At 63.2% G+C, this 113,417-nt stretch carries 96 protein-coding genes, 2 tRNA genes and 1 pseudogene (2 of these 99 only partly in view); 27 read left to right on the top strand and 72 right to left on the bottom strand.

The window, feature by feature from the left end; all coding sequences use genetic code 11:
* The 7 genes from wrbA to ACYQ8E_RS14675 form a co-directional block, all read right to left on the bottom strand.
* Positions 1-514: the 5' portion of an NAD(P)H:quinone oxidoreductase gene (gene wrbA / locus ACYQ8E_RS14705; protein WP_066724245.1), read on the bottom strand. 101 nt of this gene lie to the left of the window's left edge; 514 of the gene's 615 nt are visible here — the first part of the coding sequence; it begins with the start codon at positions 512-514; its stop codon lies off the left edge, out of view.
* A 26-nt stretch (positions 515-540) separates the two neighbouring features.
* Positions 541-1,326, bottom strand: coding sequence for a 4,5-DOPA-extradiol-dioxygenase (gene ygiD, locus ACYQ8E_RS14700; RefSeq protein ID WP_066724243.1), 786 nt, complete (start codon positions 1,324-1,326; stop codon positions 541-543).
* Positions 1,327-1,586: 260 nt separating this feature from the next.
* Positions 1,587-2,066 (bottom strand): PaaI family thioesterase, encoded by a 480-nt coding sequence (locus ACYQ8E_RS14695; RefSeq protein WP_066724240.1) that lies wholly within the window; start codon positions 2,064-2,066, stop codon positions 1,587-1,589.
* A 300-nt stretch (positions 2,067-2,366) separates the two neighbouring features.
* Positions 2,367-3,323 (bottom strand): IS1595-like element ISDesu2 family transposase, encoded by a 957-nt coding sequence (locus tag ACYQ8E_RS14690; RefSeq protein ID WP_066726446.1) that lies wholly within the window; start codon positions 3,321-3,323, stop codon positions 2,367-2,369.
* A 69-nt stretch (positions 3,324-3,392) separates the two neighbouring features.
* Complete coding sequence (gene rbbA / locus ACYQ8E_RS14685) at positions 3,393-5,831, bottom strand: ribosome-associated ATPase/putative transporter RbbA (RefSeq protein ID WP_459861237.1); 2,439 nt, start codon at positions 5,829-5,831, stop codon at positions 3,393-3,395.
* Positions 5,832-5,884: 53 nt separating this feature from the next.
* Entirely contained in the window at positions 5,885-6,958 is a 1,074-nt protein-coding gene (locus ACYQ8E_RS14680) for an HlyD family secretion protein (RefSeq protein WP_066724216.1), read from the bottom strand.
* A gap of 356 nt (positions 6,959-7,314) precedes the next feature.
* Positions 7,315-7,563, bottom strand: a complete 249-nt coding sequence (locus tag ACYQ8E_RS14675) for a hypothetical protein (protein ID WP_459861234.1) — start codon at positions 7,561-7,563, stop codon at positions 7,315-7,317.
* Positions 7,564-7,930: 367 nt separating this feature from the next.
* On the opposite strand from ACYQ8E_RS14675, the gene istA reads away from it, so the two are divergent.
* Together istA and istB are read left to right on the top strand one after the other, a co-directional pair.
* Entirely contained in the window at positions 7,931-9,457 is a 1,527-nt protein-coding gene (gene istA, locus ACYQ8E_RS14670; protein ID WP_066723643.1) for an IS21 family transposase, read from the top strand.
* A 14-nt stretch (positions 9,458-9,471) separates the two neighbouring features.
* A complete protein-coding gene (istB, locus tag ACYQ8E_RS14665) occupies positions 9,472-10,227 on the top strand; it encodes an IS21-like element helper ATPase IstB (protein WP_066723645.1) in 756 nt (251 codons plus the stop codon).
* Positions 10,228-10,257: 30 nt separating this feature from the next.
* Here the strand turns inward: istB and ACYQ8E_RS14660 are convergent, their stop codons facing one another.
* Positions 10,258-10,866: a hypothetical protein gene (locus ACYQ8E_RS14660; RefSeq protein ID WP_459861232.1), complete on the bottom strand. Its 609-nt coding sequence runs from the start codon at positions 10,864-10,866 to the stop codon at positions 10,258-10,260.
* A gap of 143 nt (positions 10,867-11,009) precedes the next feature.
* Between ACYQ8E_RS14660 and ACYQ8E_RS14655 the strand changes: the two genes are divergently transcribed.
* The gene (locus ACYQ8E_RS14655) at positions 11,010-12,083 is read left to right on the top strand and encodes an IS630 family transposase (protein ID WP_082820154.1); all 1,074 of its coding nucleotides are present in this window, start codon (positions 11,010-11,012) and stop codon (positions 12,081-12,083) included.
* A gap of 268 nt (positions 12,084-12,351) precedes the next feature.
* Here ACYQ8E_RS14655 and ACYQ8E_RS14650 read toward each other — a convergent pair.
* From ACYQ8E_RS14650 to glpD, 8 genes are all read right to left on the bottom strand, one after another.
* Positions 12,352-12,429 (bottom strand) — tRNA-Glu (locus ACYQ8E_RS14650).
* A gap of 54 nt (positions 12,430-12,483) precedes the next feature.
* A tRNA-Lys gene (locus ACYQ8E_RS14645) sits at positions 12,484-12,559 on the bottom strand.
* A gap of 70 nt (positions 12,560-12,629) precedes the next feature.
* Positions 12,630-13,925, bottom strand: coding sequence for an adenylosuccinate synthase (locus tag ACYQ8E_RS14640; RefSeq protein WP_459861226.1), 1,296 nt, complete (start codon positions 13,923-13,925; stop codon positions 12,630-12,632).
* Between the two features lie 23 nt (positions 13,926-13,948).
* Positions 13,949-15,235 (bottom strand): ATP phosphoribosyltransferase regulatory subunit, encoded by a 1,287-nt coding sequence (locus ACYQ8E_RS14635; protein WP_459861222.1) that lies wholly within the window; start codon positions 15,233-15,235, stop codon positions 13,949-13,951.
* Positions 15,236-15,285: 50 nt separating this feature from the next.
* Positions 15,286-16,869 (bottom strand): phosphoglycerate dehydrogenase, encoded by a 1,584-nt coding sequence (serA, locus tag ACYQ8E_RS14630; protein WP_066724195.1) that lies wholly within the window; start codon positions 16,867-16,869, stop codon positions 15,286-15,288.
* A gap of 327 nt (positions 16,870-17,196) precedes the next feature.
* Entirely contained in the window at positions 17,197-17,361 is a 165-nt protein-coding gene (locus ACYQ8E_RS14625; RefSeq protein ID WP_157471735.1) for a hypothetical protein, read from the bottom strand.
* Between the two features lie 99 nt (positions 17,362-17,460).
* Positions 17,461-18,954, bottom strand: a complete 1,494-nt coding sequence (locus tag ACYQ8E_RS14620) for a leucyl aminopeptidase (protein ID WP_066724191.1) — start codon at positions 18,952-18,954, stop codon at positions 17,461-17,463.
* Between the two features lie 11 nt (positions 18,955-18,965).
* The gene (glpD, locus tag ACYQ8E_RS14615; protein WP_459861218.1) at positions 18,966-20,582 is read right to left on the bottom strand and encodes a glycerol-3-phosphate dehydrogenase; all 1,617 of its coding nucleotides are present in this window, start codon (positions 20,580-20,582) and stop codon (positions 18,966-18,968) included.
* A 130-nt stretch (positions 20,583-20,712) separates the two neighbouring features.
* On the opposite strand from glpD, the gene ACYQ8E_RS14610 reads away from it, so the two are divergent.
* The gene (locus ACYQ8E_RS14610) at positions 20,713-21,564 is read left to right on the top strand and encodes a collagen binding domain-containing protein (RefSeq protein WP_066724185.1); all 852 of its coding nucleotides are present in this window, start codon (positions 20,713-20,715) and stop codon (positions 21,562-21,564) included.
* An 89-nt stretch (positions 21,565-21,653) separates the two neighbouring features.
* Here the strand turns inward: ACYQ8E_RS14610 and ltrA (ACYQ8E_RS14605) are convergent, their stop codons facing one another.
* Both ltrA (ACYQ8E_RS14605) and ACYQ8E_RS14600 read right to left on the bottom strand, forming a co-directional pair.
* Positions 21,654-23,057 (bottom strand): group II intron reverse transcriptase/maturase, encoded by a 1,404-nt coding sequence (gene ltrA / locus ACYQ8E_RS14605; protein WP_066724184.1) that lies wholly within the window; start codon positions 23,055-23,057, stop codon positions 21,654-21,656.
* A gap of 543 nt (positions 23,058-23,600) precedes the next feature.
* Positions 23,601-24,044 carry a tetratricopeptide repeat protein gene (locus ACYQ8E_RS14600; RefSeq protein WP_066724181.1) on the bottom strand — a complete coding sequence of 148 codons (444 nt, stop codon included), beginning with the start codon at positions 24,042-24,044 and terminating at the stop codon, positions 23,601-23,603.
* 82 nt (positions 24,045-24,126) lie between these two features.
* On the opposite strand from ACYQ8E_RS14600, the pseudogene ACYQ8E_RS14595 reads away from it, so the two are divergent.
* Both ACYQ8E_RS14595 and ACYQ8E_RS14590 read left to right on the top strand, forming a co-directional pair.
* Positions 24,127-24,990, top strand: a pseudogene (locus ACYQ8E_RS14595) (alpha/beta fold hydrolase); the annotation flags it as partial.
* 135 nt (positions 24,991-25,125) lie between these two features.
* On the top strand, positions 25,126-25,524 hold the full coding sequence (locus ACYQ8E_RS14590) for a CoA-binding protein (RefSeq protein WP_231875411.1): 399 nt from the start codon (positions 25,126-25,128) through the stop codon (positions 25,522-25,524).
* 134 nt (positions 25,525-25,658) lie between these two features.
* Here the strand turns inward: ACYQ8E_RS14590 and ACYQ8E_RS14585 are convergent, their stop codons facing one another.
* The 4 genes from ACYQ8E_RS14585 to ACYQ8E_RS14570 all read right to left on the bottom strand — a co-directional run bounded on the left by ACYQ8E_RS14585 (position 25,659) and on the right by ACYQ8E_RS14570 (position 31,328).
* Positions 25,659-26,060, bottom strand: coding sequence for a cupin domain-containing protein (locus tag ACYQ8E_RS14585; protein ID WP_459861215.1), 402 nt, complete (start codon positions 26,058-26,060; stop codon positions 25,659-25,661).
* Complete coding sequence (locus ACYQ8E_RS14580) at positions 26,057-28,621, bottom strand: molybdopterin-dependent oxidoreductase (protein WP_459861212.1); 2,565 nt, start codon at positions 28,619-28,621, stop codon at positions 26,057-26,059. The genes ACYQ8E_RS14585 and ACYQ8E_RS14580 overlap by 4 nt, the downstream gene beginning before the upstream one ends.
* Before the next feature lie 84 nt (positions 28,622-28,705).
* Entirely contained in the window at positions 28,706-30,661 is a 1,956-nt protein-coding gene (locus tag ACYQ8E_RS14575) for an FAD-dependent oxidoreductase (RefSeq protein ID WP_459861210.1), read from the bottom strand.
* 250 nt (positions 30,662-30,911) lie between these two features.
* Positions 30,912-31,328, bottom strand: a complete 417-nt coding sequence (locus ACYQ8E_RS14570) for a hypothetical protein (RefSeq protein WP_066724173.1) — start codon at positions 31,326-31,328, stop codon at positions 30,912-30,914.
* A 91-nt stretch (positions 31,329-31,419) separates the two neighbouring features.
* Here ACYQ8E_RS14570 and grxC point away from each other — a divergent pair, with 91 nt between their 5' ends.
* Complete coding sequence (gene grxC / locus ACYQ8E_RS14565) at positions 31,420-31,677, top strand: glutaredoxin 3 (RefSeq protein ID WP_066724171.1); 258 nt, start codon at positions 31,420-31,422, stop codon at positions 31,675-31,677.
* Here the strand turns inward: grxC and ACYQ8E_RS14560 are convergent.
* From ACYQ8E_RS14560 to ACYQ8E_RS14515, 10 genes are all read right to left on the bottom strand, one after another.
* Positions 31,674-33,512, bottom strand: a complete 1,839-nt coding sequence (locus tag ACYQ8E_RS14560; RefSeq protein WP_066724169.1) for a bifunctional homocysteine S-methyltransferase/methylenetetrahydrofolate reductase — start codon at positions 33,510-33,512, stop codon at positions 31,674-31,676. The two genes, grxC and ACYQ8E_RS14560, sit on opposite strands and share 4 nt — an antisense overlap.
* 95 nt (positions 33,513-33,607) lie before the next feature.
* Positions 33,608-34,843, bottom strand: coding sequence for a c-type heme family protein (locus ACYQ8E_RS14555; protein WP_066724167.1), 1,236 nt, complete (start codon positions 34,841-34,843; stop codon positions 33,608-33,610).
* Between the two features lie 78 nt (positions 34,844-34,921).
* Positions 34,922-35,479, bottom strand: coding sequence for a CoA pyrophosphatase (locus ACYQ8E_RS14550; protein ID WP_066724165.1), 558 nt, complete (start codon positions 35,477-35,479; stop codon positions 34,922-34,924).
* Positions 35,479-36,138 (bottom strand): ribulose-phosphate 3-epimerase, encoded by a 660-nt coding sequence (gene rpe / locus ACYQ8E_RS14545; protein WP_066724164.1) that lies wholly within the window; start codon positions 36,136-36,138, stop codon positions 35,479-35,481. Before rpe ends, ACYQ8E_RS14550 begins: the two co-directional genes overlap by 1 nt.
* 64 nt (positions 36,139-36,202) lie before the next feature.
* A complete protein-coding gene (gene rsmB, locus ACYQ8E_RS14540; protein WP_066724162.1) occupies positions 36,203-37,552 on the bottom strand; it encodes a 16S rRNA (cytosine(967)-C(5))-methyltransferase RsmB in 1,350 nt (449 codons plus the stop codon).
* Between the two features lie 151 nt (positions 37,553-37,703).
* Complete coding sequence (gene htpX, locus ACYQ8E_RS14535) at positions 37,704-38,537, bottom strand: zinc metalloprotease HtpX (RefSeq protein WP_066724160.1); 834 nt, start codon at positions 38,535-38,537, stop codon at positions 37,704-37,706.
* A gap of 101 nt (positions 38,538-38,638) precedes the next feature.
* Positions 38,639-39,418 (bottom strand): DUF116 domain-containing protein, encoded by a 780-nt coding sequence (locus tag ACYQ8E_RS14530; RefSeq protein ID WP_231875386.1) that lies wholly within the window; start codon positions 39,416-39,418, stop codon positions 38,639-38,641.
* Complete coding sequence (gene fmt, locus ACYQ8E_RS14525; RefSeq protein ID WP_066729660.1) at positions 39,411-40,331, bottom strand: methionyl-tRNA formyltransferase; 921 nt, start codon at positions 40,329-40,331, stop codon at positions 39,411-39,413. Before fmt ends, ACYQ8E_RS14530 begins: the two co-directional genes overlap by 8 nt.
* A 29-nt stretch (positions 40,332-40,360) precedes the next feature.
* Complete coding sequence (gene def, locus ACYQ8E_RS14520; RefSeq protein ID WP_066724155.1) at positions 40,361-40,879, bottom strand: peptide deformylase; 519 nt, start codon at positions 40,877-40,879, stop codon at positions 40,361-40,363.
* Positions 40,880-41,077: 198 nt separating this feature from the next.
* Entirely contained in the window at positions 41,078-43,777 is a 2,700-nt protein-coding gene (locus ACYQ8E_RS14515) for a multicopper oxidase domain-containing protein (RefSeq protein WP_082820155.1), read from the bottom strand.
* Positions 43,778-44,430: 653 nt separating this feature from the next.
* Between ACYQ8E_RS14515 and ACYQ8E_RS14510 the strand changes: the two genes are divergently transcribed.
* Positions 44,431-45,504 carry an IS630 family transposase gene (locus ACYQ8E_RS14510; protein ID WP_082820154.1) on the top strand — a complete coding sequence of 358 codons (1,074 nt, stop codon included), beginning with the start codon at positions 44,431-44,433 and terminating at the stop codon, positions 45,502-45,504.
* Positions 45,505-45,557: 53 nt separating this feature from the next.
* On the opposite strand, the gene sucD is transcribed toward ACYQ8E_RS14510, so the two are convergent.
* The 6 genes from sucD to folK all read right to left on the bottom strand — a co-directional run bounded on the left by sucD (position 45,558) and on the right by folK (position 49,772).
* Positions 45,558-46,430: a succinate--CoA ligase subunit alpha gene (gene sucD, locus ACYQ8E_RS14505; protein WP_066724151.1), complete on the bottom strand. Its 873-nt coding sequence runs from the start codon at positions 46,428-46,430 to the stop codon at positions 45,558-45,560.
* A gap of 39 nt (positions 46,431-46,469) precedes the next feature.
* Positions 46,470-47,654 carry an ADP-forming succinate--CoA ligase subunit beta gene (sucC, locus tag ACYQ8E_RS14500; protein WP_066724149.1) on the bottom strand — a complete coding sequence of 395 codons (1,185 nt, stop codon included), beginning with the start codon at positions 47,652-47,654 and terminating at the stop codon, positions 46,470-46,472.
* A gap of 295 nt (positions 47,655-47,949) precedes the next feature.
* Positions 47,950-48,171: a hypothetical protein gene (locus ACYQ8E_RS14495; protein WP_066724146.1), complete on the bottom strand. Its 222-nt coding sequence runs from the start codon at positions 48,169-48,171 to the stop codon at positions 47,950-47,952.
* Between the two features lie 105 nt (positions 48,172-48,276).
* Positions 48,277-48,924: a fructose-6-phosphate aldolase gene (gene fsa / locus ACYQ8E_RS14490; protein ID WP_459861202.1), complete on the bottom strand. Its 648-nt coding sequence runs from the start codon at positions 48,922-48,924 to the stop codon at positions 48,277-48,279.
* 97 nt (positions 48,925-49,021) lie between these two features.
* A complete protein-coding gene (locus tag ACYQ8E_RS14485) occupies positions 49,022-49,270 on the bottom strand; it encodes a hypothetical protein (protein ID WP_459861199.1) in 249 nt (82 codons plus the stop codon).
* A gap of 4 nt (positions 49,271-49,274) precedes the next feature.
* Positions 49,275-49,772 (bottom strand): 2-amino-4-hydroxy-6-hydroxymethyldihydropteridine diphosphokinase, encoded by a 498-nt coding sequence (folK, locus tag ACYQ8E_RS14480; RefSeq protein WP_459861596.1) that lies wholly within the window; start codon positions 49,770-49,772, stop codon positions 49,275-49,277.
* A gap of 141 nt (positions 49,773-49,913) precedes the next feature.
* On the opposite strand from folK, the gene ACYQ8E_RS14475 reads away from it, so the two are divergent.
* From ACYQ8E_RS14475 to ACYQ8E_RS14460, 4 genes are all read left to right on the top strand, one after another.
* Positions 49,914-50,315: a VOC family protein gene (locus ACYQ8E_RS14475; protein ID WP_459861196.1), complete on the top strand. Its 402-nt coding sequence runs from the start codon at positions 49,914-49,916 to the stop codon at positions 50,313-50,315.
* A 99-nt stretch (positions 50,316-50,414) separates the two neighbouring features.
* On the top strand, positions 50,415-51,356 hold the full coding sequence (locus ACYQ8E_RS14470) for an AAA family ATPase (protein WP_459861194.1): 942 nt from the start codon (positions 50,415-50,417) through the stop codon (positions 51,354-51,356).
* Between the two features lie 113 nt (positions 51,357-51,469).
* Positions 51,470-52,228 carry a DUF58 domain-containing protein gene (locus ACYQ8E_RS14465; protein ID WP_459861192.1) on the top strand — a complete coding sequence of 253 codons (759 nt, stop codon included), beginning with the start codon at positions 51,470-51,472 and terminating at the stop codon, positions 52,226-52,228.
* Positions 52,203-54,116: a transglutaminase TgpA family protein gene (locus ACYQ8E_RS14460; protein WP_459861190.1), complete on the top strand. Its 1,914-nt coding sequence runs from the start codon at positions 52,203-52,205 to the stop codon at positions 54,114-54,116. Before ACYQ8E_RS14465 ends, ACYQ8E_RS14460 begins: the two co-directional genes overlap by 26 nt.
* Here the strand turns inward: ACYQ8E_RS14460 and ACYQ8E_RS14455 are convergent.
* On the bottom strand, positions 54,113-55,414 hold the full coding sequence (locus ACYQ8E_RS14455) for a GGDEF domain-containing protein (RefSeq protein ID WP_459861188.1): 1,302 nt from the start codon (positions 55,412-55,414) through the stop codon (positions 54,113-54,115). The two genes, ACYQ8E_RS14460 and ACYQ8E_RS14455, sit on opposite strands and share 4 nt — an antisense overlap.
* Before the next feature lie 138 nt (positions 55,415-55,552).
* Positions 55,553-56,845, bottom strand: a complete 1,293-nt coding sequence (pcnB, locus tag ACYQ8E_RS14450) for a polynucleotide adenylyltransferase PcnB (protein WP_066724113.1) — start codon at positions 56,843-56,845, stop codon at positions 55,553-55,555.
* Positions 56,846-57,037: 192 nt separating this feature from the next.
* Between pcnB and miaA the strand changes: the two genes are divergently transcribed.
* The 4 genes from miaA to ACYQ8E_RS14430 all read left to right on the top strand — a co-directional run bounded on the left by miaA (position 57,038) and on the right by ACYQ8E_RS14430 (position 60,147).
* A complete protein-coding gene (gene miaA, locus ACYQ8E_RS14445; protein ID WP_459861186.1) occupies positions 57,038-57,967 on the top strand; it encodes a tRNA (adenosine(37)-N6)-dimethylallyltransferase MiaA in 930 nt (309 codons plus the stop codon).
* Positions 57,964-59,313: a glycosyltransferase gene (locus ACYQ8E_RS14440; RefSeq protein ID WP_459861184.1), complete on the top strand. Its 1,350-nt coding sequence runs from the start codon at positions 57,964-57,966 to the stop codon at positions 59,311-59,313. Before miaA ends, ACYQ8E_RS14440 begins: the two co-directional genes overlap by 4 nt.
* Entirely contained in the window at positions 59,310-59,687 is a 378-nt protein-coding gene (locus tag ACYQ8E_RS14435) for a PilZ domain-containing protein (protein WP_459861182.1), read from the top strand. Before ACYQ8E_RS14440 ends, ACYQ8E_RS14435 begins: the two co-directional genes overlap by 4 nt.
* 64 nt (positions 59,688-59,751) lie before the next feature.
* Positions 59,752-60,147, top strand: a complete 396-nt coding sequence (locus ACYQ8E_RS14430) for a phage holin family protein (protein ID WP_459861180.1) — start codon at positions 59,752-59,754, stop codon at positions 60,145-60,147.
* On the opposite strand, the gene ACYQ8E_RS14425 is transcribed toward ACYQ8E_RS14430, so the two are convergent.
* Positions 60,135-60,404, bottom strand: a complete 270-nt coding sequence (locus ACYQ8E_RS14425; protein ID WP_459861178.1) for a hypothetical protein — start codon at positions 60,402-60,404, stop codon at positions 60,135-60,137. The genes ACYQ8E_RS14430 and ACYQ8E_RS14425 overlap by 13 nt on opposite strands.
* 41 nt (positions 60,405-60,445) lie before the next feature.
* Positions 60,446-61,753, bottom strand: coding sequence for a hypothetical protein (locus tag ACYQ8E_RS14420; protein WP_066724095.1), 1,308 nt, complete (start codon positions 61,751-61,753; stop codon positions 60,446-60,448).
* A 240-nt stretch (positions 61,754-61,993) separates the two neighbouring features.
* On the opposite strand from ACYQ8E_RS14420, the gene ACYQ8E_RS14415 reads away from it, so the two are divergent.
* The 4 genes from ACYQ8E_RS14415 (at position 61,994) to fusA (ending at position 69,252) form a co-directional block, all read left to right on the top strand.
* On the top strand, positions 61,994-64,369 hold the full coding sequence (locus ACYQ8E_RS14415) for a methyl-accepting chemotaxis protein (protein ID WP_066724092.1): 2,376 nt from the start codon (positions 61,994-61,996) through the stop codon (positions 64,367-64,369).
* Complete coding sequence (locus tag ACYQ8E_RS14410; RefSeq protein WP_231875385.1) at positions 64,366-65,163, top strand: GPMC system MBL fold metallohydrolase; 798 nt, start codon at positions 64,366-64,368, stop codon at positions 65,161-65,163. Before ACYQ8E_RS14415 ends, ACYQ8E_RS14410 begins: the two co-directional genes overlap by 4 nt.
* 59 nt (positions 65,164-65,222) lie before the next feature.
* Positions 65,223-67,049: a TIGR04442 family protein gene (locus tag ACYQ8E_RS14405; RefSeq protein WP_459861175.1), complete on the top strand. Its 1,827-nt coding sequence runs from the start codon at positions 65,223-65,225 to the stop codon at positions 67,047-67,049.
* Positions 67,050-67,182: 133 nt separating this feature from the next.
* Positions 67,183-69,252 (top strand): elongation factor G, encoded by a 2,070-nt coding sequence (gene fusA / locus ACYQ8E_RS14400; RefSeq protein ID WP_066724086.1) that lies wholly within the window; start codon positions 67,183-67,185, stop codon positions 69,250-69,252.
* A gap of 18 nt (positions 69,253-69,270) precedes the next feature.
* Here fusA and ACYQ8E_RS14395 read toward each other — a convergent pair whose 3' ends face one another.
* The gene (locus tag ACYQ8E_RS14395; RefSeq protein ID WP_066724083.1) at positions 69,271-70,446 is read right to left on the bottom strand and encodes a PP2C family protein-serine/threonine phosphatase; all 1,176 of its coding nucleotides are present in this window, start codon (positions 70,444-70,446) and stop codon (positions 69,271-69,273) included.
* A 110-nt stretch (positions 70,447-70,556) separates the two neighbouring features.
* On the opposite strand from ACYQ8E_RS14395, the gene ACYQ8E_RS14390 reads away from it, so the two are divergent.
* Entirely contained in the window at positions 70,557-71,426 is an 870-nt protein-coding gene (locus tag ACYQ8E_RS14390; protein WP_066724081.1) for an SDR family oxidoreductase, read from the top strand.
* A 120-nt stretch (positions 71,427-71,546) separates the two neighbouring features.
* Positions 71,547-72,998 (top strand): hypothetical protein, encoded by a 1,452-nt coding sequence (locus ACYQ8E_RS14385; RefSeq protein WP_066724070.1) that lies wholly within the window; start codon positions 71,547-71,549, stop codon positions 72,996-72,998.
* 394 nt (positions 72,999-73,392) lie between these two features.
* On the opposite strand, the gene rdgC is transcribed toward ACYQ8E_RS14385, so the two are convergent.
* From rdgC to ACYQ8E_RS14365, 4 genes are all read right to left on the bottom strand, one after another.
* Positions 73,393-74,556 carry a recombination-associated protein RdgC gene (rdgC, locus tag ACYQ8E_RS14380; protein WP_066724068.1) on the bottom strand — a complete coding sequence of 388 codons (1,164 nt, stop codon included), beginning with the start codon at positions 74,554-74,556 and terminating at the stop codon, positions 73,393-73,395.
* A gap of 291 nt (positions 74,557-74,847) precedes the next feature.
* Positions 74,848-76,509 (bottom strand): chaperonin GroEL, encoded by a 1,662-nt coding sequence (gene groL, locus ACYQ8E_RS14375; RefSeq protein ID WP_066724064.1) that lies wholly within the window; start codon positions 76,507-76,509, stop codon positions 74,848-74,850.
* 33 nt (positions 76,510-76,542) lie between these two features.
* Positions 76,543-76,833 carry a co-chaperone GroES gene (gene groES, locus ACYQ8E_RS14370; protein WP_066724061.1) on the bottom strand — a complete coding sequence of 97 codons (291 nt, stop codon included), beginning with the start codon at positions 76,831-76,833 and terminating at the stop codon, positions 76,543-76,545.
* 223 nt (positions 76,834-77,056) lie between these two features.
* Positions 77,057-77,569 (bottom strand): hypothetical protein, encoded by a 513-nt coding sequence (locus ACYQ8E_RS14365; protein WP_157471730.1) that lies wholly within the window; start codon positions 77,567-77,569, stop codon positions 77,057-77,059.
* Positions 77,570-78,160: 591 nt separating this feature from the next.
* Here ACYQ8E_RS14365 and ACYQ8E_RS14360 point away from each other — a divergent pair.
* Complete coding sequence (locus ACYQ8E_RS14360) at positions 78,161-78,565, top strand: hypothetical protein (RefSeq protein WP_066724052.1); 405 nt, start codon at positions 78,161-78,163, stop codon at positions 78,563-78,565.
* Positions 78,566-78,618: 53 nt separating this feature from the next.
* Here the strand turns inward: ACYQ8E_RS14360 and ACYQ8E_RS14355 are convergent, their stop codons facing one another.
* From ACYQ8E_RS14355 to ACYQ8E_RS14345, 3 genes are read right to left on the bottom strand one after another with little or no spacing between them, the layout of a single operon-like run.
* Positions 78,619-78,879, bottom strand: a complete 261-nt coding sequence (locus ACYQ8E_RS14355) for a DUF507 family protein (protein ID WP_066724050.1) — start codon at positions 78,877-78,879, stop codon at positions 78,619-78,621.
* Positions 78,879-79,154, bottom strand: coding sequence for a DUF507 family protein (locus ACYQ8E_RS14350; RefSeq protein ID WP_066724047.1), 276 nt, complete (start codon positions 79,152-79,154; stop codon positions 78,879-78,881). The genes ACYQ8E_RS14355 and ACYQ8E_RS14350 overlap by 1 nt, the downstream gene beginning before the upstream one ends.
* A gap of 34 nt (positions 79,155-79,188) precedes the next feature.
* A complete protein-coding gene (locus ACYQ8E_RS14345) occupies positions 79,189-80,145 on the bottom strand; it encodes an IS1595-like element ISDesu2 family transposase (RefSeq protein ID WP_066724044.1) in 957 nt (318 codons plus the stop codon).
* Between the two features lie 332 nt (positions 80,146-80,477).
* On the opposite strand from ACYQ8E_RS14345, the gene ACYQ8E_RS14340 reads away from it, so the two are divergent.
* Positions 80,478-81,551, top strand: coding sequence for a pyridoxal-phosphate-dependent aminotransferase family protein (locus ACYQ8E_RS14340; RefSeq protein ID WP_066724042.1), 1,074 nt, complete (start codon positions 80,478-80,480; stop codon positions 81,549-81,551).
* 95 nt (positions 81,552-81,646) lie between these two features.
* Here ACYQ8E_RS14340 and arsS read toward each other — a convergent pair whose 3' ends face one another.
* From arsS to glmU, 5 genes are all read right to left on the bottom strand, one after another.
* Positions 81,647-82,603: an arsenosugar biosynthesis radical SAM (seleno)protein ArsS gene (arsS, locus tag ACYQ8E_RS14335; RefSeq protein WP_066724039.1), complete on the bottom strand. Its 957-nt coding sequence runs from the start codon at positions 82,601-82,603 to the stop codon at positions 81,647-81,649.
* 49 nt (positions 82,604-82,652) lie between these two features.
* The gene (locus ACYQ8E_RS14330; protein ID WP_066724037.1) at positions 82,653-84,851 is read right to left on the bottom strand and encodes an ATP-dependent helicase; all 2,199 of its coding nucleotides are present in this window, start codon (positions 84,849-84,851) and stop codon (positions 82,653-82,655) included.
* Positions 84,844-86,637: a chloride channel protein gene (locus tag ACYQ8E_RS14325; protein WP_459861167.1), complete on the bottom strand. Its 1,794-nt coding sequence runs from the start codon at positions 86,635-86,637 to the stop codon at positions 84,844-84,846. The genes ACYQ8E_RS14330 and ACYQ8E_RS14325 overlap by 8 nt, the downstream gene beginning before the upstream one ends.
* 7 nt (positions 86,638-86,644) lie before the next feature.
* Positions 86,645-88,471: a glutamine--fructose-6-phosphate transaminase (isomerizing) gene (glmS, locus tag ACYQ8E_RS14320; protein ID WP_459861165.1), complete on the bottom strand. Its 1,827-nt coding sequence runs from the start codon at positions 88,469-88,471 to the stop codon at positions 86,645-86,647.
* Positions 88,472-88,536: 65 nt separating this feature from the next.
* Positions 88,537-89,928 carry a bifunctional UDP-N-acetylglucosamine diphosphorylase/glucosamine-1-phosphate N-acetyltransferase GlmU gene (gene glmU / locus ACYQ8E_RS14315; protein ID WP_459861162.1) on the bottom strand — a complete coding sequence of 464 codons (1,392 nt, stop codon included), beginning with the start codon at positions 89,926-89,928 and terminating at the stop codon, positions 88,537-88,539.
* Between the two features lie 154 nt (positions 89,929-90,082).
* On the opposite strand from glmU, the gene ACYQ8E_RS14310 reads away from it, so the two are divergent.
* Genes ACYQ8E_RS14310 through ACYQ8E_RS14300 form a run of 3 tightly spaced genes read left to right on the top strand, consistent with a single transcriptional unit; the run spans position 90,083 to position 93,709 of the window.
* Positions 90,083-90,667, top strand: a complete 585-nt coding sequence (locus ACYQ8E_RS14310; protein ID WP_459861160.1) for an MXAN_5187 C-terminal domain-containing protein — start codon at positions 90,083-90,085, stop codon at positions 90,665-90,667.
* 11 nt (positions 90,668-90,678) lie between these two features.
* The gene (locus ACYQ8E_RS14305; RefSeq protein ID WP_459861158.1) at positions 90,679-91,803 is read left to right on the top strand and encodes a patatin-like phospholipase family protein; all 1,125 of its coding nucleotides are present in this window, start codon (positions 90,679-90,681) and stop codon (positions 91,801-91,803) included.
* Positions 91,804-91,837: 34 nt separating this feature from the next.
* Entirely contained in the window at positions 91,838-93,709 is a 1,872-nt protein-coding gene (locus tag ACYQ8E_RS14300) for a B12-binding domain-containing radical SAM protein (protein WP_459861156.1), read from the top strand.
* A gap of 55 nt (positions 93,710-93,764) precedes the next feature.
* Here ACYQ8E_RS14300 and ACYQ8E_RS14295 read toward each other — a convergent pair whose 3' ends face one another.
* The 17 genes from ACYQ8E_RS14295 to pstS all read right to left on the bottom strand — a co-directional run.
* Positions 93,765-95,138: a response regulator gene (locus tag ACYQ8E_RS14295; RefSeq protein ID WP_459861152.1), complete on the bottom strand. Its 1,374-nt coding sequence runs from the start codon at positions 95,136-95,138 to the stop codon at positions 93,765-93,767.
* Between the two features lie 111 nt (positions 95,139-95,249).
* Positions 95,250-95,525, bottom strand: coding sequence for a thioredoxin family protein (locus ACYQ8E_RS14290; RefSeq protein WP_066724014.1), 276 nt, complete (start codon positions 95,523-95,525; stop codon positions 95,250-95,252).
* A gap of 130 nt (positions 95,526-95,655) precedes the next feature.
* Positions 95,656-96,513 (bottom strand): response regulator, encoded by an 858-nt coding sequence (locus ACYQ8E_RS14285; RefSeq protein WP_459861149.1) that lies wholly within the window; start codon positions 96,511-96,513, stop codon positions 95,656-95,658.
* A gap of 80 nt (positions 96,514-96,593) precedes the next feature.
* Entirely contained in the window at positions 96,594-99,239 is a 2,646-nt protein-coding gene (gene clpB / locus ACYQ8E_RS14280) for an ATP-dependent chaperone ClpB (protein WP_459861145.1), read from the bottom strand.
* Between the two features lie 170 nt (positions 99,240-99,409).
* Positions 99,410-99,799 carry an Hsp20/alpha crystallin family protein gene (locus ACYQ8E_RS14275; protein ID WP_066724008.1) on the bottom strand — a complete coding sequence of 130 codons (390 nt, stop codon included), beginning with the start codon at positions 99,797-99,799 and terminating at the stop codon, positions 99,410-99,412.
* Positions 99,800-99,863: 64 nt separating this feature from the next.
* On the bottom strand, positions 99,864-100,310 hold the full coding sequence (locus ACYQ8E_RS14270) for an Hsp20/alpha crystallin family protein (RefSeq protein WP_066724005.1): 447 nt from the start codon (positions 100,308-100,310) through the stop codon (positions 99,864-99,866).
* 317 nt (positions 100,311-100,627) lie between these two features.
* Positions 100,628-100,828: a cold-shock protein gene (locus ACYQ8E_RS14265; RefSeq protein WP_066724002.1), complete on the bottom strand. Its 201-nt coding sequence runs from the start codon at positions 100,826-100,828 to the stop codon at positions 100,628-100,630.
* A gap of 263 nt (positions 100,829-101,091) precedes the next feature.
* Positions 101,092-102,558 carry a sigma-54 interaction domain-containing protein gene (locus ACYQ8E_RS14260; RefSeq protein WP_066723999.1) on the bottom strand — a complete coding sequence of 489 codons (1,467 nt, stop codon included), beginning with the start codon at positions 102,556-102,558 and terminating at the stop codon, positions 101,092-101,094.
* A gap of 90 nt (positions 102,559-102,648) precedes the next feature.
* Entirely contained in the window at positions 102,649-105,366 is a 2,718-nt protein-coding gene (locus ACYQ8E_RS14255; protein ID WP_066723997.1) for a sensor domain-containing protein, read from the bottom strand.
* Positions 105,366-105,629, bottom strand: a complete 264-nt coding sequence (locus ACYQ8E_RS14250; protein ID WP_066723989.1) for a sulfurtransferase TusA family protein — start codon at positions 105,627-105,629, stop codon at positions 105,366-105,368. Before ACYQ8E_RS14250 ends, ACYQ8E_RS14255 begins: the two co-directional genes overlap by 1 nt.
* Before the next feature lie 18 nt (positions 105,630-105,647).
* On the bottom strand, positions 105,648-106,763 hold the full coding sequence (locus ACYQ8E_RS14245) for a YeeE/YedE family protein (RefSeq protein ID WP_066723979.1): 1,116 nt from the start codon (positions 106,761-106,763) through the stop codon (positions 105,648-105,650).
* A 172-nt stretch (positions 106,764-106,935) separates the two neighbouring features.
* The gene (ltrA, locus tag ACYQ8E_RS14240) at positions 106,936-108,339 is read right to left on the bottom strand and encodes a group II intron reverse transcriptase/maturase (RefSeq protein ID WP_066724184.1); all 1,404 of its coding nucleotides are present in this window, start codon (positions 108,337-108,339) and stop codon (positions 106,936-106,938) included.
* Positions 108,340-108,857: 518 nt separating this feature from the next.
* Positions 108,858-109,511, bottom strand: a complete 654-nt coding sequence (phoU, locus tag ACYQ8E_RS14235) for a phosphate signaling complex protein PhoU (protein WP_066723976.1) — start codon at positions 109,509-109,511, stop codon at positions 108,858-108,860.
* A 60-nt stretch (positions 109,512-109,571) separates the two neighbouring features.
* Positions 109,572-110,441, bottom strand: a complete 870-nt coding sequence (pstB, locus tag ACYQ8E_RS14230) for a phosphate ABC transporter ATP-binding protein PstB (protein ID WP_082820146.1) — start codon at positions 110,439-110,441, stop codon at positions 109,572-109,574.
* Positions 110,438-111,289 (bottom strand): phosphate ABC transporter permease PstA, encoded by an 852-nt coding sequence (pstA, locus tag ACYQ8E_RS14225; protein ID WP_066723974.1) that lies wholly within the window; start codon positions 111,287-111,289, stop codon positions 110,438-110,440. Before pstA ends, pstB begins: the two co-directional genes overlap by 4 nt.
* Positions 111,289-112,215, bottom strand: coding sequence for a phosphate ABC transporter permease subunit PstC (gene pstC, locus ACYQ8E_RS14220; RefSeq protein WP_066723971.1), 927 nt, complete (start codon positions 112,213-112,215; stop codon positions 111,289-111,291). Before pstC ends, pstA begins: the two co-directional genes overlap by 1 nt.
* A gap of 147 nt (positions 112,216-112,362) precedes the next feature.
* Positions 112,363-113,417: the 3' portion of a phosphate ABC transporter substrate-binding protein PstS gene (pstS, locus tag ACYQ8E_RS14215; protein ID WP_066723968.1), read on the bottom strand. The gene runs 10 nt beyond the window's last position; 1,055 of the gene's 1,065 nt are visible here — the last part of the coding sequence; its start codon lies beyond the right edge, outside the window; it ends in the stop codon at positions 112,363-112,365.

Raw genomic sequence — 113,417 nt, 5'->3', positions numbered from 1 at the left:
CGATGGTCGAGGCACCGTAGGGGCTGCCGCCGGTGATTTCGGAAATCCCCATCTGGCCGGCGAAACTATAGGGCAGGCCGACGACCACCATCCCCTGATGCAGCAGCGTGGTGTGAAAGCTGAGGATGGTCGATTCCTGGCCGCCATGCTGGGTGGCGGAACTGGTAAAGACACTGCCGACCTTGCCGACCAGCGCCCCCTTCAACCAGAGCCCGCCGGTGGCGTCGAGGAACTGGCGCATCTGGCCACACATGTTGCCGAACCGGGTCGGGGTGCCAAAGATAATCGCATCCGCCCCGGCCAGATCTTCAACGGTGGCCACCGGAAGATGGGCCATGCTTTTTTGCGCCTCCACCGCCCCCATTTTTTCCAGAACCTCCGCGGGCAGGGTTTCCGGGACACGCTTGATCACCGCCTCGCACCCCTCGACTTCGCGGACCCCGGCGGCAACGGCCTCAGCCATCTTGTAGATGTGGCCATAGAGACTGTACTGGACGATCAATACCTTGCACATGTGATTCTCCTTTCAGCGGGTTCTCATCAGGTTGATCCGACCTGTACTACCAGCATCGAAACCGAGCCGCCATCCATTCCTTGAACCGGAAAGCTGATCAGGTCCTGGGGCCGGCGCGCACCCAGAACGTAGAGCAGCGGCAGATAGTGGTCAGGCGTAGGTATGGAGAGCTGGGCATCACGGCCGAGCGCATCGTAGGCAACAACCTCGGCATCCTTGCCGTCGCGCAGCAACTGCCGTACTTGCGATTCGAAGCGCACGGCCCAATCGAAGGGCTGGACACCGCCCCTCCCCCAGGCGTAGGTGTGCAGGTTGTGCACGAGGTTGCCACTACCGACGACCAGAACCCCCTCTTCCCGCAACGCTGTGAGCCGTTGGCCCAAGGCGTAATGAAACTCCGGCGGTTGTCTTTCGTCGATACTGAGTTGCACCACGGGAATATCGGCATCGGGAAAGACGTGGGTCAGCACCGACCAGGTGCCGTGATCCAGCCCCCAGCTTGAATCGAGGGCCACCGGGGTCGGCGCGAGGAGCTCCTGGACGCGCCGCGCCAGTTCCGGACTGCCGGGGGCGGGATACTCGACCTGATAGAGTTCCTGGGGAAAACCGCCGAAATCGTGAATGGTTTGCGGCGCGGCCTGGGCCGTCACCGCGCAGGCCGGCAGGTACCAGTGGGCGGAGACGGACAGCACCGCCCGGGGGCGGGGAATGTTTTTCCCGATGGTCGCCCAGCCCGCCGTGTAGGCATTCTTGGCGATGGCGTTCATCGGGTTTCCGTGGCCGAAGAAGATGACGGGCATCCGTTCAGTCATAACTGGCCTTTGCGTTGCCGAGGGTCTGGCCGCAGCATTCGAAGAACGCGTCCTGTGCCTTGAACGACGGTGCGGCCATCCCTGGCTCGTCGGTCAGCGCAATTGTCCCCGTATGCTGAATATTCGATCCTGGGGATGAACCGGTCCAACGGGTGCAGCATATTTTGGAAGTATAGGTGATCTTCCTCGGGTTACAACCGCCGGCCCTGATCGACCCCTGGCTGGTGCTCTGTTGGCTAATGGCTCAGAAACCCGGGCGGCTATTGGCCCGGGAGTGTGATGCAGAGGCATTCGGCCTCGGCGAAAACCGTCTCGCCCAGACAGATCCGGCCATGTACCATCACCTTGCGCCCTTCAGCCGAAACCACCCTGCTTTCCACGGTCACGACCTTGTGCAGGGGGAGCAGATTGCGGAAACTGATGTTGAGATTTCCCGTCACCACGGAATAGCCGGCCGCCCAGGCGGCAAGGCCGAGCACCTCATCAAGCACCGCCGCCATGGCGCCGCCGTGGGAATGGCCGGCAGGCCCCTCGGTTTCCGGGCCGAACCAGATGCGCGCCCGCAGCTGCAGATCAGCGTTTTTATAGTAGCGAACCCGATAGCGGTTGCCATCCGACTCCCCCGAGACGAAACGCAGCGAGGCCCCGACCAGTGACTGCGCATTGAAGGGAATCCACCCGTTATCACCGCTCAGGTCGACCTGCGGACACACCTCGCCAACCACCGGTTTCTTTCCCACAAAGTTTCTCCTTTAATCTCAGGTGGGTCGAATTCCCCGAAGCTTGCTTCGATGAAAGCGATCAATCTAAACTTTTGATACCCCGTAGCTTGCTGCGGGGAGATTCATTCGCTTGGCAGCTTTTACGGCTTTCCCACCCCGGCCAGCGCTTTACCCGGCCATTGGCCGCGCCGGATCTGGTCGGGCTCATTACCTCGATCATCTCGCCTTCGTTCAGATCCACCCCTTCAACGCCCCTGGCGATCGCTTTCTTGATCCTGCCAAAAAGCCCTAATCGCCTGCCGACTAAAGTTTACCTGATTAGGTCCAATTCTCAGCTCGGCGAAGCCAGGCCTCGGGCCGCTTGCCGATTGAGACACAGGCGAATAGCAGCTTTGACAGCATGCTGCGTAGGTCAAACCGCCGGTTGAACCGGTACTGAAACTCGGCCAGATAGCGATGCGCATATTTGTCGAAGTCAAACGCATGATACGTTCCGGCCATGGCCGTCTTAAGATTGCCCAGGATGGTGTTGATCCAGTGGAAGCAGCCCATGTCGGTACTTCTGCGTTGATCACCAACCACCTCTCGCTGATGGTAGCACCCAGTCTTGGTGACCGCGCGGAAGCAATTCAGGCCATCAGAAACGACCAGCGCCGTCGGTGCCAAATGATTCTTGGCCCATTGATCAACGTCATGGCTGCTGAAGGTCGTCACCCGGCTAAAAACCGCTCGCAGCGGATGGCCGTCATGACTCGTTTCCACCGCCGCAATGAAGGGAACTTTGTTCTCCGAACCGCGACCGACTTTCCCGCCGGAGCGTTCTCCGCCCAAGTAGGCATCGTCGATCTCGACTCGCTGACCCAGAACCGTTGTCTCTTCGCGTTCGAACATCGCCTGCATGAGCTTGTGCTTGAGTCGCCAAGCCGCCTTGTAGCTCAAGCCCAGCATACGTCTCATCTCCAGCATCGACAGGCCGGACTTGCCTTGTGTCATAAAGTAGAGGGCAAGAAACCACTGGGTCAGCGGTAGATTGCTCCCATGAAAAATCGTTCCGGAAATCAGAGAGATCTGTTTTCGACAGCGACTGCACTGGAAGATTTTCGACTGTCCTCGCCGGAACTGGACCGCGCGGCTTGCACTGCATGCTGGGCAGACAAATCCTTGGGGCCAGCGCGAGTGCTCAAGGATCGCCTCGCATTGGGTTTCCGTACCGTAGTCTTTGAGAAAATCAGCCAAGCTCAGCCCCGGTTGAAACTGGATACGATTGATGGCCATGGGTGCTAACCTCCTTGTTTTTCATGGGTTCCATGGCCAAACTCTATGCTTCCTGTGCGACAGAATGTGTCATAGCTGAGAATTAGGGCTAATCAGGTACAGCAATGCCGCACTCGCCAAGGCCAGGAAGCTTCCCTTGAGGGGCACCCCGAAAACGAAAACGGCCAGCGCGGTGAGAAGCAGAAAGTTGAGCATCGCCAGGGCAACATAGGGCAGCTGTTTGCCAAGCAGGAACTCCAGCCGGGTCACCGGGGTGACGTAGAGATTGACGATGGATCCCAGCTCTTTTTCCCGCACTACCGACAGCGCACTTAACATGGCCGGGATCATCATCAGTAGCAGCGGAATCACGGCCGGCACCATGGCCGGCAGACTCTTGACGTCGGGATTGTAGCGAAAGCGCGTCTCTATGGTGGAAGCTCCCGTTGTCGCTGAGGCACCCAGGGTATGCCGCGCCAGAGTCGCCAACCACTGGGCATGCATTCCCTGCACATAGCCGCGCACGGTCTCGGCGCGGGTGGGCATGGCGCCGTCAATCCAGGCGCCGATGGCAACCGGCATGCCCCGTTTCAGGTCGCGGGCAAAACCGGGGGGGATCTCGATCGCCAGACTGATTTCGCCGGCACGCATGCGTTGGTCCAACTCGGCGTAGTCTGTGATCGGAGGTCGTTCGATGAAGTAGCGCGATCCGGCGAGATTGAAGGCATAGTCACGGCTGATGGCGGTCCGGTCCCGGTCGAGCACCGCAAAAGTAAGGTCCTCAACATCCATGCTGATGCCGTAGCCAATGACGAACATCAGGATCACGCTCCCCAGCATGGCCAGGGTCAGGCGGATCGGGTCGCGGCACAGTTCCAGTGCTTCGCGCCGGTTGTAGCTGAACATGCGGCGAAGGCTGAAGAAGCCACCCTCTGCAGCCGGGGTCGAGTTTTGTTCCCCGGGTGGCACGGCAACGGTTGCGGTCTCGCCGGTCGCCGTTGCAGGAATCTCGACTGTCTCATCGGCCGCCTCTTCGAGGTAGCTGATGAACGCCTCCTCCAGTGTGCCTGCCCCGCGCTTTTCGATCAGCGCCGCCGGCGAGTCGCTGACCAGCACCCGGCCCGCGTGCATCAGCGAGATCCGGTCGCAGCGCTCGGCCTCGTTCATGAAATGGGTGGAGATGAAGATGGTCACCTTGTCCCGGCGGGCCAGGTCGACCATGATCTGCCAGAAGGCATCCCGCGCAACCGGGTCGACCCCCGAGGTGGGCTCATCGAGGATCAGCATCTCCGGTCCGTGGACCATGGCCACCGCCAGGGAGAGACGCTGCCTCTGACCGAGCGGCAGGGCGTTGGGCATACTGTCCATCACCTCGTCCAGGCCGAAGCGTTGGGCCATTTCCTGCACCCGCCCGTTGATCCGCTCTTCCGGCATCCTGAACAGCCGGGCATGCAGCACCAGGTTCTGCCGCACTGTCAGCTCGCTGTACAGGGAAAAGGATTGGGTCATGTAGCCGACCCGCCGCCGGGTGTCGATATCGTGGGGGTCCACCGGACGGCCGAACAGCCAGGCCTCTCCTTCACTGGCCGGCAGCAGGCCGGTCAGCATTTTCATGGTGGTGGTCTTGCCGCAGCCGTTCGAGCCCAGGAAACCGAAGATTTCACCCCGTCCGATGCGGAAGCTTACATGATCAACGGCGGTGAAATCGCCAAAGCGCATGGTCAGATCGTGGGCCTCGATAGCAGTCTCGCCGGTGGTGTCCGTTCCGCGGGGAGGAATGATGACCGGCCGGTAGTCGTCCCGTTGCGACTGGGGCAGCAGGGCGATGAACGCCTCTTCCAACGAGGAGGCGCCGGTCTGGGTAAGCAGCTCCCGCGGTGTGCCGGTGGCCAGAATCCCTCCGGCATTCATGGCCACCAGCCAGTCGAATCGGGCGGCCTCCTCCATGTAGGCGGTGGCCACCAGTACGCTCATGCCGGGCTGTCGGGCACGGATGCGGTCGATCAGCTCCCAGAACTGTCGCCGCGACAGGGGGTCGACCCCGGTGGTGGGTTCATCCAGGATCAGCAGGTCGGGATCGTGAATCAGCGCGCAGCACAGCCCCAGTTTCTGCTTCATGCCGCCGGAGAGTTTGCCGGCCGGCCGGTCGGCAAAGGCGCTCAGGCCGGTGGCTTGCAACAGTTCAGCGATGCGGCGTTCACGTTCCCGACGCCCGTGTCCGAACAATCGAGCGAAAAAATCCACATTCTCGAAAACCGAGAGGGTCGGGTAGAGGTTTTTGCCGAGCCCTTGGGGCATGTAGGCAACCCGTGGGCAGACCGCCTGACGATGGCGCTTGTCAGCCATGTCGCCCCCCAGCACCTCAACCTGTCCGGTCTGGATCGCCCGCGAGCCGGCAATCAGCGAGAATAGACTGGATTTGCCCACACCGTCGGGACCGATGACACCGACCATGCAGCCGGAGGGCAGCTCCAGATTGATGCCGCCCAGGGCCAGGGTCTTGCCGTAGCGCAGAAAGACTTCTTCCATCCTGACTACGGGCGGCGCTGGTGGTGCGTACTCGTCTATGTGTGCGGGTCCGCTCATTGCGGCAGCTTGACCTGCAGATGGTCCGGCCACGGCTTAGCGGCATCCAGCCGTACATAGGCCATGCCAGGCAGGCCGGTCTTGACTTTGGTGATGTTTTTTTTGAGGAGTTCCACCGGGACCTGCGACCGGATGCGGAACATCAATTTCTCCCGCTCGCTGGCCGTCTCCACGGTTTTGGGGGTAAACTGGGCCACATCGGAAATGAACGACACCTGTGACGGTATGACATACTCCGGGGCGGCATCCAGCACCAGCCGTACCTCCGTGCCGAGCGCCACTTTACCGGCCGCAGCCGTCGGAAGGAAAAAGGTCATGTAAACATCGCTCAGATCAACCAGGCTTAGCACCTTGCCGCCGGCGCCGACTACCTCGCCGGGTTGCGCCACCCTGTACTGCACACGGCCATCACGGGGAGATACAAGGGAACTGTCATTAATGTCCGCCTGGATGCGCTCGACGTTGGCCCTGGCCGCCTTGACTGTCGATTGAGCCCCGGCAATCTGGGTGCGCACTGCCATGACCGCTGCCTCGGCAGCGGAGACCTGGGCGCGGGCCGAGTTCACTGCCGCTTCACTGCTCTGAAGCTGGGCGTAATCGTCATCGGCGTTCTGTTTTGCTATCGCTCCTACTTTGACCAGTTCCGCTGAGCGGGTCGAGTGCTGCCGGGCCTTGACGCGCTCGGCCTGCCGCTGCCCAACCACCGCCAAAGCCGCCCCCTTTTCACTCTCTCGCTGGGCCAGCTGACTCTGGGCTGTAGCAACCGAACTGTGCGCCTGCTGCAGTTGCGCCTCTGCCTGGCGCAGCTGGGCTTCCATGGTCTCGGTGTCCATCGTGGCCACCACCTGTCCGGCCGTGACGAACTCCCCTTCACGGACCAGAATATCCTTCACCCGGCCGGCTGACTTTGCCGCTACGTCTATCTCAACCGCCTCAATGCGGCCGTTGCCGCTGACCAAGCCGTCATTCCTATCGTTTGTGCCAAATTTTTGCCAGACAATAGTGCCTACGACAGCTAGAAACAGCACCCCGGCAACTCCAACCATCCATTTTTTCAATTGTTCGTTCATGGTGCTCCTCCTCGCCTTCAGCCCTTCACATGACTCAATATTTGGAAAGCAGATAAATCAAGTTTATCGGCCAACCCGGGGGAGGTTTCTTGACCAGTTCACTGTAGGCAATTATTACGGGGCAATCAGTACAGTGAGAATGTACAGTGTCATTCTGTATGGTTTCATGGTGTACTTTTTTTAAAGCATACCAATCTATTCGAGCTCGGCAAGGCGTCTGACTTTCGATGGTCGCAGCGTTCGATGCCACGGATGATCATGTGGTGCAGAAGATTTGGGATGTCGAGGCGGGGGGGACGAGGCATGTATCGTTTCTAGCTATCAACGCATGCCCCAGGGGCAATCCATTTCATAGGTCAATCAACCTCAACAACTTCAAGCTCGCTGTCATGGGCGATGGAGGAAGGAAGGTCTTCGCCTTCGTCAGGTGATTCGGCAACAACCGGGGAAGCATGCCCGGTGATTTTAGTCACCAGTTCCAGCAGCCTGTACTGGTGTTCTTTAAAGAAACCTTCAAAATCGTTGGCGTAAAGTTTCGGAGCGGGGATCTTTTGCGAAGAAGACAGTTTGATCGTAGGTCTGCCCGCTCCGGAAGTCGCGGGCACCTTCTCGCATCAGCAACACATGAAACCCCTTGTACGCGGCGGAGAGTCGAGAGCGCATGGTCAGGAGACGATCGGCAAGCAACACCCCGTCCAAAACGGTGACTGGTTCAGGGCTGCCGTCGAGCCAGGCGGGAACCTCCATGATGTGCGTATTCCGAGCCAAACTTTCCACCGATTCCGATCCAAACTTGCCAGTCATTCCGACGCAAGGTTTCCACCCGTTCCGATCCAAACTTTCCAGTTTGAGCGGAAGAGGTCGGTGAATCTGTCAGACTGATCAAAGTTCTCGCGACGCTGGGTAACCGCGGGGTACAACCTTCTGGACTTTTTCCAGGAGGTGGTCCCATTGGCACACACGAGGTTATCCATGCGCAAGATCAAGGACGTTCTGCGTCTGCATTACGAAGCCGGCCTGACACAGCGGGCCATCGCCCGCTCCGTCGGCACGTCACACACCACGGTGGGCGAATTTCTGAGACGCGCCGCTCACGCCGGGTTGTCTTGGCCGCTGCCAGAGAATCTGGACGAAACCCGACTTGAACAGTTGCTCTTTCCGCCAGCGCCAGTCATTCCCGCCGACCAGCGCCCCATGCCCGACTGGGCGACCATCCATCAGGAACTCAAGCGCAAGGGCGTCACCCTGGGGCTGCTCTGGGAGGAATACCAGAACAGCCATCCCGAGGGGTATCGCTACAGCCGTTTCTGCGATCTGTACCGTGAGTGGTCCGGCAAACTGCGTCTGTCGATGCGTCAGGTGCACAAAGCCGGCGAGAAGCTGTTTGTCGACTACACCGGCCAGACCCTGCCGATCGTCGACCGCCGCACCGGCGAGATCCGCGAAGCGCAACTGTTCGTCGCGGCCCTGGGGGCGAGTTCCCAGACGTTTGCCGAAGCCACCTGGACCCAAGGGCTGCCGGACTGGATCGGCTCGCATGTCCGGGCCTTCTCCTTCTACGGCGGAGTGCCCGAGATCGTTGTTCCGGACAACCTGAAAAGCGCCGTCTCCAAACCCTGCCGCTACGAACCGGACATCAACCCCACCTATGCGGAGCTGGCCGCTCACTATGGCTGCGCGGTGATTCCGGCGCGGGTGCGCAAACCCAAAGACAAGGCCAAGGTCGAGGCGGCGGTTCTGGTCGCCGAGCGCTTCATCCTGGCGCGGCTGCGCAACCGTACCTTCTTCAGTCTGGCCGAGGCCAACGCCGCCATTCGGGAGCTGGTGGAGCACCTCAACCGGCGCCCCTTCAAGAAGCTTCCCGGCTGCCGCCAGCAGCTCTTCGACACCCTGGAACGTCCGGCTCTGAATCCTCTGCCGGCGACCCCCTATACGTTCGCCGAATGGCGCCATGCGCGGGTCAACATCGATTACCATGCCGAAGTCGACCACCACTACTACTCGGTCCCGTATGTGCTGGTGAAGCAGCAGCTCGACGTGCGCCTGACGGCGACCACCGTCGAATTTCTGCACAAAGGGCAACGGGTGGCCTCCCATGTCCGCTCCTCTGAGCGCGGTCGCCACACCACTCTCGGCGAGCACATGCCCAAAAGCCACAGGGAGTATGCCGAATGGACGCCGCAGCGCCTGGTTTCCTGGGCGGCCAAAACCGGACCGCACACCGCCGCCTTGGCAGAGAAGATCCTGGCCTCACGGGCCCATCCCCAGCAGGGCTACCGCAGCGTCCTGGGGCTGATCCGGCTGGCCAAGACCTACACGCCCGAGCGCCTGGAAGCGGCCTGCCAGCGGGCCCTGGCAACAAACGCCTGTCGCCTCAAGAGCGTCGCCTCGATCCTCAAAACCGGACTGGACCGCCAGTCGCTCCCCGAGTCCACCGAATCCCAACTCTCATTGCTGCCGAGTCACGACAACATCCGCGGCGCCGGCTACTACCACTGACCAAGGAGACCACCATGCTCAGCCACCCCACCGACGACAAACTGCGCGCCCTCAAGCTGACCGGCATGCTCAAGGCCCTTCAGGAACAGCGCCTTAGCGAGACCGCCGATGCCTTGAGCTTCGAGGAGCGCCTCGGCCTGCTGGTCGACCGCGAGCAGACCGAGCGCGACAGCCGCCGGCTCACCACTCGCCTGCGCACGGCCCGGCTGCGTCAGAGCGCCTGCATCGAGGACCTCGACTGGAGGGCACCCCGGGGACTCGACCGCGACCTCGTGCTGGCGCTGGCCGGCGGTCGCTACCTCGCCAAGGGCCACAACATTCTCATCACCGGCCCCACCGGCGTCGGCAAGAGCTACCTCGCCTGCGCCTTGGCTCACAAGGCCTGCCGCCTCGGCTGCAAGACCCTCTACCTGCGCCTGCCCCGCTTCCTGGAGGAACTGGCCCTCGCGCGGGCCGACGGCCGCTACCCCAAGATGATGGATAGAGTCGCCAAGACTCAACTGCTCGTCCTCGACGATTGGGGGCTCGCCCCCATGACCGCCGCCGGTTGCCGCGATCTGCTCGAAATCCTCGAGGACCGCCACAATCTGCGTTCGACCCTGATCACCAGCCAGCTTCCGGTCGAAGCCTGGCACGACTACCTCGGGGATCCGACGGTCGCCGACGCCATCCTCGACCGCCTCATCCACAACGCCTACCGGCTCACCTTGAAAGGAGAATCGATGCGCAAACGGCGATCCCAGCTTGACCCGATCGGCAACTTGGCGTAAGACAAAAACTCCAGCGTCGCTACGCTCCGATCACTGGCAACTTTGCCTTGGAACGAGTGGCAACTTTGCGCTGGAACGGCTGGCAACTTTCATCGGAATCCGCATGATGTCCTTGGCAAAGCGCGTCTCGGCGGCTGAACCGTACAATTCGCCGAAAACTCCACACCAGTACCAGCGGGCGATCTTCTCATTATTCGTGGTGTGCTCGGCCTTCTCACCGATATCGGCAAAGATGGCTGCCAGTGGGACGAGTTGCGACTGATAAGGGAGATCATTAACGCGATGGACCTGCTGCTGGCGGAGGGATTTGGCTGAGCGTTCGAAGCCGAGACGCACCACATCCCGGTATTTTTTGTACGCCGCAAGGGGAAGATCCAGCAATGATTGGCGCGTTGCCCTTACCGCCGGCCACTCACTTTCTTTCCCAGGTTTATACTTCATTGCAGCAAGGCGTAGTTCCGTGGTATTCAACAGAGCGATCGCCTGCAGAAAGTCGGTTGCAGGAACATTCGCCAGAACCCCCTGTGCCGGACCGGCAGTCCCACCAAAAGAGGCCAGCCGCTTCTCGGCTTTTGGCAGAGAGTGCGCCGTGCAGCCTTCCTCTCGAAAGAAGGAGCAGGGAGGCTCAGCCAACCTCACATGGGGGCTCTTAGCGTCTCCTGGAGAGGGACTAACCGGGCGAGGTGACCTATCCCCAGCCAAGGTCGACTAGTGTTTAATTGCAAAACTAAGCGTTATAATATAGACTTCTTTCACCCCCACCATCGTGAAAGGAGTCGCTTATGCCGAGAAAATCTCCAATACCCCTGTGCAGCGAAAAGGACCGCCAGACACTCAGGGAATGGGCAAGCAGTCGAAGCATGGAGGCGCGCCTTGTTGAACGTGCCCGGATTATCTGCAAACTCCTTGACGGAGAATCCGTCAGCAAGGTCGCCATGGATCTTAACGTGCGCCCGAACACGGTTATTGAATGGCGGAACCGTTTCTCCGCTGCGGGTATTGCCGGGCTATATGATCGCCCGCGCTCTGGCAAACCGCCGAAATATGACCAGGCGTTTCAAACGCGAGTTCTGAAAGCGTTGGAACTTCCGCCACCGCCCGGCCAGGCATGTTGGGACGGCCCGGCGCTTGCCAAGCAGTTTGGCGCTTCGGATGATGCCATTTGGCGAGTGCTGCGCAAGCACAATATCAGCCTTGCCCGACAACGAAGTTGGTGCGTAAGCACTGATCCAGAGTTCGCACCAAAGGCGGCTGACATTATCGGGCTCTACCTGGCGCCCCCCGAAAAAGCCTTGGTGATCTCAGTCGATGAGAAACCGAGCATCCAGGCGCTTGAGCGCGCCAAGGGGTATGTCTGTACCAGTAGCGGCAAAGTCGTCCAGGGCCTAAAGAGCACCTACAAACGGCATGGAACCCTGAACCTTTTTGCGGCGCTCAACGTAGCGACAGGCGCCGTGCATACGCAGACAACCGAGTTCAAGAGAAGGGTTGATTTCCTAGCCTTCATGGATCAGGTCCTCTCAGAACTTCCGGACAGCGACCAGCGAGAAATTCACGTGATCCTGGACAATTATTGCATTCATAAACGCAACGACGAATGGCTTGCGCAGCACCAAAACGTCATGTTTCACTTTACACCGACTTCTGCAAGTTGGCTCAATCAAGTCGAGATATGGTTCGGCATTCTTTCACGTAAGGCACTGAAGAACGCCAGTTTTCAAAGCATTGACCAGTTGCGTGCGGCCATCGAGGCCTTTATAGAAGCCTATCAGCCCAACGCCAAGCCTTTTGTATGGCGTAAGCGAGAGGTCAAGGGGTCGCAACTGAGAAACACTATCGCTAACTTTTGCAACTAGACACTAGCCTGCGGAAGGGCCCTCTTGGCGCCGCCACGACAGTATCCCCCCTAGGCCCCCTCCCCCCCAACGTTCAACACCTTGCCCTACCCTAGCTCGTCGGGAAATCGGTACTCAGATACGGAACGTTGTCGACCAGGAAGAGGCACCGACTTTGAGCATAAGAGCGTGCCTTGGAGGGTCTCCCGAACCAACCTAAAGCCAACCTCGATCCCAAAAACACAGAAGCCCCGCCGTGGTTTACGGTAGGGCTTCTGTGATCAACTTTTGGCGTCCCCAGGGGGATTCGAACCCCCGTCGCCGGCGTGAAAGGCCGGTGTCCTGGGCCAGGCTAGACGATAGGGACCTGATATCTCAAGTCCCCAGCAGGAGATGATCCTGCTAGGACGCTTTTGTAAAATGGTGAGCCGGGGGGGGATCGAACCCACGACCATCTGATTAAAAGTCAGATGCTCTACCAACTGAGCTACCGGCTCACAAGAGATGACTTTATACAGAAATCCGTTTACTGCGTCAACCCTTTTTTACTTTTTTTCGTGCTACGGATCAGCCGAAAGGGTTCAGCAGCTGGATGGTTTCGTCACGGCGCGGGCCGATGGAAACCAGCACCACCGGGCAGCCGGTGACTGCTTCCAGCTTGCGCAGATAGGCCCTGGCCTTCTCCGGCAGGTCGGCAAAGCTCTTCGCCCCGGAGAGGTCGCTCTGCCAGCCGGGGACGTCTTCGTAAATGGGGGTACAGCGGCTGAGGACTTCGGCATCGCGCGGGAAAGTTTCGAGGCGCTTGCCGTCACAGTCGTAGGCGATGCAGATACGGATTGTCTCCAGTTCGTTAAGGACGTCCATCTTGGTGATCGCCAGGCCGGTCATGCCGTTGGTGCGGACCGCCTCGCGCAGCGCCACCGCATCGAACCAGCCGGTACGGCGGGGACGGCCGGTGGTGGCGCCGAACTCCTGGCCGGTACGGCGCAGCTGCTCCCCCATGGCGTCGTTGAGTTCGGTCGGGAAAGGCCCCTCGCCGACCCGGGTGACGTAGGCCTTGGAGATACCGATCACGGCATCGATGAAGCGGGGGCCGACACCGGTGCCGGTGCAGGCGCCGCCGGCCAGGGTCGAAGAGGAGGTGACATAGGGGTAGGTGCCGTGGTCGACATCGAGCAGGCTCCCCTGGGCCCCTTCGAAGAGGATGTTATGGCCGGCGGCGATATTCTCGTTGAGCAGGGTCGAGGCGCAGCCGAGATAGCGGACGAGGCGCTGCGCGTAGGCAGCGTACTCGGCAACGATCTCCCGGGCGTCGAGGGGCGCTTCGCCGAGGAACTTTTCGAGGAAGAAGTTCTTTTCCGGCAGGAATTCCTCCACCTTGCGGGCAAAGATCTCCGGCCGCACCAGGTCACTGAGGCGGATGCCGCGGCGGCCGATCTTGTCCTCGTAGGTCGGACCGATGCCGCGCCCGGTGGTGCCGATCTTGCGGGCGCCGGTCGCCGCCTTCTCGCGGGCGATATCGATCGCCTTGTGCCAGGGCATGATGATATGGACGTTGCCGTCCACCACCAGCTGGCTGTCGTCCTTGAGGTACCCCTTGGCCTTGAGGTTGTCGATCTCCTGCAGGAAAACCTTGGGGTCGAGTACGACGCCGTTGCCGATGATGCAACGCTTCCCCTCGTGGAGAATCCCGGAAGGGATCAGGTGGAGAACGGTCTTCTCGTTCCCGACCACCAGGGTGTGGCCGGCATTGTTGCCGCCCTGGTAGCGCGCCACATCCTGGGCGTACTCGGTGTAGATATCGACAACCTTGCCTTTGCCTTCATCGCCCCATTGGGCGCCTACGATTACTACAGTGGCCATGGTGGGTTTCGTCTCCTGAGCAGTTACAGCGAAAAGTCCGCGGCCAGCACCTGGGCCGCGGTCAGGCGTTGCCGATGGTTGTCGGCGAGCCGGATGAGTTCCAGGTCCGCGTCGGGCGGGCCGAGGACCAGGACATAACGATAGTTCATCAGCAGCGCGTAGTCGAGGGTCGCCTCGAGGGCGCGCGGGATGATGTCGCGGGCTACGGACAGCCCTCGACCCCGCAGGGTTTTGGCGATGCGCTGCGCCTGCTCCTTGTCGACCCCGGACTGGAAAATCAGCACGTCGGTGGCCTGGCGGGCGACAGCGTCGAGCTCGCGGTCGAGGGCGAAGAGGAGGTTGAGCAGGTTGAAGGTGAATCCGGTGGCCGGCGCCGGGTAGCCGTAGCGGGCGGTCAGATTGTCGTAGCGGCCGCCGCTGCAGACCGCGCGCCCGAATCCGGTGAGGTAGCCCTGGAAGGTCACACCGGTATGGTAGTCGAGCCCGCGCAGCTCGCCGAGATCGAGGGTGACATGCTCTTCGACGCCATAGACGGCAAGGATCTCCAGGATGCGCGCCAGGTTGTCGAGAGCCCGCCGGGAGCGGTCGTTGCTGACGACCGCGGCGGCACGGTCGAGGACATCGCGGCCACCGAAAAGGCGCGGCAGGACGAGCACTTCCTCGCGGGCACGGTCGGAGAGCGGGGCATCGTGCAGCAACTGCTGCAGGGTCGAGCTGTCCTTGCGAGCAATGGCGCTCTGCACCTCCCGGACCAGCTCGGGGGCGAGCGTCAAATCGGCCATGACCCCGCGGAAGAACTCGACCTGGCCGACATCGATGGTGAACTCGCTGGCGCCCAAGGCCTGCAGCGATTCAACGGCCATGGCGATCATTTCGGCATCGGCCTCGGGACTGGCCAGCCCGATCAGTTCGACCCCGGCCTGGAAAATCTCGCGATCCTTGCCGGCCTGCTGCTCGGTATGACGCAGCACCTGCCCGCTGTAGCAGAGGCGCAACGGCAGCGGCATCTCGTGCATGCGGGTGGCGACAATGCGGGCAATCTGCGGGGTGATGTCGGGGGAAAAGGCGACCAGCCGCCCCCCTTGGCGATCGTCAAAGCGAAAGGCCTTCTCGCGCAGGCCGGCGCCGAGACCCCGCTCCAGGACATGGAGAAACTCCAGGGAGGCCGGGATGATCGGCCGGAAGCCCCAGCGCTTGAAAAGGTCGGACAGGGTCTGCCGCAGGTAGGCAATCCTGGCCGCCTTGACCGGCAGAAAATCTTTGACCCCCTTGGGGAGCATCACCTCGGGAGGCTTATCGGTAACAGTCATGAAAATATCCGGTTACAGGCGACAGGCCGGGAGGAAACCCGGCTCCTCGCTCAGATTTCGACCTGGACCGCGGAGAGGATGTGCTGGTTTCCCTGCAGTTCCTTCAGCACCGCATCGGGGATCGGGCTGTCGATATTGATCAGGGAAATCGCCCGCCCCTTGATCTTGCGCCGGGAGAGATTCATCATCGCAATGTTGACATTGGCGCCGGCCAGGACCTGGCCAATGAAACCGATGACCCCGGGGCGATCGTCATTGTGCAGGACCAGGATGTATCCTTCCGGAACCGCTTCGACATGGTAGTCGTCGACCCGGACGATTCGAAAGTCGTTCTCGCCGAAGACGGCCCCACAGACGGAATGTTCGCCGTCCAACCCGGAAACGGCGACCCGGATAATATTGGAAAACCCCTCGGTGGCATTGCTGCGCGCCTCGACGACCCGGATGCCCCGCTCCTGGGCGATATGCGGCGCGTTGATGTAGTTGACCATGGCGCCGCTGCCCGGGGTCAACAGCCCCTTGAGCAGGGCCATGGTCAAGGGCCCGGTCGGATGGTCGGTGACGGAGCCGGCATACTCGATCGACACGGTCTGCAGACCGCGCCCGCAGAGTTGGGCCAGAAAGGTGCCAAGCCGCTCGGCGAGGTCGACCCAGGGGCGAATCTGCGCCAGCAGCTCACTGCTGACCGAGGGAACATTGAGCGCATTGACGATCTCCCCATGCTGGAGAAAATCGACGATCTGGCGGGCCACCTGGACCGTAACATTGACCTGCGCATCGACGGTTGCGGCACGCAGATGCGGGGTGCAGATCACCTGATCCAGGGTCCACAAGGGGTTGTCCTGTTCCGGCGGCTCCTTGGCAAAGACATCGAGGGCGGCGCCGGCGATCCGGCCCGACACCAGAGCGCGGTAGAGGGCGCCCTCATCAACAAGGCCGCCCATGGCGCAATTGATGATCCGGCATTCGGGTTTGACCCGGGCCAGCGCCTCCTCGCCGAGCAGGCCTTCGGTCTCGGAGTTGAGGGGGATATGGAGGGTGATGAAATCGGAGCGTTCCAGCAATTCGTTGAAGCCGACCGGCTCACCGCCGGTCTGGCGAATCATCTCCTCGGCCAGATAGGGATCGTGAACGATGACCCGCATCTTCAGGCCGAGCGCCCGCTCCACCACCAGGCGGCCGATCTTGCCGGCGCCAAGCACGCCGAGGGTTTTGCCACAGATTTCAACCCCCAGGAAACGGTCTTTTTCCCAGCGACCGGACTTGGTCGAACGGCTCGCCTCGGGAATTTGTCGCGCCAGCGACATGAGCATGGCGATGGTATGCTCGGCGGTGGTGGTGGTACTGCCGAAGGGCGTGTTCATCACCACCACCCCCTTGCGGTTGGCGGCGGCAAGATCCATATTTTCGATGCCGATCCCAGCCCGGCCAACGACCTTCAGCCGGGCGGCGGCTTCAAAGACCTCGGCCGTCACGTGGGTGCCACCCCGGACGACCAGGGCATCGGCGTCGGCGACCTCGGCGAGGAGTTCGGCAGCGGAGATTCCAGGATGATAGGCGAGTTCAATGCCGGCGGCCTGTTCAAAGACCGCGAGCCCTTCGGGGGAGAATCTGTCGGAAACAAGTACCTTCATCGGGCCCCTGTAAAACTCGGAAAGGCCCTGATTTACCGGGCCACCGGGGTTGCGCGCCAACGTGGTACGTTAGCAATCCCCCAAAGGGATGTCAAGGCCAAAGCCCGGTCTGCGGCTTCGCCGGGGGGATTCAGCCCCCTGTTCCTGCCTGGGGAAAATCTCCCCTTCCCGGAGACCATCACCGGGAGCAGGAGGTATGGATGGGACAGAAATTTTTGCCTGGATAAGTGCGCGGTTCTCCATCCCCCGAGCCGGAAAAAAGGGAAGCGGACCCCCGGGGGAGTCACCGCTTCCCTTTTTTGCATGCACCGTCTCCAACCGGCCCGGTCAGGTCCAGCTCTTTTCCCGCGTCGGGATTTCCTTTTTGACCCGCTCCAGGCAGGCGGGACAGATGGTGGTGGTATCGATCTCGCAAATGTTCTTGCGGATCTGGTGACCGGTTCCGCTGGTTGCTCCCTGATAAGTTCCACACCAGGCACAGTACCTGAGCACGCCGTCTCCTTCCTGCCCCTCCCGCTGCACAGGATCAAATCTAGCAGTCGCCCATAAGCTGTCAATCGCGGGGAAGAAAAAACCCTGTTTTTTGGGAAGTTAGCGTAAGTATTCGATCAGCAGGCGCACCCCGACCCCGGTCCCCCCCTTCGGCGTACCAGGCCGCCCCTTCTCCTCCCAGGCCGTTCCCGCGATATCGAGGTGGGCCCAGGTCAGGCCCTCGGCAAACTTCTCCAGGAAGGCGGCGGCCGTGATGGTGCCGGCCGGTCGACCCCCGGTATTTTTAACATCGGCCACTTCGCTCTTGATCTGGGCGCCATAATCGCTCCACAACGGCAGCTGCCAGAGCCGCTCGCCACTCGTTTCGCCCGCCTTGAGCAACTGCCGGACCAGGCCGTCGTGATTGCCGAGAACGGCGCTCGCATGGTGGCCGAGAGCAATAATGCAGGCACCGGTCAGGGTCGCCAGGTCGATAACGACCCGCGGTTCGAAGCGCCGGACATAGGTCAGGGCGTCGGCGAGGATCAGCCGCCCTTCGGCATCGGTATTCATGATCTCGATGGTCCGGCCGGAAAGGGAGGTGAGGATATCGCCGGGACGGATGGCGCTGCCGGAGGGGAGGTTTTCGACCGCCGGAATCACCCCGACCAGGTTGACCGGCAGCTTGAGCAGGGCGGCGGCCAGCAGGGTCCCGAGGACCGCCGCGCCGCCGGCCATGTCCATCTTCATCTCATCCATCTTTTCCGCCGGCTTGAGGGAAATGCCCCCGGCATCGAAAACCACCCCCTTGCCGACCAGCGCCACCGGCCGGGCCTCGTCCAGCCCGCCGCGATACTGCAGGACGATCAGCCGCGCCTCGCGAATACTCCCCTGGGCCACGCCGAGCAGCGCCCCCATTCCCAACGCTTCAAGCTCGGGTCGTTCCAGGATTTCGCAGTGCAGGCCCACCTCCTCGGCAATTTCCCGGGCACGGCGGGCGAGGTAGTCGGGGGACTTGATATTTCCCGGCTGGTTGACGAGATCGCGGGCAAGACAGACTCCCCGGCAGATCGCCCGGCCGACTGTCATCCCGGCGCTCAGTTCACGGCCGGCCGCCGGAGTAGTGGCCACAAACCGCACCTCGTCGAGGGGGGGCGGCAGTTCGGCACTCTTCTCGGTGCGGAAGTGGTCGAAACGATAGGCCCCAAGTTCCACCCCCTCAGCCAGGGTCTGTCCGAGCAGAGCACCCTCCAGGCGGCGCACCGAAAAGGAGGCCGCATCGATGCTGAAACGGCTGATCCGACGCCCGAGGAGGAGGCCGGTCGCCGCTCCAAGGGCCTGGCGCAGGCCTTCCCGGTCGGCCCGGCGCCCGTCCTTGCCGAGGCCGACCAGGAGCAGCCGTTCGGCAGGCAGGGCCGCCCCCGGATAGAGGAGGAGGGTCTCCCTCTGGCGGCCGCTGAATTCGCCGTCCCGGAACGCCCGGCTCAGAGCGCCGTCGAGACGGGTATCGAGTTCCCGCAAGGGCGGGGTGCGCAAGCGTCCCTCCCACACCCCCATCACCAGACAGGGAGTTTTCTGTTTCAGGCTGTCGCCATGCTTGACGAGGATCTCCATCACGTTTCCTTTCAGTAACGGGCGTATTTACGCCGATAAGCTTCAATCCACCCCTGCCGGCTTTCCGGTCGGCCGCGACGCTCGGCGAGCAGGATGGCAACCCCCTCCACTTCGGCCAGCCCGCGCCCTTTCTCCAGCGCCAGCGGCGTCCGGCGGCGCAGAACGTCGTCCGGCGTTCGCGCCAGCTCTTCATCACAGGCAAAAGCCACCTCCAGGGCCAGCAGGGGCGACCCCGGCGCCACCGGCGCAGCCAGTTGCGGCTCCCTGCCGAGCAGTTCGATCAGGCGCCCGGCCCGCGAACCATAACGATTGAGCAGGCGGGTGATGACAGCTGCGGAAAGGCCCGACCGCCCCACCAGGTCCGGCAGGGACCGGCGCAGGTAGGCGCCGAAATCCCCGGTGGCACCGCCGGGGAGGGGGACCTTGGCGGTCAGGCAGCGCCCATAGCCGCCACCGAGAAGAGCGCTGACCCGGTCGGCGACCTCCGCCGCCACCGCCCGGTAGGTGGTGTACTTGCCGCCACCGATGGAAAGCATCCCGCCAGAGGAGGTGAAGATCCGATGTTCCCGGGAAACCCGCGAGGCCCAGCGCGTCGCTTCCTCCGCCACCAGCGGGCGCAGGCCGGCAAAGGCGGCGACCACCTCGGAGCGCAGCGGCGCCCGGCCACGCAGGTGACGCCCGACCTCCGCCAGCAGGTAATCGATCTCCTCCTCGGTCGGCGCCACCGTATCGGGATCGCCCGAAAAGTCGATATCGGTGGTTCCGACCAGCGACAGGCCCCTCCCCCAGGGAATGGCAAAGAAGAGCCGCTGATCCTGGCCGGCGGTGAGGTAGAGTGCCTCATTGCCGTGATTGAGGCGTGGCACCAGGATGTGCGTCCCCCGGGTCGGCCGCAGCCGCGCCGGCGCTGCCTCCTCCAGGGCGCAGACCTGGTCGAGCCAGGGGCCGCTGGCATTGACCACCAGGCGGGCCGCCACCTCCAGTTCCTGGCCGCTCTCGCTATCGACCAGGTGTGCCCCGCAGATTTTCCCCTGGCGACGCAGCAGCCCGGTCACCTGCAGGTAGTTGTGCACCACCGCTCCGGCCGCCCGGGCGGCAAGGACGTTTTCCAGGCAGAGCCGGGCATCGTCCATGCTGCAGTCCCAGTAGTGGGCGACGCCGCGCAACCCCTCCGCGCGCAGCGCCGGCTCCGCGGCCAGGCCGGCGGCCGGTTTCAGCATTCGGTGGGCGTGGGTATTGCGAAACAGGGCGAGCAGGTCGTAGAGGGTGAGACCGGCTCGAACCATCCACAACGGCCGGGAATCGCCGGCATAGACCGGGATGAAGAACGGCAGCGGCCGCACCAGGTGGGGGGCAATCCGCTGCAATACCCGTCGCTCGCGGCAGGACTCGAAGACGAGCCGCAGATCGAAACGTTCCAGGTAGCGCAGGCCGCCGTGGATGAGCTTGGTGGAAGCGCTGGAGGTTCCGCTGCCGAAATCGCCCTGCTCGACCAGCAGCACACCGATGCCGCGCAAGGCGAGATCGCGGGCGAGGCCGGCGCCATTGATACCACCGCCGATAATCAGGACGTCATGACGACGGGAAGAGAGGGGGGCGAGCTCACGCTGGGGCGACAAGGAGTCCATGGTTGGCAAGTCTAACGGCCAGCAACCGCGCTGGCAATCGGCCTTTTGACATTTTCCGCCCGGCCGCTAAACTTGGTTCCATTCCCTGCCCTGCCGCCCGTTCGGCCATTCCGTTGTCAAGGAGGCTTCCATGAAGCGATTCTCCCCCCTACGTATCCTGCTCCCGCTGAGCCTGCTGCTCCTCGGCGCCTGCACACCCGCCCGGGAGCTGCCATCGGCAACCCGCACCGACCTGACCCGGGTCACCAAAAGTGTCGACGGCCAGGGGCGGACCGGCATCGATGGGCAGGTCCTTGTCAAGGAGACCGGGGAGCCCCTCGCCGGCGCCTACATCAACATCTACCCCGATGCCTTCACCAACCTGCTCGGCCCATCCCAGTTCATGTCGCGGCCGACGGACGCCAACGGCCGCTACCAGATCGATCTCCCCCCCGGCACCTACTACGTCGTCGCCCGCAAGCGGATGACCGGCGAACCGACTGGCCCTCTTTCGCCCGGTGACTACTATTCTTCGGAACATCACCGCGTCATCACCACGGTCACTGCCGGCCGGGTGGCGCTGGTTGACCTGAGCGTGGTGACGATGCGGGCGCCGATGTTCTTCAAGAAGGGGAGCATGGACCAGGAGACCCGCACCGGTATCCACGGCGTCCTCGTCGATGGCGAGGGGAACCCGGTTTCCGGTGGCTTTGCCATGGCCTATCTCGACGATAACCTGCAGCGCCTGCCCGATTTCCCTTCCACCCTCAGCAACGAACGAGGGGAATTCACCATCTACCTCCCCAAGGGGGGTACCTACTACCTGGGCGGCCGCATCCATGTCTGGGATATGCCCCGTCCGGGCGAGCCATATGGCAAGTTCGGTGGCGAGCCCCCAACCCCGGTGACCGTCGCCGACGATACCTTTGTCGATGGTATCCGCATTGTCCTGACCCCCTTTACCGGGACCTACGAGCCGGGCAAGAGTCGCCGCCCTTTCTAAGCCATTGCGACAGGGCAGATCGGGTAGGAGGCGGGGTCGCCCCCGCCGTCCTCCCACACCACCGTGCGTACGGTTCCGTACACGGCGGTTCACAAGGCGCTCTGAAAGCGGCGGTGCTGATCGGTCAAGCGGATCAGCCCCAAGTAGCGAAAGAAGGATGTCGGATACGCTTCATTCATGTGCGAGGCCCCTGAGTTCCACCAGGGGCCTCGCCCGTTCGTGGCCGATTTCCACGCCCGGGCTTCCGGCAATCCCCGCTGCATCAACCTCTTGGCCCGGGTATAGGGGCGCTTCCACTGTCGCCATAGAATGCAGCGCAGCTTCCGCCGCAGCCATTTGTCCAGTTCTTCGAAGATGCCTTTGACCTCCGCCAGGCGGAAGTAAGAGGCCCACCCCCGTAGCTTCGGGGTGATTTCTTTGATGACCTGAGCGAGACTGCGTCCCCTGCCCCGTCGGCAGACCTTCCTGAGTCCGGCCTTGAACCGCTTCACTCTCGACTCCGCCACTTTGAGGCGGGGTTTCTTGTGAAAGGTCATGCTGTAACCCAGAAAGACCCTTTTCCAAGGACGGTCGACGGCGCTTTTGGCGACGTTGACCTTGAGTGCCAGCCGCTCCTCCAGGAACCGGGTGAGACTGGCCATGACCCTTTGGCCGCTGCGCCTGGTCTGCACGTAAATGTTGCAGTCGTCGGCGTAGCGGCAGAAGGCGTGACCGCGCCTCTCCAGTTCCTTGTCGAACGCGTCGAGCAGGATGTTCGACAGAAGAGGTGAGAGGGGACCACCCTGCGGCGTCCCTTCCACCCTCTGCGACACAAGCCCGCCTTCGAGCACTCCGGCTTGCAGGTACCGCCGGATGAGCAGCAATACCCGCTTGTCTTCGACCTTACGGGCGACCCGCGACATGAGGATGTCGTGGTTCACCCGGTCGAAGAACTTCTCCAGGTCGATATCGACCACCCAGCGCTTGCCGTCGGCCACATGCCGACGGGCGGCTCTAACCGCCTGCCAGGCACTCCGTCCGGGACGATACCCGTAGGAGCTCTCGGAGAAGTCCGGATCGAATAGCGGCGTCAGCACCTGATGCAGCGCCTGCTGAATGAGCCGATCGCACACCGTGGGGATTCCCAGGGTGCGCACTCCCCCGTCGGGCTTCTCGATTTCCACCTTCCGCACCGGCTGGGGGCGATACGTCCCATTCAGCAACTCTTCCCTGATGGTCGGCCACTTCTCCTTGAGAAAACCGCGAAGCTCGCCCGTCGTCATCTCGTCGATGCCGGGGGCGCCCTTGTTGGCTTCCACCCGCTCTAAGGCCGCCATCATGTTCGGGCGGCTGACGACGTCTTCCATCAGCCCCCTTTCCGCTTTCGTCCAGGAAGGGTCTCTCGTTGCCGTGACGTTTGACGCACCGCTCCCATGCTCTGGCGGCTTCCGGCCGCTGCCCTCCGGGACGGCTCCCGGTATCTCGACCGGGACTTCTGCTGCTCTTGTCGTCATCGAAACGCGAGTCTCCTGAAACGACGCCTCGTGTTCGGCCCTTTGCCGGGTGGTTACTCCGGCTACTACGGCCTCTGCTGACTTCTGCCGGCCCGTCCCGACACCTTACGGTGACGGTAGCACGAGGCAGACCGACAGATCTCCCAGGGTAATGCGCGTGACCTTCCTCCCATCTACCCGCCGCATCTACAGCCCCACCCTCCCGGATGGCTATCGGGCTTTGAAGATATTGGCCTTCTCGCCCGGATGAGACTGCCTCATGCGGTTTCTGTTCGTCGGACCGGGATTTTGCCTGCGGCTTCCTTCAGATTCCACCTCGCGATGGACACCCTTGCCGTCCGGCTAGCGGTTCCCGCCATCAGGGTCCGCAGGGGACTTTCACCCCCAAGTCACTGATTCACCACCACAGTGAATCAGACAGCGCCAGTCAAGGCGCTACGCGCCATGCCTGGCGCACCAGCAAAAAGACGGCCGGGTTTTATTCCCGGCCGTTCCTTTGCAATGGCGCTCCCATCCCGGGTCCGCGGCAGGCTGGGGCCGGCCTCAGCCCCGGTTGAAGCGGTGGCGCAATTTCCCCGCCAGGCGGTTGAGGGGATGGGCGCGCTCCAGCGTCGGAAAGAAAGGGGGCCGTCGCACCCCGAGCAGTTTCAACTCGGCAACCAGTCGCGGGTCACGACCAAACTTGAGCCCGCGTCGAAGGGTGGTGATGGCCCGGCCCTTTTGCCCGGCGAGGAGGTAGATACGGCCGAGGTTGAGATAATGGATCTGGTTGGCGGCATCCTGCTGCAGCGCCTGCTGGCAGAAATTGACCCCCCGACGATACTGCCGGCGCTCCCGGGCAATGCAGTAGCCGAGATAGGACCAGGCCAGGGGCGGCCGGCAATCTTCGGGGAGATGTTCCAGGTGCATCAGCGCCAGCATCGTATTCCCCTCCTCGGCGGCGGCGACCGCCCGTTCCAGCAGCCCCCGGGAATGGTCATAAGCCATGACGATACGCTCCTCCATCAGAGTGCCAAGATTCCGGAAAACCCGTTGCCGTTGCCAACCAGCTTAGCCGAAGAGAATAATAATGGAAATCGCTCTTCCTGCAACAAGCCCCGACCCCAGCTTTCCGGCAGCGCTCTGCACCGGGACCCTGCGGCTCAGCGACGGCCGCCAACTCGGCTGGGCTGAATTCGGCGCCAGCAGCGGTCTCCCCCTCCTCTACTGCCACGGCACCCCCGGCTGCCGGCTGGAGGCCGGCCTGGCGGCAGAGGCTGCCGCCCGAGCCGGGTTCCGACTGATCGCGGCCGACCGGCCCGGGTATGGCCTCTCGACTCCCGCATCGGGGCGCCACCTTGCCGACGTCGCCAGCGACCTGGTGGAACTCTGCTGCCACCTCAACCTGCAGCGGCTCTTTTTGCTCGGGGTATCCGGGGGCGCTCCCTTTGCCTGTGCCACCGCCTGCCGCCTTGGAACCCGGGTCGCTGCGCTCGGACTCGTCTCACCTGTCGGCCCGCTGGACGAATTTCCCGCCGCCACTCCCCTCCCCCCGATCTGGCGGGGGCTACAGGCCTGGAGTCGCCGCCAGCTGCTTCCTCTCGGCCTGCTGATGGCGCCGCTGCGCCTGCTGATCCGCGCCTTCCCGGAAACTTTCCTGCGCGCCCAGGCCCGCCGGCTTTCGGCCCGGGACCAGGAGGTTCTTGCCGCGCCTCGCGTTCGCCAGTTGCTGCTGACTTCCTGGAGGGACGCTCTGCAAAAAGGGTATGCCGGCCTGCGTGACGACATCGCCAGTTTTGCCCGACCCTGGGGATTTCCCCTTGCCGGGATCGACGCGTCGACGCTGCTCTGGCATGGGTCCGCCGACCTTCTCGTCCCAGCAGCCTTCGGGGAGTTACTGGCCGGGCGCCTGAGGTCGTGCAGAACCACCCTATACCCCGGAGAAGGCCACTTCTCCCTTCCCGTCAACTACGCCGCAACCATCCTGCAGGGGTTAACCGCGGCCAGCCGTTTTCCCGCCAGCGGTGAAAAGAGCCAATGGTATACTTGCGATAAGAAAACCACACCAGCCACCGGGGAGGAGATTTCCATGGACCAACGCATTGCGACCTTTCTTGCCGCTTCCGCCTTTGGCGTGGTCGGCGCTTCGTCCAACCGGGACAAATATGGTAACAAGGTGGTTCGCTGCTACCAGCAGCGCAACCGAACGGTCATACCGGTCAACCCCCGGGAAGAGGTGATCGAAGGGATTCCCTGCGTTGCACGGGTCAGCGACCTGCCACCCGAAGCAACCAGTATCTCGATCATCACGCCACCTTCCGTTACGGAGCAAGTGGTGAAAGTGGCGATCGCCCACGGAATCCGCAATATCTGGATGCAACCTGGCGCCGAGAGTGCCGCCGCCATCGCCACCTGCGAAGCAGAAGGGGTCAACCTCATTGCCGATGGCAGCTGCCTGCTGGTCGTTCTGGGTTACCGCGAGCACTGACCACAACCTGCCCCCAGTCCTGACGGCAGCGGCCGCCCTTTCCCGGGCGGCCGCTGCTGTAGCGTCCGATTTTATGGCCAGGGCCACGCCCTGAAGCCAAGGGTTTTCGTCCAGCCACCGCGGGCGGAGAGGGGTCAGCCTGCCGAGATACTGACAAAGACCAACCCTTCTTGCGACTTGTTTTCAACCCCATGGGGGCGCCCCTGGGGCGCGACCAGCAGGGTTCCCGGACCAACCGGACGCGGCCCGCCAGCGCCGAGGAAGGTCCCTTCCCCCTCGAGCACGATCCAGATATGATCTCCGGCATGTTCATGCGGGTGGATATGCTGCCCCGGCAGAAGGCACCAGAGCGTGGTGCGCGAGTGCGGGGTTTCCGCCAATTGCACCTTGTTGGCCTTTTCCTTGTGATACGCGACCTGGTCCTGATAATCCCAGAAGGTGGTTTCCATGGCTGACTCCCGGCCAAGTGAAAGGGGCGCCGCCGGGAGAATCCCGGCGGCGCCCTGATAGTACGGCAGAAAAAGTGGCAAGGTCAAGCTTTGGCCACCTGGACGGAGACCCGGTTGCCGGCCGCGGTCAGCAGTTGCTGCACCGGGGTATCGGCAAAGTGACAGGGCGCGAACAGCAGACCGTCGGGCAACTGGGCACTGAGCTTGACCGGTGCCAGCAGCGACCCGGAACCCGAGGTAAGTTTGACCCGTCCACCATCTTTGACCCCCAGGGCCTCGGCATCACGGGGGCTCATGGCGACGTAGCCGGAGGGTGCCACGGCCAGGCAGCCGTTGGCGAAGGTGGTGGTGGTTCCGAAATGGAAGAGGACCTTCCCGGTTACCAGTTGCGGCCCGGTGGCGTTGGGCGCAGTCAGGACCACCGGGGTGAAACGAAGGCTGCCGGGAGCCGGAGCAAAGGGCGCCTTGAGCCCGGAACGGGCATCCTTGGTGGGGAAGCAGGTGTCGGCGTAAGAGGGGACCAGGGCCGTGATCTCGCTGGCGACCTGGTCGAGCTGGGGGATCTGGCTGGTGCCGGCCAGGCGCTGGTAGAGCTCCGCGAGGATGGCAAAATCCTCCCGCGCCGCGCCAGGCGCTCCGGTCGCCCGGACCAGGCGGTTGATGCGCTGGTCGAGAGACGTGACGGTGCCATTCTTTTCCGCGAAACCAGCTGCCGGGAGGACGACATCGGCGAGGGCGGTCAGCTCGGAGGCGAGGATATCCTGCACCACGAGGAACTCGACCTTTGCCAGGGCCTTGCGCCAGCGCCCCGCCTCGGGAAAAGAGACCAGGGGGTTGGTCGCCGCCAGGTAGAGAAAGCGGACTTCGCCTTTTTCGATCCCCTCGAGAATAGCCAGGGCATCCCTCCCCGCGGTGGGCAGAGTGGCCCCCCAGACCTGTTCGAAGGCCGCCTTGGACGTGGCAAACGCCTGCTGTCCGGGGAGGTTTTCGGGGCAGACGCCCATATCGAGCAGGCCCTGCATGTTCCCTTTTTCGTCGACCGGGAAGAGACCGCCGATCTCACCGTGCAGGGCGCCACAGACCAGGGCGAGGTTGGCCAGGGCCGCCGTGGCGGCTTCCGCTTCCGGCCCCTTGCTGATGTCGGCACCGAAGATGAGGGCGACGCTCCTGGCCGCGCCGAGATAACGGGCCGCCTCGTCGATCAGCTCCGGCGCCAGGCCGGTGGCGGCAACCGTCGCCGCCAGATCGACCCCTTGCAGACCGGTCAGCAGCTCGTCGCCGTTGCCGACATACTGCCGCAGATAGGCCGTGTCGGCGAGTCCGGCATCAAGGATCATGCGGGCCAGGGCCGTAGCCAGGGCCGCTTCACTGCCGGGCCGATAGCGCAATACGGTGTGAGCATGGCGGTCGAGTTTGACCCCCCGTTGTCCGGCCAGCACCAGCTTGCCGTCACGCTTGCGGCAGGCTTGTTCGATCTGCCAGTCGATAGCCGGCGCCTCGGCGGTCACATCGCAGCCGAATACCAGGACCGCTTCCGCCGCGCCGATCCGATCGATCCGGTTGCTCGCCCCGGAAAGGCCGAGGGCCTGGCGCAGTACGCCATTACTGCGCAGGGCGCCGAAGCGGGCCTCGGAATCGATATTGTTGCTGCCGAGCAGCACCCGGAAGAGTTTCTGGAAAAGGTAATTCTCCTCGTTGGTCAGGCGTGGTGAAGCGAGGCCGGCCACCGCCTCCCCCTTGGCGGCGCCCAGGGACTGCAGCCGTTCGACGATGAGAGCAAGCGCCGTATCCCAGCTCGCCGGCTGCTGGCTCTCCCCCTGCTTGACCAGGGGGGAGGTGAGGCGCGCCGGGGAACGCAGATAGTCGGTGCCGAAGAAACCACCGATGCAGAGGTTGCCGTCATTGCGGGTGACTCCGTCCTCGGAGGTGACCCGATAGACCTCGTCCTGCTTGACGTTGAGATCGACCTGGCAATGGCTGCCGCAAGCGGTACAGACCGAAGCAACCTTGCGCAGTTCCCAGGGACGGGCCCGGAATTTGAAGGGCTTGGAGATCATGGTACCGGTGGGGCAGACCTGTACGCAATTGCCGCAGAATTCGCAGAGATCGAGATGTTTGTCGATAAAGGCGCGGTCGCCCTTGTCGTTGACGAAGAGCGCACTCGACCCGACCACCTCGTGACAGACCTTGACGCACTTCTCGCAGAGGATACAGCGGTTGGGAACCTGCTGGATGAGCGGCCAGCGATCGATGACGCCGGGGTTGACATCCTCGGCCCCAAAGGGCTGGCGGGTGACATCCTGGGCGTAACAGACATTCTGCAGATCACACTCCCCGCCGGCATCACAGACCGGGCAGTCGAGGGGATGGTTGACCAGGAGGAGTTCGACGACCTGGCGCCGGATCTTGGCCAGGCGCTCGGACTGGGTGGTGACCGCCATGCCTTCGACCGCTACCGTGTTGCAGGCGGTCATCGGCTTATCGACCCCGGCGATATCGACGACACAGATGCGGCAGGCGCCGGTAGGCGAGACCTTCTTCAGGAAACAGAGGGTGGGGATGGTGACCCCGATCTTTTCGGCCGCGGCCAGAATCGTCGCGCCCTTCTCGATCTGCACCGCCTTGCCGTCGATCTTCAGATTGACCATGGACTCATCACCTTTGCATGGAGCGCGGCCGGACCCTGAGATCCCGCCGCAGCATTCATATCGGTCGCTTCGCAGTAATACGCGTCAATTGACGGCTACCATTCCAACCCGGTAGCAGCGCAGGCAGCGTTCGGCTTCGCGCACCGCCTGGCTCTCTGGCATTGCCAGTTCGATCTCCTCGTAGTTCTTGGCCCGCTCGGCGCCGGAAATCTTGGGCTGGTGCTCCCGGTGCAGACCGCCGAGGATGCCGACATTCTCCTTCTCGTCAAAGACGCCGAGCTGGTTGACCAAATCCTCCATGGCGTCTTCCTGGTCGAGATAGGCCTTCCCTTCGGTCAGCCAGCGATCCATGACCCGGGCGGCACGCCGGCCATGGCCGACCGCAACCACGACGGTCATCGCCCCATACTCGCAGTCGCCCCCGGCGAAGACCCCTTCGCAATCGGTCATCATCGTCCCGCCATGGGTGACGATGCTGTTCCAGCGGGTCTGCTTGATGCCAAAATCCTCCTCCCCGAGGTAGGAGAGGTCAGGATCCTGCCCGATGGCGGGGATGACCAGATCACAGGGGATGATGTACTCGCTCCCCGGCTTGGGCGCCGGCCGGCGCCGTCCCGACTCGTCCGGTTCGCCGAGCTCCATCACCACCACCTCGACGCCGACGACCTTGCCGTTCTCGGCGATCAGGCGGGTCGGATTGCGCAGGAATTCGAATTTGACGTTCTCTTCTTCAGCGTCGTCGACCTCATAGGACTCGGCCGGCATCTCCTTGCGGGTCCGGCGGTAGACCAGGATCGATTCCTCGGCCCCTTCGCGCAGGGCGACCCGGACACAGTCGATGGCGGTGTTGCCGCCGCCAACGACGATCACCCGTTTCGGCGTCTCGATCGGCTGGCCGAGGGCCACCGCCCGCAGGTAATGGATGCCACCGGGGGAGAAGCCTTCATAGCCGGCGTCCTCGCCTTCGACCCCCATCGGTTTCGACTTGAAGGCGCCGGTGCCGAGGAAGACCGCGTCGTACTCTTCCTTGAGCTGCTTGAGGGAGACATCGCGGCCGAGTTTGGTATTGTAGCGGATTTCGCCGCCGAGACTGGTGATGATCTCGATGTCGCGTCGCAGCAGGTGGCGCGGCATGCGGTAGTCGGGGATGCCGACGGCCACGGTCCCGCCCGGCTCATTGAGCATCTCGAGGATCGTCACCTGGTAGCCCTCGAGCAGCAGGTAGTAGGCGCAGGTCACGCCGGCCGGCCCGGCGCCGACCACGCAGACCCTCTTGTCCTTGCGCGGTTTCGGAAGTATCGGCGGCTGCCGGTGATGCATCCATTCATGGTCGGAGGGGACGCGCTTGAGCACCATGATGCTGATCGGATCGTCGACCAGGGCCCGGCGACAGGCCTTCTCGCAGGGATGCGGGCAGACCCGGCCGCAGACGGCGGGGATCGGCATGTTGCGGCGGATCACATCGAGGGCCCCGTCGAAGCGGTAATCCTTGATCTCTTCGATATAGGCGGGGATATCGATATGGGCCGGGCAGCGGTCCATGCAGGGGGCGGTGAGCTTCTCCCGGTAGGCCTTGGCCGGGCTCGGCTTGCGCTTGCCGCCGATATAATCGAGAAAATCCTGACGGAAATGTTTCACCGCGTCAAAGACCGGAATCGCCGAAGTCATGCAGAGGGTGCATTTGCAGGTTTCCAGCAACGACGCCAGGTCTTCGATGATCTCCAGGTCCTGTTCTTCGCCGTGACCGGCGACAATCCGCGCGAGGGTGTCCTGCAGCACCCGCGTCCCCTTCTTGCCCGGGGTACACTTGGCACAGCAGTACTTTTCCTGGACCCGTTTCATATACTCGGCCGCCATGGCCACCACGTCGGTGGCGCGGTCGATCAGCACAATGCCGTCCCAGCCCATGAAAGCGCCGATCTTGCCTTCACTGAGATAGTTCTCGGCGAGCTTGAGTTTCAGTGACGCCAGATCCGCCTCGCCACCCTGGCGGTTATCGACGATCTTGCGTCCCCAACTGGAAAAAACGACCTGAGCCAAAACGACCTCCTGTCAACTCGCGCGCCATCCCCGGAGACGGCACGGAGAACTCCCTTAAAGGGCGCGGAAACCAAACTATTTCCCGCTCTTTTCTGGCAGTTGCCCGTATCTATTTTGTATACAGTATGCAGCTAAATACCATAAAGGGGAAGTGCAAATCAAGGGAAAATTTATGTTTCCGCTGGCAGCGGGACCACCGCCGCCCCTGCCTGCTCCCCCTCTTTCCGGCCCCGTTCGAAGCCACGGCGACTCACGGAAAATCCGGGAAGGGGGTTGCAATCCGCCAGTATCCCGACTGCCACCGTCCCAGGTCGACATACTCCCAGGCCAGGGTGAACTGCCAGGTCCTGACCGTCACCGATGGCAGTCGGTAATAATCGATTTCCAGCCGGCTGTCAATCTGTCCGGAGGCCGTTTCGTCCCGGCTGACGAAGCGGGTATCGGTGATGTGGAGACCATCGAGGGCGGCAAACTGTTCGCGAAAAGCTTCCTGGTACTCGGGGCGCAGGTGACGGGCCGCGCCGGGAAAGTCAAGCCAGCGCAGCCGGGTCGAAAAATCCCGCTCGGCATCGGCAACATCGGGACGCGGCACGGCCATCCAGCTGCACCCCCCCAGGAACAGCCCGAACAGCACCAGCAACAGCCCGTATCTCGATATTTTGGCCATAATCTTCTCCTCATTGGCCGACGCCACCTTGCATGTCGGCTCGGCTCGGCTAAACTGTAGTACTTGTCAATTTCGGCCCCGGAGAGCGACCATGAATCAAGTCGAAATCTACACCAAGAGCTACTGTCCCTACTGCCAGCGCGCCAAGGAACTGCTGCGCATCAAGGGGGTCGAGTTCGCCGAATATGACGTTACCGGCGATCCCGCCAAAGAGCAGGAGATGCGGACCCGGTCAGGAAGGACCACCGTTCCCGAAATTTTCATCGCCGACAACCTGATCGGCGGTTGCAGCGAACTCTTCGACCTCGATGAAAGGGGCGAACTCGACCGCCTGCTTGATCTCAACTAGCCCCCCGCGCGAATCCTGCGCAACAAGCCCAGGGCGAGTTCGACCTTGCCGAAGGGTGGCATCAGGTACCAGCCCGCCACCCGCCCCTCCCCTGCGGTGATCAGCTCTTCCGCGATTGCCATCCCCGCCGCAACCCCGGCAGCACCGCTCAAACCGCGCATCCGCTTGCGCACCTCCTCCGGCAGCGAAATCCCCGGCACCTCGTTGTGCAGGAATTCGGCGTTCCGCTCACTGACCAGGGGGAGGATGCCGACCAGCACCGGTACGCCGAAATCAGCCGTCCGTTCCAGCAGCCGCTCCAGAATGGTCCGCGAATAGACCGGCTGGGTCTGGACGAATCGAGCTCCGGCGGCCAGCTTCTTTTCGAGCCGGCGCAGTTGCCCCTCGATGCTGGGCAGGTTGGGATTGAAGGCCGCACCGAGCAGAAACTGACTGTGGCCGCCGAGTTCGCTGCCGAGCAGGTTGCGTCCCGCGTTGAGCGCCGCGAGGAGTTCCAGCAGGCCGATCGAGTTGAGGTCGAAGACGCTGGTGGCCCCGGCCTCCCCCCCCACCGCTACCGGATCCCCGGTTACCGCCAGCACCGAACGAATGCCGAGCAGATGGGCCCCCATCAGCTCCGAGTGGAGTCCGATCAGGTTGCGGTCCCGGCCGGTGACATGCACGATCACCTCGACCCCGGTCGCCTCCTGGATCTCCCGGGCGAGGGCGAGGTTGCCGAGGCGGATGCGGGCGAGGGGATTCTCCGCCAGGTTGATGGCATCAACCCCCGCCGCGGCCAGCTGCCGGGCAGCGGCGAGGACCTTGCTGCAGTCGAAACCCCGCGGCGGGTCGAGTTCGACGGTGACGACCGCCCCGGCGGCGCGACGTTCCAGCCAGCGCCCTTCGGAAACAGCGGCGACCGGTCGCGGTGCCGGCCGCGGCAAGGGTGCAAGCGGCCGTGGCCGCACCACAGGCTGCATCCCCGCGAGGCTGGCGGCCAGGGCGGCAATATGTTCCGGGGTGGTCCCGCAGCAGCCGCCGACCAGGGTGGCGCCGGCCAGCACCAGGTCACGGCCGGCGGCAGCAAAATACTCGGGGGTGGCGAGGTAGATGTAACGCCCCTCGTGGTACTCGGGAAAACCGGAATTGGCAAAAGCCGTCAGCGGCAGGGTCGAGACCGCTGCCAGCCGCTGCAGCACCTGGTGCAGTTCCCGGGGCCCGGAGCCGCAGTTGGCACCCAGACCAGCGGCACCGGCCGCGGTCAAACGTGCAGCGGCCGCTTCGGCGCTCACCCCTTCCCGGGTACGTCCCCCTTCGAGAAAGGCCATCTGCGCGATCGCCGGCAGGCCGAGGGCCGCCGCTACCGCCAGCGCCAGTTCGAGATCGTCGAGACCGGCAAAGGTCTCAAGGAGAAAGAGGTCGACGCCCCCTTCGGCGAGGGCTTCCATCTGCTGGTGAAAAATCGCCCGTTTCTGCTCACGGGGCAGTTCACTGGTCTCGCCGCGGGGAGGGATCAACGGTCCGACGGCGCCGGCGACCAGCCCCTCGCGGCCGGCGGCCTGGCGGGCCAGACGGGCACCGGCCAGATTGATATCGGCAGTGCGGTGCGCCAACCCGACCGATCCCAGGCGCAGGGCATTGGCGCCAAAGGTGTTGGTCTCCAGCAGCCGGGCACCGGCCCTGAAATAATCTTCATGGACCTGGCGTACCAGTTCCGGGCGCACCAGGTTGAGGTGCTCGAAATTGGTCTCCAGCGGCACCCCGCGGCTGTAAAGCAGGGTGCCCATGGCGCCGTCACCAATGACGATCTCGGTGACCAGGCGCGCTGGCAGCGGCAGGGGATTTTTTCGGGTCATGGCCGGGTCCAGTCGGGGCAGGGCGGAAACACTAGCGCTTTATGCCATATCCGGCTGGAAAGATAAAGGCGCTTGCCACCCCCCGCTCGGCGCAATCAGTCCTGGGCGCGGAGGATCGCGGTATAGAAGAGATGGCCGTCGGAGTCGGCCACCGAAAGGGAGAGCTCCAGGGTGAGGGGCGTTCCATCCCGGCGCCGGCCGGAGATGCTCTGCACTTCACGGAGCAGGTTCCCGGCGTGGGCGGCCAGATACTCTTCGACCTCTCCCCCCGGCCAGGACGGGCAATTGTCCGGCAACAGGCGGGCAATCGAGACCCCGAGGATTTCGCGTTTGCTGTAGCCGAAAATCCGTTCCGCTTCCCGGTTGAAGAGGATGATCTGGCCGTTGGCGAGGAAGGAGACCATGGCATCGCGGGCAGTATCGGTCATCACCCGGAAGCGCTGCTCCGACTCTTCCAGTTCCCGGGTCCGTTCGCCGAGATGATCGATCATGTCGTTGAAACCATCGATCAAAACCCCGATTTCATCCCGGCTGCGGCGGGAGATCTTCTCCTCGAAGCGGCCGGTGCGGATGATGGTGCCGATGGCGGCGCCGAGCTGGGCGAGGGGCCGGGTAATCGCCTGCCGGGTGAGGAGGCCGAGACAGGTGATCAGCGCCAGGAAGATGCCGCCGCTGTAAAAGAGATCCCGACGCAGGTTGGCACTCACCTGGCGCTCTAAGCGGTCCATGGGGATGGTGATCGAGGCGGCCCCGATCAACTCACCGACCTGGTAGTTGTAGGCGCGGTCGCTGGCGGGCGGAAAGAGGGTCTTGATGAAGTCGGGAGCGTCCGCCGGCCGGCCGTGGCATTCGAGACAGCTGGCCTCGGCGGAGAACGCCTGCAGGTAGCGAAACACCGGTTCGCCGTCGAGGGTGGTTATCGTGTATTCCTCGTGCAGATTCGGGGCGCTGCGGAACCGTTCCAGCGCCAGGCTTTCGTATGCGTCCGGGGCGTTCTGCGGATTGCGGTAGCGGTCGGAAACCTGGTGAATGCGGTAATCGAGATCCCTGGCCACCAGCTGGCCGATCCGGTTGGCGGCAACGATCGGTATCAGCCCGTAGCGCTCGGGCGAAAGCTGAATCTTCCCTGCGGTGAGCTCGGCCGAGAGGTACTCGCGGGCGCGAATCACCTCGAAGGCGATGATCCGCGACTTTTCCACCGCCTCCGCGATCGTCACCGCCCGCTGCTGGCGGTAGTTGATCCAGGTGGCCAGGGCAAAAAAGACCAGCAGGATGCCGGCAATGATCAGGTTGATCTTGGTGAGGAGCCCAACCGGGCGGGATGATCTCATCGGCAGCCTGTCTGCAAGGGCAAAACAAGGATCAGTCTAGCCGCTAACCGCTCCATTGCAACTTGAGCGGTCCGGTTCTCAAACGGTAAGGTCAAGATACTGTTTCAGGATCGCCGCGGTCAGACCCCAGATCTGCTGACCGTCGATGAGATAGAAATGGACCGGGTGGCGCCGCCCCTGGTGCAGCCAGTCCTCGCTGTGAAAGATGGCAGGGTCACGCAGCCGGGCGACCGGGATTTCGATCACCGAGGCGATCTCCTCCCGGTTGACCCGGAACGGATAGGGCCAGGAGAAGGTACCGACGAAGGGGACGACGTGGTAGCCGTGGATCGAGTAGAAATCGTCGAGCCGCCCCAGCAGGGTGACGTCGGCGCGGGCAATTCCCATCTCCTCTTCCGTCTCCCGCAGCGCCGTTGCCGCCAGGTCGGGGTCTTCCGGATGCCGGGCGCCGCCGGGGAAGGAGATCTCCCCGCTGTGATGTTCCAGATGATCGGTGCGCCGGGTAAAGAGGATCGTCTCCTCGTCGCCGCGCCGGTAGACCGGCAACAGTACCGCCGCCGGCCGCAGCCGCCCCAGGGGGATCTGCTGCGGCTGGTGGCGGGCGAGGATATCGCTGATCCGCCTGAATCGTGCCATCAGACCTTGACCGAAACCGCCGCGCTCCGCAACTCGGCGATGGTCGCGGCGTAGTCACCATTACCGAAGACCGCGCTGCCGGCAACAAAGACGTCAGCCCCGGCCCGGGCGATCAGCCCGATATTGTCGGTCTTGACGCCGCCATCGACCTCCAGCTCAACGCGCAATCCGCGACGGTCGATTTCGCGCCGCAGCTGATCGATCTTGGTCAGCGCCGCGGGAATGAAGCTCTGCCCGCCGAAACCGGGATTGACGCTCATCACCAGCACCAGGTCGACTTCATCAAGGATCACCTCCAGGGCCGCAACCGGGGTCGCCGGGTTGATCGACACGCCGGCCTTTTTGCCGAGCCCCTTGATCAGCTGGACCGTGCGATGGAGGTGGACGGCGGCCTCCTGGTGGACAGTGATGATGTCGGCCCCGGCGGCGGCGAAGTCGGCGATGTAGCGATCCGGGTTTTCGATCATCAGATGAATATCGAGGGGGAGGTCGGTGACTTTGCGCAGCGCCGCCACCACCGGCGGGCCGATGGTCAGGTTGGGGACGAAATGGCCATCCATGACATCGACATGGACATAGTCGGCGCTGGCGATGGCACGCACCTCCTCACCGAGGCGGGCGAAATCGGCGGAGAGAATCGAAGGGGCGATCTTGATCATGGCGGGCTCCAGATCGGGTCAGGGGGTGGCGAACAGGTCAGAAACGAAAATTGCGGCCGGACAATCAGGACTGCCGCTGCAGCCGTACCGCCCAGAAGGCATCCATGCCGTCATGCTGGTGGGGCAGGGTACGAAGGGCCCCGCTCCCATCGAAGAGGGGACGCCAATGCTCCGGGACCAGGGGGCGCAGGTCCTCGCGCGCATATTCCGGATGGGCGGCAAGAAAAGCGGCCACCACCTCCACGGTCTCTTCATCCGTCTGGGTGCAGACCGAGTAGAGCAGATGCCCGCCGGGTTTAAGCAACGGGGCGGCGCTGGCGAGAATGCTCCCCTGCAACCCGGCCAGCCGCCGCGGGTCATCGGGCTGGCGGCGCCAGCGGAGTTCGGGATTGCGGCGCAGGACACCCAGGCCGCTGCAGGGGGCGTCGACCAGTATCCGGTCGATGCTGCCCGCGGCGATAAAGTCGGGGCGGCGGGTCATATCCCAGGCCCGCACGCTGATCTCCTTGCAGCCGAGCCGGGCGGCACCGTTTGCCACCAGCGCAGCACGCTGCGGGTGGAGGTCGAGAGCCGTGATCCGGGCCTGGTTCGCCGTCAGTGCGGCGAGCTGGGTCGTCTTCCCCCCCGGGGCCGCGCAGGTGTCGAGCAGCATCTCCCCCGGCTGAGCACCGAGCAGGTGCGGAATCAGCATGCTCGCCTCATCCTGCACCTGGAACCACCCCTCGGCCTCCCCGGGCAGGGGTGCATCCGCGCGTCGCAACAGGACGATCCCCTCGGGGGCGAAGGCGGTCGGCGCCACCTCGTGGCCGGCGGCGGCAAATGCCGTCAGCAACGCCTCCCGGCTGCAGCGCAGGGTATTGACGCGCAGGCAGAAGGGTGCCGGCGCCTGCAGCGCCTCCCCCAGGGCGAGCGCCTCGGCAGCCCCCATTTCGGTCAGCCAGCGCCGGGCCAGCCAGTGCGGCAGCGACAGGCTCTGTTCCAGGCAGGCGAGGGGCTGGCGCTCGGGGTCGGGCCAGGGGATCTCGCTGCGGCCGCGGTCGAGGCTGCGCAGGACGCCATTGATAAACCCGGTCGCCCGCTGCAGGCCAAGCTCCCTGGCCAGTTCGACGCTGGCATGCACCGCGGCCCGCGCTGGCACCCGATCGAGTTCGAGTAACTGGTAGGCGCCCAGGCGCAGCAACCGCAGCACCGCCGGCTCGAGTTTGGGGAGCGGTTGTTTGCAGAACCGGGCCAGGGCGAAATCGAGCTTCCCCTGCCGGCGCAGCACGCCGTAGACCAGTTCGGTGGCCAAGCCCCGATCCCGGGCGTCAGCCAGGGCATCAAGGGCGGCAGAGAGGGCGAGATCGGCAAAGGCCCCGGTCTCGACCCGGGTGAGCACATCGAAGGCGGAGCGGCGGGCGTCAGGTTTCGGCATGGCGGGTCCCGTGGGAGGAGCGTTCGAGGGTGGCGCGCACGCCACCGGGAAATCAGACAAGCGACAGGACCGGGAAGTGCCGAGAGTAGCTACCGCGCGCCATGGAAAGCGCAGCCCGTTGCCGCCGGGCACCGGGTGGAAAGATTGCAGGTCAGCCGATCGTCATGCTCTCCAACCGGCGGATCCGTTCCTCGACCGGCGGGTGGGTGGAAAAGAGCGACCGCAGGCCGGCACCCCGCAGCGGGTTGACGATGAACATGTGGGCCGTCGCCTCGTTGACCTGGGGCATCGGCGCCCGGCTGTTGGCTGCCTCCAGCTTGCGCAGGGCGCTGGCCAGCTCGAAGGGGCTGCCCGCCAGCCTGGCTCCCCCCTTGTCGGCCTCGAACTCCCGGGAGCGGGAAATCGCCATCTGCACCAGGACCGCGGCAATTGGCGCCAGGATCATCATCAGGATCATGGCGATCGGGTTGCTATCCCGGTCATCGCGACCGCCACCGAAGATCAGGGCCCACTGGGCCATGTGGGCGAGATAGGCAATCGCGCCGGAGATAGTCGCCGCCATCGAGCCAATGAGGATATCGCGGTGGCGAACATGGGCGAGTTCATGGGCCATCACGCCACGCAACTCTTCGCGGCTGAGAATCTGCAGGATCCCTTCGGTGGCCGCAACTACGGCATGTTCCGGGTTGCGGCCGGTCGCAAAGGCGTTGGGGGTCGGCTGCGGCAGGACATAGACCTTGGGCATCGGCAGGTTGCCGCGCAGGGCGAGATCCTGAACCACCTCATAGAGCGTGCCGCTGGTCACCTCCCGGCCGCGGTACATCTTGATGACGATCTTGTCGGAAAACCAGTAGGAGACAAAATTCATCACCCCGGCCATGATCAGCGCGAAGAGCGCGCCGCCGCGGCCGCCGATGGCGCCACCGGCAAGGACCAGCACCAGGGTCAGAACCGTCATCAGCAGAATCGTGCGCAGGGTGTTCATGAAAAACCTCACCTTCGAGTGGACTACCGAATTATCAGCAGGAATCACCTGCCCGCCTGGCATTCAATATAAGAATTGCCCGGCAAAAATGCAAGATGGACTCAGACCACGAGATGTTCATCGAGGGCGGCACGCACCTCCTCCAGCACGATGCGGGTATTGAAACAGGGGCCGTTGGGGCGATGGTTGAGAACACCGATCACCGGCAGGGGGTAGGAATCCCGAATCCCCGAGGTCAGGTCCCGCTCGCAGGCGACCGCCAGGATAAAGCGCGGCCGCTTCTCGACGATCAGCTTGCGCGCCAGAGTGCCGCCGGTGGCGACGGCAATGTCGATACCCCGTTCCCGGGCCAGTTGCGCCAGGCCGCTGATGTCGCAGCGACCGCAGCGGACGCACTTTTCCACATCGCCGGTGATCTTGATGGCACAGTCGAAGAGCTGGATACAGTGCGGCAGCAGGATCAGGGCCCGGTCCGCTGTGACGCGCACCTTCTTGGCCCGGACCAGCTGATTGTTGAGGGCGATAAAGGACTGTTGCAGGCGGTCCCGGTCGACGCCGATCAGCCGGCCAAGGGAGATGATGCCCGGAAAGAGGTAGCGAATGACGATCTTGCGCAGGCGTTCGGAGAAGAAGAGGTCGCGACCGGTGAGGAGCGTCAGGACCAGCAGTGACAGCCCGCCGAGGAGCAGGAATGCAAGGGTCGCCAGGACCACCCCGAGGATGACCGGCAACAGTGGGTGAATGTTGGCCAGGCCGACACTCGGCACGTACCAGAGGAGGAAGGCTCCGACCAGTACCAGGGCGCAGGCGCCGGCGAGCAGGCCGATAAAGACCCGCTTGCGCGGCTGCTGCAAAGGCGTGTTCGCCGCGGATTTATCCAACCTGCACTCCGAGGCGAAGCCCCGCCGGGAGCGGGTGCCCGCGCAGAAATTCGGCCGCGGGAAGGCGTTTCTTGCCGGGGAGTTGCAGCGCCCCGATGCGCAGCACCCCCTCACCACAGGCGATCCGCACCCCATCGGCAGCGGCAGAGAGGACCGTTCCCGGTTCCCCCTCCCCGGCCTCGGGAAGGGTCGCCGCCAGCTTCAGGGTCTCCCCGTCAAGGGTGGTATAAGCCCCCGGCCAGGGGTCGAGCCCCCGCACCTGGTTATGAATCCGGGAGGCTGGCTGGCTCCAGTCGATGCGGCCATCTTCCTTCTTCAGCATCGGCGCGTAGCAGCTCTGGCTGTCGTCCTGCTTTTCCGGCTGCAACGTCCCGTCGCAGAGCTGGCGCAGGGTCGCCTCGATCGCCTCGCGCCCGAGCCGGGCCAGGCGATCATGCAGTTCGCCCGCCGTCTCCAGGGGATCGATGGCGGTGGCGCGCTTGACCAGCATGTCACCGGTGTCGAGGCCGACATCCATCAGCATGGTGGTGATCCCGGTCTCGCTTTCGCCGTCGATGATCGCCTTGTTGATCGGCGCCGCACCGCGGTATTTCGGCAGCAGCGAGGCATGCACATTGATGCAGCCGTAGCGGGGAATCTCGAGCACGCTCTGCGGCAGGATCTGGCCATAGGCGACGACCACGATCAGGTCCGGGGCGAGGGCGCGCAACTCTGTCACCACCTCCGGAGCCCGCAACCGGGCCGGCTGGAAGACCGGAATGCCACGCGCTGTCGCGAGAAGTTTCACCGGTGGCGAGGTCAGCCGGTTGCCACGGCCACTGGGACGGTCGGGCTGGGTATAGACGGCGATCAGGTCGAGACCGAAGTCGAAGAGCCCCTCGAAGGTTGCCAGTGCGAACTCGGGGGTCCCCATGAATACGGTGCGGATCGATTTGGGGGGGATCACATCTGCTCCTGCTGTTGTTCCATGATCTTCTTGTATTTCTTGCGGAAGAGGCTTTTTTTCAGTGGGGAGAGATGGTCGACAAAGAGAATGCCATTCAGATGATCAATCTCATGCTGAAAGCAGATCGCCCACAGCCCCTCCGCTTCGAGTTCCTGGCTGACGCCGGCAAGATCCTGATAACGGACCTGGACGGTGGCGCTGCGCTCGACCTTGGCATAATACTCGGGGACGGAGAGGCATCCCTCCTCCTCGCAGCTTTCGCCCGCGCGGGCGATGATCTCGGGGTTAACGGCGACCAGCAGCTGCCGCGGCTCCTCGCGGCCGGCACAGTCGAGCACGATCAGCCGCTGCGAGACACCGACCTGTGGCGCCGCCAGACCCACGCCCGGAGCAGCATACATCGTCTCCGCCATGTCCGCCGCCAGCCGCTGCAGCTCGGCGTCAAAAACGGTCACCGGCGCTGCCGGCTGCTTGAGAACCGGCTCCGGATAATGATAGATGCGCAAAATCGCCATCTTTTCGTCCTGTCAGCAGGGCGTTAAGGTCGGGCCGGGTCGGCCCGTTCAAGCTGTTAATAATACGTGGAGCCCGGGCGGAAAGTCAACCGCCGGCAAAACACGGCCTTTTGCTGCTTAGGAAAACGGAAAAACGACAGTAGCGGAGCCTTTTTCCGCTCCGCCGCTGTCCTACGATCAAACTCCAGGTTCGCTACATCAGGGGGCCAGTGAAACAACGTAAGGGCGCATCATCTCGTTGTCCTCGTGTTCCAAGATGTGGCAATGCCAGACGTACAGGCCAGGAATATCGAATGTCGCTTTCACTGTGGTGATTTCGCCGGGATAGGCAATGACCATGTCCTTGTAGCCAGTTTCCCAGAGCTGAACGCTATTGTGAGGGCTGGGAGTCGCCCCGTCAAACAGGGTGCGGCCGACCACCTGGAACCGCACCAGGTGCAGGTGAATCGGATGGGCGTCCTCAGTAAAATTGTAAATCTGCCACTCCTCGGTATCGCCCACAGTCGGGTTTTCCGTTACCTTAATCCGTACGGTAGATCCATCTGCCATCTGCACATCGACAGGCAGACTTTCCCCACCCTTGTCGGTCCAGCGCAGCGGCACTCCCAGCGGATAGACTCCACCCATAGCAACGGTCCCCAGCAGAGCCGCCTTTGGCGCAAAAGGAGTGCCTCCTGCGGCCGCGCAGCTCTGGGCAAAATTGTTTGGGTCGATACTATCGAGTTGCAGGATGGTCGTGCCGCGGAACCCGCCGACAGCGCAGACTTGGCCTGACTCCTCTTCATTGAGCGAAACCTGCCGGGACCTAGTGGTAGCGCCCAGTGGAATTTCCGGATTCAGAATCAGATTCTCTACGGCAGTGGCCGGTGTTGCCCCGTTAGGGTCGGTCGGACTGGCACCGGTCAAGGCCGAGTTAACAACAAACTGCATGATCTGACCCGTCGTCAGTGGGTCGGCCACGGCCTCTTCTCCCGCAATGCCGTTGAATCCACCAAAAGGGTCGTCCGGTGCGGAATTGATCATCCGCACCACGGTACCGTTGGGCAGACCGGAGAAATCGACCAGAACGTCCGGGCGTTCCGCTGGCGCCATCAGCAGGGCCTGGTCCGGATCAGGCGAGGCCCGGTCTGCCGCCGGGACGCTGCCATCCCCTGCAAGGGCGGTTGCGAACCCGGTGGAAATCTTGACGACCTTGGGCAGCGGGCCCTGTTCGTAGCCGATCACATAAAAAGGGATTTCATGGCTCGGATCGATTCTTCCCGTCGCCGGATCAACAACAAATAGAGCCAGGTTAAGAAAACGTGAGTTGCACCCGTTAAGCAGACGGAATCGATATTTCGCCTGAGCCACTTCCAGCTTCGGCCAGCTGACGCCATTGACGACCATGACGTTAAAGAACGCCTCGGGGTTCCACAGGGGCGCGATGTCCGAATCTGGGGCAAAATCGATCAGCAGGTTGTCAGGGTTTTCCAGTCCTTCGAAGAAAGAACGGTTAGTGGGGTAAAAGAACGACCCGTCGGCGTTGAAGGAGCGATCCTGGATCAGGATCGGGATTTCGCGCAGAGCATTTCGAACCGGGTCGCCAGGGCTGTTCACCGCCAGTGTCGCCTCCCCTGCTGTCGGAGCCGGCCCCGGAAGCACGCCGTCATTGGCTGCCGGGCTCCCGAAATCATCGGCGCTATCGATCACCGTCGCGCCCCCGCCTACCGGGGTATGATCTCCACGAATCAACCAGTAACCGGCCAGACCGGCATAAACATTGGTGCGGGTCATTCCCAGGGCATGATCGTGATACCACAAAGTGGTCGCTGGCTGATCATTGCGGTATTCGTAATCGGCAAAACCGAGGTTGCCCGGGTTGGTGCCGGTCGCATCACCGAACAAGCCGCCTTTTCTGGCATAACCGGAGGGAATATCCGTGGCGGCCGGCAACCACCAGGCCTCCGGATAGCCATCGCTGGTCCAGTCGACATGAGCCCCATGGAGATGGGTAACCAGCGGTATCGGACCGGTATAAGGCGTCGGGTCGTTTCCCATGCAGTCGGTGGACGTCCGACCGTCGGCACAGACCTGAGGAGGGTTGGCCCAGTGCAGTGTCTGGTCAACGGCAAGAAGCGGCGGCAGATAGTTGCCGTTGTCATCGACCAGGTCGTTGATCCAGCGCACCTTGACCGGAACATCGGCACGAGTTTCCAGCGTGTAACCAGGGAAGTTGAACTGGGAGTTTGCCGCTGGCGCCACGCCAGGTGCACCGCCAAGCGTGGATGAATCGGGGAGCGGATCGGCGTCCGGGCCGTAGCCCCAGACAGTCGTCGGCGGAAAGGCATCCGCCCGGCCATCGAGTGTGTTCCAGATGCCACCGGGGAGAATCTGCTGCTTGAACTGGCGGGCGGCAATGGTGTAGTTGTCCGCACTGCCGTTGTTCCTCATCACCGGCGGAATCACCAAAGGTGTCACGTATTTGGGGATGGCAAGTGGGTTGAGAGTCCCGCCTGGCAGAGGAACCGAGTCATCCACCGTGGCGTCGGGTAGGACTTGCACGGCAACGACAGCCTTGGCGCTCAACAGCCCGTCGCTAACCGTGAAAGTGATGGCGTGGGTGCCAATCTCGTCGAAGGTCGGGGTCCAGGTGAAGACCCCGGTCAAGGAATCGATGGCAGCTCCTTGCGGAGCTCCCTGCAGTCCATAGTGGAGAAGGGTACCCGAATCGGGGTCGCTCCCTACCGCCGTGAATGAGAAGGGCTGGCCTTCCGTTACCGTCTGGTTGGCCGGCACTGAAATCGCCGGGGCCTGGTCGTTTCGATTGCTGCTACCGTTGCAGGCGATCAGCCCCCCCCCCGCAGCAATTACCACAAGGAGCCAGACACAGCTCCTTCCAATCCACCGTCTTCTTCTCATCGACACACCTCCGAAATGAAAAATGGGTTGAAGTTTTCGATCCCCTACCCCCAGAGGCCACGGCAAAAGTATTGCATACGATTTATCAAGGGGTATGATCGGCTTTTCCCGGCGACCGTTGGCAGAACGACCGTCCAGTGCTTTTGGATTAAAAACCAAGAAAAAGCAATAATGGCGCCAGAAATTGGCCTTGGTGTAGGGTGAAGCCTTATTGCATTACGAGAAAGGGGGTTTCCGGGGAAGAGAAAATGGATATTGCTAATAGAGCCAAAAAAGGGATCCTGCGGGGCCGAGCGACGGGAGAGTCCCCCGGCAGGTATCAAAAAGACGGATTAACACTGAGCCAGAATCCATACCGCTGGCACCACCGTGAATCCCTGGGGAAGGGTGCAAAAAAACAGGCAAAGAGTAAAAAAAACCGATCCAGGCGTTCCGTCCGGTGCCCTCCTGCCCTTCGGGCGAGGGTAGCATTTCCCTTGAATCAGGCCAATCGGCATACAGAAACATCGGCATACAGGAAAGTTAACGCCGCACATATTACGGCAACGTTGGAATGCCCAACAACAAACCGTCCCTTAGCTAGTGTTTAATTGCAAAACTAAGCGTTATAATATAGACTTCTTTCACCCCCACCATCGTGAAAGGAGTCGCTTATGCCGAGAAAATCTCCAATACCCCTGTGCAGCGAAAAGGACCGCCAGACACTCAGGGAATGGGCAAGCAGTCGAAGCATGGAGGCGCGCCTTGTTGAACGTGCCCGGATTATCTGCAAACTCCTTGACGGAGAATCCGTCAGCAAGGTCGCCATGGATCTTAACGTGCGCCCGAACACGGTTATTGAATGGCGGAACCGTTTCTCCGCTGCGGGTATTGCCGGGCTATATGATCGCCCGCGCTCTGGCAAACCGCCGAAATATGACCAGGCGTTTCAAACGCGAGTTCTGAAAGCGTTGGAACTTCCGCCACCGCCCGGCCAGGCATGTTGGGACGGCCCGGCGCTTGCCAAGCAGTTTGGCGCTTCGGATGATGCCATTTGGCGAGTGCTGCGCAAGCACAATATCAGCCTTGCCCGACAACGAAGTTGGTGCGTAAGCACTGATCCAGAGTTCGCACCAAAGGCGGCTGACATTATCGGGCTCTACCTGGCGCCCCCCGAAAAAGCCTTGGTGATCTCAGTCGATGAGAAACCGAGCATCCAGGCGCTTGAGCGCGCCAAGGGGTATGTCTGTACCAGTAGCGGCAAAGTCGTCCAGGGCCTAAAGAGCACCTACAAACGGCATGGAACCCTGAACCTTTTTGCGGCGCTCAACGTAGCGACAGGCGCCGTGCATACGCAGACAACCGAGTTCAAGAGAAGGGTTGATTTCCTAGCCTTCATGGATCAGGTCCTCTCAGAACTTCCGGACAGCGACCAGCGAGAAATTCACGTGATCCTGGACAATTATTGCATTCATAAACGCAACGACGAATGGCTTGCGCAGCACCAAAACGTCATGTTTCACTTTACACCGACTTCTGCAAGTTGGCTCAATCAAGTCGAGATATGGTTCGGCATTCTTTCACGTAAGGCACTGAAGAACGCCAGTTTTCAAAGCATTGACCAGTTGCGTGCGGCCATCGAGGCCTTTATAGAAGCCTATCAGCCCAACGCCAAGCCTTTTGTATGGCGTAAGCGAGAGGTCAAGGGGTCGCAACTGAGAAACACTATCGCTAACTTTTGCAACTAGACACTAGTTGGTCAGCGGACCGTTTGTTGTTGGGCCTAGTTAGGGGGGAGGGTTCAGCCCTTTAATGCCGCCAGCATCGCCTCCCCCATCCGGGTCGGGCTGGTCGCCACCGTGACTCCGCACTCCTGCAGGGCGGCAATCTTGTCTTCGGCACGCCCCATCCCGCCGGAGATGATCGCCCCGGCATGCCCCATGCGCTTGCCGGTCGGCGCCGTGACGCCGGCAATGAAGGCCGCCACCGGCTTTTTCATGTTGGCCTTGATCCAGCGCGCTGCTTCTTCCTCGGCGCCACCACCGATTTCGCCGATCATGAAGACCCCCTCGGTATCCGGATCTTCCTTGAAGAGCTGCAAAACATCGATGAATTTCATGCCGATGATCGGGTCGCCGCCAATGCCGACACAGGTCGACTGGCCGAGGCCGGCATCGGTCAGTTGCTTGACCGCTTCGTAGGTGAGGGTGCCGGAGCGGGAAACGACCCCGATCTTCCCCGGCGTATGGATATAGCCGGGCATGATGCCGACCTTGCACTCACCGGGAGTGATCAAACCGGGGCAGTTGGGACCCACCAGACGCGTTTTCGTCGTGTCGATGAAGCGTTTCGCCAGGACCATGTCGCGGACCGGCACCCCCTCGGTGATGCATATTACCAGCGGCACCTTGGCCTCGCAGGCTTCGAGGATGGCATCGGCAGCGCCGGGCGGCGGGACGAAGATCATCGAGACGTTGGCGCCGGTAACCCGCACCGCCTCCTCCACCGTATCGAAGACCGGAATCCCTTCAACATGAACGCCCCCTTTGCCGGGGGTGACCCCGGCCACGACCTGGCTGCCATAGTCCCGGCACTGCTTGGCATGGAAGAGGCCGGCCTTGCCGGTAATCCCCTGGACCACGATTTTGGATGTCTTATCGATCAGGATCGCCATCTGCAGATCTCCTTCTGGAAGTGATCAGGGAGGGTGAAATCAGTCGCTGCCCTCTTCGCCATCCCTGGCACCGAGCATTTCAACGATACGCTTGGCCCCGGGCCCGAGCTGGTCGAAGCATTCGACATTGAGACCCGAATCGAGCAGCAGCTTCTTCCCTTCCTCGACCTGGGAGCCGTCCATGCGCACCACGATTGGCAGGGTACAATGGATCTCCTCTGCCGCTTCGATGATTCCCTGGGCAATAATGTCGCAGCGCATGATGCCACCAAAAATATTGACGAAAACGGCGCGGACATCCTCATCCTGAAGAATGATCTTGAAGGCTTCGGCGACCTTCTCGCGGGTTGCTCCCCCCCCAACGTCGAGAAAGTTCGCCGGGTTCCCGCCAAACTCCTGAAGAACATCGAGGGTCGCCATCGCCAGACCGGCGCCATTGACCATGCAGCCGATGTTGCCGGTCAACTTGATGTAGGCGAGATCGAACTTGCCCGCCGAGATTTCCAGCGGATCGAGCTGAGAATAGTCCATCAGGTCGTGGTATTCCCAATGGCGGAAGATCGCGTTGTCATCGAAGCTGATCTTGGCGTCCATGGCCAGCAGCCAGCCGGCCTTGGTCACCACCAGCGGATTGATCTCGATCAGGGAACAGTCCTTGTCCTGCAATGCCCGGTAAAGATTGAGAATCAGCTGCACGCAGTCCTCGGCCAGGCTGCCGGAGAGGCCGAGGGCGAGGGCGATGCGGCGGGCCTGGTAGGAGCGCAGCCCGGTAAAGGGATCGATGACCAGCTTGTGAATCTTCTCCGGGGTACGGGCGGCCACCGTCTCGATGTCGACCCCGCCTTCCGCCGAAGCAATCACGCAGTAGCGGCTGCTGGCGCGATCGAGGGTAAGGGAGAGGTAAAATTCCCGCGCAATCTCCACCGGTTCTTCGACCAGGATGCGCCGGACCTTGAGCCCTTCGGGGCCGGTCTGGTTGGTGACCAGGCGCTTACCGAACAATTCCTTGGCCAGCTCGTGGGCCTGCTCCGGATGGTAGACGAGCTGCACCCCGCCGGCCTTTCCCCGCCCACCCGCGTAGATCTGGGCCTTGATCACGCACTTGCCGCCCATCATCTTGGCTGCCCGTTCGACCTGGTCGGCCGTCAGGCAAAGGCGGTTGCGTGGCACCGGGATGTCGAAAGTGCCGAGAATCTCTTTGGCCTGGTACTCGTGAATGTTCATAGGCTCCTCTTCCCTGGTTAAGGATCACGGTCTGGACTCGGCGCGGGCTGCCGGCCAGCTGCGGCAGCAAAGTCGGTCCCGGCGGGGCAACCGCCCGGGTTTCCCCTGGTTGGCAACCTTCCCCTTCACCGCCGGATCGCGGGTTGACGAGGGTACGCACCAAGAGAGCGAAAACTGGTATGACCATTTTTATTAAGAGGTTATATAAAACGCAAAAATTCGTCTGTCAATGACAAATTTCGTCGTTACAGCGAAGAAACCTGGCCAGTTCTTGCCAGGGAACCGCATTTCTCCGTTACTTCTTGGAGGGCAAAGAAAAATGGTCTGACCTGCCCCCCGGTTCCGGTTCGACCCCGCGGATGGCGACCACCCGCGCCATGGGGATTTCGCGCCAGCCCGTCCTGGCGCGCAGGCAGACCCGCTCTTCGGTGACCTCGCGCAGCACCCCGCGGTAGCTCACATCGCCGGTCTCCACCAGGACCTCTTCCCCCACCAGCTCATGCAAAGGTCGCTTCATCGCTCCCTCCCCTCTCCCGGTCAGGAACAAAAACGCCGGCCGGTCACTGCTGAAAGTCTAGCAGAGACCGGCCGGCAAGCCAGGGTGAATTTCGGTTGGCGCTGGCTACTTGTTGACCTTGGCCCAGTCGGCGAGAAATTTTTCGATGCCGATGTCGGTCAGGGGGTGCTTGGCCAGTTGCTGCATCACCGACCAGGGAATGGTGCAGATATCGGCGCCGATCAGGGCGGCGTTGAGAACGTGCAGCGGGCTGCGCACCGAGGCGACGATGGTTTCGGTGGCATAGCCGTAATTGTCGAAGATGGTACGGATCTGCTCGATGCCTTCCATGCCGTCATGGCCGACATCGTCGAGACGGCCGACGAAGGGGGAGACATAGGTGGCGCCGGCCTTGGCGGCAAGCAGTGCCTGCAGTGGCGAGAAGACCAGGGTGACGTTGGTCCGGATTCCTTCAGCGGCAAAGACACTGGTCGCCTGGAGGCCGGCGCTGGTCATCGGCACCTTGATGACCATGTTGGTCGGATGGATGGTGGCCAGCTCGCGCCCCTCGCGGATCATCCCCACGGCGTCGAGGGCGATCACCTCCGCCGAAATCGGACCGTCGACGATTTCAGCAATTTCGCTGACCACCGCGCGGAAGTTCCGGCCGCTCTTGGCAATCAGGGACGGGTTGGTGGTGACGCCGTCGACCAGGCCGAGGTCGTGGGCGGCGCGAATTTCGCCGACGTCGGCGGTGTCGATAAAAAATTTCATGATCTGCTCCTCGTTGGTTGAGTTGATCCGGCAGGTTTGAAAAGTCCGCGATCAGGTTGCCTGTTGTGGTTATCCTTGCCAGCACCGGCCGGCGTTATCACCCCTTGCCGCGGTAGGCCTCGCGACAGGCGCTGGAACAGAAATAATGGTCTTCACCGGCAACCATGGCCGCGACGGCATCGCTGCGGGGAAGAAAGGTTCCGCACTGGGGATCGCGCACCATCTCTTCTCCTTCACAGGTGTGGGCCGGGGGCGGCGCGGGACGGGTGAAGAGAATCCGGCCGACCAGGGCCAGGAGACGATACCCGAGATAAAAAAAGAGCGCGAAGAGGAGCAGGCGGGTCATGGAATCACCATCGTTGATTCAGCCGTTCGACCCGGTCGTCGCCGGGGAGCTTTGCCAGCAGTTGCCGGAGCGGCACGCCGAGCCGGGGATGAAGGAGTTCCGCCGCCAGCTCGCAGAGCGGTTCGAGGACAAAACGGCGCTGATGCAGGCGCGGGTGCGGCAGCTGCAGACCGGGAAGATCGAGCAAGCGCTCCCCAAAAAGGAGCAGGTCGATATCGAGGGTCCGCGGCCCCCAGCGCTGCAACCGTCGGCGGCCGAAGTGCCCTTCAATGGCCAGGGCATGCTCCAGAAGGAGCGTCGGCTCCAGGGCGGTGGCAAGCGCCAGCACGGCATTGAAATAATCGGGTTGCCCGGCCGGTCCGCCCACCGGTGCGGTCCGGTAGAGGGCCGAGGCGGCGACCAGCCGGCTTTGCGGCAAGGCGGCCAGCAGATCGCGGGCAGCGGCCAGCGTCGCCACCGCCGCGCCAAGGTTGGCACCGAGACCAAGATAGGCCATCTCCAGGTTTTCCGGCGCGGGCTGCGGCATCGGTCGATTTAAGCACACCCATCCCCCGGCCGTCAACGCGGCAGACCGGCCTGGCCGGAGCGACGCTTGCGAACCCCGGCCTGGCCATGGTAAGAACGGACCGGAAAGGAGCTGTCGATGCCGAACTCTCTGACCCTCACCCTGGCCGTGGCCGACCTCGACACCACCGAAGCCTTTTACGGTGCAACCCTCGGTTTTGCCCTGGAGCGCTTTCGCCCGCTCCCCGGGAGCCCGCCACTGCTGCTGCTGCGCAGGGGCGATGCCACCCTGCTGTTCCGCGAAAGTGCGGTCCTCGAAGCCCTCCACCCCGCCCTGTTGCAGAACCTCGAGCGCCACCCCAAGGGGGTCGGCGCCAGCCTTGGACTTGCGGTGGACGATCTGGACCCTTTACTGCGCCGGCTCGAGCGCTCTGCCTGGCCGATCCTTTACGAGCTGGAGGATACCGAGTTCAAGCGGCGGGAGGTCTGGGTGCACGATCCCGACGGCTACCTGCTGGTCCTGGGCGCCCCGCGCGCCTGATCCCCCCGGGCCGAAACGGGCGCCAACTGGGAATTTCTCCCGGGTTGGGATATAATTCCAGCCAGCAGCCCGCGCCGGTCACCCCCTGGAGCCGAAGCCATGCCCCCAGCCAAGCATGCCGAAGTACAGAAGGTCATCGACGCTCTGGAACACCGGGTGCTGCACGGCAAGGAACGCGCCCTGCGTCTCTCCCTGATCGCCCTGCTGGCCGGCGGCCACCTCCTGCTCGAAGACATCCCCGGGCTCGGCAAGACCACCCTGGCGCTGGCCCTTTCCGCCGCGCTGGGACTCTCCTTCGGGCGCATCCAGTGCACCAGCGACCTCCTCCCCTCGGACATCACCGGACTGTCGATCTATGATCGCGACGCCGGGAAATTTCGCTTCATCGAGGGCCCGATCTTCAACAACATCCTCCTCGCCGACGAGATCAACCGGGCGATGCCGAAGACCCAGAGCGCCATGCTCGAGGCGATGGAAGAGCGCCGGGTGACCGTCGAAGGGACGACCTACCCGTTGCCGGAACCGTTTCTGGTCATCGCCACCCAGAACCCGGTGGAGCAGGTCGGCACCTACCCCCTCCCTGAATCCCAGCTCGACCGCTTCCTGATCGCCACCGGCATCGGCTACCCCGGCGCCGACCTCGAAAAGGCGATCATCCGCCGCGGCGGGATTCGCGAAGAGCTGCGTGACATCGCCCCGCTCCTCTCCCGTGACGACCTGCTCGAAGCCCGCCGCACCGTGCGCGAGCAGATCCAGCTCGGCGAACTGCTGATCGACTATATCTATCGCCTGGTGGAAGCGACGCGCAACCACCCCTATATCCTCTCCGGTCTCTCGACCCGCGGCGCCATCAACCTTGCCGCAGCGGCCCGGGCCGCCGCCTACCTCGAGCGGCGCGATTACGTCATTCCCGAGGATGTCCAGCTGGTGGCGGTGCCGGTCGGCGCCCACCGCCTGATCCTGCGCCCCCAGCACGAGGCCCTTCCCAAGCAGGAGGTGCTGCAATCGATCGTCGCCAGCGTCCCCGTGCCCCGGGGCTGAAGCTGACCCGGGCCGGCGGCCTCTACATCCTCCTTACCCTGCTGCTCGGCTTCGGCGCCGTCAATACCGGCAACAACCTCCTCTACCTGCTGGTTTCGGCCCTGCTCGGCTTCATGGCGGTCTCGGGCCTGCTCGGTCGCGGCAACCTCTTCGGCCTCGACCTCGACCTGGAGACTGCCGACGAGATCTATGCCGGGATCGAGACCCTGGTGATCGTGCGCCTGAAAAATCGCCGTCGCCACCTTCCCGCCTGCCTGCTGCGGTTCGAAATCGCCGGCGGCGCCGCGGTCTGCCCGGTCCTCCTGCCAGCGGGGGAATTGCGGCTGCCGCTGCCGGTCACCTTTCCCCGGCGCGGCCAGCAGCCGCTGAAGGAGATCCGTGTCAGCTCCCCCTTCCCGATCAACTTTTTCGTGCGCAGTATTGTCCTGCCGGTGGTTGGCACCGCGACCGTCTTCCCCGCCCCCCGCGCCGTGCCCCGGCTCCAGCGGGACGGGGCACGACATGCCGCCGGTGAGATCTGGCAGGGCAAGGGGTACGAAGGGGAGTTGACCCGCATCGGCGACTACCTCGGCCACGAGCCGCTAAAAATGATCCACTGGAAACTCTCCGCCCGCCACGGCCAGCTCAAGGTCAAGGAGCTTTCGTCCGCAGCGGCGCCGCCGCTGCTCGTCGATCCTGCCCGGCTCCCGGGGCGGGGCCTTGAAGAACGCCTGGAAGCGGCCTGCTGGCTGATCGACGCCGCCAGCCGTGAAGGGCGGCCCGTCGGCCTGCAGCTCGACGCTGCCTCCTTCCCGGCCGCGGTCGGGCGTAGCCACAAACTTACCCTGCTGGGAGAACTGGCCCGCTATGGTCACTCTGCGTCGGCCCCTTGAGCTGTTGACCTACGCCAGCTGCATTCTCGGGGTGGCACCGCTCTATCTCTACCTGCAGCCCCTGGCCCAGATCGCGGCCCCGGCAGCACTGGCCCTCGGCATTGCCTGCGACCGGCGCGACCGTTACCCGCTTGGTTGGCACGCGGCGACCCTCCTCTCCCTCCTTCTCTTCGCCTGGTATGCCACCCGCATCGACCGCACGGTTCTGGTCGAGCCGGTGGTCAACATCCTGGTGCTGCTGCTCGCCATCCGCCTGGTGACCGCCAAAACAGGGCGCAATTACCTGCAGATCTTCCTGCTCGCCATCTTCGCCCTGGCCGGTTCCTCGCTCCTTTCGCTGAACCTCCTCTTTCTCCCGGCACTGGTCCTGCTGGTGTTCTGCGTCACCATCGGCCTGGTCCTCCTCTGCTTCTTCGGCAGCGACAGCACCATCGCCCTGCGCTGGAAGGAATTGCGCAGCGTCCTCGGCACGGCCCTGCTGCTGCCAGCCGGCTCCCTGCTGCTGATGCTCTTCTTCTTCGCCATCCTCCCCCGTACCGAGCATCCCCTCTGGAATTTCCTCAATCCCGCGGCGGCGGCGAGCAGCGGCTTCTCGCAGACGGTCAGTCCTGGCGCCTTTGCCAGCAATGCCGCAAATCCCGAGCTGGTCTTCCGGGTCGAAAGCGAAGAGTTGCCCCTGGAGGAGCTCTACTGGCGGGGAACGGTTCTGAACCACCTGCGGGAAAATACCTGGGTGCGCGAAGAGCCGCCACCGGAGGAGCAGGAACGGCTGCGCGGTGGCCGCCCGATCGAGCAGACCATTTACCTGGAGCCGCAAAGTGACCGGTTCCTGTTCGCCCTCGACCTGCCGCGGGACCTGACAGGCATTCGGTCCCGCGTAAGCAGCGACCGGGTCAGCAAACTTGCCACCGCGACGCGCAAGCGGGTCAGCTACCAGGCAACCTCATTGCTCGGTGCGCGGCTGGAGCCGGTCGGCAAGGTCGACACCGATTTTTACCTGCAGCTCCCTCCGGGAATCTCGGAACGGCTGCGCGCCACTGCGGCCAGCCTGGCGGCCGGGAGCAGCAGCGCCGCAGAAAAGGTGGCACGCACCGAGGACTTCTTCCGCGGGCAGCAGCTTAGCTATGCCACCGACGACCTCCCCGGAACGACCGCCCCCATCGACGAGTTTTTGTTCAGCAAAAAACGGGGCTACTGCGAGTTCTTTGCCAGCAGCTTCGCCATCTTGTTGCGTCTCGAAGGGGTGCCGACCCGTCTCGTCGGCGGCTTTTTCGGTGGCACCCGCAGCGAATTCGGCAATTATTACACACTCACCGGGACGGCGGCCCACGTCTGGGTCGAGGCCCTGGTCGACGGCCGCTGGCAGCGACTCGACCCCAGCCGGCTGGCGCAGAACGGCGCGACCATCCTCGCTGCGGCGGGCAACCGTCCGCAGGCCTGGAGCCATTCCCTGCTCGACGTCGCCGAATATTACTGGACCCGGGCGGTCATCACCTACGACCTCGGGAGCCAGCTCCACTTGGCGCGGGACGCCGGCCGCAAGCTGCGCACCCTGCGCCCCGGCCGGCTTGCCGCACCCGACTTCCTGCTGCCGGGGGCCATTCTCCTCTTTCTGACCGGCACGATCTGGCTCGGACGGCGCTGGCGGATCCCCGTGGAGCGCCGGCTGGCGCAGCGCTTCCTGCGCCTGGCGGCACGCCGCTACCACCTGAAGGAAATCCCGGCGACGGCAGGGCTGGAGAGCGTGGCGCGCCGCCTCAAGGATCCCCGTTGCACGGAGTTCGTCGCAATTCTCAGCCGTGCGATCTACCGGGATCGCCGGCTGACCCCGGTGGAACGGCAGCGGCTGCGGGTACTATTGAAGGAGTTGCGTCGGAGGGAAGACTAGCTGGAGAGTTCGGAATTGCCGGGCCCGTCGGTCAAACTGCGCCAGCAGACCCGGTCACGGCCGGCGTGCTTGGCAGCATAGAGGGCGGCGTCGGCGCAGGAGAGCAGTTTCGCTTCGGTGTCGGCGTCGGCGGGGTAGGCCGCGACGCCGAAACTCGCCGTCACCTGGATCCCCTTTTCGCCATTGAAGTCAAACCGCTGCGCCGCCAGGGCCCGGCGGATGCGGACTGCGAGGTCAAAGGCTTCCTGGCCGCCGGTCTCGGGGAGGACCACCGCGAACTCTTCTCCGCCGTAACGGCCGATCAGGTCCGAGGTCCGCAACTGGCGGCGCAATACCACCGCCATGGTGCGCAGGACCCGGTCGCCATTGGGATGCCCGAAGTTGTCGTTGACCTGCTTGAAGTGGTCGAGATCGATCATCAGCAATACCAGGGGGTGACCATAGCGCCGGGCGCGGATCAGCTCCTCCCGCAGCTGGCAGAAGAACTCCCGGTGGTTGAGCAGCCCGGTCAGCGGGTCACGGGTCGAAAGGCGCAGCAGTGCCGCCTGCTGCCGCTCCAGCTTTTCCGCCATCCCGTTGAAGGCCGTCACCAGGGTCCCCAGTTCGTCCTTCCCTCCCCCCGAAATCCGGTAATCAAGATTTCCCTCGGCAAACTGGCGCACCCCGCGGCCAAGGTCCTCCACCGGGCGCAGCACCAGGCGGGCCAGGAGTGCCCAGCTGCCGATCGCGGTCGCCAGACCGGCGAGGAGAACGGCCGCGATCAACAGCATGCTCTCGCGGTTGACCTCCTCGACCGCTCTCCGCTTGGCTTCGATTTCACTGTCGCTGATATCGTGAATGGCATCGAGTTCCGCGGCAATCACCAGCAGGTCCCCCTCCAGGCGCCGCAACAGCTGCAGCGACGTCTCGCTCCCGGCAATCGGATCGGCCAGCAGCCGGGCCGCGAGCGGGGTCAGCTCCCGCCAATGCTGGTGGGCAGCGGCAAGATATTCGCGTTCCGCATCGAGGGCAAAGGGTGCCGAGGCGAGACTGCCAAAGAGGGCGTCGATCTGTCCCGCCAACTGCTGGTAAAGAATCCGGTCCTCTTCTTCGCCGTAGAGAAGAAAGCGGTGCAGGGGGGTGCCGACGGACTGGACGAGAACTTGGAGATGGATTACCGGTTCCTTCTCCTCGATCGCCTCTTCGACCACATCGTCGAAGTGCAGTTTGAGCCGCTCGTGGCTGAAAAAGGCGACCCCGCCCAGAGCGAGCAGCGGCAACAGCATGATGCAGGCCACCAGAATGAATCGGGTGCGCAACCGCGCTCGTGGGGGATGCTCCTCTGCCATCAGCAGGTCCGGGGCGACAGGGGGGAGGGACAATGAATCTTCAAGATTGCTTTGAAGTGTATACCAAGGGAGCGGGGTATGCCAGCTCCGAGGGCGCCGGCCAAAATATCAGGCGCCGGCGGGGGGACGCCGCCGGCCGCCGCGCGAACGCCGGCGCCGCCGCCGACCGGCCGGTTTTTCCCCGGCCGCAGCAGCTGCCACCGGTGCTGCCGCCTGCTCCAGCAGTTGCTGCCAGCGCTCCGCCAGGTCGGAACGGCTGCCACTTGCCTCGGTCCAGAGGCGAAACAGGGCCAATGCCCCCGGGGTGGCCGGATGCTGCAGAAAGCGCCGCTCGCCGCGAAAGCCCGGGCCACGGCTGAGCCGATAGAAACCGACCAGCAACTCGCGCGCCTGGTGCCGGGTGCCATGGGCGATGTGGAAATAGTTGCAGTGGGGGGCCAGGATCAACCCGGCGAGACGCACGACCTCGGTCATATGCTCGGCCGCGGAGCCCTGACAAAGGCGCAGAAACCGGGTGAGGAAGAGGACCGCCAGCGCCACCGGTTCGTCGACCGGCACACCGGTTGCGGTCCGCGCATCGAGGCGGTCGAGCAGGGCGAAGGTTTCCTCTTCGCCCTCGTACCCGGCCAGCAGGTGGGGGAGCAGACCGAGGCCCTGGGCGCTCGCCAGAACCGGACCGGCCACCCTGTGGCGGAAGAGTTCCATCAACTCTTCGCGAATGCGTGCCGGTGCCGCCTCGGCGATCAGCGGCGCCCGCAAATAGATCGCCTCGCGGGCCGCACTGTCGAGGGTGAAATCGAGCCGGGCGGCGAACTCCAGGGCCCGCAGCATCCGTACCGGGTCCTCGGTGAAGCGGACCAGCGGGTCGCCGATCACCCGCAGCCGCCGGGCGCGCAGGTCCTCCAGGCCACCGACATAGTCAATGATGGCGAAGGTCTCGATATCGTAGAAGAGGGCGTTGATGGTAAAATCGCGCCGAAAGGCATCCTGGCGCGGCGTGCCGAAGATATTTTCGGCGAAGAAGAAGTGGTCTTCGGGACTCTCCGGCAGATCGTCCGCCTGTGCCTGGCGACGGAAAGTGGCGACCTCGACGACCACATCACGGCCAAAGCGGACATGGGCCAGGCGGAAACGGCGCCCGACCAGGAAGCAGTTGCGAAAGAGCTTTTTCACCTGGTTCGGGGTGGCGTCGGTACCGACATCGAAGTCCTTGGGCGTGCGCCCGAGCAACAGGTCGCGCACACCGCCACCGACGAGGTAGGCCTTGTGACCATTGCGGGCCAGGCGGTAGAGGACCTTGAGCGTCTCCTCGTCGATCTGCTTGCGGGAGATGGAATGTTCGGCGCGGGGGAGGATAACCGGGGGTGTCTCTTCCCCGGGCAGGGGGTGCGGTGGGGTCATGGTGGGACCAATCTTTTCGGGACTGAATGTGCACGGCACGCTGCGCGCCGCTTCGGCGACGACCTTAGCAAATCTTCCCGGCAAAGGGAAGAGCGCAAATCGGACCGGCGGTCGCCGCCATTGCAATCCCGGACCCGGCAGGCTAAAGTGAGACCGATCAATCCGAAAGATCCTCTCTCCCGTGCAGGTACCATGTCCAACCCCGCCATTCCATTGCTGGTCATCCTTGGGCCGACGGCATCGGGGAAAACCCGACTGGCCGTCGCTGCCGCCCAAGCCCTGGGCGGCGAGATCATCTCGGCCGATTCACGCCAGGTTTATCGCGGCATGGACCTTGGGACCGGCAAGGACCTGGCGGAATACGGCGCCGTCCCTTACCACCTCATCGACATCGCAGACCCCGGCGAGGAATACAGTCTCTTCCGCTTTCAGAAGGAGTGCTTCGCGGCCATCACCCGTATCACCGACCGCGGTCGGCTCCCCATCCTCTGCGGCGGCAGCGGGCTCTATCTCGATGCCGTGCTGCGTGGCTACCGCCTGGTCGAGGTTCCGGAGAATCCCGCCCTGCGTGCCGAACTTGCCGGTGCCAGTGATGCCGAACTTGCGGCACAACTGCGGCAACTGCGCCCGCAACTCCACAACACCACCGACCTTGGCGACCGCCAGCGGCTGCTGCGGGCGATCGAGATCGCCACCGGCGAACGCGCTCTGGCTTCCCGGCTCCCCCCCCTGCCGCAGCTCCGGCCCAGGGTATTCGGCCTGCGCTGGGAACGTTCCCGGTTGCGGCAGCGCATCGCATTCCGCCTGCGCGAACGCCTGGAGCAGGGGCTGCTCGAAGAGGTGACCCGACTGCACGCGGCGGGAATTTCCTGGGAGCGCCTCGAATTCTTCGGCCTGGAATACCGCTTTGTCGCCTGGCACCTCCAGGGACGGCTCAATCGCAACGATATGACCCAGCAGCTGGCCAGCGCCATCGGCGCTTTCGCCAAACGCCAGGAAACCTTCTTCCGACGCATGGAAAGGCAGGGGGTGGCGATCCATTGGCTCGCCGGCCAGGGAGAGCCCCTCGCCGAAATGCTGGCCGAACTCGCTCGCCAGAAGGCGGGACCACTCCCCTCATGAACGCCGCCCCCTGGAAGACCTACCTCACCAGACGCCAATTCCCTGGCCCCTGGCGCCTTGAAGGCGCCCCCGGAGAGGGCTTCGCCGGCGCCGTCATCATCCCGGCCCTCGCCGAGGCTGCCAGCCTGCCGGCCACCCTCACCAGCCTGGCCGCCAACCCGCGCCAGGAGCTGGCGCGCTGGCTGACCGTCGTGGTCGTCAACCAGCGCGGCGATGCCGACCCGATCACCAAGGTGGAGAACCAGGCGACTCTGGCGCGGCTCGGCAGCGCCGACCGCCGCTGGGACGGGCTGCACCTGGCCTGGGTCGACGCCGCCTCCCCGGGCTGCGAACTCCCCCCCGGCGAAGGGGTGGGCCTGGCCCGCAAGCTCGGCTGCGACCTCGCCCTGGAGCGCCTGGACTGGGCACGCCGGGGCGGGCCGCTCCTCGCCATGCTCGATGCCGACACCCTGGTGGCGCCGAATTACCTGGCCGCCCTGCAGGACCATTTTGCGACCCGGCCGGAGGGCGCGGCCACCGTCGCCTTTTGCCACCAGCCGGGGGAGAACGCGCTGCTGGATGCCGCCATCACCCGTTATGAACTCTACCTGCGCAGCTACCTCCTCGGCTTGACCCTGGCAGGATCGCCATATGCCTACCCGACCGTCGGCAGCACCATTGTTTGCCGCGCTTTGGCTTACCTCCGGGCGGGAGGGATGAACCGGCGACTGGCCGGCGAGGATTTTTATTTTCTCCAGCAGCTCGCCAAAACCGCCGGTGTCGCACCCCTTGGCGCCACTCTGGTAGAGCCGGCGGCGCGCCTGTCGTCACGGGTGCCCTTCGGAACCGGCCCCGCCCTGGAAAAGATCCTTGGTGGCGACCCCGCTCTCACCCTTTGCCATCCGTGGGAAGCCTTTCTGCTGTTGCGGGACTGGCTCACCTGCGCCGCCGGGGCCGGGCCGGAGACCAGCGCGGTGGAGTTGCTGTGCCAGGCGGCTAGGCTCGCGCCCGAGTTGGGTGACTTTCTGGCCGCGACCGGTCTGGTCTCCAACTGGGAAAAGCTGCGCCGGAACCATCCCGCCCAGCCGGCTTTGCGGCGCGCCTTTCACGGCTGGTTTGACGCCCTGCAGACCCGCCGCCTGCTCCACCGGCTGGCCACCACCGGCTACCCCCGCGCAACGGCCGAAAAGGTTTTGCCGGACCTTTTGCAGGCCGCAGGGCTTCCGCCGGAAACGGAAATCGGCAAGCAGCTTGCATTGCTGAGACGCTTGCAGAACGTCCGTCCGGTCACCGCGCCCCCACCGCTCTTTGCGACCGGTGACGGTTATCACGGGCTGGCGTCCCCTTGCCCCGGGAGAAAGGCATGAGTCACCCGCCGAAACAACAGCTGGAAACACCCGTCAAGGGCGACCTGCGCAAGGACCTGCGGGCGCCGCTGATCATCTACCGTCTGCGATTTGACGATGGTCGACGGACATTTTTCGGTTATAGCAAGAACATCAGCCGCAGCGGGCTCTTTATCGCCACCGTCAATCCGCGTGAAACCGGCCAGCGTTTTGAGGTCGAAATTCCGCTCCCCGCTCCCATCGGCCGAACCGTGCGCTGCACCTGCGAGGTGGTCTGGAAGCGCCAGTTCGACCGTCGTTCGCTGCTTGAGCCCGGCATGGGACTGCGCTTTATCGATCTCCCCGACGACGTCGCCCAGGCGATTGATTTCTGGGCCGGCGCCCAGGAGACCTGAACCACCCAGGTGACACTGACCGCACCGAACCGGACGGGCAGACGCTCACCGCAAGGAGACGCCGATGAAAGGTTTACTGCTGCGCTGGCTGATCCTGACCCTGGCGATTCTCGCCGCCGCCTACCTGATTGACGGCATCGCCGTGGCCGGCTTCCCCAGCGCCCTGGGCGCCGCTGCCCTGCTCGGCATCCTCAATGCGCTCTTGCGTCCCCTGCTGCTGTTGCTGACCCTCCCCCTGAACATTCTCACCCTCGGCCTCTTCACCTTCGTAATCAACGCCCTGCTGCTGATGATGGTCTCCGGCGTTATCGGCGGACTGGTGATTCAGGGTTTTGGCAGCGCCCTGCTCGCCTCGCTGGTGGTCAGCCTGGTCAGCTGGCTGCTCACTACCCTGGTCGGCAACGAGGGGAAGATGGATGTCATCGTCCTGCAGCGCCGGGACGAGGATCATTGGGAGTAGCTGGAGGAAGAATTGCGCAGGAAGAGTTTTGCGACGACCAGAATCAGGGTCAGGGAGATAATTTCGAGGAACAGCCGGGGAAAATCGGGAAGGAAGATCCAGCCCGGGTCCCGGGGGGGCGACCAGATCCAGGCATAGACCGGCCCGCTGGCGCCGACGGCAGCGAGCAGGGGGGTCCCCTGCCACGGTGGAAAAGCTACCGCCAGCAGGAGGCAGAGAGCGTAGCTGTCGAATACGCGGCGAATTGGCTGGTTCATGGCGTCCTGTTGCCGGGGAATAAGGGCGGGCGGAAAAACGGCTAGAGGCCACTGGCGTCCAGGGAGGCCGCAATCTCCAGTTCCCGTAGCTTGAGGACCATCCGCCGCCTGACGCCGGTCGGTATTTCGACATGCAGACAGAGGATATCGGGGTGCAACCGGCGCGCCGCCATCCGTTGCCGGGCATTGCCGCCGGCTCCCGGGATCCAGCGCAAATCTTCCCGCGGCAGGAAGTTTCGTTCTTCCCCGGGGAGGAGCCTGGCGACGTCGCTGTGTGGGTCGAGGACCCGGCCAATCAGCTGCAGGCCACCCAGCAGGGCGAAATTGTAGCATTGCTGCGGCCCCGAGCAGAACTGCAGGTAGATCTCCGGCGACAGCGACCGCAACAGCTGCAGCCCCTGGCGTAAGCGGGGGGCGGGAAAGAGGTGCAGCACCTCGCCATGGCGCTCCAGGCGCCCCAGTTCACTCCCCTCGACCCAGGGCGGGGCACCACCCAGGCCGACCACCAGGCGACTGTCATCGGCCCGGGTGCCGACGCAGCCGTGCAGGTCGATGACCAGGTCCGGCAAGGGGCCGCCAAGTATGCGGACCAGCCCTTCAAATCCCTCTTCCAGCTTGTAGCAACAGGGGTGACCAGCGGCGTCGAGGTAAGGATAGATGACGTCGATATTGCTCGGATTCAGGGGCACCCCCCACCCTTTCAGGCGTTCCAGACTCTCGTCCGCGAGCGGTTCCCGCCCGGAAAAGCCGAGGTTGATCAGCGCCGCCCCGCCGCGGTTGGTGCGCAGGAAATAAAGGGCTACCTCCAGCGTATGGGGATCGTAGGGGCCATGGGTCGCCGTCAACAGCGGCTCCTCGGCACGGCGCCCGGCACTGCGCCGCAGCAGCAATACCCCGCCGGCGCCATCGGGGAGAAAACGGGCCGAAAAACCGGGGAGGGCCGCCCCGGCCTCCTGCCAGCCGCTGTCATCGACCGGGACGGCACCGAAGAACCGGGAGAGGACCCGTTGCCGCCAGGCGGCGACAAAACGCAATACACGGTCAGGCAGGCGATAGTAAACGGCGTAATGGGCCGAATCGAGATAGACCCGGACCCCGAGGCGCTGCAACAGGTCGCGGTTATAGCTGTTCTGGGTGGTCGCAAGGAGACGGTCGGTAATCTCCTCCATGGCGCAAAAGGCTTCCTCGCCCGGGGATTCCGTGAGAAGCTCGACCCGTTTTAGATGCCGGTAATCTTCCCGACCGATCTCCACTTCGAGTCGGTTGAGATGACGGCAGAACGGGGCATTGGCATCGACCTGGAATTCACAGCGGAACAGGTCGGGAATCTTCGGTATTCCTGGTTTCATGGCGTTCCCTTTTCTCATCAGCATAACTCCCGACGGCGGTCTGGACAACTGCCGACTCCGGCGGGGTCCTGAGCAGGGGATGCCAGCAGGCTTTCAGACCTGCTGCCGGGCCGGATAAATGGTTGCCAGCATTGAGTTTGGATGCTATTTTCTCAAAGTTGGCCGCTACCAACCTCAACCCCTTGCCGGACCGCACCGGAATGGCGGCGTCCGCGCCGACCACCAGACAGAGGTGTACACATGTTCAAAGCTCTCAAGTTACGCTGGAAAATCCTTTTCGGAATGATCGGCCTCTCGGTCCTGGCTCTGGCGGTAACGCTTTTTATCGTCTCCGGCCTCAACCAGCGGCAGCTTGCGGGGGCAATGCAGCAGCGGGTAGAAGAGGTTACCAACTTCGTCGAGCAGAGCATCGACTTCAAAGAGCGGGAAATCAGCAACTACATCAAGCTCCTCGGCCGCAACACCGACCTGGTCAACGCTGTCTACTATACGGCCCTGACCGGCGAGAACACACAGATCGACAAGGTCGTTCAGGGAATCCAGGAAATTTTCCAGCTCGACATGGTCCAGGTCCGGGACAAGCAGGGAGAGATTCTGCTGCGGACCCTGACCGGCAACAACGAAATTCCTGCCAGCACCGGCGTCGATCATCCCTTGCTGCAGACCGCCCTCGGCGGCAGCGAAGCCAATGGCGTCACCATGTTCGACGGCCAGCTTTCCATCGTCAGTGTCGCCCCGGTCCGGCTGCAGAACGAGGTCATCGGCCTGCTGATCGGGATCGATTTCCTTGACGACAGCTTTGCCGGCGAGATCCACGCCCTAAGTGGTGCCGAGGTCGCCTTCTATGACTCCGACGGGATCGTCGCCACCTCCAACCCGGCGCTGCGCAGCCTGCCGCTCCAGGAGATCCTCCAGACCGGCCACGGCAAGACCGACATCGGCGGGGTCCCCTACGCACTCTTCACCGCCAAGTTCGGCAACGACGGCCGCGGACTGCTGATGGCCATCGACAGTTCGCAGAGCGTTGCGGCCCGCAAGCATATGCAGGAAGTCCTCTTTGTCATCCTGCTCGTCGTCTCCGCGCTCGCCACCCTGGTCGGACTGGCGATTTCCAGCAACATCACCCGTCCCCTCGCCGAGGTCGTCCACAATCTGGAGGAGATTGCCCAGGGGGAAGGCGACCTGACCCGGGCGCTGGTGGTTCGTTCCCGGGACGAAGTCGGCATTCTGGCCGAAAATTTCAACCGCTTCGTGGCACGCCTGCGGGAGATGGTCAGCCGCACCCGCTCGGTCTCCGGCGGCCTCAACGAGGCGACGGAGAAGATCCGCCTCTCTTCCAGCCAGGTGAACGAGGGGGCCGTCCGACAGTCCCAGGCCCTTGAAGAATCGTTCCGCGCCATCAAGGGAATCGAAGAGAGCATTTCCGGCGTCGCCGAAAGTACCGGTTTTCTGGTCGAATCCGCCGAGGAGAGTTCCTCGGCGACCCTGGAACTTGGCGCCACCATCGAAGAGATCGCCTCGCAGATGGAGAAACTCTTCGCCACCGTCGACGAGGTCTCCAGTTCGATCAACGAGATGTCGGTGGCCAGCCAGCAGATCACGGAAAATGTCGAGATTCTCTCCTCGTCGACGGAGGTGACCGCCTCCTCCATTATCGAGCTCGATGCCTCGATCAAGGAGATCGAGGAGAATGCCGAGCGTACCAATCAGCTCTCCGAGGAAGCGGCCAAGGACGCCCAGAAGGGGAAAGAGGCGGTCGACGCGACCCTCGAGGGGATCAACTCGATCCGCGAGATGGTCGACCGGGCGAGCGGTGCCATCCAGGACCTCGGCAGCCAGTCCAACGCCATCGGCAAGATCCTGACGGTGATCGACGAGGTTGCCGACCAGACCAGCCTGCTCGCCCTCAATGCCGCCATCATTGCGGCCCAGGCCGGAGAGCACGGCAAGGGGTTTGCCGTCGTTGCCGACGAAATCCGGGAGCTGGCCGAGCGGACCGCGGTCTCGACCCGGGAAATCGGCGCCATTATCGGCAACCTGCAGAGCGGCACCCGGGACGCGGTTTCGGCCATGCGCGCCGGCAGCGAGCGGGTCCACCAGGAGGTGGAACGTTCCAAGGGGACCGGGATCGCCCTCGACAAGATCCGCACCAGCACCACCAAGGCGACCGAACAGGTGCGCAGCATCGTCCGCGCGACCCAGGAACAATCCCGGGGCAGCCGCCAGATTACCGATTCGATCAACCAGGTCGCCTCGATGCTCGGCCAGATTGCGGCCGCCATCAAGCAGCAGACCGACGGCACCAAGCAGCTGGCCCGCGCGGCCGAAGCGATGAAGGAGATCGCCTCGCAGGGAAAACTGAGTACCGGCGAACAGGCCAAGGGGAGCCGCCAGATCAATGCCAGCATGGAAAAGATTCGCGATATGATCGAGCGGATCGATGAGGCGACCCGCGAGCAGACCCAGCGCAGCCGCCAGGTCGTCGATGCGGTGGGGAGTCTGCGCGGCATTGCCGAAGGGAATGCTGAGCGTACCGCCGAGCTCGACCAGGTGGTTGAACTCCTCTCCCGGCAGACCGCGACCCTCGAGGAAGAGGTCGGTGCCTTCAAGGTATGAGCCGGGGCGAGCTGACCCTGACCATCCTCGGTTCGGGGACCAGTACCGGCGTACCGGTGCCGGGGTGTGATTGTCCGGTTTGCCGTTCCGGTAACGGAAGCAATCAACGTACCCGCTGCAGCGCCCTGGTGGCGTGGCAAGGGCGCAACATCCTCATTGACACCGCCACCGACCTGCGTCAGCAGGCGCTGCGGGAAGGGCTCAAGACGGTCGATGCCGTCCTTTATACCCATACCCATGCCGACCATGTCCACGGCATCGACGACCTGCGCACCTTCAGCCGCTCGGACCAGCCGCCACTGCCGGTCTTCGCCGCAGCCGATTCGCTGGCCGTGCTGCAGCGGGTCTTCGCCTATATTTTCAGCGAGCCGGCGGAGCCTGGCTACCGGCCAAACCTGACAGCCTGGACGATCGGCGGCCCCTTCTCCCTCTTTGGCCTGCCGATTCTTCCGCTCGAGCTCGAGCACGGGGCCGGCACCGCCCTCGGGTTCCGGATTGGTCCACTCGCTTACCTGACCGACTGCAGCGCCATTCCGCAGGAAGCCGCGCTGCAGTTGCAGGGGCTTGAGGTGCTGGTCATCGATGCGTTGCGATTTCGGCCGCACCAGACCCATTTCAATATCGCCGGGGCGATCGCAGCCGGACGTCAACTCGGCGCCCGACGCACCCTGCTTACCCACCTCAGCCACGAGGTGGAGCACCACCGCGACAGTGTTGGTCTCCCCGCAGGGTTTGAACTGGCCTATGACGGCCAGAGGGTGGCCCTGCCTTTCGAAAGCGACCTGCCCGGGTAACCAGCAAAAGGGTGTTTCCCGGTTTTTCTTTTGCCAGCGCCTCGGTGAAACGGAACGGTATGCATCAGGAAATTCGTCTTCATGGTCATGTCAACGAGACCATCGAATACTTCGCGACGGCCGCCGCCCGTGATGCCTACCGCTGTTACTTCTACGAAGTGGATGGCGCGCGGCTGCGCTTTTTCTCCCCCGGCAACGAGTTCGTCCTCGACTCCGAGGGGGTCAGTCACCGGGGGAACGGCGGATCGTTCTGTGAATACATGTTCGGCGTCGATCAGCCTCTCGCCGACCTCGCCAAGGGGGATGTCCGTAACCGGCTCGTCCTCTACGGCGCTTCCTACCAGGAGAACGGCAGCCTCTGCTTCACCAGCCGCACCGAGGGGGGGCAAAGCTACGAGCGGATCTTCTTCGAGGGAAACGCCGTCTGCAACTACTTCTTCTTTCTCACCGGATCGATCAGCGGATCACTGCGGGAACAGCAGGAAGGGATTCTGCGCCTGCTCGGCAAGCTGCTCAAACGCAGCCAGGCGGTCGGCGAGGGGGATGACTCCGGGCTCGGTGATGAACTTTTCGGTCTTTTGGGCCACAAGAGCTCTCTTTACCTGGTCAAGCTGATCCACAAGAAGCACAAGGCCTACCGCGAGGCCTTTGAAACACTTTACCTCACCTACAAGGCGATTCCGGACGAGGAGTTCGCCCGCCTGCAACAGCTGGCTGAAGATCTCGGCATCGACAAGTACCAGCAGGAACGGATCCGCATCGATGTCATGTACAAGCACCCGGAAAACCGGCGCATCGTCGACGAATACAAGAACATCCTCATCGAGTGCAACCGGCGCGGCAGCATCAACCGCCTGGAGAATGCCCGCCTGACCCGCCTCAAGACCCTTTCGGTCCGCAACAAGATCCCCGCGGCGCTCTTCTACACCCTCGACGAGATGCTCAAGCACGACAACCTCATCGACCTCGAGGAACAGAACTACATCGCCGAGACCCGGCAGATTCTCTTCGGACTCTTTTTCCAGGAACGCCACATCGATGCCAGCATCGACGACGAGGATATGGTCAAGCTCCTCCAGGCCAAGCGCCAGGCGAGCGAGAACCGTGACCACAGCTTCGAGCATATCCTCCTCGAAACCGGAAAATCGTGCGACGAAAAGATCCGGGACGGCGCCGACATCCAGCTGCTGGAGAACTTTTCCTACATCATCACCTATTTCGACCGTTACGATAATGCAGCGGCGGTCATCAACCAGCTCGCCTTCATGGAGAATGTGCGTCTCTCGGAAGAGGTGGTGCGCAGCCTGCTCGGCAACCGCAAGGCGTTCAACGCCATTGCCAGCGGTCTCTTCTCGGAACTCTTCTTTTCCAGTATCTACGCCAACAAGTACCTGGGGCGCTTCGGCGCCAAAAAAATCCGCTGCCTGCAAAAAGGGCTGGAAGAGATCGAGGACGGCCGGCTGACAGTCCAGGGGCTGCTGCAGCGCATCGGCGAGATCGGGGTCCAGGAGGGGACCTACAACATCATCCTCAGCCACGTCAAGGAGCGGATCCGCAACTTCTACTCCCGTTACAATACCCGCGCCGAGCAGGATGCCCTGCGCCTGGAGGTGGCCGAAGAGCTGCGCAACAAGGGCCTGCACAGCGGCGAGATTCCCGACGGCCTGTTCCGCGATGTCGTCGTCAACATCAAGAAGGAAGCGATCTACATCCACAACCTGCTTCCCCGCATCGTCGCCGAGAAGGACACCGCCCTGCGCGAGGATTTCCTCGACAACGGCGGCCTCGACCGCTTCTATGTCGAGGAACTGGAGCGCGAGTACTTCGAACTGAACGACCTCGACATGGAGGAGCTCTATCAGATCCGCAAAGGCCTCAATTCCTGACCCGGGACCTCTCCTCTCTCCCCTCCTGCCATTTCCGGAATAATCTGGCAAGTTATTGAAATTATTCCGCGCCAACTTGCCGGAAACCATCTCCCCGTTATAATTGCAGGAATGCCAACGGGAGCTTCGCACCATGACCCATCCCGACATCCGCAGCATCCGCAATATCGGCATCATTTCCCATATTGACGCCGGCAAGACCACGGTCTCCGAGCGCATCCTCTTCTACGCCGGCGAGATCCATCGCATGGGCGAGGTCCATAACGGCGCCGCCACCATGGACTGGATGGAGCAGGAGCAGGAGCGGGGGATCACCATCACCGCCACCTCGACCTCCTGCCGCTGGCGAGATTGCTGGCTCAACCTGATCGACACTCCGGGACACATCGATTTCACCATCGAGGTGGAACGCTCGCTGCGCGTGCTCGATGGCGCCATCGCCATTTTCAGCGCCGTCGAAGGGGTCCAGCCGCAGAGCGAGTCGGTGTGGCGCCAGGCCGATCGCTACCGGGTGCCGCGCATCTGCCTGATCAACAAGCTGGACCGGGTCGGCGCCGATCATGCGGCGGTGCTGACCCAGCTGAAAAAACGCCTGCACGCCCGACCGGTTCTGCTCCAGCTGCCGATCGGCAGCGAAGGGGAGTTCAGCGGCGTCGTCGATCTACTGGAAAGCCAGGCCTGCTACTTCGATGCGGACGACCAGGGACTGACGGTCCGCCGGGAAACGATCCCCGCAGAGCTGGCAACCGCAGCGGCTGCCGCCCGGGAAGCCCTGTGCGAAGCGGCCGCGGACTTCGACGACGAGATCCTGGCCGATCTGCTTGAGGGGCGATTGGTCACCGCGCCGCGCCTGCTGGCAGCGCTGCGCAAGGGGGTACTGCAGTGCCAGATCTTTCCGGTTCTGCTCGGTTCGGCGCTGCGCAACAAGGGGATCCAGCCGCTGCTCGATGCCGTCGCCGCCCTGCTCCCCTCCCCCCTCGATGTCCCGCCACCCCAGGCGATCAATCCGGACCAGGAGAATGCCGTCCAGACGATCACCTGCGATCCCGCTGCGCCCCTCTGTGCCCTGGCGTTCAAGGTCCTGGCTGATGAGGGGCGCAAGCTGACCTACCTGCGCATCTACGCCGGCACCCTGCATCCCGGCACCCTGCTGCGCAACGGGACCCGCGGCGGTGAAGACCGCGTGGCCCGGCTCTTTCGCATGCATGCCCATCGCCGCGAGCGCCTCGACGAAGCCCGGGCCGGCGATATCATTGCCGCCACCGGCCTGCGCGATGTCCTCACCGGGGACACCCTCTCGCCGCCGGAGAGCCCGCTGCGGCTCAGCGGAATGACCATCCCGGAGCCGGTCGTCTCCCTGGCGGTCGAGGCGAAGAGTATTGCCGAGCGGGAAAAGCTGCTGTCGGCGCTGGAGAAACTGCAGTGGGAAGATCCGACCTTTCGGGTCCGGGAAGACGCTGATACCGGCCAGACGGTTCTGACCGGCATGGGGGAATTGCACCTGGAGGTGATTGCCGAACGGCTGGCCAGAGAATTCGGGGTCGCAGTGACTACCGGCCGGCCCCAGGTAGTTTACCGCGAGACCCTGCAGCAGGCGGTAACGCGCCGGGAACGCTTTTCGCGGGAGATCGAGGGGCGGCAGCAGCAGGGTGAGCTGCTGCTGCAGTTGACCCCCCTGGAACGGGGGGGCGGCATCGAGATCGAACTCCCCGCCATCGACCAGTCCCCGCTGCCGCCGCCGCTACGGGAACTGCTTAAGACCAGCCTGGAGGAGGGGTGCGCCGGCGGGCCACTGGCAGGCTATCCTCTGACCGACCTGCGGATCCAGGTCGCAGAAGCCCCCTTCGACCCGGCCGTGACCACCGCGATCGGCGTGCGCGCCGCCGCCCAGCGCGGACTGGCCCTGGCGGCCAGGGACGGATTGCCGGCGCTGCTGGAGCCGGTCATGCGCCTGGAGCTCACCGTCCCGAGCGATCAGGCCGGCCGGGTTCTTGGTTCGCTACAGCAAAAACGGGGGCGAATCGAAGGGATGCTGAGTCGGGCGGCGAGTGAAATCATCGCAGCACTGGTCCCCCTTTCGGAACTCTTCGGTTACATGACCGAATTGCGCAGCGCAACCCGGGGGCGGGGAAGCTTCACGATGGAGTTCTCCCACTTCGACCTGGCGCCGGAAGAAGCCCAGCAACGTTTTGGCGCCCACTGAACTGCTGTCCCCCCCGGCTCAGGATTCCAGAAATTCGATTCCGAGCAGGGTCAGATCATCCTGCTGCACGCCGCCGCCGGCAAACTCCCGCACCGCAGCATAAACCCGACGGCACACCTCGGCCAGCGATTCACCACGCAGGTCATCGAGAAGTTGAAAAAAACGTTCCTCGCCAAACAGCTCCCCCTCCTGATTGGGCCACTCGATGACACCGTCCGAGTAGAGGAAGAGCCGATCCCCCCCCTGCAGTGCGACCTCCCCTTCGGCAAAAGGGCCGCCGACTCCGAGGCCGATCAGGCCGCCGCCGGTACGCAGCAATTCCACGCCGCCACCACGCCGCACCAGGGCCGGCGGCGGGTGGCCGGCGCCGCTGTAGCGAATCCGCCCGGTGGGGATATCCATCAGCAGATAGCTGATGGTAAAGAACTTTTCAAAGCGCTCAAAGGGGTACTCCCGTTCCAGCTCCTCCAGGACTTCCGCCGGGGAGAGCAGCTTGTAATAGGGGGGAGTGATAAAGACCCGCTTGACGATTCTTCCGGTATGCAGGGAAAGGCTCTGGTAAACGGAGACCGAAACCATCGCCGCTGAGACCCCGTGGCCGCTGACATCAAAAAGGTAGGCCATGACCGTGTTTTCGTCGAGCTGCATGACGTTGAAAAGGTCACCGCCGATCTTTTCAAACGGTTCAAAGCTCCAGGCAAAACGGTAATTACCCATATCGGGCAGGCGGGTCGGGATCAGGTTGCGCTGGATCTGGGCCGCCGAGCGCAATTCTTCTTCCTGTTCCCGATTCCGCTCGCGCAGGAGTTTGCGGGCTCCGGCGAGTTGCAGGCGCTGCTGGCGATAACCGGCCAGGGGGGCAATGCGGGCCCGCAGCTCGGTCACCGAATCGGCCTGCAGCAGGACGCCATCGCATTTGGCGCTATGCAGGGTCAGGTCGTGCATCTGCCCGCGGCAGCTGAACAGCAGGGAGGGGATGGCGAGGCGCCGGCCATGGGCAAGGAGTTCCTCCCAGCCCGGGGCGGAAAGGAGGCCGACCTCGAACAACAACAGGTCGGGGCTGCGTTGCAGCAGCTCGTGGGCCTGCACCGGATCTGCGCTGACGACAACGGCGTACCCCTGGCCGCGCAGGATCGCCGCGACATCGATACCGCCGATCTGGTCGTTCTGAAGAAGCAAAATACGCCCGGTCATTGTCATTCCACCGTCTGGTCGGGTAGGCTATCAAGTATACTTGATGTTCAGCTCGGAAGACAGCCCCACCCCGCCGGGAGCTGCTTCCGGGCACCAGCGGGAGAAGAACCATGAAGCTGTTGATCGTTGGCTGCGGATACCTCGGCCGCAGAGTTGCCCTGCGCGCCCAAAATGCCGGCCTGACCGTCACCGCAGTGACCCGCACCGGCACCCCGGATCGGCAGCTGAGCGCCGCCGCCATCCCCCAGCTGGCCGCCGACCTGGATCAGCAGCTGCCCCCCCTGGAGCTGGCCGCCAGCGTCGTTCTCTATCTGGCACCGCCACCCGATACAGGCACCTCCGACCCGCGGCTGGCCGCCTTTTGCAACGCCATCGGGGAGGAGGAACGACCGTTGAGATTTGTCTACCTCGGGACGACCGGAGTCTACGGCGACTGCGCTGGTGCCCTTATCGATGAGGAGGCGCCGCTGCGCCCGGCCACCGACCGGGCCCGCCGCCGCCAGGCCGCCGAAGAAACATTGCGGGCCTGGTGCGGAACGGCCGGGGTACCGCTGGTGATCCTGCGAGCGGCTGGAATCTACGGGCCGGGGCGGCTGCCACTGGCAGCCCTCTCCGCCGGCCAGCCGGTGATACGCCGCGACGAGTCACCCTGCAGCAACCGTATCCATGTCGATGACCTGGCCACGATCTGCCTGGCGGCGGTGCAGCGGGGCCGGGCTGGTGCCGTCTACAATGCCAGTGATGGCGATTCTTGCTCGATGACCGACTACTTTCTCGCCGTCGCGGCGGCCTTCCGCCTCCCCAGCCCTCCCCAGATCACTATGGCCGAAGCGGCGCAGCAGTTGAGCCCGGCCCTCCTCTCCTATCTCGGAGAATCGCGGCGCATTGACAACCGCCGGGTACTCAGCGAACTCGGCGTCACCCTGCGCTATCCCGATTTGGCGCGCGGGCTGGCCGCCTGCCGGGCAGAGCAGGGCTAACCGCGCCTTCTGCTGTTGGCAGTCTGCCAGAGGCGCGGCCATTGTTCCCGGCCCCACGGCCGGGTATACTTTTCATCACTAGGCCGCCACCGGCGCCCATTCCCCCCCTGAGGATGAACGATGCCGCGCTTCCCCCTGATGCTCCTTCTCCTGGCCCTGGCCACCGCCTGTGCTCCCGTCCAGGTGCCGGTTCCGGGCGATGACTGCCTGGCGTTGCTGCGCGCGGTCGACCAGGCCGTGGTCGCCAGCGGCTGCCGCAATGCCGCCTATTTCCCGATCCCGGAAGCGCCCTACCTGCGCACCAGCCGATTCTGGGCCAGCTTCGGCCAGCGCGACCTGACTGCTACCGAGTTCCGGAGCTATGCCGCAGAGCTGCGCCGTCTCGACCGCGAAGCACGTACTGCAGAGTTGAGCTGCCTGGCGCAGCAGGCCACCCCCACCAGCGCCGGGGAGAATGCCGCCACATCCCTGGTCCCTGGCAGCGAAGCCTGTGCCGAGCAGCTCCTGACGGAAGCACTGATCGCTCCGGACACTCTGCGCGCCACCCTGAGGACCACCCGGGTGCCCGATGATTACCGCACCTGGCGCCGGGTCGTCGGGCTTTACCCCCTGGTCAGCCTTCCCGTCGCCATGGCCGTTGCCAATGCCTACGACGACCGGCGCGACTGGTATCGGCAGGAGCTGCAGCAGTGGCTGGAAAAGGGGACCTGGCAAACGGGTGCTCCCGCTGCCGGTCCGCCGGCACCGGCGGCAGAAGTTGCCCGGCGCCTCGCCGGCGCCAGCGCCAACCCCCTCAAGGTCCCCCTGCCGGACCGGGAGGACGCCTGGTGGCTGGCGGCCAACTTCGCGCCGCTCTTCATCCAGCAGCAGGAGAACAACCGTGATCGCTGGGGGCGCGTCGAGCGCTCCGCCACAGGCTTCACCATCGATCCGGAACGACCGCTGGTCTACTGGTACTGGGATCACCTTTTCCGCGGGACGGAACCGCTGCTGCGCCTCAACTATGTCACCTGGTACCCCGAACGCAGCGGCGGCGACACTCCCTGGATCGAGCGCGGCGCCTACGACGGGCTGACCGTCGGCATCACCCTGGCCGCCGATGGCCGACCCCTGCTGGTGCAGACCATGAACAACTGCGGCTGTTACCACCAGTTCTTTCCCGGCGGCCAGCTCCCCCCTCCGCGTCCGCTCCCCTTCGCCCCCGACCCCCTGGTCCCGCAGCAGCTTCCTGAAACCGGGCCTGGAGAGCGGCTCGCCGTCTATATCACCACTGGCTGGCACCAGGTGATCCGCCTCGCCGCCCACCCTGCGCCACCCGCTGCGACAGGCTACGGCCTGGCGGACTACAGCGACCTGGAACAGCTGCCCGGCCCGGAGGGCGGCCGGCCCAGCCTCTTCAACAGTGCCGGCATTCTCCCCGGCAGCGAACGGATCGAACGGGGCCTCTTCTTCTCGCTGGGAATCCCTTCGGTAGGGAGCATGCGCCAGCGCGGCCATCAGCCGATCACCTTGCTCGGTCGCGAACACTATGATGACCCGCAGCTGCTGGACCGGACCTTCGGAGGCGAGTAGTCGGCAGAGAGTTGGGCAGCCGGGACAAGCACTGCCAGCATAGAGGGCTCCGGCGCCCGTTTCCTCCTCGACACCCCGATGTTTTGCGCCTGGCGGTGATCACCATAGTTGACCACCCCATGTAGTTCGACTAGGGCGGCGACCCGATGGTGAAAAGGGAATGGGCGCAGAATCTCTGCAGCCGGAGGACCTCTATTCCCGACCGCTTCGATTCGATAGTGACCAGGCGTTCCTTCCGCGCCGACTCCAATCTTGCCGAGATTTCTACCCCCATCCAACCCCGCTGCCCCCGAATCCTCGCCGAGAATTTCCTCCAGCTGATAAAAAAACTCCCGGTTCCGAGCGAGTGAAAATGCTCGGAACCGGGAGTTTTTTGAAGTAGCGGTGATTGACGCTATTCGACCTCGAGCCAGTCCCGGATCGCTTTCTCCTCTGCCGTCCAGCCACTCCCCAGGCGAAGTTCCAGAAAGGTCGCCAGCAGGCTGTCGAAAAGCTGCTGTCCCTCCTCGAGCAGGGCCATGCGCTCAAAGAAGACAGCGATCTTTTCCGTCTCCGGATCGGTCAGGTCGTCCTTTTCCAGCTTCACCCCGGGAGAGCGGAAAGAGGCGAAGTGGAAGCTCGGCACCTTGAGGTTGAGGCGCCAGTTGCATTCGGCCTTCTCCAGGTGGAGGACCGCCTCGGCAAGCGCCTTGTCGGCGGCCAGGGCGGTGCGGACCTCGGAGAAGCGGTCCTGGGGTCCGGTGACCGCTACCTTCTGCCCCCCTTCGGCGCCACCGGTGAGAACCAGGCGATCGTCGAGCCAGGCCGCGAACCCTTCGCCGGCCAGCGCCGGACCCGATTGCGACACCTGGTACTGGCCGGAACCGGACTGGGAGCGATAAATCAACCAGAGGAGAAACTCGGACCCGAGCCACTGGTTGTCGCGAATCTCTTCGAGGAGACCGTCCCCGGCGGCCCGGTTGGCCCGCTCCAGCGTCGCCTCGAGTTCTGCCGGCACAACGCAGCGGGCACGCCCGAAAGGGTGCAGGGCGACCAGCCGCAGGCCGGCAAAGGTCTGCTTGAAAAACGCCTCGAAGAGGTCGATGACCTTGGGGCTAAGCGCCGTGAAGGTCACCAGATTGCGGCGACTGTCCCAGACCGCGTCCCATACGCTCGGAACCGGCAGGGTGCGCGCAAAGAGGGCGCCGCGCACCGCTTCCTTGAGTTCTTCGCGTTTGACTTTCGGGACCTTGTGAAAGCTCGGGTTGGCGGCCAGGAACTCCTCCTCGGCCCGGGCCAGGTGGGCTTTGAGGAGGGGGGCGGGGAGACGGCGCTGGTCGCGGCGCAGGGCAAAGGTCAGGTAGTGGTCGCGGGCATAAGTCTGGGGATTGACGAAATCACTGCAGCTGGTGTCATCGAGTTGCACCCAACCGATGGAGAGCTCTTCGCTCCCCTTCTCGATGGAGCGGAAGGCATTGGCGGCGAGACATTCACCGGCCCAGGTAACGAGATCACTGCCGGCCGGTGTCCCTTCGACGCGAAACTGGCAGATACTGACGGTATTGGACAAAATTCCCATGGGTCCTCCTTGCGGGTTGCTCGGGTCCCTAGGGGTACACCTTTTCAACCCGCGGAGCAAGGGAATTGTAGAGGCTGACGGAAACTCGATCTCCCGGGCGATCCGGTCCAGATTGTGGCACAACTCCTCGAAGGATGGCCTACCTCTCTTTTCCCTTGCAGTGGCCGGGAGAGGATGGCGGATCACAGGCTTCTCGTCAAGGGCCGTAATCGCGACTACCCTTTTCTCCAATAACGACAAGAGCCCCCCGGAAGCATCCGGGGGGCTCTTGTCCTAAGCAGCTGGCCGGGCTTACATCATGCCGCCCATACCGCCCATGCCGCCCATACCGCCCATGTCGCCCATGCCACCAGGCATGCCGCCCATGCCGGCGTCTTTCTTCGGCTTCTCGGCGATGCAAGCCTCGGTGGTGAGCATCAGGCCGGCGACCGAAGCAGCATTCTGCAGCGCACTGCGGGCCACCTTGGTCGGGTCGATGATCCCTTTTTCGATCATGTCACCATAGACATCAGCCGCTGCGTCAAAGCCGAAGGAACCCTTCTTGCCGAGCACCTTGTCCATGACGATGGAGCCTTCCATGCCGGCGTTATTGGCAATCTGGCGCAGCGGCTCCTCAAGAGCACGCTTCACGATGTTGACGCCGAACTGCTGCTCGCCGCCGAGCTTCATGGCGTTGAGGGCGGCAATGCAGCGCACCAGGGCAACGCCGCCACCGGGGACGATCCCCTCTTCCACGGCCGCGCGGGTCGCATGCAGAGCGTCTTCGACGCGGGCTTTCTTCTCTTTCATCTCGGTCTCGGTAGCCGCGCCAACCTTGACCACGGCAACGCCGCCGACCAGCTTGGCGAGACGCTCCTGCAGCTTTTCACGATCGTAATCGCTCTTGGTCTCTTCGACCTGGGCGCGGATCTGCTTGACGCGACCCTGGATGTCGGCCTCGGCGCCGGCGCCGTCGATGATGGTGGTGTTCTCCTTATCGACAACGATACGCTTGGCGTGGCCGAGCATGTCGAGGGTGGCGTTCTCCAGCTTGAAGCCGATCTCCTCGGAAATCACCTTGCCGCCGGTGAGGACCGCGATGTCTTCGAGCATCGCCTTGCGGCGGTCGCCGAAACCGGGAGCCTTGACGGCGCAGACATTAAGAGTGCCGCGCAGGCGGTTGACGACCAGGGTCGCCAGCGCTTCGCCTTCAACGTCCTCGGCGATGATCATCAGGGGCCGCCCCTGCTTGGCGACCGGCTCGAGAATCGGCAGCAGGTCGCGCATGTTGCTGATCTTCTTGTCGTGGATCAGGATCAGGGCTTCCTCCATCACCGTCTCCATGCGCTCGGCGTCGGTCACGAAGTAGGGGGAGAGGTAGCCACGATCAAACTGCATCCCTTCGACGGTCTCCAGGGTGGTCTCCATCGCCTTCGCTTCCTCGACGGTGATGACCCCTTCCTTACCGACCTTTTCCATAGCTTCGGCCAGGATATTGCCGATGGTGGCATCGCCGTTGGCGGAGATGGTGCCGACCTGGGCGATCTCCTTGTGATCCTTGATCGGCTTGGAGAGCGCCTTCAGGGCCTCGACAGCCTCAATGACCGCCTTGTCGATGCCGCGTTTGATCTCCATCGGGTTGTGGCCGGCCGTCACCAGCTTGACCCCTTCGCGGTAGATCGCCTGGGCGAGGACCGTCGCGGTGGTGGTGCCGTCACCGGCAACGTCGGAGGTCTTGGACGCGACTTCCTTGACCAGTTGGGCGCCCATGTTCTCGAACTTGTCCTCGACTTCGATCTCCTTGGCGACGGTGACGCCGTCCTTGGTGATCAGCGGCGCACCAAAAGATTTCTCGATGACGACGTTGCGCCCCTTGGGACCGAGGGTCACCTTGACGGCGTTGGCCAGGGTATTGACCCCTTTCAGAATCGATGCCCGGGCATCCTGCCCGAATTTGATTTCCTTAGCAGACATGTCTATTAGTCCTCCTCGCGGAATTTGGGTGAATTACTTCTCGACGACGCCGAGGATATCGTCCTCACGCATCATCAGGAATTCCTTGCCGTCAAGCTTGATGTCGGTCCCCGAGTACTTGCCGAACAGCACCTTGTCGCCGACCTTGACGTCGAGGGGCAGAACCTTGCCATCCTCGGTCTTCTTCCCCTTGCCAACAGCGATGACTTTCCCCTGCTGGGGCTTTTCCTTGGCGGTGTCGGGGATGATGAGGCCCCCGGCGGTCTTGGTCTCTTCCTCGAGACGCTCGACGATGATGCGATCGTGCAATGGTCTGATGTTCATGACAACTTGCTCCTTTCCTGTGCACACATTGGATGGAATGAGAGGGCTGTGCCCCGTTTAACGACAATCGCTAACGCAAAAAGGCTCGCGTTCGAAACCGGCAAACGAACCAAGCCTTTTGCGGCCCTGTTAGCACTCGGTGCAGGTGAGTGCTAACAGCTGGGGCTTAATATAATCAGCGGGGAGAGAATGTCAAGGGGTTTGTCGAAAATTTACCGGGAGATCAATCGGCCGGCAGGTGCTTCAACACTTGAACAGAGAGGGTTTCGGCAACCCGGCGGGAGATTCGGGTGCGCTCCTGATCGAGGGTCGAACGATCGTGATCGAACATCTCCTTGACCGGCATTTCATAGTCGAAGACCGGAGACGGCTGGCCCGGACGGAAGAGATGGACGCGGGCACGGGCGCGGATTTCGGTCGAACAGCAACCGGAGTCCTCGACGTAGCCGAAGAGTTCGCCGGTGACATAGGTACGGCTCGCCAGCCAGTCGTGGCCGACCTTCTTGGTGCCGCTCTTGAGAATGACGAACTCGGTGCCGCCACTTTCGCTCGCCTCGTTGAGGAGGTCGACAAAATCGTCAAAGACCCCCTCGGCGACCACTCCTGGGACCATCAGGGTGGTGAAGGGAAGGATATAGACCTTCCGTTGTGGTGGCGCCTCCCGCAGCACGTCGATCGGCTTGGGACCGGGCGGCGGGGGAGAAAGCTCTTCTTTTGCCAGGTTGGCCAGGGCCAACTTATCGGCCGGTGCCAGGGGCAGCCTTTCCTCAGGCAGCGCGGGTGCCTGGCGGAGCTTCAGCAGATCCGTAAGGGGGATGTTCTTCCCTTGGCTGGGCAGTTGTGGGGCTTCCAGGGGGGGCGTTATCACATCGGTAGCCGGTGCAAGACTGTCTCCCGGCGGCGCAACCGATTGGGAGGTTGCGCCCCCCCTGCCACGGGCCAAACCTGCCGAAAGGGGCTGGGGTTGGGGTCCCCTTGGAGCCGGAACCGATTCCTCGACAACGGGGCGAAGAGTAGAAAATGGGGCTATTGGCGAGTTGGGGGTCGGCGGGTTGCCAGCCAACACAGGCAATGCCACCATCGCTGCCGGGGCATGCGGTTCCGTTGCTGCCAGAGGCGCTGGGAAAACACTAACGGTTTCAATACCCGTCTCCCCTGCAGGCGACGGTGGAACCGGGACTGGAGTCGATGGGCGTGGGTTGAGAACCTGGGGGCGCGGGGTCTCGTAAGTCGATCCCAACTGGTCCAAAACGGTCTGTCCTGCCGGGGTCCGACCAAGAGACTGCAGGGCCAATTGCACTTCGCTGAGCAAGGATAAAGACAGCCCTTGACGGGCAACCAGGGGATCAGACAGGCCGGAGCCGGAGGTCTTAAGAGGGAACCGAGCCAGAACCTGGAACTCATCTACAGGTTGTTGGCGAACATAATCCATCGGCAGGATCGCCAGATCAACCTGCTGAACCAGATTGATCCAATCGTGAAGAACATCTGTATTCTTGAAGAGTTGCACATAGACATCTTGGTTCAACTGCCCCGAAAGATAGAGCGCCAGAGCACGAGCCTGGGTTCTGTTCTGGATCAGATCGTTGCCGCCCGGGACAACTCCGAAAGTTATCTGCGCCCTGGCCGGAGAAGACACTGTCGCCAACAGGGCGACAAGAACAACTACCATCAAGATTTTTATCGAAAAGCTTGCGCTTGGCGGATTACTCACTCCCAGTTCTTCTCCTGAGATCGACATGGTAGGCTCTTTACCGGCAAGCCCCCCCCGAAGACAGCCCATTTTCAGCTGCGTTTAAGCATCTCTTCCCGAAAATAACGATCGTACAGAAGATGCCACTGGCGGCTTCCCGGAGTCTGATGCTGCCGCTGGAGGCGGCTTCGTACCAACGAATCGACCTCCTCCACGGCAGCCAGATACCGCGTCGCAGTAGTCTTTAGGACTTGCAACGCACGTCCTTCGTCGAGATAATCGACCAGATCGTCCCGCCACAATCCTTCCTTGATCCGATGGGCCAAGTGGGAAATCCGCGCTTCGCTCAGCATTACCTCGCCCCTCCCTCTTCGGCCAGCCGTCTCTTGATCATCTGCAGCAACTTCTGGCGGTCGACACCAGGAGGAGCATTTTTCAGATGGACCGCCAACAGTTTTTCTGCCTCCAGGTCAAGATCCTTATCGCGCTCTAATTCCTGGCCAATAAGCTCGGCAATCCGCTTGCCGACCCGTTCCCGGTCCACCTTAAGTTGCACCGCCCCGGAATCGACCAAGGCGGCAAGCAGAGCGGCAGCCAGACGTTGTTGATCCTCTTCCCCGAATAACACCCCGACCTCCCGAAATCGGCAAAAAACCTCCTGATTAGGTCCAATTCTCAGCTCGGCGAAGCCAGGCCTCGGGCCGCTTGCCGATTGAGACACAGGCGAACAGCAGTCTTGGCAGCATGCTGCGCAGATCGAACCGCCGGTTGAACCGGTACTGAAACTCGGCCAGATAGCGATGCGCATATTTGTCGAAGTCAAACGCATGATACGTTCCGGCCATGGCCGTCTTAAGATTGCCCAGGATGGTGTTGATCCAGTGGAAGCAGCCCATGTCGGTACTTCTGCGTTGATCACCAACCACCTCTCGCTGATGGTAGCACCCAGTCTTGGTGACCGCGCGGAAGCAATTCAGGCCATCAGAAACGACCAGCGCCGTCGGTGCCAAATGATTCTTGGCCCATTGATCAACGTCATGGCTGCTGAAGGTCGTCACCCGGCTAAAAACCGCTCGCAGCGGATGGCCGTCATGACTCGTTTCCACCGCCGCAATGAAGGGAACTTTGTTCTCCGAACCGCGACCGACTTTCCCGCCGGAGCGTTCTCCGCCCAAGTAGGCATCGTCGATCTCGACTCGCTGACCCAGAACCGTTGTCTCTTCGCGTTCGAACATCGCCTGCATGAGCTTGTGCTTGAGTCGCCAAGCCGCCTTGTAGCTCAAGCCCAGCATACGTCTCATCTCCAGCATCGACAGGCCGGACTTGCCTTGTGTCATAAAGTAGAGGGCAAGAAACCACTGGGTCAGCGGTAGATTGCTCCCATGAAAAATCGTTCCGGAAATCAGAGAGATCTGTTTTCGACAGCGACTGCACTGGAAGATTTTCGACTGTCCTCGCCGGAACTGGACCGCGCGGCTTGCACTGCATGCTGGGCAGACAAATCCTTGGGGCCAGCGCGAGTGCTCAAGGATCGCCTCGCATTGGGTTTCCGTACCGTAGTCTTTGAGAAAATCAGCCAAGCTCAGCCCCGGTTGAAACTGGATACGATTGATGGCCATGGGTGCTAACCTCCTTGTTTTTCATGGGTTCCATGGCCAAACTCTATGCTTCCTGTGCGACAGAATGTGTCATAGCTGAGAATTAGGGCTAATCAGGAAAAACCTTGAAAAAACTACGCCATCCTACCTTTGGCCAAGGGCATTGTCAACGAGGGAATCCTTGACAATGCCATGCAGGATGTGCTATCCAGTGCGCCATCGTCGCCAGGGGATTACCGTCCTTGATTGCCCCGATGGGCAGCCGCTGACCTGCCCCCCTGACGAGTTGTGCGCCTGGACTTCGCAGCAATGCCGGCCCAGGCGTTTTCCGTTCCGCCAAGGAGAAGTGCGCCATGGCCAAAAAACTCTACATTCCCGGCCCGGTCGAGGTCAGCCTCGACGTCCTGCAGGCGATGGCTGCCCCGATGATCGGGCACCGCATGAAGGAATACGCCGAACTTCACGGCCGCGTCACCCGGGCTCTCAAGGCCCTCCTCAACAGTTCCGACCCGGTCTTCCTCTCCACCAGCAGTGCCTTCGGCGTCATGGAAGGGGCGGTCCGCAACCTGGTGCAGAAGCGCTGTGCCAACTTCAGCAACGGCGCCTTCAGCGCCAAGTGGCACGACGTCACCCTGCGCTGCGGTCTCGCCGCCGATCACTTCGCCGCCGAATGGGGGGAACCGGTCACCCCGGAAATGGTCGACGCAGCGCTCGCGACCGGCAAATATGACGCCATGACCCTGGTCCACAACGAAACCTCGACCGGCGTGATGAACCCGCTGGCCGAGATTGCCGTGGTGATGAAGAAATACCCGGAGGTCTCCTTCATCGTCGATACCGTTTCCTCCATGAGTGCCGTCCCCCTCGACGTCAGCGCCCTTGGCACCGATGTCTGCCTCGCCGGAGTCCAGAAGGCCTTCGGCTTGCCGCCGGGGCTGGCGGTCTTCGCCGTCTCGGCCAGGGCGCTGGAGAAAGCGGCGACCACCCCCAACCGCGGCTACTATTTCGACTTTCTCGAGTTCGCCGCCAACGACCTCAAGGACAACACCCCGAGCACCCCCTGCATCAGCCTCATCTACGCCCTTGACCACCAATTGCAGAAGATGGCGGCCGAAGGGCTGGAGCGGCGCTACGCCCGCCACCAGGCCATGGCCGAGGCGACCCGCAGCTGGATTCTCGACCAGGGCTTTGGCCTCTTCGCTGCCGACGGCTATCGTTCCGTCACCCTGACCTCCGGCGCCGATGACGGCCGCACCGACCTGGAAAAACTGAAAAAGCTCGCCGGCTCCGAGGGCTACGCCATCGACAACGGCTACGGCAAGATCAAGAACCGGACCTTCCGTATCCCGCACATGGCCGACATGGTCCAGGCCGATCTCGACGAACTCTTTGACCTGCTTGAGAAGCTGCTGCCCCAGGTCCGCTGAATTTATCGGCGAAAAATCGATCGGTACGCAGAACGGCCCCGGATTTTCCGGGGCCGTTCTGCGTACTTCGCGATTTTTCAGCCGCGTTGACCAGGTCAGGCGACCAGCGCCCCGCCGCAGGAAGATCCACAACCGGCGGTACAGCCGAAGCAGTGCGCGCCGGTGACAATCGGCCGTCCGGCCAAGAGGGGCGGATCGAGGTCGTCGATATGGCGCGGCAATCCCGCAGCGAGACCAAGACCGAGGGCGAGGTTGAAATCGCAATCCCCGAGGGTGCCATCCCAACCGATGCAGATCTGGTGGCGACACATCAGGTCCGCAAGGGTCTCGCCGTTGAAGGAGTCCTCGAGCAGAGTGCGGTACTGGGCGCCCCTGGCCTGCCGGTCGAGCTCCTCCATGAAGCGCCCGATCGGCATATTGGTGATGGTCAGCAGCCGGGTGAAGACGATCCCGAAGCGATCGGCGAGCTCGCGGCGATAGTCCTCTTCGAGGCGTGCCTGGCCGGGGGGAAGGAAGGGTCCGCCCGGGTTGTAAACCAGGCCGAGGCTCAGCTCAGGCGTCTGGCCGTAGCCGAGGCGATTGAGCCGCTGCAGGACGGTGATCGACTTTTCATAGGCCTGCGCACCCCGCTGAGCCGCGACATTTCCCTCCAGGTAGCAGGGGAGGGAGGCGACCAGCTGCACCTGCTGGCTCCGGCAGAACTCCGGCAGATCCTCCTGCCCCGGTTCGAGCATGACCGTCAGGTTGGTACGCACCTGGACCGGATGTCCGGCCCTGCGCAGGGCGCTGACGAAGCGGCGAAAGTCGGGATTCAGTTCCGGTGCGCCGCCGGTCAGATCGACCCGGCTTCCGGGGAGATCCTTTGCCAGTCCCAACACCTTTTCCATCGTCGGCCAGGTCATCACCTCGGGCCTTTGCGGCGCCCCTTCGACATGGCAGTGCCGGCACTGCAGGTTGCAGCGCAGCCCGAGATTGACCTGGATCACGGCAACCGCCGCGGCGGCAAGGCCCCGTCCCAGGGAGCGGCGAACGGCAAGGCTGAATCGATTCATTGTCTTATACTCCTGGTCCCGGCAACCCCCGATCGGCGCCCGGGCCGACTCAGGCCGGTTCGAGACCGGCGAACTTGAGCAGCAGCTTTTTCGGGCCGACCGTGTTGAAATAGACGATCACCTTCTGGTTATCCCCCTGCCCCTCGATACGGCGCACTGTGCCGATCCCGAACTTGACATGGCGCACCTTGAGGCCGATGCGCAGCCCCTCTTCGGCATCCGGAACGACGCGCACCTCTTCGACAAAATCATCACCGTCCCCCCCGGTGACCGGAAGGGGGTCGGGCAACAGCTGCTCGAAGACCGAAGCGAGGTTGTGGCCGGCCACACGCTGCAGGCCTGGCGGCGTCTGGGCCAGAAGCCGGGGCGGGATTTCCGCCAGGAAACGGCTCGGCGGATTGTACTGAAAGGTGCCGTAGACGCGGCGGCGCCGGGCATGACTGAGGATGAGCTTCTCCATCGCCCGGGTCATGCCGACATAGCAGAGGCGCCTCTCCTCTTCCAGGTCTTCTCCGGCACCGGCGGCCCGGGAATGCGGGAAGAGGCCCTCCTCCATGCCGGTCATGAAGACTACCGGAAATTCGAGACCCTTGGCGGCGTGCAGGGTCATCAGGGTGACGCGGTCGAGGCTCGGGTCATAGGCGTCAAGATCGGTAATCAACGCCACCTGTTCGAGGTAGTCGGCAAGGGTCCCCTCGCTGCTGGCGTGCTCTTCCATGCCGGCGAGGAGCGCCTCAAGGTTTTCCAGCCGCCCCCGCGCTTCCTCGGTCCGCTCCTCGCGCAGGAGGGGACCGTAACCGCTCTCCTCGATCAGGTCGGCTGCCAGTTGCGGATAGGGCTGGGTAGCAAGGCGCTCGCTAAAACCATCGAGAAGGGCAAGGAACTCTGCGACCCGGCTGGCGGCGGCCCCGCCGATCGTCCCCTTTTCTAGCGCCAGGCGGCAGGCGGCGAGGAGGCCGCCGGCGGACTCCTCGTATTCGGCGATGCGACCGATGGTCACGGCGCCGATCCCCCGCGGTGGCACGTTGATGATGCGCCGCAGGGCGAGGGAATCGGCCGGGTTGACCAGCAGGCGCAGGTAGGCCAGGACGTCCTTGACTTCCATGCGCGCATAGAACTTGAGACCACCGAACATCACGTAGGGGAGGTTCTGGCTGCGCAGGGCTTCCTCCAGGACGCGCGACTGGGCGTTGGTCCGATAGAAGACCGCGATGTCGCGCAGATGGCGGCCGGCGCCATGGAGGCGCACGATCTCGCCGGCGACAAAGCGCGCCTCTTCGAGATCGTCGGGGAGCGCTTCGAGGCCGATCGGTTCCCCGGCGGGGTTCTCAGTCCACAGGGTCTTCCCCTTGCGTCCACGATTCTGCGCGACGACCTCGCCGGCAGCATCGAGGATCGTCTGGGTCGAGCGGTAGTTCTGCTCCAGACGAATCGTCACGCAGCCCGGAAAATCGCGCTCGAAACCGAGGATATTGCCGATCTCCGCCCCGCGCCAGCGGTAGATCGACTGGTCATCGTCGCCGACGACACAGAGGTTGCGGTGGACTTCGCCGAGTTTTGCCACCAGCTCGTACTGAATGGCGTTGGTATCCTGGAACTCATCGACCAGCAGGTAGCGAAAGCGCTCGCGCCAGCGCTGCAAAACCTGCGGCTGTTCGCGGAAGAGCCGCACCGTCTGCAACAGCAGGTCGCCGAAGTCGAGGGCGTTGGCCTGCTGCAGCCGCTGCTGGTAGCGGGCGTAGATCTTGACCAGTTGGGCGGTGGCAAGGTCGTCGGCAGGGAGGTCGCCGGGGAGCAGACCACGATTCTTGGCGCCATCGATGAAGCTCGCCGCGGCCCGGGGGCGCAGGCTCTTCTCCGGGATGCCGAACTCGTCGAGAATCGATTTGAGGAGCCGCTCCTGGTCCTGGTCATCGTAGATGGTAAAGGCCTGGGTGAAGCCAAGAAGTTCGATCTCCCGACGCAGGATGCGCACGCAGGTGGCATGGAAGGTCGCCACCCAGGGGAGTTCCTCGCTGCCGAGAAGCCGCTCCAGCCTCTCCTTCATCTCGGCGGCGGCCTTGTTGGTAAAGGTCACGGCGAGAATCTGCCAGGGAGCAACCTTCGCCTCGTGAATCAGCCAGGCGACGCGATGGGTGAGGGTCCGGGTCTTGCCGGAGCCGGCCCCGGCGAGGATCAGCAGCGGTCCGTCACCGTGCTGGACGGCCTGGCGCTGCGGTTCGTTGAGAGCGGCGAGGAGACTATGCATCCTCGTCCTCGAGGTGGCGGGCCATCAGCGCCCGGTTGTAGGCGGCGACCATGTCGCGGCGGGAGATGATGCCGACGATGCGGCGGTGGGTCTCTTTGTCCACCACCGGCAACTGCTCGATATTCCGATAGCCGATCTTGCGCATGGCGGTGTCGAGGTCTTCCCCGGCGTGGGCGGTGATGACGTTGGCGGTCGCCAGCTCCTTGACCACCACCAGGTCCATCAGGTCGCGCTCGAAGACGACCCCCATGAAATCCTGCACCGAGATGATCCCGGTCAGTTCGCCGGCGGCATCGACCAGCGGGAAGTTGGTATGCCGGGTCTTTTCGATGAAACGGGCGAATTCCCCCAGGGTCATCCCCTCGGAGATCGTCTCCACCTCGGTCTCCATCACCTCGCCGACGGTGAGGGACTTCATGATGTTGCGCTCTTTTCCCGCGTCGAGGTCGATCCCCTCCCGGGCCAGCTCCATCGTCTCGAGGCTCTCCTGCTTGAAGTGGCGGGCCACGGCGGTACCGATGACACAGGTCAGCATGATCGGGATGATGACCTGGTAGCTGTCGGTAATCTCGAAGAGGAGAAAGATTGCCGTCATCGGCGCGTGGGTGGCGGCCGCAAGAAAGGCCCCCATGCCGACCAGGGCATAGGCGCCGGGGGAGAGGGCGGCGCCAGGGAAGAGAATCGCCGCAATATGGCCGAAGGCGCCGCCGGCCACCGCGCCGAGGAAGAGGCAGGGAGCGAACATGCCGCCGGGGAGGCCGGAGTTGAGGGTGATGGAGGTGGCGATCGCCTTGGCGAGGATCAGCCCCGCCAGCAGGTACCAGGTGTGTTCGCCGGAGAGGACCGATTCCATGAATTCGTAACCATTGCCAAAGACCTGGGGCAGGACAATGCCGATCAGGCCGACGGTCAGCCCACCGAGGACCGGCTTGGCGAGGCGCGGCAGGTTGATGGCGGCGATGCGGTCCTTGATGCGGAAGTGCAGGTCGATAAAACCGGCGGCGAGGCCGCCGATGGCGAGGCCGAGCAGGAGGTAGAGGGCCATTTCCCAGTAGCTGTGCATGAAGTAGGGGGGGGCAACGATCTCGGAACGGTTGCCGAGCAGGGCGCGGGAGATGACGGTCGCCATCCCCGAGGAGATGACGATGGAGGTGAAGCTGGCGAGTTCGAAAGAGGCAAGCAGGACGATCTCGGTGGCGAAAAAGACTCCGGCGATCGGCGCGTTGAAGGTCGCCGCCACGCCGGCGGCGGCGCCGCAGGCGACCAGCACCTTGAGCCGTTCGCCGCTGACCTTGAAAAACTGGCCGAACTGGCTGCCGATGGTACCGCCGATCACCGCGATCGGCCCTTCCTGGCCGGCACTGCCGCCGGTGCCGAGGGTGATCGCCGCCCCCAGCCCCCGGGTCAGCAGCGGTCGCAGCGGCAGCTTGGCGCCGCGCAGGTTGACCCGAACCAGGAAGCCGGCGAAGCCCCCCTTGAGATCCCTGGCGAAGAAGACCCAAAGCGGGATGACTAGGAGCCCGCCGATGGCAGGGAAGAGAAAGATCAGCAGGCGATTCAGGTTCCAGGTCTTCTGGGAGATCCCGAGCAGCTGCTGCCCCTGCTCCATCACCCCCCAGTGAATGAATTCGATGGTCTTGCGAAAGGCGTAGTTGCCCAGACCGCCGAGCAGACCGATGATCACCGCCAGGATGATCAGAAAATTGTTCTCGCTGACCCGAAAATACTGCAGCAGCGCGGTCAGCCAGCGGCCGAACCGTTCGACGAGGGGGGGCAGAAGGGACAAAATACGCTTACTCCACAGTGACGCTCTTCGCCAGATTGCGTGGCTGGTCGACATCGGTCCCTTTCAGGACGGCGATATGATAGGCGAGCAGTTGCATCGGAATCGAGGTCAGGACCGGCATCAGGTCGTCAATCGCGGAGGGGAGACGCAATACAGCGTCGGCCTTGCCAGTCAGGTCGATATCGCCGCTGGTAATGGCGATGACCCGCCCACCGCGGGCATGCACCTCTTCCAGGTTGGAGAGGACTTTTTCGGAGGTCTCGTTCTCCGGCACCAGCACCACGACCGGCAGCTGTTCATCGATCAGGGCGATGGGGCCGTGCTTCATCTCGCCGGCAGGGTAGCCCTCGGCGTGAATATAGGAGATCTCCTTGAGCTTGAGGGCCCCCTCGAGGGCGATCGGATACTGGTTGCCGCGACCGAGGTAGAGGAAATCGCGGGCGCCCATATAGGTGCGGGCAATCTCCTCGGTTGCCGCATCGAGTTGCAGCGTCTCTTCGATCAGCCGTGGCAGCGCCAGCAGTTCCCGACAGTGCGCCCGGCACTCTTCCGCCGCCAAGGTTCCCCGAGCCTGACTGAGACGCAGGGCGAAAAGGTAAAGGGCGACCAGCTGGGTGGTAAAGGCCTTGGTCGAAGCGACGCCGATCTCCGGTCCGGCATGGGTATAAACCACCCCGTGGCTCTCGCGGGCGATGGACGACTCGACGACATTGCAGATCGCCACTGCCCGTCCCCCCTTGCCGCGCGCCTCGCGCAGCGCCGCCAGGGTATCGGCGGTTTCCCCACTTTGGCTGATCAGCAGGGTCAGGGTGCGCTCACCAACGATCGGGTTGCGGTAACGGAATTCACTGGCGATGTCGACCTCCACCGGCACCCGGCAGAGCTTCTCGATCAGGAATTTTCCGACCAGCGCCGCGTGCCAGGAGGTGCCGCAAGCGACGATGAAGAGTTTCTCCATCGACCCGAGTTCGCCGTCATCGAGCTTGAGATCCTCGAGGTAGACCACCCCCTCGTCCTCCATCAGCCGTCCGGCCAGTGTGTCGGCGATGGCCCGCGGTTGCTCGTAAATCTCCTTGAGCATGAAGTGCCGATAGCCTCCCTTCTCGGCCATCAGCGGACTCCAGGTGATGGTCTTGCTCTGCTTCTGGCGGGGGTTACCGGCGAGGTCGCTGACCGTCATGCCGCCGGTGCGAAAGACGACCATTTCGCCATCCTCGAGGAAGACCATCTCGCGGGTATGGGAGAGCATCGCCGGGATATCCGAGGCGACGAAGAATTCACCTTCCCCCTGGCCGACCACCAGCGGCGAACCGAGCTTGGCGGCAATCAGGATGTCCGGCTCCTGCTCGCAAAGGATGGCCACGGCGTAGGCGCCGCGCACCTCGGCCAGAGCGCTGCGCACCGCGCGCTCGAAACCGCCGCCCCCCTTGAAGTGCTGCTCGATGAGGTGTGCGATGATCTCGGTGTCGGTCTCCGAGCGAAAGCTGTGCCCCAATTGCCGCAGCCGTTCCTTGAGGGCGAGGTAGTTTTCGATGATACCGTTATGAACGACGACGATCCCGCCGGCGTAGTGGGGATGGGCATTGGTTTCCGAGGGCCGGCCGTGGGTGGCCCAGCGGGTGTGGCCGATACCGCGGTTGCCACTCAAGGGACGCTCTGCGAGGAGCCCTTCAAGGTTGACCAACTTCCCTTGGGCGCGACGGATATCAATCCGCCCCTCCTTGATGGTGGCGATGCCGGCCGAGTCGTAGCCGCGGTATTCGAGGCGCCGCAGCCCCTCGAAGATGATTGGGGTCGCCTGCTGGGAGCCGATATATCCTACGATTCCGCACATAGATAAATTCCGTATTTAGTGGCTGTTGACGAGTGAGCGGGCCGCAACAGCAGGCCCATCGGCAATCACTTCTTTTCCCGCGCCTTGCGCTTGCGGGCGGCCCACCCCTCGACGATCTTCTGCTCGCTGCGGGCGATGGCGAGGGCATCTTCGGGTACATCCCGGGTGATGGTCGAGCCGGCCCCGATCAGGCTGCCGCTGCCGATCCGGACCGGCGCGATGAACTGGACATCGGAACCGACGAAGACATTGTCGCCGATGATGGTGCGATGCTTGTTGACGCCGTCGTAGTTGCAGGTGATCGTCCCGCAGCCGATATTGACGTTGCGCCCGATCTCGGCATCGCCAAGGTAGGTCAAATGACTCGCCTGGGCTCCTTCAGCGAGGATCGCCTTCTTGGTTTCGACGAAATTGCCGAGCTTGTTGTGGCCGGCGAGAACGGTCCCCGGCCGCAGGTGGGCCATTGGGCCGATGGCGCAGGCGGCGCCGACCTGCGACCCTTCCAGTACCGAACCGGCCTTGAGGTGAACACCGTCGGCAACCTGGCAGTCGCGCACCACCACCCCCGGCTCGATACGACAGTCACGGCCGATACTGGTATTGCCCTGCAAATGGACGCCAGGGGCGATGACGGTATCGGTGCCAATGCGGACGGTCGGATCGATGTAAGCGGTCTCCGGGTCGACCAGGGTCACCCCCTCCCGCATCAACGCCTCGTTGCGACGCCGCCGCATGGCCACGCCGGCCGCCGCCATTTGCACCCGGTCATTGACCCCCTGCGCTTCGGCGGGGTCGTCGGTCGCCAGGGCACGGACCCGCTCGCCCCCTTGCCGGGCAATCGCCAGGACGTCGGTCAGGTAGTATTCACCCTGGGCGTTATTGCAGCCGACCGCCTCCAGGGCGGCAAAGACAAAGGGGGCGGCAAAGGCATAGATGCCGGTGTTGATTTCGCGCAGCGCCTGCTCCTCGGCGCTGGCATCCTTCTCCTCGACGATACGCAGGACCTCGGCGCCAGCGCGGACGATCCGCCCATAGCCCCGGGGCTCGGCGACCTCGGCAGTGAGGACCGTCACCACCGCCTGTTCACTCTCGTGGTAGGCGAGCAGGCGATCGAGAGTCTCCCTGCGCAGCAGCGGCACATCGCCGCAAAGGAGGAGCAGGGTTCCGTTGAAACCGGCCAAGGCTTCGGCGGCGCAGCGCAGCGCATGGCCGGTGCCGAGCTGCTCTTCCTGACGCACGAAACCGGCGCCACTGTCGGCCAGATAGGCCTCGACGGTGGCGGCACCGTGGCCGACCACCACCAGCCGCGGATCGCAGTGGAGTTCGGCGGCGAGCTGCAACGGGTAATAGACCATCGGCATTCCCGCCACCTCGTGCAGAACCTTGGGTCGCGACGATTTCATCCGCGTCCCCTGGCCGGCGGCAAGAATCACTGCAGCGCGTTGAATTTTGTTCATAATCCCCCTCTCTCGGGCAGGTTTTTGAGCGCTCCATTATACGAAACCTCCGGGGGGAGTCAAGGAATATGCTGGTTCCGATCCCCCTTCTAATCCGGAATTTCCTTTTCTTTACCGCGCGTTTTCAGTATAGTTTTGGCCTTGGAGGCTCTTCATGAATGAACGCCGTGACATTGGCAGGATCCTCTCCGACATCGAACAGGAGATGAAGGAGCTGGAAATCGCCTATGAACAGTATTTTGCCGGGGTGGAAAAGCGTGAGCCGATCAAGTTGCGCGAAGCGATGGCCCGGCGGCTAAGGCTGTTTGCCAACCGGCGCATTGTCCAGACCGACCTGCGCTACCGTTTCCAGAACCTTTCGACCCGCTTTCACACCTACTGCAGCTACTGGGACCGGATCCTGCGGCTGATCGAGGAAGGTCGCTACAGCCGCCAACAGGGTCTTTTGCCCAAGTTCTCCCCGCCAGCGGTCGAGGCCCCGGCCGCCAAGGAATCCCCCCGCCTTCTGGACCAGGCGCCGGCAAATCCATCCGGCAACGGCAGGATGATCGATTCCATCTACCAGCAGTTGGTCGAAGCCCACCAGGCCTGCAACCTGAAAGTTCCCCAGCGTCAGAAGGTCGAGGAATTCCTGGCGCAGCAAAAGGACAAGATCCGCGAGAAGTTTGGCGATCGCCCGGTTGAATTCCGCATCGACCTCGCTGGGGGCAAGCCGAAACTGAAGGTCAAGGCCAAATAGGCGGACCGAGTATGGCCAAACGGACAAAGACAGCCCTGGTCCTGGCCGGCGGCGGCATCATGGGCGCCGCCTACGAAATCGGCTGCCTGACTGCCCTGAGCCGGCTCTTCCCGCGCGGTTTTTCCCCCTGCCGGTTCGACCTCTATATCGGCATCAGCGCCGGATCGGTCATCGCCACCCTGATGGCCAACCGGATCGAACCGGAAGCCCTGTTCCGGGCCATCGCCAACGAGGAAAGCAACGTCTTCAACTGGCGCCGCCGCGACATCTACCGGCTCGAAACCCGCGAAACCCTCTTCGCCATCGGCCGGGTGCTGCGCAACCTCTACCGCATCTACCGCTATTACCGGCAGAACCGCTGGGGCTTCTCCCCGCACGATCTGATTCACATCATCCAGGAACAGTTCCCCGCCGGCCTCTTCTCCCTGGACCCCCTGCAGGCCTATCTCTGCCGGTCGTTTCGCCAGGAGGGGATCATCGACGATTTCCGCCTGCTGAAGCGGGAACTCTACATCCCGGCCTACGATCTCGACCGCGGCCAGCGCGTTGTCTTCGGCAGCGAAGGATATCGCGAAGCGCACATCTGCCAGGCGATCACCGCCTCCTGCGCCATCCCCTACTTCTTCCAACCGCACAAGGTGGGGGAGAGCTTCTATGTCGACGGCTCGACCGGGCGGGTTTCTCACCTCGACATCGCCATCGAACGAGGGGCCAAACTGATCGTCGTCATCAACCCGCGGATGCCAATTGACAACGACATGGAACATACCTGCCTCCCCTCCCTCTCCTACGGGCGCTGTTCCAGCATTGCCGAACTCGGCATCAACTACGCCTGGGAACAGTCGCGCCGGATCGAGAGCCGGGAAAAACTCGGCCTGGCCCTGCGTTACTACCAGCAGAATCACCCGGAAGTTGATATCCTGTTGATGCAGCCGGGGCCGGAAGAATCGCTCCTCTTCTTCCAGAGCCCGATGAGCAACCGGGCCCGCAGCATGGTGATGAACTACGGCTACCAGCTCGCGCTCAGCGACCTGCGAACTTCCTATGACCGCTTCCACGTCGCCTTTGCACGGGCCGGAATCGTCACCAGCGCGGCCGAATTGTCGGCCCCGCCACCGGCCGAGATCATCATCTGACGCGATTCTGCCGCCAATGACGCCGGGAGAGGCTATGAAGATCGTCTTTGCCACCCTGCATGTTCGTCCCTCGAACCAGTCGATTCCGCTGGCCGCCGGCTGCCTCGCCGCCGCCCTGCCACCAAAGCTGCGCGAACGGGCCGTCCTCTACGACTTCTTCCCCGGGGAGAGCCCAACCGAAATCGCCGCCACCCTGGTTCAGGCGGCGCCGCAGCTGGTCTGCATTCCCCTCTACAGCTGGAACCGCCAGGTCATGGTGGCCGTCGCCCGGCTCCTTCGTCAGGCACTCCCCGCGGCCCTGCTTGTGGCCGGCGGCCCCGAAGCGACCGCCGCCCCCGAAGCCCTCCTCGCCGCCGATGGCTTTCAGCTCCTGGTGCGGGGCGAGGGGGAGGCCGCCCTGGCCGAACTCTGCAGCGACCTGGCCGCCGGAAAATCACCGGCCGCCCTTCCCGGCCTTTCCCTGCTCACGCCGGATGGCATCATCCACGGTCCGGAGCGGACGCCGGCGTTGCCAACGGAGCTCCCCTCCCCCTGGTTGACCGGGGTATTGCGACCGACCGAAGGGGGCGGGATTCTCTGGGAGACCGCCCGCGGTTGTCCCTTCGCCTGCGATTACTGCTACGACGGTCGCGGCACGAGTGGGGTGCGCCACTTCCCGGCAGAGCGCCTGCAGGCGGAGCTGCGGCTCTTTGCCCGCAGCGGCGCCAGTCAGGTCTGGGTTCTCGACTCCAGCTTCAATGTTCCTGCCGAACGGGGGCGCGCCCTGTTGGAACTGGCGCGCCGGGAAGCGCCGCACCTGCAGCTCCACCTCGAGGCCAAGGCCGAATTTCTCGATCGCTCCACCGCCCGTCTGCTCGGACGCCAGCCCTGCTCGGTCCAGCTCGGGCTGCAGTCCTTCGACCATAAGGTGCTGCGCCACATCCACCGCCGCTTCGATCCCCAGGTCTTCCGCGAGCGGGTCGACCTTCTCAGCCAGGCGGGCGCGACCTTCGGTTTCGACCTGATCTATGGCCTTCCCGGCGACAACTACCAGGGCTTTGCTGCCAGCCTCGAACAGGCCCTGGCACTGCGCCCCAACCATCTCGACCTCTTTCCCTTGGCGCTCCTCCCCGGCACCACCCTGCATCAGCGCCGCGCCGAATTCGGGTTGCAGGCAGATCCCGACCCACCCTACCTGGTGCAATCAAGCGCCAGCATGAGCGCCGCCGCGATGGAGCAGTGCCGCCACCTGGCGGCAGCGACCGACCTTTTTTACAACCTCGGTCGTGCCGTTGCTTTTTTCCCCAGCCTGCTGCAGGCGACTGGCCTGGCCGCGGTTGCGTTTTTGGAGCAATTTGCCGCCTGGCTCCTTACCAGCCAGGGGGTCAGTGCTGCCGAGCTGGCTACCGCTGAACTCTGGCCCGCCGAGCGCGTCGCCCCGCTGCAGGAAGAGTTCGTTTCGGCACGCCTTGGCGCCTGCGGCCGGGGCGAACTCTGGCCGGCGGCCCAGGACCTGCTGCGCTATCATTACCACTATGCCGAGACGTTGCTCGGCGCCGAGACCCTGCCGGCGAACCCGGAAGAGCTGCGCGGAAGGGATCTCTGGACCACCTCCTGGCGCACCGCCCCGACTCTGCGGCTGGTCCCTTTTCACTACGAAATTCTCGACCTGCAGGAGTTGGCGGAACCCGATCTGCAGCAGATCACCGAGCTGTTTCGCCCCGTCGGCTCGACCGGTCTCTTCCTGCGCCGGGGAAGCGAGGTGCTCTGCGAGTCACTGGAGGAGGCGTTTTTGACTTTGCTGCGCGGCAGCAATGGCCGGCAGTCCCCGGAAACGATTTTTGCCGGCAGCATTTCCCGCAGCGAGGGGGAAGAGATCGTGGAGTTCGCGGTGGCGGAAGGGCTGCTGCTGCCACCGGAAGCTTGAACAGGGCGGTTGCGGGCGGACGAATGGGTGGCCTGAGCCTGACCCCGTGCAGCGGTCACTTCAGGAGCAGGTCCATCAACCCCCGGTAGGTCTGCTGCTTGCGTTCCGAGGCGGCATAGAGCGAAGAGGAAAAAATCGCCGTTGCGGCATGTTCGGCAAGCATGGCGAAGAGCTGAAAATCGACGGCCTGCAACTGCTCCTTCTGGCTGAAGAGGCGATACACCGCCAGCACCCCGAGGGCCTCCCCATGAATGGTGAGAGGAATCGCCACCAGCGGTCGCAGTGGGTCATCGGAGCCACCAGCCACCGGCTCCTCGACAAAGTAGTTCCGGCAGTCGGCAGCGACCTGGCCGAGCACCCCCTCCCCGAGCTTCACGACCGGAAAACCATCCTTGTCAAAGCCTTCTCCGATTTCGTAGTAAAGGACCGGGCTCTCCCTGTCGCGCACCAATAGGGCGAATTTTTCGGCACCGACAAAGTTGATGATGATCTCGCGGATGATCTCGACGACCTGGTCCCGATCAAGGACCGAATGGAGGCGGGAGGAAGCGATATAGAGGTTGGTCAGATTGTTGTTGATCTCTTCGGTGCGCAGCATCTGGTTGGCAAACTCGATATTCTCCTGCTCCAGCTCCCGGATACGCTGCTGCAGGCGCAGGTTTTCCTCGCGCAGCTCACGGCCGGCCTGCTCTTCCCGGGCCCGAGCAAGGGCTTCCGCCGCCGGGCCGGTTGCGGTATCCGCCGCGGGCGGGAGCGGGGCAGGGCACTGGCCGATCAATCCGGCGAGGACTGCCTGCCCTTCGGGTTCGGGATGGATAAAGTAGATCCCCATCCCCCTTTCCGCCCCGGGCTCTACCCGCATGACCTTGCCCAGCATCACCTGGCTGCGGCCATCCGGAAGTTCGAGGGTCACCTCGACGACCGTCCCGGGATCGAACAGTGCTTCGCTGCGGATATAGACGCCATTACGGGAGATATCCCGGGCACTCGCGGAGAGGCAACGGCCAGTGCTGCGCAGTTGCACCCGCAAATCGATCCGGGCCCGGGGCTCGGTGCGAACCCGGAGTTTGCCAAGCAGACGCTCGACCTTTTCGAGCAGCTCCTTCTTGTTCACCGGCTTGGTCAGGTAGTCGTCACAACCGGCGGCGAGACATTTCCTGATCTCCGTGTCCTTCCCGGCCGCCGTCACCATGATGACCGGTAGCTGCGCCCAGCGGGGATCTCGCCTCAAGCGGCGACAGACTTCGTCGCCATCGATGCCGGGCATGTAGAGATCGAGCAGCAGCAGGTCCGGTGCAATCTCGGCGAGCTGCTCCAGGGCCACTTCTCCGGACTTCAGGGTGACGATGCGATGCCCCATTTCCGCCAGGAAGGAGCGTTCCAATTCGAGGAAGAGCTCGACATCGTCGACCAGCAGTATTGTGGCCATGCAATTTCATCCCTTTCGAAAATTCGGGTTGAAATTACCCGACCATCTCCGAAAAGTAAAGCCCCCTGGTCTGGGACCGGGGGGCTTGGCAACATACTATTCCAGGCAGGCTCAGGCAACTTCCTGCATGCGCCGGCGGTAGCGGGGGCGCTCGACAATCAGCCTAGCGATCTCACTGACCTCCGGGACCCGGCCGGCAATCCGCACATTATCGTCGATCAGCAGTGCCGGCGCGACGTAGACCCGGTAGTCGATCATCTTCCGACGGTCCCGGTAGAGGTGAACTTCCGCCTCGACACTCAGTTCGTCCAGGGCCTGGCGCACGTTGGCGAGGGTGCGGTCGCAACGGCAATTGCTTTCGGGCTTGCAGAATATGTCAATACGCATGGCGTCCTCCTCGGTTGCATCGCGTCAGCAGTCGAATCAAGACTGCTTTGGTAATAATTATAGATAGCATCCGGGATATTACAAGGGCTTTCTCTTCCACATCCCGGTGGTGGCGGGACCCGGGAGTATCCTATTGCCCCCCACCACGCGGGTCGGAATGGCCGTAAATCGCGCGCAGGGCGCGCTTGACCCGGGCCACCAGCCGGACCGGATTGATCGGTTTGGCGACAAAATCGAAGTAGCCCATCTCGAGCAGGCGGGCCTCCTCTTCGGCGGCGGCACGGGAGGAGAGCGCAATTACCGGGATAGCGCGGGTGGCAATCTGCGACTGCAGGGCACGAAACATTTCCAGCCCGTCCATGCGCGGCATCACCGTGTCGCTGATGATCAGGTGCGGCGTATGCTGCATCGCTGCTTTCAGCCCATCGGCGCCGTTGGTGGCCTGGACCACGATATATCCTTCTTTCTTCAGAGCCGCGGCCACGGCGGAACGGACCAGTTCCTGGTCGTCGACGACCAGTACCGTCCACCACTCCTTGGCGGCCGGCAGGTCGCTTTTCAGATAGTGGCGGTTGACCGCATCGATAATCTCGCTCGGGGTGGTCACATAGGGCATGATCCGCAGCCCGGTGCGGAAGGAAATGTCATCGAGAGTCGGAATGTCGAGGGGATTGACCATCGCCAGGGAGAGGGTCTTCTCCTCGACCTTGAGCGGGAAGATCAGTTTCTTCAACGCCGTCTCGCTGGTCACCACGGCCAGGGTTTCGTCCGAGAAGGGGTGCTTGGAGATATTGCTGACCGTCTTGAAGCCGAATTGCCGGGCGACGACGACGGCGATATCCCGCTCGGCGATGATGCCGCTCTCCTCCAATACCTGACCGAGGCGTTTGCCCGTCGTTTTCTGCTGGGTCAGAGCCTTTTCCAGGGTCTCCTGATCGAGCGCGCCGGCCTCGACCAGAATCTCTCCAAAGCGTTTGCGTTTGCTCATAGCTCCCGTCAGTTCGCCCCCCCGCAGGTCATTTCCATCCTGTCCACCAGAGTCTAACAACCTCCTTAAATTGTTGCAAATTATTTTCCTGGTTCGGGGCTGTCAGGGCTGGCATCCGGAGGATTGGCATGCTGCACGGTCAGTCCATCCGCGCCGGCATCGATGGTCACCCGGGCCCCGTCGCGAATCTCCCCGGCGATCAGCGCCCGCCCGAGGCGGGTTTCGAGTTGATGCTGCAGGTAACGCTTCAGGGGCCGGGCGCCAAAGACCGGATCGTAGGCGACCGCGGCAATATAGTCCCGTGCCGCGTTGGTCAGCTCCAGTTCGATGCGCCGCCCGGCCAGGCGCTGACGCAGATCGGCCAGCTGTAAATCGAGAATCGCCTTGATCTCCTCCCGGGCCAGCGGCTTGAAGAGGACAATGTCATCGACCCGGTTGAGGAATTCCGGACGGAAGTTCCCTCGCAGGGCCCGCAGCACCTGCTCCCGTGCCTCCTCCGGGATCTCGCCGCTGGCGGTCGCGCCGCCGAGGAGAAACTCGGAGCCGATATTGCTGGTCATGATGACGACGCTGTTCTTGAAATTGACCGTCCGCCCCTGGGAGTCGGTGACCCGGCCATCGTCCAATATCTGCAACAGGACGTTGAAGACATCGTGGTGGGCCTTCTCGATTTCATCGAAAAGGATCACGCTGTAGGGCTTGCGCCGCACCGCCTCGGTAAGCTGCCCCCCCTCCTCGTAACCGACATAGCCGGGAGGAGCGCCGATCAGCCGGCTGACACTGTGCTTCTCCATGTATTCGGACATGTCGATACGGACCATGTTCTCCTCGGAATCGAAGAGTGCCTCGGCCAGGGTTCGCGCCAGTTCGGTCTTGCCGACGCCGGTGGGCCCGAGAAAGATGAAGGAGCCGATCGGCCGCCGCGGGTCCTTGATACCGGCGCGGGCACGGATCACCGCGTCGGCCACCAGCTGCACCGCCTCGTCCTGGCCGACCACCCGCCGGTGCAGGACCTGATCAAGTTTGAGAAGCTTCTCCCGCTCCCCCTCCACCAGTCGGGTCACCGGAATCCCGGTCCAGCGCGCGACGATGCCGGCGATCTCCTCCTCGGTCACCTCTTCCCGCAACAGGCGCGGTTCGCTGCCGGGGAGGTTGGGCGCCTCGAAACCGGCCAGCTCCCGTTCCAGTTGCGGCAGGCGGCCATGTTTCAGTTCGGCGGCGCGGTTCAGGTCGTAATTGCGTTCGGCAACCTCGATCTGCTGGCGAACCTTTTCGATCTCCTCACGCAACCCCTGGAGCTTGCGGATCCCTTCTTTTTCCGTTTCCCACTGCATTTTGAGGGCTTTCCCCCGGTCCCCCAGCTCGGCCAGCTCCTTGCGCAGGCTTTCCAGCCGCGCCTTGCTGGCGGCATCCTTTTCCTTCTTCAGGGCCGCCTCCTCGATTTCGAGCTGCATGGTGCGGCGGGTCACCTCGTCCAGTTCCTGCGGCATGGAATCGATTTCAGTGCGGATGGTGGCACAGGCCTCGTCGACCAGGTCGATCGCCTTATCGGGCAGGAAACGATCGGAGATATAGCGGTGCGACAAGGTGGCGGCGGCAACCAGAGCATTATCCTGGATGCGAACGCCGTGGTGGACCTCGAAGCGCTCCTTCAGGCCGCGCAGGATCGAAACCGTCTCCTCTACCGTCGGCTGTTCGACCAGGACCGGCTGAAAGCGCCGTTCCAGGGCCTTGTCCTTTTCAATGTGCTGGCGATATTCGTCGAGGGTGGTGGCGCCGATGCAGTGCAATTCTCCCCGCGCCAGCAATGGCTTGAGCATGTTGCCGGCGTCCATCGAACCCTCGGCCTTGCCGGCGCCGACGATGGTATGCAATTCGTCGATAAAGAGCAGAATCTGCCCATCGCTTTCGCGGATTTCGGTGAGGACCGCCTTGAGCCGCTCCTCGAATTCACCGCGGTACTTGGCACCCGCCACCAGGGCGCCCAGGTCGAGGGCATAGACGGTCTTGTTCTTGAGCCCTTCGGGGACATCACCGCGAACGATGCGATGGGCCAGCCCTTCGACGATGGCGGTCTTGCCGACTCCCGGCTCACCGATCAGCACCGGGTTGTTCTTGGTCTTGCGGGAGAGGATGCGGATGACGCGCCGGATCTCGGCGTCCCGACCGATGACCGGATCGAGTTTCCCCTTGCGCACCTCCTTCACCAGATCGCGACCATATTTTTCCAATGCTTCATAGGTCCCCTCCGGGTCGGCGCTGGTCACCCGCTGGTTGCCGCGAACGGCCGTCAGGGCCTGCAGCAGCCGATTGCGGTCGACGCCGAAGCGGCTGAGAAGCTTTCCGGTCGGGGTGCCGGACCCTTCCTCGATCAGCGCCAGGAGGATATGCTCGACGGAGACATAGTCGTCCTTGAGCCGCTTCGCTTCCTCCTCGGCCCGCACCAGCAGCCGGTTGAAACGGGAGCTGACGTAAATCTTTCCGGCTTCCACCCCGGAACCGGAGACCGTCGGCCGGCGTTCCACCTCTGCCCGGACCGCCTCCCGGACCTCCTCCAAGGGGAGATCAAGCCGCTGCAGCAGGCGTGGCACCAGTCCACCCTGCTGCTCCAGGAGGGCCAGCAGCAGGTGCTCGCCGTCGACCTCGACGTGGCCGCGTTTCAGGGCGTGATTCTGCGCGCCCTGCAGAGCTTCCTGGGTCTTCTGGGTCATCCGGTTGATATCCATAAATTTCCTCTTCGCGGGTTGGAGTAGAGCCTGAACAAGGTAAAGAGTATAACAGGAACCAGGTCGCGACCAAGACCCGCTGCCGCTGGGCGCGATCAAGTCTCAGGATGCAAAGGGGCCGGGAAGAAGCCCTTCCCGGCCCCTTTGCATCAGTCTCCCGGTCCGGTCCCTCAATGTACCGTCACATTGATCTTTCGCGGCCGGGCGGCGGCGGACTTGGGCATCACCACCTTGAGGACGCCGTCCTTCAACTCGGCTTCCACCTTGTCGAACTCGAGGGCATCGGGCAACTGGAAGCGGCGATAGTAGCCGGTGGTGCCGAATTCACGGTAGAGCCCGTTCGCATCGCTGGCACTCGGCGCCAGGGCCTCGATCGTCAGAACCCCCTTGTCGATACCGAGATTGAGGCGCCCCTTCGGAACCCCGGGCAGGTCCGCCACCAGGGTCAGCTTCTCGTCGTTTTCATAGATATCGACCGCCGGCGTCAGCCAGCTGTCGACCTGCCGTTCCCCCGAGGCAACCGCGCCTTCTTTTCCTATGGTCAGATCCTTTTCACTCATGACGTCATCTCCTTTAACGGTAAGTTATGCTCCAGATTCGAACGATCACCTATCCCGCAGCGAATCAGTTCGCCTTGATTTCGACCCGCTTCGGCTTGGCGGCGGCTGCCTTGGGCAAGACGACGCTGAGGACCCCGTCGCGGTAATCGGCCTTGGTCTCGTCCACCTCGATATCGGCGGGGAGATCGACCGTGCGCAGGAAGCGGCCGGTGCCACGCTCCCGCCGGTGCCAGGTCACCTGCTGGTCGGCCCCGTTCGACCGCTCACCGGCGATGGTCAAGGTGTTCTTGAGTACCGTCATGTCGAGGGTGCTGGCATCGATGCCGGGGAGGAGTGCCTCCAGGTAAAAATTTTCGTCATCTTCCCGCAGGTTGATGCGGGGGTAGCCGCGTCCGCCGAAAACGGCGGCAAAGGATGGTTCCAGGCTGCCGCCGCGGCCGAAACCGCGCAGCAGGTGGTCCATATCGCGGGTCATGCTTTCCATTTCTCTGAACAGGTCCCAGTTTGCCATGATCGAATCCTCCTTTTGAGTCTGGTTAGCGGAGCCAGCTCGGCTCTCCATTCGACCACTGCTGATTTCAACCGCCATGCCAACCTTATAATTGTAGATTTTCCTTTTATTTCGACAATTTATGATATTCGGCCATTTTCATTGATGCGACTTGCGACGTCGCACCCCTGTCGCAAGCGAAGGTTGCGACGTCGCAACATGGAAATGGTTGGCGAAAAGGGGGAGACTTGGGGAGAAGGAGAAACAAAGGGAGGGTTATAAAAAAAGCCCCGCGGATTCCCGCGGGGCTTTTCAGCTGTCTGAGTCTTTTATAAAGCTCAGATCCGGCGCACGTTGGCCGACTGGGGGCCTTTCTGGCCCTGGGTCACGTCGAATTCGACGCGGTCGCCCTCGGCCAGGGACTTGAAGCCGTCGCCCTGAATTGCCGAGAAGTGCACGAATACGTCCGGACCATTATCCTGCTGGATGAAGCCGAACCCTTTAGCGTCGTTGAACCATTTCACTGTACCTTGTGCCATTTTCTTTTCTCCTCGGTCCCTATCTGTGGACCTTTTTAATGGAGCCGGGTCGGCTGTTTTCCCAATAAAAAAACCACCCAGCCCTTCGGGTCTGTGCGGTCTTCTTTAACTTGCTGACATCAACTGTCGGGCAACTAAATCAATCTGCACAAACTGGCTATGCTCGCTTGTAGCACAGTGGCTTTCAGAAAAGCAAGAAATTTTTGCATTTTTTATTTTCCCGGCCACCACCGGGGCCGAAGGTCAACCCGGCATCGCAACCATCAGCCTGATTCGAGATCGGCCCGGGTCAGACCGAAACGCTCCAGATAACGGTAAAGGGTGGCCCGATGGACCCCGAGCAGACGGGCGGCGGCAGCCAGGTTGCCGCCGGTGGCCAGGTAGGCGCGCCGGATTTCGCCGGGGTCGAGTTCCGCCGGCCGGGTGGAGTGCCGCAGCCGTCCCGCGACCGGCTCGGCCCGCAGAACTTCCTGCTGCGCTGGCGCACCCAGCAGCTGCCGATCCGTCGCCAGAGGATACTGGGGGACGACCGGCAAGGGTTGCCTGCGCGAGCGGGCTTCGAGGTTCCAGTCCCCGGGCAGAAAGTCCTGGCGTTCCTGGATCCACTCGGAAAACGCCCGGGCGCCGATCACTTCGCCGGCAGCTTCCACGTAGACCCGCTCGAGAACATTTCTCAACTCGCGCACGTTGCCCGGCCAGAGATAGGCCTGCAGCAACCCTACCGCTTCCGGGGTCAGGCGCCGCAAGGCGCGCTGGTAGCGGGCATTGAATTCGGCGAGGAAATGCCCAACCAGCAGCGGGATGTCCTCGCGACGCTCGCGCAAAGGGGGCAAATGGATGCGCAACACCGACAGGCGATGATAGAGGTCGGCCCGGAACCGGCCCTGCCCGACCGCCTGTTCGAGGGCAACGTTGGTCGCCGCCACCACCCGAACATCGACCAGGAGCGGGGTTTCGGAGCCAACCCGCTCGATACGGCCATCCTCGAGAACGCGCAGCAGCTTGGCCTGGGTGCGCAGCGGCATATCGCCGATTTCGTCAAGGAAGAGGGTGCCCCGGTCCGCCCGCTCGAAGCGCCCGCGGTGACTGCGCAGGGCACCGGTAAAGGCCCCCTTTTCATGGCCGAAGAGTTCCGACTCGAGCAATTCCTCAGCGATGGCGGTGCAGTTGACGGCAACAAACTCCCGCCCGGAACGGGGACTTTGCCGGTGCAGGGCGCGGGCGACCAGTTCCTTGCCGGTCCCGGTCTCACCGGTCACCACCACCGGGGCTTCCGAAAACGCATAGAGTTGGATCTTCCGCAGCACTTCCTGCAACCCGGGGCTGGTACCGACCAACCCCGCGGCGCCCGGGTCCGCGCCGGCATGGATCCGTGGCTCGGTGAAGAAAAATTGGACTTCGCGACTCCGGTAATCCTCACTGAGTCCGCCGGGGACAACATCGACCGTCAGCGTCATCGCCCCCTGCGCCCCCCGGAGCCGGACCGGGATGCCGGTCAGCGGTTCGTCGCTTCCGGCCGCCTCGCGCGCCAGCTCCGCGAGGTCGGGAAGGCTCTCCCCGAGCAATTGCTCCAGGCGCCGGCCGCTACCGTCATCGGTGGAGCCACCAATCAGAGCCGCGAGCCGGGGGCCGAGGCGCACGACCCGCCAGTCGGCCTCCTGGCCGCGAGCCACCAGGTCGGGAATGCGTGCCGGAAGGTGAGGGGAAATATGCGCAGGAAAATCGTTCATGCAGACTCGCCAACGGGAGATATGGGGCGGTACCAATGTAACCGCTCCATATTCCAAGTGCAAGTCAGGTGAAATTCAGGCAGGTGGAATTCATCCGCCAAAGGGGCAGACCCCTTCGACCATGAGCCCGGCGCTGAGCATTTGGGAAAAGACCGTCTCGGTCTCCGGGCGCCGAAAATAGAAGCCCTGCATTTCATCACAGCGCCGGCTTCGCAGGAATTCGAGCTGCTCCCGGGTTTCCACCCCTTCAGCAATGACCTTGAGGTGGAGGCTGTGGGCAAGGGCGATGATCGCCTCGGCAATGGCGGCATCATCCGCATGTTCGGTGATGTCGCTGACAAAGGAGCGATCGATCTTGAGCCGGTCGATCGGGAAATGCTTCAGGTAGCTGAGGGAGGAATAGCCGGTGCCAAAATCATCGATCGCCAGCTGCAGCCCCATCTCCTTGAAGGTCTCCAGGGCATTGCGGGTGGCCTGCGCATTTTCCATCAGGATCGTCTCGGTGATTTCGAGTTCGAGATATTCGGCATCAAGCCCGGTTCGCTCGAGAATTTCGGCAATCGTCGTGGGAAGGTCGGCCTCGCGGAATTGACGTCCGGAGATGTTCACCGAAACCATCAGCGGCTGGAACCCGGCCAACTGCCAGGCCCTGGCCTGACTGCAGGCGGTTTCCAGGACCCAGCGCCCGATCGGCAGGATCAAACCGGTCTCTTCGGCGAGGGGGATGAATTGGGCTGGAGGGAGCAACCCCAACTCCGGATGGCGCCAGCGGATAAGGGCCTCCATGCCGATAATCCTGCCGGTGGCGACATTGATCTGCGGCTGGTAGACCAGGAAAAACTCGTCCCGTTCCAAGGCCCGGCGCAAATCGTTGCCCAGTAGCAGCCGCTCCAGCGCCTGGGCATTCATCGCCGCGGTGTAAAAGCGGCAGGTATCCCCTTGTTCCTTGGCCTGGTACATGGCCGCGTCCGCATTCCGGATCAGCGCTTCGGCGTCACGGCCATCATGGGGATAGAGAGCGATACCGAGACTGCCGGTGATGAAAATTTCCCGCTCCGCCACTGCCACCGGCGCCGACAGGACATCGAGGACCTTGCGCGCCATGGCGCCGGCATCCGTTTCGCCATTGACCCCGGAGAGAATGATGACAAACTCGTCACCGCCCAACCGAGCCACGGTATCGCTCCGGCGAACGCATTGGGAGAGCCGTTCTGCGACCAGGATGAGGAGCTGGTCGCCGGTGGCGTGACCCAGGGTGTCGTTCACCTCCTTGAACTGGTCGAGGTCAAGAAACATCAGGGCGACCTGCTGACCACCACGCCCGGCCAGGGCCAGCGCCTGCTCCAGCCGGTCCCGGAACAGGCTGCGATTGGGCAGACCGGTCAGTACATCGAAGTAGGCGAGCCGCTCCATTTCACGCTCGGCGTGTTTGCGGTCGGTGATATCTTCGAGCACGGTGGCAAACCGTCCCTCGCCGGGAGAGAAGACCGAGAGATGGAATTCCCGGTCGAGGAGATCCCATTTCGATTCGAAGTTGGCGGGCTGCCCGGACTCGGCGACCCGGGCGAAGACCTCCATGTGGGGAGGTATCGGCTGGCCGTAGATTTCCGATGCCAGCTCCCCCTGGATCGCTTCCGGGGCCTGGCCGAGGATCTGAGCAAAGGCCGGGTTGACGTCGAGGACCCGATAGTCGACGGGCCGGTCGCAATCGTCGTACACCAGCTCGTTGAGAGCCACCCCTTCGCGCATGTTCACATAGAGAGAACGATACTTGCGCTCGCTCTGCTGCAGGGCCTGCTCCGCCTCCTTGCGGGCGCTCAGATCGATGAAGCTTTCGAGCAGATGGCGCCGCCCGCCCAGAACAATGGTCGTCACCGTCTTCAGGACCGGCACCCGCTCGCCATTGGCGCGCAGCAGCCAGCGCTCGGAGTTATCCGCCTCCTGACCGAGATCGGTGATCGGGCATTCCCCGCAGGCGGCCGGGCAGACAAACTCCTGGCAACAATAACCGACGATGGCTGATCGCGGCACCCCGATCAGTTCGACGGCCTTGTCGTTGACGTCGACGATCCGATGATCCTCGGCATCGATCAACAGGATACCGGCCTGCACTGAACCGACAATGGTTCGCAGGCGCTCTTCGGTCTCCCGCAACGACTGTTCCATACGGCGCCGCTGAGTCAGATCGGTATAGACCAGGGCGACCTGGCTCGCCAGGCGCTGGTTATCGCTGAGCGTAGTCGCCACGACGTGAAAGTGGCGTTCATCCAAAGTAAAATCGCCCTCTGCGCTTCTCCCTCCGCCCTTGAGGAGATGGCGCAGCAGGCAATTGGAAGGTGGAACCGGCTGCCTGCAGATAATGTCCTTGCAAAAACGCCCGACCACCCCATCCAGTTCCGGGAAAAAGACTTCCTGGGTCCGCTGGTTGCAAGCCTGGATGCGTCCCTCCCGATCGACCACCAGAATGGCGGCACCGACCGAATCAAAGATTGCCCGTACCTCGTCGCGGGCGAGGGCGAGCTCTTCGTTGGTTTGCTGCAGATGCTCAAGGACCTGGGCGAATGCATCCCCGATGATCCCCAGCGGATCGAGGGCGAAGAGGGTCTCATCGTCGAGCTCCTCGGCTCGCAAGGGCAAGGTCCCCATGACCTGCAGCAGCTGATTGATCTTCTCCCGCAGGTAGCCGACCGCCAGCCGTTCCCGCTTTTGCAGGTCGACCAGCTGGCCCTGAAAATCGTTTCCCGCTTCCCCCGGGGAGAGCTGCAGTGAGGGTGCTCCAGAAGAGGAAGCTTGCCGCGCCCCGCCCATCAGCGACCTTCGCCACTGCGACCGACGTCAATCCGGTAGGTGCCATCGGCATGAGAGACCTGGACCCCATACCCCATATTCCGTACCGCGTCGGGGATGGTACTGGTGGCGGTGCGGTTGTCGGTAACAAAAAGGAGCCGCAACTCTCCCGAGCGCAACCCTTCTTTGTGGCGGTTGACCTCGCGCAGTGCCGTCAGCAGGGTTGACGGACAGATCTGGCCGCGCAGGTCAAACTCCAACTCTTCCGGGACTGTCATGGTCATGTGAATCTCCACAGGAATCTAGGGTTTCAGAACCAGCGCCGTTAACAGCCGACTGCCGACCCAGGCCCCGGGGACGAGGCCACCGAGAAAGAGAAGACTCTGCAGCGCCAGGACAGGCAGCCCGCCGAGCAGGTGCCAGACATTGCAGGCGGGCGCCAGCCGTGCCGCAAGTCCCATCAGGATGCCCCCGCACAACGCCGAAACAACCTGCCGCCATGGCAGATGTCCCCCCTTGGCCAGATCATTCCAGTACCAGGCTGACCAGAACGAACCGATAACGATGCCGACCACCAGCGGCAACTGCATCGCTGCCAGCATGTCGAACTGGGGGCCGGCACCACTTGCGAGCGGGGCCCCGGCAAGAGGGGGTTGAAAAACCAGAGGCTGGCCCTGGAAGTAGGCAAGTGACGCCAGATGTTGCGGCCAGAGCAGGCTCTCTACCCAGGCTCCGCTCTTGGCATAGATGGTCGTAATCCCTAGGGGCATGCCGAGCAGCAGCCAGGAAGCGGCACCGATCAGGGCCAGCCACAGGGCCGCGGTGCAGGGCTGCAGGTCGCCGACGGCGGCCGACGCGCGCAGCAGGCCGCCCTCCCTCCACCGACGCCAGAGCCACCATCCCGCGAGCGCCGCCACCGTGGCCAGCAGCGGCGTCGGCGCCACCCCCAGCAGCTGGCTCAGGGTGATCGCCGAGGTGAGGCGCGTCGTCGCCGCCAGAGCGGCCCAGGCCGGATGGATCTCGGCGTAGAGGGTGCTGCCGAGCAACAGGCCGGCGAAGGCGATCCAGGAGCTGTGCAGCCCCCGCCCCATCTTGTACAGAGTACCAACGACACAGCCACCAGCGAGGACCATGCCGATACCGAAGAGGAGACCACCGGCGATAGTGGTCAGCGCGGGTGGGCCGAGACCGGGAAAGGGATAAGTCGAAAGGAAGCCCAATAGGCGCAGGACTTCGAAAAGGACCATGCTTGCCGTGACCAGCAGCAACAAAGCGCGCAGCATGAAGGTTTGGCGGAAGAGGAAAAAGTCGCGGAACATTCCGGCGAAGCAGAAGTCAGAGCGGAACAGGAGAGATCCGGCCGCCAACCCGAGCAGGAAGGAGATCAGGGCCGGCCAGAGGTATAGGTGATTGCTCATGCGCCACTCCCGCCCCCCCCGGCACCCGCCATAAAATTAAATGTTGCACATTTTACAGCCGAATCGCCCTCCTGTATAGCCCAAAAAATACCGTTTTCCGAATCGGGTAGGAGGCGGGGTCGCCCCCGCCGTCCTCCCACACCACCGTGCGTACGGTTCCGTACACGGCGGTTCACAAGGCGCTCTGAAAGCGGCGGTGCTGATCGGTCAAGCGGATCAGCCCCAAGTAGCGAAAGAAGGATGTCGGATACGCTTCATTCATGTGCGAGGCCCCTGAGTTCCACCAGGGGCCTCGCCCGTTCGTGGCCGATTTCCACGCCCGGGCTTCCGGCAATCCCCGCTGCATCAACCTCTTGGCCCGGGTATAGGGGCGCTTCCACTGTCGCCATAGAATGCAGCGCAGCTTCCGCCGCAGCCATTTGTCCAGTTCTTCGAAGATGCCTTTGACCTCCGCCAGGCGGAAGTAAGAGGCCCACCCCCGTAGCTTCGGGGTGATTTCTTTGATGACCTGAGCGAGACTGCGTCCCCTGCCCCGTCGGCAGACCTTCCTGAGTCCGGCCTTGAACCGCTTCACTCTCGACTCCGCCACTTTGAGGCGGGGTTTCTTGTGAAAGGTCATGCTGTAACCCAGAAAGACCCTTTTCCAAGGACGGTCGACGGCGCTTTTGGCGACGTTGACCTTGAGTGCCAGCCGCTCCTCCAGGAACCGGGTGAGACTGGCCATGACCCTTTGGCCGCTGCGCCTGGTCTGCACGTAAATGTTGCAGTCGTCGGCGTAGCGGCAGAAGGCGTGACCGCGCCTCTCCAGTTCCTTGTCGAACGCGTCGAGCAGGATGTTCGACAGAAGAGGTGAGAGGGGACCACCCTGCGGCGTCCCTTCCACCCTCTGCGACACAAGCCCGCCTTCGAGCACTCCGGCTTGCAGGTACCGCCGGATGAGCAGCAATACCCGCTTGTCTTCGACCTTACGGGCGACCCGCGACATGAGGATGTCGTGGTTCACCCGGTCGAAGAACTTCTCCAGGTCGATATCGACCACCCAGCGCTTGCCGTCGGCCACATGCCGACGGGCGGCTCTAACCGCCTGCCAGGCACTCCGTCCGGGACGATACCCGTAGGAGCTCTCGGAGAAGTCCGGATCGAATAGCGGCGTCAGCACCTGATGCAGCGCCTGCTGAATGAGCCGATCGCACACCGTGGGGATTCCCAGGGTGCGCACTCCCCCGTCGGGCTTCTCGATTTCCACCTTCCGCACCGGCTGGGGGCGATACGTCCCATTCAGCAACTCTTCCCTGATGGTCGGCCACTTCTCCTTGAGAAAACCGCGAAGCTCGCCCGTCGTCATCTCGTCGATGCCGGGGGCGCCCTTGTTGGCTTCCACCCGCTCTAAGGCCGCCATCATGTTCGGGCGGCTGACGACGTCTTCCATCAGCCCCCTTTCCGCTTTCGTCCAGGAAGGGTCTCTCGTTGCCGTGACGTTTGACGCACCGCTCCCATGCTCTGGCGGCTTCCGGCCGCTGCCCTCCGGGACGGCTCCCGGTATCTCGACCGGGACTTCTGCTGCTCTTGTCGTCATCGAAACGCGAGTCTCCTGAAACGACGCCTCGTGTTCGGCCCTTTGCCGGGTGGTTACTCCGGCTACTACGGCCTCTGCTGACTTCTGCCGGCCCGTCCCGACACCTTACGGTGACGGTAGCACGAGGCAGACCGACAGATCTCCCAGGGTAATGCGCGTGACCTTCCTCCCATCTACCCGCCGCATCTACAGCCCCACCCTCCCGGATGGCTATCGGGCTTTGAAGATATTGGCCTTCTCGCCCGGATGAGACTGCCTCATGCGGTTTCTGTTCGTCGGACCGGGATTTTGCCTGCGGCTTCCTTCAGATTCCACCTCGCGATGGACACCCTTGCCGTCCGGCTAGCGGTTCCCGCCATCAGGGTCCGCAGGGGACTTTCACCCCCAAGTCACTGATTCACCACCACAGTGAATCAGACAGCGCCAGTCAAGGCGCTACGCGCCATGCCTGGCGCACCAAAAAGGAGACGGGCGTCGCGCGACGCCCGTCTCCCGCTTATCGAAACCGCACGCTTCGTTTACAGCCCGTGGCGCACGATCTCCCCCTCGATCATGTAGGTCACATCTTCGGCAATATTGGTCGCCAGGTCGGCAATCCGCTCCAGGTGCCGGGAGATCGAGAGGTATTGCACCAGGGCGTCGAGGCGCTCCGGGAAGCGCCGGATCTGGTTCTTCACCAGGGTGTAGTTCTGCTTGTGAATGGAGTCGACCTCGTCATCAAGGGTAGTGACCTCGGTCGCCAGCCGCAGGTCGAGATTGACCAGCGCGTCAAGGGCTTTCTCCAGCATGGTCTCGACCTTGGTCGCCATCTCTTCGAGGTCGAAAGGAAATTCACAGTGGGCGACGCTGGCGAGTCCGACGGTCCGTTCCGCCACGTTGGTTGCCAGGTCGGCGATCCGTTCGAGGTCGTTGTTGATCTTCAGTACCGAGACAATGAAGCGCAGGTCAGCGGCGACCGGCTGGTGCAGGGCAAGAATCTTCAGGCACTCCTCTTCGAGGTCGACCTCCATGCGGTCGACCTGCTCATCGCCGGCGACCACCTTTTCGGCCAGCGCCACATCCCGCTTCACCAGCGACAGCACCGCCTGCTGCACCGCTTCCTCGACCACGGCCGAGAGAGCGAGGATCATCTTCTTGAGCTTTTCCAGTTCGCGCTGCATATGCATGGTCATGATGCCACGTCCTTTCCGGAACGGAATGGTTGCCCGACTGCTTTTGCCGAAGTCCCCGGGTCAGCCGAAGCGTCCGGTGATGTAATCCTCGGTCTGTTTCTTCACCGGTTTGGTGAAGATCTTCTTGGTGGCGCCGAATTCGATGATCAGCCCCTGATAGAAGAAGGCGGTATAGTCGGAGATGCGCGCCGCCTGCTGCATGTTGTGGGTGACAATGACGATGGTGTAGTTCTCCTTGAGGGCGGTGATCAGCTCCTCGATCTTGGAGGTCGCCACCGGGTCGATGGCGGAAGTCGGCTCATCCATCAACACCACCTCCGGCTCGACGGCAACCGCCCGGGCGATACACAGGCGCTGCTGCTGGCCGCCGGAGAGGGCCATCCCCGGCTTGTCGAGCTTGTCCTTGACCTCGTCCCAAAGCGCCGCCTGGCGTAGCGCTTTCTCGACCCGCTCCTGCTGTTCACTGCGGCTCATTTTGTAGTGGAGGCGCAAGCCGTAGGCGACATTGTCGAAGACGCTCATCGAAAAGGGGGTCGGTTTCTGAAAGATCATCCCGACCCGGCGCCGCAGTTCGAGCACGTCGCGGGCTGGATCGAGCAGGTTGTCGCCATCGAGAAGGATTTCGCCGGAGACCCGCTGGTTGCGGTAGAGCTCGAAGATCCGGTTGTAGGTGCGCAGATGAGTCGACTTGCCGCAACCGGAAGGACCGATGATCGCCGTCACCTTGTTGCTGGCGATATCGAGATTGTTGTTGATCAGCGCCTGGTGCTCGCCGTAGTAGAAGTTGAGATTGCGCGTCGATATCTTCACCGGCGTATTGCCAACCAGCGAGGGGCGCTCAGCCGACCTGGCACTCGCCAACGGAGGGGCTTCCGCCGCGAAAGATTCGGCGGGTGCGCTGGTTGCCTGCAGGGAGGATACATTGGTCATGACTTGTGGCTCCTGAGCCAGAGGAGAGTACGGGTAAAGAGGGTCGCGCCGAGGACCCCGGCGGTAATCAGAAAGGAGGCGCCCCAGGCCATCGCCTGCCAGTCGGGATAGGGAGACATGGCGTAGTTGAAGATGGTGACGGTCAGGTTGCTGATCGGCTCGTTGAGAGATTCGGGCCAGTAGGGGCTGTTCAGGGCGGTGAAAAGGAGGGGCGCGGTCTCACCACTGACCCGGGCGACCGCCAGCAGGATGCCGGTGATCAGGCCGTTGCGGGCGGCGCGGAAGACGACGCCGAGGGTCACCTTCCAGCGCGGCGCACCGAGGGCGAGCGCCGATTCGCGCAGCGCGCTCGGCACCAGCGTCAGCATATCCTCGGTGGTGCGGGTGACCACCGGCAGCATGATCACCGCCATCGCCACCGCCCCGGCGTAGCCGGAGAAGTTCTTCATCGGCATTACCAGGATGATGTAGACAAAGACGCCGATAATGATCGAAGGCGTTCCCATCAGCATGTTGCAGGTGAAACGGACCCACTCGCCGAACTTGTTGTGCTGGCCGAACTCGGCGAGGTAGACCCCGGCGAGCAGGCCGGTCGGAACGCCGATCACCATGGCCAGGCCGGTCATCAGCAGGGTACCGAGAATGGCGCTGCCGACGCCCCCCCCGGCCATGCCCGGCGGCGCCGGCCGCTCGGTGAAGAAATCCCAGTTGATGGCGCCAAGCCCGCGGGCGAGGACGACATAGAGGATCCAGACCAGAAAGGCGATGCCGATCAGGGCCGCCAGGCTCGCCAGAGCCCGGAACAACAGGTCGGTAAAGCGCCGCGCTGCCATCGACCGCTCCCGCATCACGCCACCCCCATCTTGCGCTTGGTCCGCTTCAGCCAGATCTGGGCCACCAGTTGCAGCAGGAAGGTGACCGCGAAGAGGACCAGCCCGAGTTCCACCAGCGAACTGAGGTAGATCTCCTCGGAGGCCTCGGTGAACTCGTTGGCGAGAGTCGAGGCGATGCTGTTGGCGGCAGCGAAAAGGGAAGCGGAGATCTCGTGGCGGTTGCCGATGACGAAGGTGACCGCCATCGTCTCGCCGATGGCGCGGCCGAGGCCGAGGAAACAGGCGCCGACGATCCCCTGGATGCCGTAGGGGATCGTCACCTTGCGGCTCACTTCCCAGGTCGTCGACCCCATGCCGTAAGCCGACTCCTTAACCACTGCCGGCACCATCAGGAAGATGTCGCGGGTCACCGAGGTGATGAAGGGAAGGATCATCAGCGCCAGGATGATGCCGGCGGTGAGCATGCCGATCCCCATCGGCGGTCCCTTGAAAAAGGGGAGGTCGCCACCGACCCTGGCGAGGAAGGGCTGCACGTAGTCGGCCATGAAGGGGGCAAAGACAAAGAGCCCCCACATGCCGTAGATGATGCTCGGGATCGCCGCCAGCAGTTCGATCGCCGCACCAACCACGCGACTGACCCGCGGTGGCGCCAGCTCGACCAGGAAGAGGGCGATGATCAGGCTCAAGGGGACGGCAAGGACCATGGCGATGGCGGTCGAGACCAGGGTACCGAAGATACTGCTCGCCGCACCGAACTGTTCGGTGACCGGGTTCCACGACTGGGAGAAGAGAAAACCGAGTCCGAACTTCTCCAGCGAGAGCGCCGACCCGCGATAGAGTTCCCAGAAAATGCCACCGACCAGCGCCACAACCAAAATGCCGCAGGCTGTGGCCAGGCCACGGAATGCGGGGTCAAAGTTCCGTTGCTTTTGCAGCTCCATATTCGCTTTCTCAGATCCGTCGCGAGGAACGGGAGAGAGGCCAAGCACCAACGAGCCGGCGTGAAGCGGGGAATCGTCCCCACTTCACGCGACTCGCAGCTTTGCTCAGCTTGTCAATACCCCGGTTCTGCATTCCGGGGGCGAGGGTTATTTCCAGACCGGCTTGCCATGGGCGCGGATTTCCTTGGCCCAGGTCGCCTCGACCATGTCGACGACCTTTTCCGGCATCGGCACATAGTCGAGCTTGAGGGCCGTTTCGGCGCCATTTTTGTAGCACCAGGCGAAGAAATCAAGGACCGTTTTGGCTGTTTCGGCATTAGCCTGATCCTTGTAGACCAGGATGAAGGAGGCGCCGGTGATCGGCCAGCTCTCCTTGCCAGGCTGATCGGTCAGGACCATGTAGTAGCCTTCGGCGTGGGCCCAGTCGGCATTGGCCGCCGCCGCCTGGAAAGCTTCAGCGGTCGGGGCGACGAAGTTGCCGGCCTGGTTCTTGAGCAGGGCATGGCTCATCTTGTTCTGCAGGGCGTAGGCATATTCGACGTAACCGATGGCGCCGTTGATGCGCTGCACGTAGGCGGCGACCCCCTCGTTCCCCTTGCCACCAACCCCGGCCGGCCACTCGACGGCCTTGTTGTTGCCAACCTTCTCCGCCCATTCCTTGGAGACCTTGGTCAGGTAGTTGGTGAAGATCCAGGTGGTTCCGGAACCGTCGGCACGATGCACCACGGTGATGTCCTGGGCCGGCAGCTTGAGGCCCGGGTTGTCGGTGGCGATTTTCGCGTCATTCCACTTGGTGATCTTGCCGAGGAAGATGTCGGCGAGGACCGCATCGGAGAGGCGCAGTTGCCCCGGGGCGATGCCGTCAATATTGACCACCGGCACCACGCCGCCCATGATCATCGGGAACTGGATCAGGCCGGCTTCGTTCAGTTCGGCCGGTTTCAGAGGGGCGTCGGAGGCGCCGAAATCGACGGTTTTGGCCTTGATCTGCTTGATACCGCCACCGGAACCGATCGACTGGTAATTGAGCCGGACGCCGGTCTCCTTCTCGTACTGGTAGGCCCACTGTCCGTAGACCGGGAAGGGGAAGGTGGCGCCGGCGCCGTTGATGGTGGTGGCCGCCTGCACCTTGGCCACGGGAAGGGTCAGCAGCAGCCCGGACACTGCAACCATCAGCAGCAGGGATTTGAGAATCGAAAAGC

Source organism: Desulfuromonas carbonis, from assembly GCF_054658035.1.
The sequence above is the reverse complement of the archived record's forward strand: the minus strand, read 5'-3'. Positions and strand labels throughout refer to the sequence as shown.

What these genes read in the sequence shown, in the direction of transcription:
- ygiD (WP_066724243.1), bottom strand. Translation starts at nt 1,326, where the DNA reads ATGACTGAACGGATGCCCGTCATCTTCTTCGGCCACGGAAACCCGATG.
- ACYQ8E_RS14690 (WP_066726446.1), bottom strand. Translation starts at nt 3,323, where the DNA reads ATGGCCATCAATCGTATCCAGTTTCAACCGGGGCTGAGCTTGGCTGAT.
- rbbA (WP_459861237.1), bottom strand. Translation starts at nt 5,831, where the DNA reads ATGGAAGAAGTCTTTCTGCGCTACGGCAAGACCCTGGCCCTGGGCGGC.
- ACYQ8E_RS14680 (WP_066724216.1), bottom strand. Translation starts at nt 6,958, where the DNA reads ATGAACGAACAATTGAAAAAATGGATGGTTGGAGTTGCCGGGGTGCTG.
- istA (WP_066723643.1), top strand. Translation starts at nt 7,931, where the DNA reads ATGCGCAAGATCAAGGACGTTCTGCGTCTGCATTACGAAGCCGGCCTG.
- istB (WP_066723645.1), top strand. Translation starts at nt 9,472, where the DNA reads ATGCTCAGCCACCCCACCGACGACAAACTGCGCGCCCTCAAGCTGACC.
- ACYQ8E_RS14655 (WP_082820154.1), top strand. Translation starts at nt 11,010, where the DNA reads ATGCCGAGAAAATCTCCAATACCCCTGTGCAGCGAAAAGGACCGCCAG.
- ACYQ8E_RS14640 (WP_459861226.1), bottom strand. Translation starts at nt 13,925, where the DNA reads ATGGCCACTGTAGTAATCGTAGGCGCCCAATGGGGCGATGAAGGCAAA.
- ACYQ8E_RS14635 (WP_459861222.1), bottom strand. Translation starts at nt 15,235, where the DNA reads ATGACTGTTACCGATAAGCCTCCCGAGGTGATGCTCCCCAAGGGGGTC.
- serA (WP_066724195.1), bottom strand. Translation starts at nt 16,869, where the DNA reads ATGAAGGTACTTGTTTCCGACAGATTCTCCCCCGAAGGGCTCGCGGTC.
- ACYQ8E_RS14620 (WP_066724191.1), bottom strand. Translation starts at nt 18,954, where the DNA reads ATGGAGATCCTCGTCAAGCATGGCGACAGCCTGAAACAGAAAACTCCC.
- glpD (WP_459861218.1), bottom strand. Translation starts at nt 20,582, where the DNA reads ATGGACTCCTTGTCGCCCCAGCGTGAGCTCGCCCCCCTCTCTTCCCGT.
- ACYQ8E_RS14610 (WP_066724185.1), top strand. Translation starts at nt 20,713, where the DNA reads ATGAAGCGATTCTCCCCCCTACGTATCCTGCTCCCGCTGAGCCTGCTG.
- ltrA (WP_066724184.1), bottom strand. Translation starts at nt 23,057, where the DNA reads ATGACGACAAGAGCAGCAGAAGTCCCGGTCGAGATACCGGGAGCCGTC.
- ACYQ8E_RS14600 (WP_066724181.1), bottom strand. Translation starts at nt 24,044, where the DNA reads ATGGCTTATGACCATTCCCGGGGGCTGCTGGAACGGGCGGTCGCCGCC.
- ACYQ8E_RS14590 (WP_231875411.1), top strand. Translation starts at nt 25,126, where the DNA reads ATGGACCAACGCATTGCGACCTTTCTTGCCGCTTCCGCCTTTGGCGTG.
- ACYQ8E_RS14580 (WP_459861212.1), bottom strand. Translation starts at nt 28,621, where the DNA reads ATGGTCAATCTGAAGATCGACGGCAAGGCGGTGCAGATCGAGAAGGGC.
- ACYQ8E_RS14570 (WP_066724173.1), bottom strand. Translation starts at nt 31,328, where the DNA reads ATGGCCAAAATATCGAGATACGGGCTGTTGCTGGTGCTGTTCGGGCTG.
- grxC (WP_066724171.1), top strand. Translation starts at nt 31,420, where the DNA reads ATGAATCAAGTCGAAATCTACACCAAGAGCTACTGTCCCTACTGCCAG.
- ACYQ8E_RS14560 (WP_066724169.1), bottom strand. Translation starts at nt 33,512, where the DNA reads ATGACCCGAAAAAATCCCCTGCCGCTGCCAGCGCGCCTGGTCACCGAG.
- ACYQ8E_RS14555 (WP_066724167.1), bottom strand. Translation starts at nt 34,843, where the DNA reads ATGAGATCATCCCGCCCGGTTGGGCTCCTCACCAAGATCAACCTGATC.
- ACYQ8E_RS14550 (WP_066724165.1), bottom strand. Translation starts at nt 35,479, where the DNA reads ATGGCACGATTCAGGCGGATCAGCGATATCCTCGCCCGCCACCAGCCG.
- rpe (WP_066724164.1), bottom strand. Translation starts at nt 36,138, where the DNA reads ATGATCAAGATCGCCCCTTCGATTCTCTCCGCCGATTTCGCCCGCCTC.
- rsmB (WP_066724162.1), bottom strand. Translation starts at nt 37,552, where the DNA reads ATGCCGAAACCTGACGCCCGCCGCTCCGCCTTCGATGTGCTCACCCGG.
- htpX (WP_066724160.1), bottom strand. Translation starts at nt 38,537, where the DNA reads ATGAACACCCTGCGCACGATTCTGCTGATGACGGTTCTGACCCTGGTG.
- fmt (WP_066729660.1), bottom strand. Translation starts at nt 40,331, where the DNA reads ATGGGGACCCCCGAGTTCGCACTGGCAACCTTCGAGGGGCTCTTCGAC.
- def (WP_066724155.1), bottom strand. Translation starts at nt 40,879, where the DNA reads ATGGCGATTTTGCGCATCTATCATTATCCGGAGCCGGTTCTCAAGCAG.
- ACYQ8E_RS14515 (WP_082820155.1), bottom strand. Translation starts at nt 43,777, where the DNA reads ATGAGAAGAAGACGGTGGATTGGAAGGAGCTGTGTCTGGCTCCTTGTG.
- ACYQ8E_RS14510 (WP_082820154.1), top strand. Translation starts at nt 44,431, where the DNA reads ATGCCGAGAAAATCTCCAATACCCCTGTGCAGCGAAAAGGACCGCCAG.
- sucD (WP_066724151.1), bottom strand. Translation starts at nt 46,430, where the DNA reads ATGGCGATCCTGATCGATAAGACATCCAAAATCGTGGTCCAGGGGATT.
- sucC (WP_066724149.1), bottom strand. Translation starts at nt 47,654, where the DNA reads ATGAACATTCACGAGTACCAGGCCAAAGAGATTCTCGGCACTTTCGAC.
- ACYQ8E_RS14495 (WP_066724146.1), bottom strand. Translation starts at nt 48,171, where the DNA reads ATGAAGCGACCTTTGCATGAGCTGGTGGGGGAAGAGGTCCTGGTGGAG.
- fsa (WP_459861202.1), bottom strand. Translation starts at nt 48,924, where the DNA reads ATGAAATTTTTTATCGACACCGCCGACGTCGGCGAAATTCGCGCCGCC.
- ACYQ8E_RS14485 (WP_459861199.1), bottom strand. Translation starts at nt 49,270, where the DNA reads ATGACCCGCCTGCTCCTCTTCGCGCTCTTTTTTTATCTCGGGTATCGT.
- ACYQ8E_RS14475 (WP_459861196.1), top strand. Translation starts at nt 49,914, where the DNA reads ATGCCGAACTCTCTGACCCTCACCCTGGCCGTGGCCGACCTCGACACC.
- ACYQ8E_RS14470 (WP_459861194.1), top strand. Translation starts at nt 50,415, where the DNA reads ATGCCCCCAGCCAAGCATGCCGAAGTACAGAAGGTCATCGACGCTCTG.
- ACYQ8E_RS14465 (WP_459861192.1), top strand. Translation starts at nt 51,470, where the DNA reads ATGGCGGTCTCGGGCCTGCTCGGTCGCGGCAACCTCTTCGGCCTCGAC.
- ACYQ8E_RS14460 (WP_459861190.1), top strand. Translation starts at nt 52,203, where the DNA reads ATGGTCACTCTGCGTCGGCCCCTTGAGCTGTTGACCTACGCCAGCTGC.
- pcnB (WP_066724113.1), bottom strand. Translation starts at nt 56,845, where the DNA reads ATGACCCCACCGCACCCCCTGCCCGGGGAAGAGACACCCCCGGTTATC.
- miaA (WP_459861186.1), top strand. Translation starts at nt 57,038, where the DNA reads ATGTCCAACCCCGCCATTCCATTGCTGGTCATCCTTGGGCCGACGGCA.
- ACYQ8E_RS14440 (WP_459861184.1), top strand. Translation starts at nt 57,964, where the DNA reads ATGAACGCCGCCCCCTGGAAGACCTACCTCACCAGACGCCAATTCCCT.
- ACYQ8E_RS14435 (WP_459861182.1), top strand. Translation starts at nt 59,310, where the DNA reads ATGAGTCACCCGCCGAAACAACAGCTGGAAACACCCGTCAAGGGCGAC.
- ACYQ8E_RS14430 (WP_459861180.1), top strand. Translation starts at nt 59,752, where the DNA reads ATGAAAGGTTTACTGCTGCGCTGGCTGATCCTGACCCTGGCGATTCTC.
- ACYQ8E_RS14425 (WP_459861178.1), bottom strand. Translation starts at nt 60,404, where the DNA reads ATGAACCAGCCAATTCGCCGCGTATTCGACAGCTACGCTCTCTGCCTC.
- ACYQ8E_RS14420 (WP_066724095.1), bottom strand. Translation starts at nt 61,753, where the DNA reads ATGAAACCAGGAATACCGAAGATTCCCGACCTGTTCCGCTGTGAATTC.
- ACYQ8E_RS14415 (WP_066724092.1), top strand. Translation starts at nt 61,994, where the DNA reads ATGTTCAAAGCTCTCAAGTTACGCTGGAAAATCCTTTTCGGAATGATC.
- ACYQ8E_RS14410 (WP_231875385.1), top strand. Translation starts at nt 64,366, where the DNA reads ATGAGCCGGGGCGAGCTGACCCTGACCATCCTCGGTTCGGGGACCAGT.
- ACYQ8E_RS14405 (WP_459861175.1), top strand. Translation starts at nt 65,223, where the DNA reads ATGCATCAGGAAATTCGTCTTCATGGTCATGTCAACGAGACCATCGAA.
- fusA (WP_066724086.1), top strand. Translation starts at nt 67,183, where the DNA reads ATGACCCATCCCGACATCCGCAGCATCCGCAATATCGGCATCATTTCC.
- ACYQ8E_RS14395 (WP_066724083.1), bottom strand. Translation starts at nt 70,446, where the DNA reads ATGACCGGGCGTATTTTGCTTCTTCAGAACGACCAGATCGGCGGTATC.
- ACYQ8E_RS14390 (WP_066724081.1), top strand. Translation starts at nt 70,557, where the DNA reads ATGAAGCTGTTGATCGTTGGCTGCGGATACCTCGGCCGCAGAGTTGCC.
- ACYQ8E_RS14385 (WP_066724070.1), top strand. Translation starts at nt 71,547, where the DNA reads ATGCCGCGCTTCCCCCTGATGCTCCTTCTCCTGGCCCTGGCCACCGCC.
- rdgC (WP_066724068.1), bottom strand. Translation starts at nt 74,556, where the DNA reads ATGGGAATTTTGTCCAATACCGTCAGTATCTGCCAGTTTCGCGTCGAA.
- groL (WP_066724064.1), bottom strand. Translation starts at nt 76,509, where the DNA reads ATGTCTGCTAAGGAAATCAAATTCGGGCAGGATGCCCGGGCATCGATT.
- groES (WP_066724061.1), bottom strand. Translation starts at nt 76,833, where the DNA reads ATGAACATCAGACCATTGCACGATCGCATCATCGTCGAGCGTCTCGAG.
- ACYQ8E_RS14355 (WP_066724050.1), bottom strand. Translation starts at nt 78,879, where the DNA reads ATGCTGAGCGAAGCGCGGATTTCCCACTTGGCCCATCGGATCAAGGAA.
- ACYQ8E_RS14345 (WP_066724044.1), bottom strand. Translation starts at nt 80,145, where the DNA reads ATGGCCATCAATCGTATCCAGTTTCAACCGGGGCTGAGCTTGGCTGAT.
- ACYQ8E_RS14340 (WP_066724042.1), top strand. Translation starts at nt 80,478, where the DNA reads ATGGCCAAAAAACTCTACATTCCCGGCCCGGTCGAGGTCAGCCTCGAC.
- arsS (WP_066724039.1), bottom strand. Translation starts at nt 82,603, where the DNA reads ATGAATCGATTCAGCCTTGCCGTTCGCCGCTCCCTGGGACGGGGCCTT.
- ACYQ8E_RS14330 (WP_066724037.1), bottom strand. Translation starts at nt 84,851, where the DNA reads ATGCATAGTCTCCTCGCCGCTCTCAACGAACCGCAGCGCCAGGCCGTC.
- glmS (WP_459861165.1), bottom strand. Translation starts at nt 88,471, where the DNA reads ATGTGCGGAATCGTAGGATATATCGGCTCCCAGCAGGCGACCCCAATC.
- glmU (WP_459861162.1), bottom strand. Translation starts at nt 89,928, where the DNA reads ATGAACAAAATTCAACGCGCTGCAGTGATTCTTGCCGCCGGCCAGGGG.
- ACYQ8E_RS14310 (WP_459861160.1), top strand. Translation starts at nt 90,083, where the DNA reads ATGAATGAACGCCGTGACATTGGCAGGATCCTCTCCGACATCGAACAG.
- ACYQ8E_RS14305 (WP_459861158.1), top strand. Translation starts at nt 90,679, where the DNA reads ATGGCCAAACGGACAAAGACAGCCCTGGTCCTGGCCGGCGGCGGCATC.
- ACYQ8E_RS14300 (WP_459861156.1), top strand. Translation starts at nt 91,838, where the DNA reads ATGAAGATCGTCTTTGCCACCCTGCATGTTCGTCCCTCGAACCAGTCG.
- ACYQ8E_RS14295 (WP_459861152.1), bottom strand. Translation starts at nt 95,138, where the DNA reads ATGGCCACAATACTGCTGGTCGACGATGTCGAGCTCTTCCTCGAATTG.
- ACYQ8E_RS14290 (WP_066724014.1), bottom strand. Translation starts at nt 95,525, where the DNA reads ATGCGTATTGACATATTCTGCAAGCCCGAAAGCAATTGCCGTTGCGAC.
- ACYQ8E_RS14285 (WP_459861149.1), bottom strand. Translation starts at nt 96,513, where the DNA reads ATGAGCAAACGCAAACGCTTTGGAGAGATTCTGGTCGAGGCCGGCGCG.
- clpB (WP_459861145.1), bottom strand. Translation starts at nt 99,239, where the DNA reads ATGGATATCAACCGGATGACCCAGAAGACCCAGGAAGCTCTGCAGGGC.
- ACYQ8E_RS14275 (WP_066724008.1), bottom strand. Translation starts at nt 99,799, where the DNA reads ATGAGTGAAAAGGATCTGACCATAGGAAAAGAAGGCGCGGTTGCCTCG.
- ACYQ8E_RS14270 (WP_066724005.1), bottom strand. Translation starts at nt 100,310, where the DNA reads ATGGCAAACTGGGACCTGTTCAGAGAAATGGAAAGCATGACCCGCGAT.
- ACYQ8E_RS14265 (WP_066724002.1), bottom strand. Translation starts at nt 100,828, where the DNA reads ATGGCACAAGGTACAGTGAAATGGTTCAACGACGCTAAAGGGTTCGGC.
- ACYQ8E_RS14260 (WP_066723999.1), bottom strand. Translation starts at nt 102,558, where the DNA reads ATGAACGATTTTCCTGCGCATATTTCCCCTCACCTTCCGGCACGCATT.
- ACYQ8E_RS14255 (WP_066723997.1), bottom strand. Translation starts at nt 105,366, where the DNA reads ATGGGCGGGGCGCGGCAAGCTTCCTCTTCTGGAGCACCCTCACTGCAG.
- ACYQ8E_RS14250 (WP_066723989.1), bottom strand. Translation starts at nt 105,629, where the DNA reads ATGACCATGACAGTCCCGGAAGAGTTGGAGTTTGACCTGCGCGGCCAG.
- ACYQ8E_RS14245 (WP_066723979.1), bottom strand. Translation starts at nt 106,763, where the DNA reads ATGAGCAATCACCTATACCTCTGGCCGGCCCTGATCTCCTTCCTGCTC.
- ltrA (WP_066724184.1), bottom strand. Translation starts at nt 108,339, where the DNA reads ATGACGACAAGAGCAGCAGAAGTCCCGGTCGAGATACCGGGAGCCGTC.
- phoU (WP_066723976.1), bottom strand. Translation starts at nt 109,511, where the DNA reads ATGACCATGCATATGCAGCGCGAACTGGAAAAGCTCAAGAAGATGATC.
- pstB (WP_082820146.1), bottom strand. Translation starts at nt 110,441, where the DNA reads ATGACCAATGTATCCTCCCTGCAGGCAACCAGCGCACCCGCCGAATCT.
- pstA (WP_066723974.1), bottom strand. Translation starts at nt 111,289, where the DNA reads ATGCGGGAGCGGTCGATGGCAGCGCGGCGCTTTACCGACCTGTTGTTC.
- pstC (WP_066723971.1), bottom strand. Translation starts at nt 112,215, where the DNA reads ATGGAGCTGCAAAAGCAACGGAACTTTGACCCCGCATTCCGTGGCCTG.